Source organism: Amycolatopsis sp. NPDC049868, assembly GCF_044461365.1.
Taxonomy (GTDB): Bacteria; Actinomycetota; Actinomycetes; order Mycobacteriales; family Pseudonocardiaceae; genus Amycolatopsis.
On record NZ_JBITKV010000023.1, the window covers coordinates 1 to 109774 of the forward strand.

Below are 109774 nucleotides of genomic sequence, written 5' to 3' on the forward strand. Positions count from 1 at the left end.
CCGATTTCGGGCGTGGGGTTGTCCTGGTTCATCCGGTCGGTGAACAGCAGCCCGGGATCGGCGCAGGCGTGCGCGGCGTCGGCCGCGGCGATCAGGAGGTCCCGCTCGCGTCCGGCACCGTCGAGCGCGGCACGCATCTGCGCGTCGGTGATGTGCAGCGAGATGTTGAACTTCCAGGCTTCGCCGCGCGCGTCCGCACCGACCTTGCAACCGATGAACTCCTCAGCTGCCGGGTGGTCGAGGGAGAGGATGGCCATGTTCCCGACCGGCCGGTCCTCGTGCCCAGAGTTCGCGCCGGTCACGGCGATGTCGTTGAGGTAGCGCAGCACCCCGACGGGGTCGTCCAGTTCGTCGAGGGCGAACCCGGTGCCCATTCCGGCCCGGTGGTAGCCGTCCACAATGGTCTTGACGGTGGCGAGGTCGCCGCGCAAGTCCACCGGTGGCACCGCGCAGGCGGCCAGAGGCCGGTCGGCGAAGCGCCCGGCGTTGGTCATGATCGGGGTGGAGAACACGATCCGTTCGGTGTCGCACGCCCAGCCGAGCCGCTCGGCGAACGCGGCCGCCCCGTCGGGATCGAACCGGGCGTCGGCGTGCTCGAGCGCGGCGACGATGCGGGTGATCATGTCCTGTGCGGTCTCGTGGTCGGAGATGATCCGGCCGGACCGCAGATAGGCTTCCAGTTGCGGGCTGGTGGGGAACGTCGACTGATACATCGCGGAAAGCCCTCCTCGGATGCGGCTGCTCAGGCCTGTGCCACACAACCGCCACCGGTCACCGGCGGGCAGGGGACTGTGCGGCTCCCGCGCGTGGTGTGCATGTCCTGCACATCCGTTTGCCCCGGCGAAAAATCGGTTACGGTGAGACGGCTGAGGTGGACATTCCCGGGGAGGAGTCCGATGCCCTCGACCGCGCACCGCGGGGTCGTCGCGGCCCTGACACGCCAGCAGCACACGCCCGGCGAGATCGTGCCGCGGCTACAGGTCGCCCCTTCGAAGACCGACGAGGAACGACTTCTCCTCGTCAGCCCCGAGCTGGCCGACGTCTTGAGCACGATCATCACCCGCGTCCGCGACCCCCGGACAGGCGCTATCCCCATGCTGACCAGCTACGACGTCGCAGAGAAGGTCTGGAACCCGCCGATGCCCCTGCTGTTCCAGTGGACCTTCGGCGGGCAACGCACGACCGTGTCCCGGCCACTGATCCGCAAGGGCATCAACGAGGTCATGGAGCAGACAGGACTCACCAACGCCGCAGGGCAGCCCCTCGACTTCGAACCGCACGACTTCCGAAGGATCTTCATCACCGACGCGATCAGCAGCGGCCTGCCTCCGCACATCGCTCAGGTACTCGCCGGTCACGCCGACTTCAACACCACGATGGGCTACAACGCCATCTACCCAGCAGACGCCATCGAGGCGCACCGCGCATTCATCGCACGCCGACGATCACTCCGCCCCGGCGAGGAATACCGGACCCCGACCGACGACGAGTGGGACACTTTCCTCGCCCACTTCGAGAAGCGCAAGCTCTCCCTCGGAACCTGCGCTCGTGCGTTCGGAACATCGTGTATTCATGAGCACGCTTGCCTTCGATGCTCACTCCTTCGGCCCGATGCCTCCCAGCGAGACCGGCTGATCGAGATCCGCGACAACCTAATCGATCGGATTTCCGAAGCCGAGCGCGAAGGTTGGCTCGGTGAGGTCGAAGGCCTGGAGATCAGTCTCGCCGGTGCCGAGGACAAGCTCGTTCAACTCGATCAGGCCCTCAAACCCACCGTCACCGCCCTGGGCCTGCCGACCTTCAGCCAGATCGCCAGAAAATCAAACGCCCCTGATCAACGTAAGGATCGTTGCTGTGGCTGGGGCTGACTGCGATTCGCTGACCTCCGTTGAGCGTGCGTTGATCGAGCACGTCGAGCGGGGGAAGCTACTCGACTTCGCGTGTGAGCAACCTGTCGATGAGGGCGCCATGCGCGCTTGGGATGATTCTCGGACCGTCCGGGCGTGGGTGCTGCGCGACATCATGCGAGGTCGGTTGGCGCCCGACCCGGACCCACACGGACTGCGGTTACGCGGCGTCCGAATTGTCGGCCGCGTGGATCTGGAAAATATCACCAGCACGGTCTGGCTTGAACTCTACGACTGTCTGTTGGAGGACGGGCTCGTCGCCTGTGACGCGCGGGTCGCCGGTCTCGTCTTGTCGGGTTGCCGGCTCGAACACCCCACACGGCCGCCTCTAAACGCACACAACCTCGCAACCTCCCGGGTCGATGTCAGGCGTGCAGTAGTCACAGGGCACAGTGCCCGCGGCGTGGTCAACCTGGCCAACGCTCACATCGGCGGGCTGGACTGCACGGGAGCGACGCTGCGCAACGACTCCGGTCCCGCTCTCAACGGCGAGCACCTGCAGGTCGACCAGAGCGTTTTCCTCGATCGCGGATTTGAGGCGAGCGGAACCGGAAAACGCGGCACGGTCCGATTGTTCGGAGCCCATCTCGGCGGGCTGGACTGCACGGGAGCGACGCTGCACAACGACTCCGGTCCCGCCCTCCATGGCGAGCACCTGCAGGTCGACCAGAGCGTGTACCTGCGTGGCAAGTTCAAGGCAACCGGCGCCGGACAACACGGCGCAATCTGCCTGCTCGGAGCCCGGTTCGGCGGGCAATTATCCTGTTTCGGAGCGACGCTATACAACGACTCCGGTCCCGCCTTCCACGGCGAGCACCTGCAGGTCGATCGAGGCATGGTCTTGCGTGAAGGGTTCTACGCAACCGGCGCCGGAGAACTCGGAGCGGTCCGCCTGCTCAATGCCGTACTCGGCGGGCTGAACTGTGCGGGAGCGACGCTGCGCAATGACTCCGGTCCTGCCCTTCTCGCCACCCGTCTGCAGGTCAACGGCCCCATGTTTCTTGACGACGGGTTCGAGGCGACCGGCGCCGGTGTTGTCGCCGTCAGCCTTAACGAGGTTCGAGTTGATGGCAGGCTGGTGTTCGACCCGGCGTGGCTGGAGCATGTCACCAATCCCCGGATGCGGCTCAGCGTCGACAGGCTGGTCTACGTAGGGCTGCCGGAAGGCATTTCCACCGACTCGTGGCTGTGCCTGCTGCGCAAGGGCACCCCAAAATACGCGGCCCAGCCCTATCAGCAACTGGCCTCTGCCCACCGAGTGGCTGGACACGACAGCCAAGCACGTCGCATCCAAATTGAACAACGCCGCGCCCAGATCCACCGCCGCGCACTCACCGGCCGTGCGGAACGCACATGGGCCCGCGTCACAGGATTGACGCTCGGCTATGGCTACCAACCCTGGAGAGCCCTCGTCGGCCTCCTTGCCGTCATCACCGCCGCCGCCATCCTCACGGCCATCCTCGGTGCGCATGGTGGTCTCGCCCAAGTCCCAAGGTCACCCACCTTTGCCCCGATCGGCTGCACGCTGGTTGAGCGCATCGGCGTCGGACTCGATCTCGGCACCCCCTTGATCACCTCCGGCGCCCGCGCTCACTGCGACGCCACTGACACCGCCACCGGACAGATCCTCACCATCATCGGATGGACACTGCGATTGCTCGCCTGGGCCTTCGCAACGCTGTTCATAGCCGGCTTCACTGGCGCAGTCCGCAAATCCTGAACTCCCGAGCGTGCCAGCGCCAAACCAGGTCTCGCCTCAGCTTCGGCGACCGTGGGCTCTGCGCCTTGCCGGGATGGCTTTTTCCGCGACAGGTAGCGCTCGCCATCCCGGTGTAGATGACGCCATCCACAGGCAACGCCCAGTTCTGCGGGGACGCGCGCGAACCTCGGCGAGGTGGGAAGTCCCGGAGCGTGACCTGAGGAGCTCCGTGAGCGACGACAGTCCTGGCCGCCAACTCGTTCTCGCCCAACGAAGCAGCGCAACCGGTAGTTCAGAGAAGGCCTGCTCTGCTGGGGCTGCAACATGACCATCGACACCTGCCCGCACCTCGACGGCTGTCCCCACGCGGTCTACCTCAACAACCCGCCCGCCCTCGAACTTCGGCTACGCCACCCGGACGCGGCCAAGGACCGCGAGCACGACCACGCCCGCATCGAGTATCTCGGCATCTGCCCGATCGCTCCGGCACGGGCGCGGCGAAGGAAGATCTGAGTCGACAGCGCGATCTCGCCATTCAGAGGTCTAGTCGAGGATGCCCCGTCGTTCGATGGACCGGGCGTCGACCTCACCGCTGTAGCCGTTCTCGTAAACGGCCGTGACTTTCTCGTTGCCATACATGTCGATCCGAGCCGAGACCACTCGCCCCTTGGTGTCCTTGGGAACCTTTGTCAGGAGGCCCAGGTCGTTGCTGACGTCCCGTGTTACACGGACGGCCTCGCCGCCCTGGTACCTGCGTGAGTCTTCGCTCCATTGGAAGCCGGGCTTGCGGGACGGGGTCCGGGTGTCGCTGTTGTGTCGTGAGCGGGATGGAGGCGCGTAGTTCAGGGGCGAGGACGTGGGCTCGGTCTCGGCTGGCAGGTGGTGCAGACTTCGTCCGTCGCTGCGATCGATGGGTTCGTGAATGCGTGACGCGCTGGGCGCCTTGGTGGCGTAGCGCGTCGGCCTCGTTGCGGGGTCGCCGGGCTTCCACGGTGTGGTCTCGTTCCAGGAGCGCGTCGGCGGCCCGAACTCGTCCGGCATCTCGCGATGGAGCTTCGGGTACTCCACCTCGAAAGCGTGGGGCCGGAGGAAAGGCGGCGGCAGGGACTCGTCGCGTGGCCCGTCCGGGTCGGTGTCGAGCATCGGCAGTTCGCCCTCGGGCCTCGGGCGGTACAACGGGACGAACGTCCGCTCACTGCGGTTCTCGGCCCGGCTGGTGTAGAGCTTCAGGCCGATGTAGACCCCGGCGATCGGAGCGATCACCGCGAATGCCACCAGAAAAATCACGAGAAACGTGTCCAACGCGGCTCCCAATCTATGGATTCCGGTTTTCGGGCCAAGAGAAGCTACGAGATCGACGGTCCGGTTAAGGTATTCCCGTTTTCAACTTCCGCTGGGGGCGCAATGCGCGCGTGCCTGAGCCCCCTCTACTTCGGCTGGCGTCCCGACTGCCGGAAAAGAATAGTGCCTCGATCGGCACGCAGGGCAACAGCGACAAAGAATAGCTCTAGCGGGTGACAGAATATGGTCGGCGCCCCACGATCGGCCGTCTCCAGCGAGCCCGGTTCAACGACGTTCTTCCGTGACATCCCGTCGGCTGCACGGGAGTGCCCGCCCCTGAGCACAGGCCGTTCGCAGCCCGTCTCCAGCGATTCCTCGACGTCGCGGATGACCCTCGCCACATTCGTGGATCCCCTCGCGGTAGGTACCGCTGTGGGACTCGGCTAAGCCGAATGGGTGTGTATCGGGTTCAGGTGTTCCGGTCGGCTTCCTCCTCGGCCAGTGTCCTGATAATCACTGATCGTCATCAGGTGCGAGGGGAGAGACGGTTGTGGGAGATGACGAGCGGCTGAGGTTCGCCGACGGCGCGCCGCAGGTGCCGCAGACGGCTCTGGCGCAGGTGCTGTTCACACCAAACGGCCAGGGTGGCGGCCGGTGGGGGTGGACCCGGCAGCAGTCCACGATGGAGGACGAGGAATTCGGGCAGGTCGAGCCGGTCTGGTCCGAATCGAATGCCGCCCTCGAGCGGTACCGGCGGTGGCAGAGTGCCGTGTGGCGCGGTGGCGGGGCGCGGATCATCGGGGCCGGTCTCGCGCTGGTCGCCGGAGGATTGCTCGCCCCGGCGATCTACTCACCCGCCGGGCAGTGGACGCAACTGGCCGTGGTCGTGGGCGCCGTCGTGATCGTCGTTCCACTGCTCGTGCCGCCGCTGCTCATCTTGTCGGCGCATCGCCGCATCGGAGCGTCGCGGCGCCGGTTCGATCACGCGCACGCGGCGTGGACGACGGCGCGGTACAAGCACGAGGAGCACCAGCGGCGCCGCCAGGAGCAGGGCCACCGGTGGGAGCCGGTACGCCCGGATCCGGTGACCCGCCGGGTGGACGTGTGGGGCGGCACCGGCGATTCCTGGGCCAGCCTGGTGGCGACCCTGGGCGGGTCGCTGCTGGCGGAGGGCACCAGCGTGGCGGTGGTGGATTTCAGCGAGCAGCACGTCGGCGCGGGCCTGGCGCTGTTCGCCCGCCAGCGCGGCCTTCCCGTCGCCCAGATCTCCCTTCCGCAGCAGCTGAACCAGCTGGACCCGCTGGCGCGGCTGACCCCGGCCGCGGCCGCGACCCTGATTGCCGAAGCGGTCGACACGCTGCCCAGCACCGGCATCCGCAGCGACGACCGGACACTGCACAAGACGCTGATCCACGCCGTCACCGAGACGCTGGGCGGCGAGCTGACCTGGTCCCGGCTGGTGGCCGGTCTGCAGGTGCTGCGTCGGGCCCACGGCCTGGCCGGGGAACAGGTGCCGCTGAGCCCGCAGGAGATCCGGTCGATCACCGCGAAGATCGACCTCGTGCAGGCCGCCTCCGATCGGGTCGGCGAGCAGATCCAGCGGCTGGTCGCCGTGCTGTCCCCGCTGACAGCCGGCGAGATCCACCCCACGGCGAGGGCACAGCCGCCGGAGACTGGACCGGTGTCGCTGTGGCCGCCGTACGGGCTGAGCGTGGTGAGCACCGGCACCGACGACAACGCGGTCAAGGAATTGGTGGACGCGCTGCTGGTGCAGCGGCTGATCATCGACCTGGCCAGGGACAGGGACCGGCGTTCCCCGGCGGCGCTGGTGCTGGCCGGCGCGGATCACCTCGGCGTGCGCGCGCTGGAGATGCTGGGCCGCAGGGCCCGCGCCAGCGACGTGCAGTTCGTACTGCTGTTGTCCGACCTGCGCGAGGAACTGCGTCCGCTGCTGGGCGTGAACGAGGGAGCCACGATCCTGATGCGGCTGGGCAACCCCCAGCACGCGCTGACCGCGGCGGAATACATCGGCCGGGACCACAAATTCGTGCTGTCCCAGGTCACCCGCTCAGTGGGCGAGAACTTCTCCCGATCCCGCTCGGCCTCCACCGGGCACAGCGACTCGACCGGCCGCACTGACACCTCGGGCCGCGGGATGTCGCGGGAGCCCTACACTTCGCTGGCCAGCGGGCTGTCGAGCAACACCCAGGAGACGGTGACCCGCTCACGGGCGCAGACGTGGCAGGACACGGTATCCACCACCACCGGGGAATCCGAGGGCTCCAGCCGCAGCCGCTCCCGGGTGTATGAGTTCCAGGTGGAACCGGTCACCATCCAGTCCCTTCCGGCCACGGCGTTCATCCTCGTCGAGTACGGCCAGCAGGGACGCCGGGTGGTCGCGGGCGACTGCAACCCCGGGCTGGGCATGCTGGCCGAGGTCTGGTCACACCAGACTGGCAGGCAGGGGTAGAACACCGTGCTCACGGGATACACGGTGTGCCGGCTGCGGCAGGTTCCCCGCGCGGCCGAGGGCAGCGCGCCGGTCGACGATCCGGGCCAGGCACAGATATTCGCGGCGTTGAGCGCCGCGCACGCACAGCTGCGCGCGGAACCGGACGCCGAGCTGATGGTCGCCTGGCACCGGCCTCGCCACGGCGCCCCGTTGCGGATCCTGCTCGGCGGACGACCCTGGTGCCCGCCCGTCGGCCACGCGACCGGCGCCACGGGGGTGCCGGTCGCCTACCCACCCGGCGCGATCGGGGATCACCTCGCTGCCGACACGGTGCGGAAATCGTTCAACACCCTGGGCGCGTGGGTGCGGTGCACAGCCGCGATCGACCCGCTGTGGGCCGCCGATCCGCAGGAGGGCGCGGATCCGCCGCGGCGAGGGGGATTCGACGACTACATCGCGCATCTCCGCGCCCCCTTCGTGTGGCTGGTCCTGGCCCGCCCCCTGCAGACTGCCCAGGTTCAGCAGGAACTGGACGAGCTGGAAGCTGACATCCCCACGTTGCGGCTGCGGGACAACTCCGAGCAGAGCAGAGTGCAGCTGACCCGGGCCGAAGCGCGCTACCGGGAACTGACCCGCGCGATACCGACCGGGGTGTGGGAGACGTCCGTGCTGGTCGGCGCGGACACCACCGACGAGGCCCGGCGGGCGGCCGCGCTGCTGTGCGGCGCCTGCGACCTGGCAAACCTGCCCTACCTGCTCATCCCCGGCGACGACGTCACCGACCTGGCCACCGCCGCGAAGCCACCCGGCCCAGGACCCGACCGCCCCTCACCATCCTGGTCACGAGCCGGGACCGGTTCGGTGATCCGGGGCACCACCGAACTGCTCGCCGCGATCGCCCGGCCACCACGGCGGGAACTGCCCGGCATCCGGCTGGTCGAACGCGCCGACTTCGACCTCACCCCCGACCACGGACACGAACCCTGTGACGAGGCGCGGATCATGCTGGGGGACATCCTGGACGAGGCCGATCAGCCGGTCGGGGAGTTCACCGTCTCGACCGCCACGATCAACCGGCACGTTCTGACCACCGGCGCCACCGGGGCCGGGAAATCCCAGACGACCCGCCACCTGCTGGAGCAACTGCACCGCCACGACGTTCCGTGGCTGGTGATCGAACCAGCCAAGTCCGAATACGCCGGGATGGCCGGCCGGATCGGTGACGACCAGATCGTTGTCCTGCACCCCGGCGACCCGGACACGGTGCCCTACGGTCTCAACCCGCTGCAACCGGAACCCGGTTTCCCCCTGCAAACCCACATCGACCTCGTGCGAGCGCTGTTCCTGGCCGCGTTCGAACCGGCCGAACCGTTCCCGCAGGTCCTGAGCCAGGCACTGGATCGCTGCTACCGCGACCTCGGCTGGGATCCGGCCACCAGCGACTCCCGGCTCCCCGGCGTGACACCCCGCTACCCGCGGCTGGCCGATCTGCACCGCACCGCCCTGACTGTGGTTGAGGGCATCGGCTACGGCAAGGACATCAGCGACAACGTCCGCGGCTTCGTCGACGTCCGGCTCCGGTCACTACGGCTGGGGACGCCAGGACGGTTCCTCGACGGCCACTACCCGCTCAGTGTCGAAGACCTGCTGCGGCGCAACGTGGTCCTGGAGATCGAGGACATCGGCGAGGACACCGACAAGGCGTTCCTGATGGGAGCCCTGCTCATCCGGATCGTCGAGCACCTGCGGATCCGCCACACCCGCAACCCCCGGCCCGGGCTCCGGCACGTGACGGTGATCGAGGAGGCCCACCGGCTGCTGCGCCGTGCCCTCCCCGGTTCACCGACCGCGCACGCGGTGGAAACGTTCACCGCGCTGCTGGCCGAGATCCGTGCCTATGGCGAAGGAATCGTCGTGGCCGAGCAGATCCCGGACAAGATCGTCCCGGACGTCATCAAGAACACCGCGCTGAAAATCGTGCACCGGCTGCCCGGCGAGGACGACCGGGACGCGGTCGGCGCCACCATGAACCTCGACCCAGCGCAATCCCGGCACATCGTGTCGCTTCCCGCGGGCCGGGCAGCGGTGTTCGCCGACGGCATGGACCGGCCGATCCGCATCACCGTCCCCTACGGCGAACCCCGCGAGACACCACCCCGCACCGCCGGGCGGCTCACGCTCGACTGCGCCGACACCGGCCCGGTCCTGACCGCCCGGCAACTCGCCGAAACCGAACGGATCGCCGCGGACCCGGAACTGATCCTCTGGATCGAACTGCTCACCACCGCGCACCTGACCGGCCAGCCCTCACCATCCCCCCGGAAGGCCTGGTGCGCGCACCTGCTCGCCCGACCGCCCCACGACCTGATCGACCACGCGATCACCCACCGCGTCAACGCCGCCATCGACACCCGATACACCGGGCTCGCCGAATTCTTCCAACCCGAACACCTCGCCGCGCACCTGAAGGAGGCCGCGCTACACACGATTCATCACCAAGCACCGCCGTGCACCCAGGCCGAGGTCACCTGGCAAGCCGGCCCCTATCGCTGGATCGACGTCCACCGCGCCCTGAAAACCTTCGGCGGCGATGGCCAGCACCCCGACACCCCCGCATGGGCCGCCCGAGGACTGCACCTGCCCGCGACCACCCGCACCGAGCAACAAGCACAGCTACGCGCCCACCGCGCACGCCACCGCAGCCCCAGCACGACCATCACCGGCGAGGCACCCACCGCCTACCACCACGCACTCCACCAGCTCAGCGACGCACCGGAGCACCATCAACGACTACGTGACGCGGCCGCACACCTGCACCTGGAAACACTGTGGCCTGCAGAGGTCTTCCAAGCCGAGCAGCCGACACCACCTGAGGTCCCATGACGAACCCACGTTCCGGCTTCAGCTTCGACGCCCCGCACCCAGCGACCAGGCAAGCGGCGGACAACCCCGCGACCGACACTCCCTTCGACGCCACGTCCCCTCGTGACCAGGCCGACGACAACAGCACCACGGCCACGGGACCACTCGACAACGGCGAGCCCGTCGCCGAAGACCATGGTGGTGCTGACGATCCGGCCACCGCAAACCAGCAGGACCCGCTCGACACCGTCGACGCCGCACCACATCACACCGACACGGCGCCCACGGCACACCCCGGTCCGGTGAACGTGGATCTACTCGACACGATCGACGACGCGCCGCAAAACCTCGACCCGAGTTCCACCACCGATGGCGGCGCCGACCTCGAGACAAAGGTCGCCCCCGACCGCACCGGCACGCCCGCCACCAGCGAGACCGGACCCGCAGGCAGCCCGACGCAGGAGGAGAACATCTCGCCGCCCCACCAGGGGCCCGCGGACACCGACAACGACCCGCCCTCGCTCGACACCCTCGAAGCGGCCGAGGACAGCTCCGTCGACCTCGCCGCCCCAGCGGACCAGGACCATCACACCATCACCGCACCGCCCGCCACATCTCTCGACGCGATACCCGAACCAGCCACGGACCACACAGAATCCGTCACCCTCGAACACACGGCCAGCGCTATCCACGGCGACAACGCGCCAGGGGACAACAACGGCGAGAAGGCACCCACCCACGTCGACGCGGCGAACGATGCTCCGCCTGCTCCCGAAACCGCTACCACGGTGGGGGACAGTGACACCGCGCGCGACGAGGAACTCTTACCGCCCGAACAAGACACTGACGCCAGAACAGATTCTGTGCAGGACACTGCCGAGGAGCAGACACGAACCGCTGCAACGACAACGGAATCCTCGCACCAGGATCCGGAGACCATCACCGACTCCACGACGGCACCAGGGGCCACGGCTGCGGCTTCCAGCGAAGCCGTCACAGACGCAGCCACCGAACACCGCAGCGACGACCGGTCCGCGACGGCTGAGACCGACAGCGCAGGAACAGAATCCGTCCATGGCAGCGAACCCTATGGGAATGGTGCCGTACAAATACCCCCTGTCTTTGGCACGCTTGGCAACGGTGTTGAAGTAAAATACAAACCGTCGTTCAATGCGTACGCCCTTGCTCTTGGGAACGATCGACTCCTCGGGGTGGCACGCGATAGCCTCAAATATAATTACAAGCAATATAAGGACGAACAGGCCCTCGAAGGTGAGACTAAGTCATATTGGGAAAAGTCAAGGGGGCATCGGGTGGCGCGCGTCATCGGCCGCAATGTGGACAAGAACATGACCCCGCTATCCAATTATGCCTCCAGGGCTATGGAGGACGGGATAAATCACGCGCCTCATTCGGTTGTATCAATGGCGCAACCGGGCCAGTGGGGCTACGTATCAAACGCCTTGAAGCTAATCCCCGCCGACCAAATCTCACAAACTATAATGAGCTTGTCATTCTTGGCGGCAGTTGCTTATAAAAAATTCAAAGATGCAACTTTAAAACGAAAGGGCTGAGCAGAAGCTGCTCGGCGGCCCTCAAGAGACGCATCGCACCCGGACATGCTGGCAACCCATAGCGCTGGCCGCCTGGGGAACATGTCAGCGGTGTGGCGCGACAATCCGTGCACAGGTCAAGCGCAAGAAGGCCGAAGCGGACAAGAATGAGTTGACATGGTCGAGCTGCTAGCCGGCGGGCCAGGATATCCGGGGTCTGTCAAACGAACGGTGTAACTCAGGTTGAGGGAAATTACTTGCGTCCGGTGGCCAGGCGGCCGTCGAAGGCGATCTCGAAGGCGTTCAGCGCGGGTTTCCAGCGCATGGTCCAGCGTTTCCGACCGGCGCCGGTCGGGTCCAGACTCATGATCGCCATATAGACGCACTTGAGCGCGGCCTGTTCGTTGGGGAAGTGCCCGCGGGCCTTGACCGCGCGGCGGATGCGGGCGTTGACGCTCTCGATGGCGTTGGTGGAGCAGATCACCCGGCGGATCTCCGGATCGAATGCCAGGAACGGTACGAACTCGGCCCAGGCGTTGTCCCACAACCGCACGATGGCCGGGTAGCGGGCGGGCGCCCCAGGTCTCGGCGAACTCGGCGAACCGCTCGCGTGCGGCGGCCTCGGTCGGCGCGGTGTAGACCGGTTTGAGGGCTTTGGCGATCGGATCCCAGTGCTGGCGGCCCGCGTAGCGGAAACTGTTGCGCAGCAGGTGGACAACGCAGGTCTGAGTGATCGTCTGTGGCCAGACGGTGGTGATCGCGTCGGGCAGCCCGGTCAGTCCGTCGCAAACGACCATGAGCACGTCGGTCACTCCGCGGTTCTTCAGTTCGGTGAGCACGTGCAACCAGTACTTGGCACCCTCGCCACCGTCGCCGGCCCACAACCCGAGGATGTCGCGGCGGCCCTCGCAGGTCACCGCCAACGCGACGTAGATCGGCCGGTTCGCGACCTTGCCGTCCCGGATCTTCACGTGGATGGCGTCGATGAAGATCACCGGATAGACCGGGTCCAGCGGCCGGTTCTGCCACTCGACCATGCCCTCGATGACCTTGTCGGTGATGGTGGAGATGGTCTGCCGCGATACCTCGGCACCATAAACCTCGGCCAGGTGCGCGGAGATCTCACCGGTGGTCAATCCCCTGGCAGCCAACGAAATCACCATCTCGTCGACCCCGGTCAGGCGTTTCTGCCGCTTCGCGACGATCTTCGGATCAAAGCTGGCGTCCCGGTCACGGGGCACGTCGACCTGCACAGGCCCGACGTCGGTCAGGACAGTCTTGGAGCGGGTGCCGTTGCGTGAGTTGCCGGTCCCACGGCCGGCCGGGTCGTGCTTGTCATAGCCCAGGTGATCGGTGATCTCACCGTCCAGCGCGGACTCCAGCAACCGCTTGGTCAGCTGCTGCAACACCCCGCCCTCGCCGGTCAGCTTCAGCCCACCAGCCTTGGCCCGGCTCACCAACTGCTCGACGAGCTGGTCGTCCAGGCCATCCAAACCGGTCTTGGACTTCGAGTCCTCAGCGTTCTCCACGCCGGACATCATGTCGGTCATCAGATGCACTTCCATGATCAGGAGTTACACCGTTCGTTTTACAGTCCCGATATCCGCAGCCGAGACATCCCGGGGAGACGCCGGGGCAACAGGCTGAGCACGGGTGCGCCGCCGAGGTGCGGTGACGTGCTGAGCTCTCGTGCGGCAGTAGAGGAGAGGTGGCACAGCAATGGCAAAGTCCCCCGGGCTGGCGTCGGCAGTGGGGCGGGCGTGATGCCGCGGCGACGGGGTGATGCCGTGGCCGTCATACGGGAGACCAGCGTGAGGGTGCTGTGCTGTGTGATGGACGCGCTTGCCAGGATCGCCGGAGAATTGGGCGAGTCGCGTGATGAAACCGTGCGGCAGGTTCTCAGCGAGTACGTCGAGGCCGAGGAGGCGCGCGAGCCCGATGACCGGCTCACGCATATCGCTCCAGTCCTGCGCTACCCGCCAGTCACCCCGGCGAGGAACGCCACGACTGGATCAGCGGCTGCCGTTGCGCCTGCCCGACGGCCTAGCCGACCGGGCTCGCGCGGTGTCGATTGCTGGTCAGCTTGGAGAACACGTCCTTCCAGCACTCGTCCGGCATCTCGCGCGGGCGCTGTTTGGGCAGCTTCGGGTTGTAGCGCAGCTTTCCCTCAGCCCGGAACGGCTCCAGCGGGTTGTGATGCGCGTTCGGCCGGTTGCCCCCGCGGCCTCGATCCCGGGGAATCGGATTCACCAGCGGCCCTTCGTGGAGCTCCTCGATCCAGAACTCGTAGAACGCCCTGATCACCGAGTTGTTGTGCCGGATGGTCCGCTTCGCATACTGGTCGTCGAGATAGCGCTTGCGAGTGATCGGGTTGATCGCGCCCGCTGTGGCCACCGAACTGGTCCGCGGTGAGTTCCGCTGCTTCTGGACCAGTTGCATCCAGAGCGCCAGATCACGACCTTCAGCCGGAGTGGCCCGGTCCAAGGAACGTCAACAGCACGCAGCCACCGCCACCAGCGCAGCAGAACGTGCGCATAGCTGCGGACCGACCCGAGGCTGGTGTCCCTGGCGACGACATCGGTCAGATACCGGCGAACCGGTTCCACTGGCCGCCCAGCGTCATCAGCCACCAACCAGGGCACGACGCCCTCGTTCGCAACGACCCGCCCCCACCTCGGCAACCGGATCGAGAGGATGCCCCGATCGGCATCGACTAGCACCTTCTCGCCCACCTTCAACGATCTAGGTGGAGGAGGTCTATCGGCGTCCAGCCCAGCCGGCACGACACCAGCCCGGCGTGTCTCCGCTTAGTCCGGTCAACAGATCGGGTTCCGGCCCTAGTTTCCGGGTCGGCTGTGGGGGTCGGGTCTAGTCTGCGGGCCAGTGGCGGGCCTGGCGCGCGGCTTGGGAGAATGCCGCGGTGCAGAGCTTTGATCGTGCCCCTGGTGGCGCGGCTGTGTCGGGTGAGCGGTTCGAGGTCGTGTTCGCCGACGAGGTCCGCGGTGGGCAGCGGCTTCCGGGACAGAGGCGCCGATGATGAGGATGACCGCTGCGGAGGTCGGGTTCTTCGAGGACCACGAGGACGAGGAAGCCTTGGAGGTGGGAATCGCCGGGGTCGACGGCGCCGGTGTTCGGAGGTCGTTCTCGATCCAGCGGTCCACGTACGAGCCCGACGAGCAGGAAGTCCGGTCAGGGATGGACTCCTACAACGTCTCGACCGAACAAGGTCTCACGGTGTACGGCTGCCTGCGCATCGTGCGGCTCACCGGTACGATACTCACCCTCGAGTTCACCGCCGAGGACGCAGGGATCCTGGAGATCTCGACTCCCGTGGAGGTAGACCTGAGCGGCTTGGGGATCGATGACGCGGACCTGTCCGGGTGGCTCCGCAAGATCCTGGACTGGGGCGCTCGCGAGAAGCGACCGGAGTTGATCGGGCTGGACACTTCCGGCCCGTCCTCCGGTGAGTGACGTTCCCAGGCGTCCGAAGACGGGTGCCGCCGTCCGCAAAGCCCAGCCGTACCTCCGACCTACGGATGAACAACGCTCGACCACACGACCGCGCGTACCGCAAAACCGGGTGAGCTCGCTCGGCAACATGGACGAAACGAGGGACTCGTGACCTGGTGGGCAGCAGTGTGGGGCTTCGCCGGCGCTCCTGCTGGCAGTTGGGGTGGTCAACTCATCGCCTCTCGCCGCGAAGATCGCCGTTCGCAACGTGAGCAGGAACGGTCCGGCGCCGCTCGGTCGGATGCAGTCCTGGTGTGCCGGCTGACGCTGGAAGCGCTCGACTGTGCCGAAGAAGCGCGCTCACGGTCGTGCTCCATCGGTCAACGGCTTCGTCGAGGTGAAGAGCTCCAGCTCTCGCTGAAGTGCGTTTCGACCTTGGTGACCTTCATGAAGGCGCCGAGCGCGCCGAACGTGCATTGGCAATAAGTCATACTACCGGGCATCGTCTGGGCGAGGGTATAGGGCTCTGTGGTCTTTGGGCGATGCCCACGAATGCTTTGGTCGACACAACGCGGCCATGCAGTGCTGGCGCGCAGCAAGGACGCTGTTCACCGAGATCGGCGCAAACGAAGTTGCGGGGCGAATCTAAGAGCACGGGTGCCGTGCCGTTGCCTCCGGGGTAGGCCAGGTCCGCACCCCCCCCGTCGAAGCAGTATGGGTTGGTAGCAGTGGTGAATCAGACTCTAGGCCGCAGCGAGTGGCCTGCAAGCCCGCCGTAGTAACCATGTGTAGTCGGTATGGTACTTCCGAGTGAACCTAACTTGCGAAGAGCGACCTCTTCCCGGTTCGCACCTAACGTAGCTGTCGGGATACTCGCTGTGGCAGCGGTATGGGGGCCGCTGCTTTGAGGGTTGCGGGGAGGGAATGGCTGAGCAGGGCAGAGCTGGCTTTTCAGTGCCGCTGCGCGTGCGCGAGTTTCGCTCGCTTTGGATAGCCGAGCTAGTGTCGATCGTCGGCGACCAGGTTGCTCGCGTGGCGCTGTCTCTGATGGTGTTCGCCCAGACCTCTTCCGCGGTCTTGACCGCCTTGACGTACGGCCTGACCTTTGTACCTTCGGTCCTGGGCGGGTTTCTCCTCTCCGGTCTGGCAGACCGTTTTCCGCGTCGGACAGTGATCGTTATCGCGGATATCGTGCGAGCGGTTCTGGCTTCGCTGATGGCGATTCCTGCTATGTCGCTGCCTGCGTTGTGGGTATGCGTGGGTTTGCTGAGCGTCGTGGCGGGCCCTTTCAAAGCGGCTCACATGTCGCTGATCCCGCAGGTCCTCGAGCGCGATGACGAATATGCGGCGGGCGTGGCTCTTCGGCAATTCACTACCCAGGCTGCTCAGCTCGCTGGTTTCGCCGGCGGCGGGTTACTGCTAGTCGTCGTTGAACCCCACGTTGGCATGCTTGTGAACTCGGCGACGTTCCTGTGCGGCGCAGTCCTGGTCCTTGCTGGAGTTCGTGCGCGGCCAGCCGCTCGCGGCCAATCTTCGGCCGGTGAACATCGTGCGGGCGATGTTGGCCACCGTGGCAAACTTGCCGTCCTTTTCGGGCTGGCATGCCTCCTTGGCCTGTATATCGTGCCGGAGGGGCTCGCTGTGCCGTACGCCAGCGAGTTGGGCGTCGCCGCATGGGGTGTGGGTCTTCTCCTGGCAGCCGATCCTGCCGGAAGTGCGATCGGTGCTTGGCTCACGACTCGCATACGGATTCCGACATCACCGTTCGCCGCTATTGTGCTCGCGGCTGCGGCCGGACTCGTCCTCGTGGTCTGCGGACTCGGGCCTGGGCTTTCGATATCCGTAGCACTCTGGGCACTCTCGGGGGCGCTCTCCACTGCCTGCCTCATCCAGACGCAGACGATGGTCGTCGGCGTGGTTCCGGACCGGCACCTCGGTCGGGTGATGGGCCGGATGGCAACCTGTATGTACTGCTCGCAGGGTATCGCCGTGGTTCTCGGCGGGCTCGCTGCTGAGTCGATCGGCTCGTTCCGCGCAGTCGCGGGTGCCGGGCTGATCGCCGCTGTTCTGGCGTTGGCACTCCTCGGTATGTGGAACTGGACCGGCTCCCGGCGCAGTCGCGGGAACCGGTCCGAACGCGTTGCGGATTCACCTCACCATTCCTTTCCGGCCATGACGAGCACCTCCTCCCAGGAAACGGACTGCAGGGACGGATCGCCGACGGAGGCGGGAGCAACGCCAACCGTGGTTGGACCGTCCGGGGACGCAAGCGCAGCCAGTATGAAGGGTGAGGATCACAGGACGAGTGGTCGGATGCGCAACGTATTCAGATGCAACCGAAGAGCGACGAAGGGGGGCCTCATCGCCTTGCGGCCTCGCGTGGTCGCCTTCGTCGTTGGCGTTGTGACAGCTGCAGTCGTCACAACGGTCGTGGTGGCTGTGAACAGTGCGGTTACCTTGACAGGCTGGATCGAATTCGGAGTACTGCTCGGCGCAGGGTTGGCCGTCGCGGAAGCGACGCGGTACATCGAACGCATTCGCAGACAGCTGTCGGATACGCCGCATGTCAACATGAGTTCGGTTTCGATCCTGGCCGTGACGATGTTGGCCGGCCCGGCCCTCGGCGCGGCCACGGTCGTCCTCCTGTATCTGCACTTGTGGTGGAGAACGTGGCGCTGGACTTCCGGGGTCCCGATCTACCGGGCGGTGTTCAACGCCAGTGTGATGATCTTGTCGGTATATGCGGCGTGGATCGTCGTTCACGCGGTTCCGCATGGTCAGATCCTGGATATCGTCCGACCGCAGGACCTGATCGGGCCGGCGCTGGTCATCGCGACATTCTGGACGATGAACTCCGTGCTTGTCGGGGCGGTGATAGCGCTGGAGGACGGCGAACGGTCGTGTGCGCGTCTGCTGGGCAGTTGGAGCGACAACGCCTTGGAGATCGTTACGTTGTGCATCGGCGTCCTGACTGCCGCCTTGATGATATGGCGGCCGTGGCTGATCGCGTTCGTACTGCCCACCGTCTACGTGCTGCACCGCAGCGTCCTCGTCAAGCACCTCGAGCAAGCAGCGACCACGGACCGGAAGACTGGACTCCTCAACGCGACCAGTTGGCGAAGCCTCTCTGAACGTGCGTTCGGCAAGGCTCAGCGGTATCGAACATCGGTCGCGGTGCTGATGCTCGATCTCGACAGTTTCAAGCGCATCAACGACACTCAAGGCCACCTTGTCGGCGACCGGGTGCTTCAAGCTGTCGCTGACACCGTCCGGCGTCAGGTCCGCGCGTACGACCTGACCGGACGCTTCGGCGGCGAAGAGTTCGTCATTCTCCTACCGGACGCGGCGGTGGACGACGCCGTCAGCGTCGCCGAGCGGATCTGCGCGGCCGTTCGAGCGCTCCGCTTCGGCGAAGAAGGCGAGCAGCTAGCCGAACTTCGAGTCAGTGTGTCGATCGGCGTCGCACAGTATCCCGGCGTTGGACAGGACCTCGAAGAGTTGCTTCTCGCTGCGGACAACGCGATGTTCGCGGCCAAGCAGTCGGGGCGCGATCGCGTCTGTGTGGTTAAGGGTGCGTCGCCATCATCGCGGGTTCCACAAGCTGACCACCGCTGACGTCAGTCGACTCGGACGGCGTCGTGGTCGTCCTGATCCTCGTACTCCTGAGCCCACTCGACGAGCGGACGAACCGCCCGAAGGAGGGCTCGACCCTTAGGAGTCAGCTCGTAAACGGAGACACCAGAGCGCTGCGGATCCGAGAGTTTGTCGATCAAGCTGTGTCCTTGCGCTCGCTTCAAGGTGTCAGTGAAGACTCGATCTGACAGGGGGGCACGTCCGCTTCCCCCCGGACGATGCTCGGCCGTGTTGACCGCCGTCAGCAGTTCCTTGTACGGCATCTCTCCGAGCGCGAGCGCGGCGAGGACGGAGATCGTCCACTGCCCGCGCAGAATCGAGACGGCATCGTTCACTCTTTGCTGATACGAGATGTTTTCCCCACCCATACCGTCAGCTAACACGACTCGGCGGCTCCGCATGGGGGAAAGCTCGACTCGGTCGGCCACCTGCCCCAAACGGGTGAAAGGTGGCCTACTGAGCCAACACTCACCCGGGTACTTACCTTGCACTCAGTCGGCCCCGTGGGTGTACGTGTTGATCTCAGCCAGGAAATGGACTGCCTGGTGACGCAAGAGGAGCGCGGTCGGTCAACTGGGTATGGCAAGCCAGCGGGAGTAACGCATTTCGGGCTCGCTCATTCAGTTGGCCGCCGTTCAACAGTTTCGCCCCATAGGGCACGTCGCTCCGGTTTGACTCAGGCAGGTGCCGTGAACGTCGGCACAAGCGGCGAGAGGAGGCGAGAGCGATGGCGGCCGACAACACATGGGACGACACAGTGTTCGAGCGAAGTGATCACCGACTTTGCTTTCCTACCCGTTTGGGAGGACTCCGTGGTTTCGATCATGATGGTCGCGGCCGGTGTGGGAAGTTTCGTCGCGGGCCCCGCAATGCTCGCGGCCGCGAAGTGCACGACGGGCACCGCTCTGATGACCGGGCTCCGGACACAGGTCGCGGCCGCGGCCACGATGTCGGCCGCGACGGTGATGGCGAGCTGGATCGGCTGGCTTCGGCTGGGCGCGACGCCGAGCTGGCTGGTGTGGTGCTGGGCCTCCGCGCTGGGAGTTGGTCTCGCGTTCACGGATCTCCGGTGCCGACGGCTTCCGTTTCCGATGGTGGCGACACTGGCGGGCGGTTGCGCCGTTCTCTCCTTCGGCATCGCGGTCATGGATGGGGCCTGGTCGAGGTTCGGTTTCGCCTGCGCGGCTGCCGTGGTCGCGTACGGTCTCGCGTCTCTGGTTCAGCTCTGCGCGCCGGACCACACCGGAGGAGGCGATACGGCGCTATACGGCGCACTCGCGATGTTCCTCGGATGGTTCGGATGGGACTGCTTACTGCGAGGCCTGCTATTCGCCAGCGGACTTACCGCGGTTGCCGCCCTCGTGGTCGCGGTGTCGTCCAGGAGCGTGAATTCCACGTTCGCTGCCGGTCCGTCGCTGCTCGGCGGAGCATTGGTGAGCGTCGTCGTGGCATAGACAGATCGGTGACCGCGCCTGGACGGCGTGGTCACGCATGGGCAGTGTCCGCATTGGGGAGGAAATCGTGCACAAAGTCAGTTCTCGTAGGGCACTGTCGACTGTCCTGGCCGGAGCCATGGTGCTTCTGGTGGGCTGCGGCGGCGGCGCCGGCCAAGTTTCGCCGTCGGCATCGAACCTGTCTGCACCACCTCAGGCGGCGAGTTCTGCGGGCCAGGACGAACGGGCAGCAGTCGAGGCGGCATACTCCGCGTTCTGGTCTCGGACTCTCCAGACCGACGACGAGCCGGAGGACACTTGGCGGGCTGCGATGGCGGCAGTGGCGGTGGATCCCCAGCTCACCACGACGCTGAACGCGATGCGCGCTCAGAAGCAAGCTGGGATCGAGGTGTACGGCGACGTTACCGCGCGGATCCAGTCGGTTCAGATCGACGGCGCGTCCGCCATAGTGAGGGATTGCCAGGACGCGTCGCGCACCGGACAGGCGGATTCGACGACCGGCGATCCGAAAACTGTCGGGGTGCCGAGGAATCCGGTGAGCGCCGACTTGAAGCGGGATAGCTCGGACGGCCGGTGGCGAGTCGCCAAGGTCGCGTTTCCCGGCGGGACATGCTGATGATCCGGCCACGCTGTACGTGGGCGACTTCAATGGGACTCGCCTGCCTGATTGGAGGAACGGTTGTCCTCGTCACGCCCCAAGCGCACGCCGTGCCGCCGACCGCCGATGACGGTCAGGTCATCGTGGTGCCGGGCGACTCGTCGGGGCTGGTCGCTCCGCCGACGGTCGACATGGAGGCGCTGCGGCAGCGGGGGCAGGCTCCTGTCCGGTCAGGCGGGCCAGGGAGAAAACCACTAGGTCAGGACCGGCGGGCGGCATCTGGAAACGGTGCACCGGACCCGTCGGACGGGCTTCCTGCAGGTTGTTCGCTCGGTGGTTTCGGTGTTGGTGGCTCACCTGGTGTCGGTCGTGCAGGTGGCAGTGCGTTCGGGATCCGCTGTCTTCCTTCGCTGCCTGCGGACGAACTCGCTGCTGCAGGTGGACCGGTGGCTCCGCCTTTGCCGACGCCGGCGGAACTCGCTGCGCGCGCGTTCGAGCAGTTGCGGTTGCCGTTGCCGGTTCCTCGTCATTCGCCGGACGTTCGGCTGTCCGATGGTCGGGCCGCCACGATCGTTGGGGAGAACACCTGGATTTGGACTGATCGCAGTGTGTGGAAACCGGCGGTCGAGCGGGTACAGGTCGGCCCGGTGTGGGCCGAGGTGACCGCGACGCCGGTGGGAATGGCGTTCAACTCGGGGTCCGGAGGGTCGATGGCCTGTTCGGGACCAGGGACGCCGTATGACCGTTCGCGCGGGTTGCATGCGGCCAGTCCTGATTGCGGTTTCGTGTACACCCATAGTTCGGTCGGGCAGCCAAACGATCAGACCACTGCGGAGTGGGCGATCCAGTGGTCGGTGAGCTGGATCGGCTCGGACGGGACCGGCTCCGTCGGCGGCGACTTTCCAGTGATGCAGTCCCGGGCGAGAGCGACGTTCGCTGTCGCCGAGGTTCAGGCACTGCGCGGGAATTAGAACCGCATTCTGAGAAACCGTTTCCATGACGCTCTGAGCACGCCGAACACCATTCTTGGATTGTGAAGGAATACCGCTATGGGTACCGCTTTGTCTTTTTCGCGCCCACAGCAGGCGCACGGCAGTGACTCGGCGTTCGCCGAACAACCCGGAGATAGCGAGCCGCCGCGGGTGCCACGGCGACGGCGCTGGTGGCTGTTGGGGGTCGCGGTGGTGCTGGCCGCGGTCGTCGCGTTCGGCAACTACGCCCTGATCGCGGGGCAGGACGACCGGGTCGACGTCCTCGCGCTGACCCGCGAGGTGAGCTGGGGGCAGACGATCGGCGAGGGCGATCTCGGTGTGGTCAAGGCAGTGCCGGACCAGCCGCTGGCCTCCATCCCGGTCGGTGACAAAGCCAGGGTCGTGGGGCAGGTCGCGCGGTCGATCCTGCCCGCCGGGACGGTGCTGGCGCCCGGGCAGCTGTCCGGGCAACCGATCCCGGGGCCAGGCGAGCGGCTGGTGGGGCTTCCCATGCGGCCGGGCCATCTACCAGCCCGTGGTCTATCGGCTGGGGATCTGGTGCAGATCACTCCGATCGCGGCCAGCAACGGGCCGGACGTTGGGCAGTCCCCGGCGAACACGTCCGGTCCGTTTCGTGCACGGGTGCTCGGCGTCGGCCCGCCGGATTCCACCGGCGCGGTGACGGTCGATGTCGTCGTCGGCGCTGACGCCGCGCATGCCGCGACCAGCGCCTCCGCCGGGCAGGTCGTCCTGGTCCAGCTCGGACCGGGCGCGTGAACGAGACCGGCTGTCGAAGGGATTGGTGAGAAAAAGATGGCGATGATCGCGATCGTGTCGGGGAAGGGATCACCCGGCGGGACCACGTCGCTGGCCGCGTTGGCGGCGGCGTGGCCGGCGCCGGTGCTGCTGGCCGACTGCGACCCCGCTGGGGGCGACCTGGCGCTGGGCTGGCTGGGACATTGGGTGGTGAACGGGTTTCTCCGTACTGATGTCGGTGTGTTGTCGCATTTCATCGCGACCCGGCACGCGACGTCCGGGGACCCGGCGTCGCTGATCGAGCACGTTCAGGCGGTGCCTCCGGCGCGGCATGTCGGCCTGCTGGCCGGGCTGAGCACGCCGGGCCAGCACACCGCGGTCGGCACGGCCGGATGGACCCGCCTGACCGTGGCGTTGGCCGCGTTCAAGACCGTGGCCGGGCATCCGGCTGACGCGCTGGTCGACCTGGGCCGTTTCAGCTCGGCGACGCCGTGGCCGGTGCTGCTCGCGGCGGATCTCGTGCTGGTCGCGGTGCGGCCGACGCAGCGGCATGTGCTGGCCGCGCGTCCGGTCCTGGCCGAGCTCGCCGAGCGGATTCTGCCGCAACGGCTGGGGCTGGCCGTCTGCGCGACAACGCCCGCGGGCACCCGCGAAGTCCGGGTGGCGCTGGGACGGGAGGCCGCGGTGGAACTCCCGATGGCCGCGCGGACGGCGGCGGTGTTCTCCGACGGCATCGACGGAGGAACGCCTCCACACCGGTCGCCACTGCTGCGCACCGCGCGCCGCGTCGCGCGGCGCCTGCACGGCACCTACCACGCCTACACGCCGAGCGAACCCCGCATTCAGGCCACTGCCGCACCCTTCCGCCTAGTTTCCGGAGGCACACGATGACGTTGCCGCGCACCGGGTTCCGCCCTCCAGACGATCCGGCGACGCCGCCGTATCCCGTGACATTGCCGCCACCGCGCAGCGACTCGGCGGGATCCGCAACAGCGATACCACGGACACCACCGCAGGACAGTGTGCAGATCGGGCGGACCGACCCCGACGTGGTCCGGGAGATCCGGGAAGCGGTCGCTGCCCGGTTGGAACGCGTCGCGGCAGGCGAGTCCTATGTGGACACCCCTCTGACGGCCGAGGAGCAGCAGGCACGGATGCGTGCCTACGTGGCCGACGAGGTCGCCGGCTGGGTGCAACGCCGCGCGACCGCCGGACACGCGCCGCTGCCCGTTGCCGACGAACGCCGACTGACCCGGGCGGTCGTCGCGGCGCTGTCCGGGCTGGGTGCCTTGGAGGAGCTGTTGGAACGCGACGATGTCGAGAACATTCACGTGCACGGCTGTGACCGGATCCTGCTGGAGCTGGCGGACGGCACGGTCGAGCAGTGGCCGCACCCGGTGGCCGACACCGACGCCGATCTGGTGGAGATGTTGGCGGCGATGTTCGCCCGCCAGGGCCAGACTTCCCGGGAGTTCAACGCCGGGCGTCCGCTGGGGAACCTGCGGATCGGCGCGGGTGGCCCGTTGGGGGCTCGGGTGGCCGCGGTGATGGAGGTGTCCGACCGGCCGCGAGTGGCGATCCGCCGCCACCGCCTGGTCGACGTCGGCCTGAACGATCTCGTGGCCAACGGCACGCTCGATGCTCTACTCGGTGCTTTCCTGCGGTCGGCGGTGCGGGCGGGCTGCAACGTGATCGTGTCCGGTGGCCCGGCCGCGGGCAAGACGACGTTGCTGCGCGCGTTGTGCGCGGAGATCCCGGACTACGAGCACGTTGTCACGGTGGAGGAGGAGTACGAACTCGGGTTGCACCTCGGCGCCCGGCCCTTGGTCACACCGCTGGAGGCCCGCCCGGCGAACTCGGAGGGGATCGGGGAGATCTCCTTGGACGACCTGCTGAAGCAGACGCTGCGGCACTCGCCGAGCAGGGTGATCGTCGGCGAAGTCCGGGCGGGGGAAGTGACCGCGATGCTGCGCGCGCTCGGGAACGGCGCCACGGGCGGCATGTGCACGTTGCATGCCACGAGCGCTACGGCGGTGTTCGACCGGATCGGCGCGCTCGGGCAGCTCGCTCATCCGCCGCTGGCGATCGAGGCGGCTCACCAGTGGACTGCCTCGGCGATCGACCTCGTCGTGCACGTCGCCCGCGCCGACCACGCGATAGCTGGTGGGCGGCGCAGGCAGCGGTTCGTCACCGAGATCATCGAGGTCGGCCCGGTCGGGGATTCCGGCCGCCCGGACACCACCAGGATCTTCGCCCCACGTCCGGAAGACGGCCGCGCTGTCCCAGCCTACCCACCGAGCCGTGACCTGCTGGAGCGCTTGACGAGGCACGGGTTCGACCGCCACCTGTTCGACACCGCCGGTGCCGGCACCTGGCAGACCACCGAGCGGCCGGGCGGAGGAAGGCGATGACGGGCGTCTGGGCGGGCCTGCTCGGCGTCGCCGCGGCGGCGGCGATCGCCTGCGCTGTTGCGGCCTTCCGCCCACCCGCCGCGCGGTCGACGACACTGCGCACGGCGCGCAGCGCGGGCTGGAAGACGTTCGTGGCACGGGTACCGCGGCGGCGGGTCGTCGTCGCGGTACCCGCGGGCGGGATCGTGTGGTGGGGCACCGGCTGGCCGGTCGCCATCATCCTGACCGTCGCCGCGGCGATGACGGTGCCTGTCCTCGCCCGCGGACACGACGCCCGCCGCGTGATCGCGAGGTTGGACGCCCTCGCCAGCTGGGTCCGGCGTCTCGCCGATGTCCTGGCCTCCGGCGCCGGCGGACTGGAGCAAGCGATCGCCACCTCCGCCCGCACCGCCCCCGAAGCACTGAGCAGCGAGATCGAAACCCTGGCGGTTCGTTTGCGGACGCGTGGCCTGGAGGCCGCGCTCCGCGCCTTCGCCGAGGACGTGGGCGACGAAGCCGCCGACGAAGTCGTGCTCGCGCTGATCCTGCGCGCCCGCGCAGGCGGACGCGGACTGGTCGACATTCTCGACAGCAAGGCCACCGCCCTGGAACGCGAGGTCGTCGCCCGCCGCGACATCGAAGCCGACCGCGCGAAACCCCGCACCGATGTCCGCGCCATCCTCGGCATCACCGCGCTCCTGCTCACCGGCCTGGTGGTCTTCGCGCACGAGTTCCTTACCCCGTTCAACGACCTGCTTGGCCAGCTCGTGATGGCCGGGATCGGCGGTCTGCTGGGCGCTGCCGGGTGGTGGATGCACCTGCTGACCCGAACTCGCCGCCCCGCTCGCCTGCTCGGCGCCGCCTCGAGGATCCCGCCCGGGGCACCGAAACCGAAGCGCACCCCGATCGCTGCCGCCCATGTCGACGTGGAGGTGCCGCGATGAATCCCGGGATCACCGCTGCGCTGTTGGGCGCACTGGGCGGGTTGGCGCTGGTCTGCGTGCTCCTGGCGCTGCTGCGCCCGGCACCGGTCAACGTGGCCGCCGCGGTCGCCGAACTGGACGACCGTGCCGCCCGCCGTGCTGACGGAGCGCCGCCACGCAGCCGCTGGTCGACCCGGATCGAACGTTTGGCCGGAGTCTCCGGACGGTCGTCGAACCGCTGGTGGGGCATCCCTGCCACCGACCTCGACGTCCTCGATCAGACCGCCGACCGCTACCTTGCCCGCCGCCTGACCTGGGCTGCCGGCTCTGCCGGAACCGTGTTCGTGATGGCCGGGCTTAGCTGGTTCGGCGGCATCGACCTTTCCGCTCCGGTGGTGGTGCTGGCCGTGATCGCCGGCGCGGCGGCCGGATCGGCGGTGCCGGTCCTGGCCGTGCAGGAGGACGCCGCTCGGGCGCGGGAGGAGTTCCGTCGCGCCACCGCCGCCTATCTCGACCTCGTCGCGCAGGAACGCGCCACCGGCCGCGCCCCCAGCCAGGCGCTGGGGGAGGCCGCCGCTGTCGGAGACTCGTGGGTGTTCGCCCGGATCAGCCGCACCCTCGGCCGCGCGACCCAGGCCGGTCATGCCCCGTGGGAAGCCTTGTCTCGGCTGGGGAAACGTATGGGAGTCGTCGAACTCGGCGACCTGGCCGACATCCTCGCCACCGCGGCCGACGGCGCCGCCATCTACACCACCCTGATCGCCAAATCGAGCGCACTGCGCGCCGCCGCACTGGCCGCCGACAAAACCGACGCCAACGCCCGCTCCCAACGGCTCGCGCTCCCCGTCGCGCTGCTGCTGGTCGCGTTCCTCTTGCTGGTCATGTACCCCGCCATGATCAGGTTGGCCGTAGGAGGGGGCTAGCCAAAACGCGCGACGCTCCCGGTCGCTACCTCCGCTTTCCTTTCCAGAGACAGAAATCGGCCCCGGCTGAAGGAGAAGCAGTCTGATGCACAACCATCAATCGCCTGCAACGGTGCCGCCGGTACTCGACTGCATGCTCCCCGACGGCTACGCCACCGTGCTGCTCAATCCTGCGATGACCCCGCGGCAGTGGCGGCGCAGGCGAGCCCTCAGTTTCGTTCGCCCGACGACCATCCTCAAAGGACTTTTCGCCGCGGGGCTGGCCATTCAGGTGTCCTGCGGCGGTCACGGATTCGGCGAGAAGTTCGGCATCGGCTTGGTGACCTTGATCGTGGTGCTGGGTGTCTTTCGTCTCCTTTGCCGCCCACCCGGTGAGACCTCCTTCGAGTATGAAGGTGTACCGCGGCTTCGGCTTCGGTGGGGAGAGTTCTACCGGCGTCGCGATTTCGATGACCTGGGTGCAGATTCCCGCGAACTGGTCGCCGAGTTGCTGACGGGGGTGCAGACACTGCACCGGAGTCCGGCACTCGTCTGGCTCGATCCCGCACTGCCGCGTGAGATCCACACAGTGGTGTGGCGAACTTTGTGCTGCCTCGACCGCAGCCGCGAGGCCCGCGCTCTTGCCGATGAGGTCGCTGCCGAGCTCGACACGACCGATGACCTGGTCACCGCGACGCGGCGAGCGGTCGACGACGTCGATACGAGCCTGCGGAAGGTAGCGCAGCATGTGCGGGGGTGCGTCGTGCTCTGTCGTGCATGGGAACAGAAACTCCGGCGACACGATCTCGCTGCCCGCGTCAGTCACACCCTGGCCACCATCCCGGGGCAAGACCACCTCACCAGGTTGTCGCAGGACTCCGACGCGTTGCCGCGCAACGTGTTCGCTCACGTCACCGCGGCACGAGATATCACGCATTCCGGGCCACTCCCGTGGGAACAACCTCCGTCCGAGTGGCCCGGAGCAGGGCACCTCCCGGTCGGGCGAACCATCAACACGCCTAACCATGAAGAGGCAGCCGTGAACGCGAAGTCAACCGGCAAACCTTATAGGCCAACGACTTCCTCGTGAAAGGAGAACGAGACTCATGCTTAACCATCTCAAGCGCTGCGCGACCACAACCCGGCGACGCGGCGACCGGCTCGGACTGTTCCTCACCGCGTGGGTGCTCAGCTACGTCGTCACTGCAGAAGACCAGTGGACGCGGGCCCGTGCATCGGGAGACCGCGGATCAGAGTCCGTGGAAAAGGCGGTCCTCGTCGCTATCGGCCTCGCCGTGGCGATCGGGCTTGGCTTCGCCATCCGCGCCGCCGTCCAGACCTACCAAGGCCAGATCAAGTGAACCTGTACGTACCTGGAAGCCCTTAACCGCAAAGGAGACCACACGATGCTTACCGCTGAGGAGATCGAACGACGTGTCGAAGTAGCAGACACTGCCCGGAGCGAGAGGAGGTCCGCCGCGGCACGGCGCGTCGGTGACTTGGCCGACCGCCACGCCGAGCTGGCCGAGCAACTCGGCGGCATCGAACGCGAACTGGGTGATGTGCTGGCCGAATCCGGCGACTTGATCGAGATCGACGAGCTGGCCGCCTTCACCGACGTCCCCGCAACCGAGCTCGCCCGCTGGCTCAACAACGCCAAACCCGGACGCGCCAAGCGGAAGAAGCCCGCCGGAACGAATCCTGCGAAGACCACCCAGCCTCGGAAACCGGCCGCTTCACACCAGTCAGCGCACAACGTCGCCGCCGCGCAGGACAGGCCACCCGCACGCGGCGGCACCGTTCCTCTCCCGGCGGTAGCGTCGTGACAATATCAACTTTCTCGCTCCGCCAGGCCGACCGGCCACTATGGACACGGTGCCGAGTATTCGTCCGGGCGCGGCTTCACGACGACAGGGGAGCGGAGTCCGTAGGCTTGGCCGTGCTGTTTCCGTTGGTGTTGCTGCTGATTCTCGCTGTAGTGCAAGGCGGCCTGTGGTGGCACGCGCATTCCGTGGCCGCTCAGGCGGCACAGGCCGGTGTGGACGCCGGACGTCCTGTCGGCGCCACGCAACCCGTCGCGGCCGCCGCCGCACGGTCGTTCGCCGACCGCGCAGGCCGCGGTGTCCTGACCGCACCCGAGGTTCGTGCCACCATGACCGCTGACACTGTCCAGGTCGCGGTGTCCGGCACGACGGTCCAGCTGCTGCCGATCCCCGGGCTTGATATCGGGGTCGAAGTGACCGCGCGAGCGGTCAAGGAACGCTTCACCACGTCGTTGACCGGAGGCGGCTCGTGACTCGCCAAGCACGTGCGCTTCGTCTTGGTCGGTTGTGGACAGATACGGGTTCCGTCAGTGCCGAAGCCGCGGTGCTCGCGCCCGCCGTGATCGTCGTCGGGCTGCTGATCATCGCGGGTGCCCGTGTCAGCTCTGCGGAGCAAGCCGTCGACAACGCCGCCACCGCGGCTGCCCGCGCCGCGTCGATCGCCCGCAGCCCTCACTCGGCGCAGCAGGCCGGAGCGGCTGTGGCTCGTGATCGCCTCGGACGTGAGGGCATCACCTGCCAGGAGACCAGTGTGTCGGTCGACGCCAGCCAGATCGCCGTCGGTCGCGCCGGCTTGGTGAGGGCCAGCGTGACGTGCCGTGTCGCGCTCAGCGACCTCGCCCTCCCCGTCCCCGGCGGTACTCGCCTGATCACCAGTTCGTTCACCAGCCCCACCGATCCGTACCGGGGACGGCCATGATCACCGTGGCACGGCCACGGGATGCCGGGTCGCTCAGCGTGATGATCGCGGTCCTGGTGCCAGCGCTGCTGTTCGTGCTCGCCTTGGTCGTCGACGGCTCCGCCCGGCTGCGGACCATCGCCCGCGCCGACGCCCTGGCCGCCGAAGCCGCCCGCGCCGCCAACACCGCCGTGGACACCCGCAGCCTGCAGGTCGGCATCGACACCACCACAGCCGCCCGGACTGCGGGCGACTACCTCGCCCGTACCGGGCACCCCGGCCAGGTCAGCATTACCGGTACCCGCACGGTCCGGGTGGCGGTCACGGTCACCGAGCCCGCGCCCGTCGGACTGCTCGGCCGTGCCGTCCAGGCCACCGGTACCGCGGTGGCCGAACTCGGCGTCGGGACCCGCGACGGCGGACTCCCATGACGTCCCCGGCGGCACAGCGCGTCCGCGGCACGCTCGCCGCGCTGGCTCTGCTCGCGTTCGTCGCCGGCATCCCCAGCGGGCTCCTGGCCCTTGGCGCCGATCCCGCCCGCCTGATTCCCGAGCGCTGGCCAGACCCGGTACAGATCACCCAGTGGCCCGAGCAGATCTGGGCCACGCTGCGCTGGGCGTGGATCACCGGCGACCTGGTGATCTGGCTGATCGTCGCCGTGGCATGGACGGGCTGGCTGGCCCTCACCGTCTCCGTGATCGTCGAAGTGATCCGCCAGACCGGCCGAGCCGCCCGCGGCCCGCTCCGGCGAATCCCGACCGGCCGGTGGATCGCCGGGCTCGTCGCCGCCGTCCTGATCGCCACATCCACATCCACAGGCACCGCAGCAGCGTCCGGACTCCCCGCCACACCGACCGCGGCCACCGCGCCACCACGGCCTCATCCGAACCCGGCCAGCGCGCCCCGCGATTCCGCGGGCACGGCAACGACAACCACGCACGGCGCGATCCCGTACACGGTCGTGCACGGCGACACTTTGTGGGACCTCGCCGAACGCTATCTCGGCGACGGGAGGCGCTATCACGAGATCGTGCGGCTCAACCCCGGCCTGCTCGCCGGCAACCCGGACGACCTCGAACCCGCGCGGACTCTGCTGCTCCCGTTAGACGCCGTCGGTCTTCCCCCGCGTCAGGACACCACCGCGGAGACCGGTCGGACCGTCACCGTGCAGCCCGCGGACACCCTCACCGGCATCGCCGAGCGCCACCTCGGCGACCCGGACGCCTGGCGGGCGCTCTTCGACCTCAACGTCGGGCGGCCCCAGCCCGACGGCCGCGCCCTGCGCCACCCCGACCAGCTCCTACCCGGCTGGACGCTCGCCCTGCCCGCCACCGCGCCAACCGCACCACAGGCAGAGACCCAGGAGCCGCCGCCGAGCGTGTCTGCACCCGAACTCCCGGACGATCCACCCGCAGCCGGCCAAACACCCCCGCCCACACCCGGGGACGAACAGCAGAAGCCCGCGGCGTCCGGAGACGGCGGCGTGTCGCTGCCGGGCGGGGCGTTCGTCGGCCTCGGACTGGCCGCTCTGATCACCTTGGCGACGGTCACGGTCCGAATGCGACGTCGCCGCTGGTACCGGCCTGGTGTCCGAACCGACGACGATCCCACTGGAATGCCGGTCGTGCGCGCTCTGCGCATCGCTCACGACGTCGCCACGCAACCTCCGGCAGACCAGGAGACTCCGGCGACCGAACCGGCGAACTCCCGGCACACCCGGCAGGTCGAGCTGGACATCCGCGACCGAGCCAAGGCCGTCGTCCGCGCCGCACACCCGACGACACCCAGGACCGCGGTCGGCATCCGGAACGGACACACCATCGCGCTCGACCTCGCCCAGGCACAAGGCCTCGGGCTCGTCGGGCCCGGCGCCCGCTCCGCCGCGCGGGCCCTCATCGTCACCCTGCTCGCGCAAGCCGCCAGCGACGGCCTCGACGCCACGATCGTCATCCCGCACCCTGTCGCCCGCTCGTTGTTCGGTCACACCCTCCCAGATCGTGTACCGGAACGGCTGAGAATCGTCGACGCCCTACCCGCGGCTCTCGATGTGCTGGAAGCCGAACTGCTCGCCCGCACGCACGGCCAGAGCCTCCCCAGGAACGACCCGGATGCCCAGACACCTCGCCCGTCGAGCCGCCCCGGGCCCTTTCTCATCGTGGCCGTGCCCAGCCCGGACGCCGACCGGCGCATGTACACCATCCTCGAGACCGGAGCCCACCTCGGCCTCAACGGATTGCTCCTCGGCCCATGGCGTCCCGGCGGTACCGTGCGCGTGACCGGTGACGGCATCGTCGACACGGCTTCCCCAGCACTCACCGGCAACCTCGCCGGCGCGCGGCTCTTCACGCTCCCAGACGCCGACGCCCTCGACCTGCTCACTCTGCTCCACGACGCCGAGCCCGAACGCGCCGAACCGTCACAGCGTTCCACCTGCGTCGATAGCGTGGCCACGACCGTCTCTGACTACGAATTCAGTAAGGCCGGTCCCGAACAAGACCCTGAAGCGATTGCGGCAACTACGCCACGGGACATCGGGCCGGTAGAGACCCCCACCGCGGACCGATCCCCGGGTCAGTCGCTGCGGTTGCAGGTAGTCGGCCGTCTCCGCCTGACCCGCGCCGGCCCCGAACCGCACGACGTCATCGACGCGCTCGCGCCGCGACAACGCGAGATCCTCGTCTACCTGGCATTGCACCGCGAAGGGTGCCGCCGCGAAACCCTCAGCGCCGCGCTCTGGCCCGACGCACCGGCCGATCGCCCCTACAACACCTTCCACGCAACCCTGTCCCAGCTCCGCCGAAGCCTCCGCCGCGCCACCGAGAACGACGCCCTCGACATCATCACCACCCAGGACGGCCACTACGCCCTCAACGAACAACGCGTGACCGTCGACCTCTGGCAGCTGCACGACGCGCTCACCGCCAGCCGACCCAGCACACCGGCCGACGCCACCCAGGCGCTGAACACCGCCATCACGCTCTACCGCGGAGACCTCGCCGAAGGCATCACCGCAGACTGGATCGACGGACCCCGCGAAGCACTCCGCCGCGACGTCCTCGATGCGTTCAGCACCCTGATCCGCGCAACCCGCCGCGACGCGCCCGAACACTCACTCGCCCTGCTGGAACAAGCCCGACGGCTCGACCCCTACAACGAAGCGATCTACCGCGACCTCATGCGCACCCAAGCCCGCCTCGGCCAGTACGACAGCATCCCGCGCACGCTGCGGCTGCTCACCACGGTGCTGTCCGAACTCGGAGAACACCCTGCCCGCGACACCCTCACCCTCGCCGCCGCACTTCAGCAACCGAGGAACGGCATCCCGCACAGGCGAGCTAGCTGACACGATCGAGCGAACTGTTGCCGTCCCGCGCGCACCCAGCTTCACAACCTTGACAGCATCTGCTGATCCGAAGCACGGAACCCGGACGGGGGCCTGTGGAAGATGAACCGTGACCCGCCTAGCTCGTCAGCAGGTCGTGCCGATCACGGGCGGGCCCGGTTCGTGCGGGATCGCGTTCAGGCCGAAGGCGACTGCGCACTTGTAACTGGCCTCGTCGACGAACCGCCGCCCTGCGGCCCTTACCCAGACCACGTAGCAAGTTCCGCTCGTTAAGGACGGGCGGGTCCGACCGGCACGGCCAGGAGCAGAACTTGTTGGTGCAGGACAGTTGCACGCCGACCTCGGCGGACGTCGTCGCGTTGGACCGGTGCAGTGGCTGAGCGAACCGATGAGCAACCATGCCGCTGGAGCGGTCTGTGTCCGAAGCCGCCGACGGCGAAGACAACCCCAGGTGCGAGACTGTGCGTGGGTTACTCAGTCTGGGCTTTCGGCACAAGGCTCGGTCATCCTTTAGCCTGCTGGTGATTCAACGCGCTCTGTGCGATCGTTGTCTACATGGGCGCTAAGCGGTTAGCACTGGTGACTACCTGTGTAGTGGTTGCCGGATTGGGGCTGTGGTTCGCTATCGCCAACTGGGATCAGGCGAACCGGGTGGCGGCGATAACGTCGGCCTTGGGAGCGGTGGCTGCCGTAGGTGTTGCGGTGTGGGCTGCTCTGCAGCGTTCGACTGGGCGCGGGGCGGTAAACGTTTCTAAGTCGGGTCGCGTATCGGCGGGTTCTGGGGGCCGCGCGGTTAGTGGCGTCGTAGGCACCACCGGTGCCGCGGTGCCGATTCAGGTAAAGCAGACCGGCGACGCGCAGGTATCGGGGGGTGGAGATGCCGTGTCGGGTGTGATTCTGGACTGAGCCGGTGCACGCTTGAAGTGATTGAGATGATCTCTGCGACGGGTAAGTGATGGGGGATCGCGTTCAGCGGGTCGGTGTTTCGCGCAGCGGTGATGCAACCGCACCTGGTGGTGTAGCAATCACCGGCATAGTTCTCGGTGACGTGAACTTGGCAACAGGTGCGCCAGTTCGAACCCGGTATCGCGAACAGGTCCGGCGTATTGCGCCACCAGCGTTGGTTGGCCGTGACGCTGAGCTGGCGGAGCTGGAGCAGTTCTGTGTCTCGGCGTCCTCCGCCGGTCGCTATTCCAGGTGGCGTGCACCCGCATGGTCCGGCAAGACGGCGTTGATGTCCTGGTTCGTCTTGCACCCTCCCGAGCGAGTTCGGATTGTGTCGTTCTTTGTGACAGCGCGCTTAGCCAGCCAGAATGATCGCAGTGCGTTTATCGAAAACGTGCGAGGTCAACTGCTCGAAATCTTGGATCAGCCGCTGCCGTCGTGGCTAACCGATTCTACTCGCGAAGCGCATTTGCTCGGACTGCTTACCGACGCCGCCGAGAAGTGTCACGAACGAGGTGAACATTTCGTTCTGCTGATCGATGGGCTGGACGAGGACCGCAGCGTCGACAGCGGTCCCGATGCGCACAGCATCGCTGGGCTGCTTCCAGAGGAACTGCCTGCTGGCATGCGAGTTATCGTCTCTGGACGCCCGAACCCGGCGGTCCCTTCCGACGTCCGCCTGTCGCATCAACTGCATGATCCTGCGATCATCCGCCCTCTCGCCGCGTCGCCAAAGGCGCAAGCGATTCGCTCGGACATGGAACGCGAGCTCAACCATTTGGTGTTCGGAAGCCAAGCAGAACAGGACCTGCTCGGGCTAGTGGCCGCAGCTGGCGGTGGCCTTTCAACTGCGGACCTGGCGGAGTTGACAGGATCCTCGTCCTGGCAGGTCCAACATCTCTTGAACACAGTTGCCGGGCGCAGTTTCGCGAACCGAGCCAGCAATTTTGATCCCGCCGTCGGGCCAGACATTTACATCCTTGGTCACGAGGAACTCCAGACCACTGCCCTCCAGATGATCGGATCTGCACGTGCGGTGCAATACCGGCGACGGTTGCATGATTGGGCCGATGGGTACCGGGCCCAAGGGTGGCCCACGAGCACGCCAGAGTATCTAGTAAGCGGCTACTTCGCCATGCTCGCCGCCACTGGAGACGTCCCGAACATGGTCACTTACGCCACCGATCCGGCACGGCACAACCGCATGCTCGAATGGTCAGGCGGCGATTCAAGGGCACTCGTGGAGATTTTCAAGACGATAGACATCCTCGCAGCCGAGGACAACCCGGACTTGAATGCCATGATCCGGCTCGCCGTACACCGCGACCACCTCACCTATCGCGGCACCGACATAAGCGACACCTTACCTGCTCTGTGGGCACGGCTCGGCCGCACCACCCGCGCCGAAGCCCTTGCCAGCTCCATTGCCAACCCTGAGCAAAGATCGCGTGCGCTGAAGTACGTCGCTCAGGCTGTGGCGGATGGCGGGAATCTGAACCGCGCGATCGAGATCACCCAGTCGATCACCTTCCCTTCCTGGGAACAGTTGACAGCGTTGGCCTCAGTGGCACAGATCGCGGCGGAGGGCGGTGATGTCGACGGTGTTATCGCGATCGCTGCGGCTATGAGCGACGGTGGCTATCAGGCGCGCATGCTGAGGTCGGCGGCCGAGGCTGTGGCCACCACCGGGGACGTCGATCGCGCCCTCGCCATCGCCGACTCCATTGCTGGCACTTGCGATCAAACTCGGGCTTTAGTGGCGGTGGCCCGGGCGGCGGCCGCAGACGGGGACATCGCTGGCTTCCGCGACCTGATCACACGTGCTGAATCCGTCGCTTCTGCCATCACCATGCCCGGGCCACAGGGGTCGGCGTTGGCAGCGGTGGCAGAGGCTGTGGCTGCCGGCGGGGACGTCGATCGCGCGCTTGCGATCGCCAATTCCATCTACAGCTTCAGAGAGCGTGTGTTGGCTGCAGTGGCACAGGTTGTCGCGGCCGCTGGAGATATCGACCGTGCCGTCGAGATCGCAGAGCCCATTTGTCGTGTTGGCTTTGCGCACGGGACGGAACTGAGGATGGTGGCCAAAGCTGTCGCGGCTGCCGGGGCCGTCGACCGTGCCGTCGAGATCGCCGAAGCCGCGTCTCTCGGCTTCGGCGAACGGAACCAAGTACTTGAAGCGGTGGCCCAGGCAGCGGCGGATGTCGACGACATCGATGGTGCGATCGAGACTGTTGACCGCATCGAGAGCTACGCGCAGCCGCGCGCACTGCGATGTGTAGTCGAGGCCGCGGCCCGCGTCGGCGACCTCGGCCGGGCCCTCGAAGTTGCACGGTCCATTACCAACTACGAACGATCACCGGCGCTGGTAGCTGTTGCCAAGGCCACAGCGACGCGTGGGGACGTCGACCGCGCTGTCGAGATCGCTAGCTCTATCACGGTCCCAATTTGGCGCGCACGGGCCCTCGCCGCCGTAGCAGCAGCAGGGGCAGCCGCCGGGAACGTCGACCGTACCCTCGCGATCGCTGACGCCATCAGTGATCGTGGCCAGCAGGCGCGAGCGTTGGAATGGGTCGCTGGCGTCATAGCTGACGAGGGAGATGTCGACGGTGCCATTGAATTAGCCGTCCGTGCCGAAGCGGTTGCCCACTCCATAACGGACCTCGACCACCATGCGAGGTGCCTGGTGGCAGTGGCTCAGGCCTCGGCGTCCGCCGGGAACATCGATACGGTCGCCGAGCTGACTAACCGAGTTGAAGCCATTGCCGGGTCTCTCACTAGTATTGCCGGATCGACAGGGGCGCTGACGTCGGTAGCCAATGCGATGGCGGTCGCCGGGGACATCGTCCGTGCCCTCGCGATAGCCGAATCCCTTGCCAATCCTGACGACCAAGCGCGTGCATTGGCGTCGATAGCCGAGGCGTTAGCCGCCCGCGGCGACGTCGACCGCGCTGTTGCGGTTGCCGAATCCGTAACCGACCCGCGCAGCCGAGCGCGCGCATTGGCTTCAATAGTTCGGGCGGTAGCGACTCGTGGAGATATTGGCAGGGCCCTCACGATCACAGGCTCTATCACTGCCCCCTTCGAGCAAGTGGGTGCGCTGAGGGGCGTAGCTAACGCTGCAGCGGCAAGCGGGGATTTTGAGTGTGCCATCCGGGTCGCTGGCTCCATCACCAACCTGTCCGACCGGACGCGGGCTTTGATATCGGTAGCTTGCGCGGCGGCAGATGCCGGGAACCTCGAGGTCGCCGTCTTGCTGTCCGACCGCGTGCCCTACAACTACCCATATCAGGAAGTGCATACGCTGGCGGTAGTGGCAAAAGCCGCAGCCGTAGCCGGGGATGTCGACACAGCCGCCGACCTGACCGCCCGGGCCGAGGCTATCGCGCGGTCCATGACTGCTCCAGAGGTCCGGGCGTTGGTATTCGAGGCCGAGGGCGTCACTGGGAGAGCTGAAAGCTCCCTCACTAGAGAAGGGATTGAAGCAATCCTCAGGCGCGCCTCCGCTCGTGCTCAAACGGACCCTGCGGCCTTCGTGTTGATAGCGCGGGCCTCGGCTGCTGCCGGGGACATCGAAATGGCTGCTGACCTGATCGACCGGGCGGAAGCCATCGCACGCTCCGTCACCGACCCGGAGGAACAGGTGTCAGCGCTGCAATCCGTGGCCACCGAGTTGGCGGCTGGCGAGACCATCGACCGTGCTATCGCAATCGTCCGGTCCATCGCTGACCCCAAGAAACGAGGAGAGGCGCAGACGTCGGTCGTCAACGCGGTGGCCGACGCTGTGACATCAGGCGGGGATGTAGCGCGCGCGGAGGCCACGGCCCGCGCCCTCGCAAATACTGCGGATCAGTTGAAGATCTGGACGGCCATTGCAACCCGTTTCGATACTCCGCGACGCGAGTATGCAGTGGCACAAATCCTCAGGCTCATTTCCTGGCCGGCAATCATGGATGCCTCGATCCAGATGCCGACCGATTTTCTGACGCAGGTCGTCACGGAACTTGACTTAGTGTCCAAACTAGGTTTGAGCCTTGTAGCTAAAGCCGAATAACGCCCGACCGCAGGCGGTTCAGCGGCAGCTTGACGTCCACGACAAGTGGCCCGCTGCCGCTGAGCAGTAGAGCACTTGTACGGAGATCCAAGACGCGGCCCTCAGCAGGGTAGGTGGGCCACGATACGCGCACCTCGAGATCGAAGTCGGCGAATGGCGAGCGCTTCGAACTTCAACGCGGGACCGCCTCGCGCGCCATCGCGGATCCGCTCGACGCGACCGTCCAGCACCCTGGCCCGCCGCGATCGGCCATGACCCGCAGGATGCGATCGTGCGCTCGGGGGCCGCTGGCCGGAACTGTTACAACAGGCAGGAAACAAAGGTGTTCATCGCCCTGCTCCATCTAGCCCTGAACGTTCGTCACGGACTCGACACGACCAGCAGGGGCCGCCTTCTTGCTTCGCTCCGCGAAAGTGGCGTCATCGTCCCCACCGCGCTACGTTCGAGTTTCGCGGACGTAATGCGGCGCTACCAAGATGACGCGCTCACGTGGCTTCGCCTGGGGCCTGTGGCGATGCCGGACGACGCTCCGGGGGACCGGACCGCTGTCTCGCTGGGGAGTAGCGCTCCCTAGTGAGAAGTCGGCGCTTCATCGAGGCGGCAGGAGCTTGTCTGCCTACTTCTCCAGCTTCCTTTCCGCCTTCCTCTCCGGGGATCGGCTAGAACGGAAAGGGTAGGGAAAGTGCTTGTCGCAGCACAGGTGGGTCGGCACCCCTTCCTCTGTTTCCCCCAACTTCGGTGCCAGCAGGCATCTGAACAGTCTGTTGGGTGGGCGGTCGGCTTCCGTCTGTTTGGATTCGGTGGTCACCTTTGGGCGTGATGGTCGACTTCTCGTGGTCGAGACCTACGGCTGTCGACGGTCTTGCACGCAGCTCGCAACAAGACGCGGTGCTGACGGCCGTCACTCTCTTGCTATGAGCATCAGGATCCACTATGGACAGTGGCGGAGATGAATGTCCGTAGTGGATGGCGTGGGGTCACTAAGCGGTCTCCTTGTGTGGCCAGGACTGCCGGCGTCGACGCGAGCTTCGATCGACGATCTGCTTGCCAGCTGATGAAGTCGTCCATGCAGATGTAACAGGGAGATAACGAGCGGCCGCCAGTGCTTGAAAGTGTCTAGGAAAGGTGTCACCCTAGACATGTAACCAAGACGGCCCCCTAGGTTGAGCGGGAAGGCTGCGAGGTGCGGCATCTTGTGAGTGGCCTGCTTCGTTTCTCTTCTTGAAGGCTGGCGCCGCAAAGGGCTAGGCCCGTCTGGTAAATGAGCTGCGCGGACGACGCGCGGTCAAAGTGCGCTGAATGTGCAATAGCTGCGCTTGTGGCGCCGTCATGGCTGCTATTCGAAATGTTCGAGTGCTTCGATGTGGACTCCTGGAAGGAAAGTGTCATGTCGTACAAAGGTGAACACGTGTACTCGCCTGAGCAATACGCCAAAACAGTTGAACTTTGGCAAGAATTGTTGGAATGTCACCGGGTGAGCCTCTCCGAGGAGCGGACGGGATACGCCTACCCGGTCCAGGCGGGAGACCTGACTGCCGACGTGATCCACGCGTTGGTTTTATCGGACGGAGTCGAAACGGATGACGACTACGCAATCACGGTGACCCTGGTTGACTACTCGGACTATGGCGGTACCGAACGTGACGCGGCAAACGTCCGCTATCTGACGGACACCCCTGGTGTTCAGACGTCCACAAACGGCCGGCACGGCTACGGCTCCGCGTGGGTGCAACTCGGGGAGCTCCCCACGAACGGCGACGACATCGACACGGGTACCGAGTGGCTGGCCAGCCTGGTGCAAAGTGTCCAGTCGATCGACGCCGGTGAAGTCGACGAAAGCACGTTGGAAGAATATGAACGAGAGTTGCAAGAGGCGGCATGGGACGCGTGGCTTGAGTCGGATACCCGATCTGGGCTGGCCGACTGGTTCGGTTGCGATGATCTTGACGGCTTCGGCTACACGCATGACGAGATTCGAGACTTCTACTACTCGTTCGAGGGAAACGAATGGACGTGTGATTCGGCAACGTCCGCGACGAACCGTCAACACGAGAACGCCATAGAACACGTAGCCAAAACGATCCTGACCGCCTGGCGCAAGCCGTTCGTAGACCCGGCTCAAACCAAGCTTTCCATCATCGTCTGACGATCGTTCGGTCGAATCTCTCCCTTTCGTGGGATGCCAAGTAGCTACCTGATAGCTGCCGTGGCGAGCGGCAAATGGCCCTTGTGTCCTTTCGGTGCCGCGCGTGATGACGCGCGGTCGCCGTGACCGCACAACGGTCTCCCGTAACAACTCCGAGTACGAAGGCGGGTTCCGTCATGTCCAAAGAAACCAGCGAATGGCTCAACAGCAACGTGCTGATCGGCTTCACCAGCAAGCGCGGGCACGCCTGGCACTACCGGGCCTCGGCACAGGGACACGAGCCGAACCACTACTCCGACGCTGTCCCGGTAGCCGACGTTCAGCGCCGCCTTTTCCACTGGACCGCCGAGCCCGAACCCGTGCTCGTCGCCGGCAAGTTCGGCCTTCGTCGCGTGCCCAACAAGCAGGCCATTACCGCATCGGACACCGGCGACGTCCTCGGAATCTTCGCCGACGGCTACACGGTGCATCAGTACCAGGAATGGTTGTTGGACAAGGTCGGAACGCTCCTTGACGACGGTCTGTCGATCGGCTCTGCCGGCCTGCTGCGTGACCGTCGATAGGCCTGGGTGAGTGTGGAAGTCCCGGAGAACATCACCACCCCGGAGGGTGTGGAGTTCCGGCCGAACCTGGTCGCGTGTACGAGCCACGACGGCAGCCTGGCCACCACCTACAAGCGGACCGTGACGAACGTGGTGTGCGACAACACCATGGCGGCCGGTCTCCGCGAATACGGCCAGCAGTTCAAGGTCAAGCATTCCAAGAACGGCAAGTTCCGCATCGTGGAGGCCCGCGACGCGCTCGCGATGGTCCACACCGTGGCCGAGGAATTCGCCGCCGAGGTCAAAGCCTTGTGCGAAACGACTGTGACCGACCGGGCATGGCGCGCGTTCCTGGACGCACACACCCCGCTGCCCGAGGCCAAGGGCCGCGCCCGCACCACCGCGACAAACGAGCGGGCCGCTCTGAACCGCTTGTGGAACAGCGACAACCGGGTCAGCCCGTGGCGCGGTACCGCGTGGGGAGTGGTGCAGGCGATCAACACCTACACCCATCACGAAGCGATCGTGCGCAACGCTTCCCGCGCCGAACGGAACATGTCCCGCGCCGTGGACGGAAAAGCCGACGCACTCGACCAGGACACCGTCTCGACACTCGCCAAGGTGCTGGCCTCGGTCTGACGGACCGCCGCCGCTTCGGTGCCCGCGCGGCGGTTGTCGCGCGGGTGCCGTGGCCGCGGGACGGGCCTTGTTTCGCGCTTGAACCGACCACGGGCGCGACCAACCCGACGCAGGAAGAAAGAAGGACGGTTATGGACATGCAGGCATTCGCGGCAGAGATGGCGGACTCGCTCGACGGGCGGTGGACGGTCGAGTCGGGCTACCACGGTCAGCGAGACCGCTACCTCATCGGCCCAGACGGCGAACAGGTACATCTGTGCTACTCCGATTCAGAGAAGACGCCACGGATAAGACTGTCGGCCGATCTTCCGGCCGCCCTGGCCGCTGTTCGGCATCTGCATGGGAACCCGGTGCCATCACACGACATCACGGTCTCACCGACCAAGACACCGGAGACCGTCGCTGCGGAGGCCGCTCGGCGGCTGCTTCCCGCCTACCGGATCACGCTCGCGGAATCCCGCGAGCTGAAACAGCGGCTCGACGACCAAGCAGCCGCGCGGGACCGGCTCGCGCGCGCCATCGCCGACCCGCTCGGCGCGACCGTCCAGCATCCCCGGCCCGCCGCGACTGGCTGCGACCCACAGGACGCGATCGTGCGCTACGCGGGTCCGCTGGCCGGCACCGCGACGGTGCCGCGCCACGGCGGACGCGTCACTTTCGCCTTCTCCGTCACCCCGGACCGCGCTGCCCAAGTCGCCGCGTACCTGGCCGCCTTCCCGGAAGCGGACCGGCCGTAGCGCAAAGCCATAAGCAGAGGCACCGTCACTGAAGGAGGCAGTTCGCCATGTCCTTGGGAACCCTGACGATCCATCACGACTACGAGTCCGGCACCACCGTCGAGGGCACCACCCGAAACAGCCCCGCGCACCTGGCGCTCAAGGCCCACCCGTCGTGGACCTGGTCCCGCCACGCCACGGCCTGGCTCTTGCGGTCCTCCCGCCACCGCGCGCCCAAGCCGTACGCCCTCGACGAGATCACACGCGTTCTCACCGAATCGGGCTACACCGTCGAACGCGACATCGACGACACCATGCCCAGCGTCGAGCAGCAGGAAACGGACCGCGAGGACCGGATGAACGACCGCGCCCACCGACTCACAGAACGTGCCGGACGGCAAAAGGCCAAGGCCGACGCCACACGCGCCAAAGCCGACGCTGTGTTCGACAGCATCCCCATGGGCCAGCCCATGCTGGTCGACCACCACAGCTACAAGGCCGACCGCAACCGACGCGAACGGGCCTGGAACAACCTCGGCAAGTCCATCGAACAAGGCGCCCACGCGGACGAACTGGCGCGCCGAGCCGAGACCGCATCGCACCACATGGGCGCCCGGAACAACCCGGTCACCGTCGGGAACCGGATCGAGCAACTGGAGGCCGACCGTCGGCGGTGTCAACGCGAGGTCGACGGCGAGCCGGGATGGCTCATCGAGACCGACGAACACGGCCAGACGCGCCAGCGATGGGGCATCCGCCACCCCAGCGACGAGCGCGCGGACCACCTACAGCGCGAGATCGCCGCCCTCGCCGAGCAGATCGACTACTGGAAGAACGTCTACAACCAACTCCAGGCCGAAGGCAAAGCCCCCACGCTGGGCCCGGACACGGTAGTCAAAGGTGACTGGGTGCTCTGCAACGGCATGTGGATGCGGGTACGGCGTGTCAACAAGAAGTCGGTGACCGTGCCGAACCCTGTCTTCCCGCCGCCGCGGCCCGGAGAGAAGGAGAACACCTGGACCATCACCTGGCACAAGCTCCGCGGCCACCGCACCACCGAGCAGATGCCGCCGAAGTTCGTCGAAGCGTACGAGGCACCGGGTACCGACCGGATCAGCCGTCCTCCACGTGCCGATGACGTGCAGTGAAGGCCTACGGGTACAGACAGGCTCGTTCGGTTTGGAGCATCGTCAGCACGCGTGGACATGACGCGCCCGCGCCCCGGCGATGGGCTGTCTCGCTAAGGTGTCTAGGGCGACACGGTTGGATGCAGGAGTTCGACCGGCCTGGACCACGCGAGAGAGGGCGCAGATGGACCAAGAGGAGCACATCGCGCGACTGCGCGCCCGACGACACCGGGTGGAACTGATCGAGACTGCCTTAGAGAGCATTCGAGACGTCGAAAGTTCGCTGCAGGAGATGAAAGAGTTCCTGTCCAAGCAGCTGAAAGCCGAACGGTCTGAACGGCTCTCCGACATCCTGGAAGCGGACAAGGCCGGTGTGCCGAAGACCAGGATCTCCCGCGAGGTAGGCCTCAGCCGCGCGAACCTCTACAACCACCTCAAAGGTGCTCCATCTGACGGCTAAGCCACCAGCGCCCCGGCCGGAGACCGACGGTGTTCCGGTGACCTGGGCGCGGATCTCCGGCCCGCTGGTCAGCGAACTACAGCCGCATCCGCGACCCGTTCGGTTGCGGTTCGGGAGAACCGTTGCGGTCGGGGTGAACTTCTGCATTGAGATATACACCCGGGCTGGCTGAGCGCATTGGTTGGTTACTGGTGGACTGTAGATATTCGAACCGTCTGAATACCCCTTCAGCGAGCTGGGTGGGGTGTGAATGCCGTTGCCAGGACACGTCGCAATCCGTCGAAGGTGGCCAGGACTCGTTGTGCCTCCTCTTGCATTGACTGCATCGCAAGGTCGTCGTCGGCGTCGATGGTGAGGGCCTCTTGCCACAGCTCTTGTTCGGCCTGACGCTATGCCGGTCTGTCGGTGACCTCGACGTCCACGAATCCGGCGCGCGGCAGTTGCCTGAGCAGATCCAGTTGTCGCATTCGTGGTGACAGCCGCTCGTCGGTGGCGTCGAGGGCTTCCCAGCAGGTGATGACGATGCGTCCGCCGGGGAGGAGAACCCGACGGCACTCCCGCAGAGCGTCCAGCGTCGGCTCGGCGAATTGTATCGAGTCGACGATGAGCACCGCGTCGACCGACGCCGTGCTCAGTCCCGTGCCGGTCAGCTCACCCACCCGGAAATCGGCTCGATCGGCCGGTCCCAGTGCCTGTGCTCGATGCTGAGCGTGCTCGATCGCGACCGCGGAGAAGTCCAGCCCGACAACCCGGGAACCGGTGCGCCGCGCGATCTCCAGCCCATACCCTCCGCGGCCGCACGCCAGATCCAGCAAGACTTGCCCCTCACGCAGGTCAAGCGCCGTCACCACTTCATCGAGCCCGGCTCCGTTCAGCAGACTGGTGGATTGCAGGTCCGGCGGAAGACCAAGGATGCGCCGCACGAGCGCATCGGCAACCGGCGACTCGACCCGATCCGCATACCAGCGGTCGAACTCCGCAGCGCTTCTCGTTACCCTCCGACCATCTCACATCCCTCGACGCCCCGTGGGCGCCCGGAGTTTGCCCCGGCTACGGGGCGTTTGCTGGCGCAGTATAGATATTCGAACGGTACGGCCTGCGGTGAGCGAGGTCTAGTGTCGTCGTGGGAGCAAGGCTGCTAGTTACTCGACAATCCCTGGTGGAGCACCAGTATTTTGCGATTTCGCTGTTTCTGTTCACCCGTCTGTCGTTGCGTGACGATATTGTGATCACGTCGCTTGTAATGCTGGATAGGCGTCGAGCGACTGTCACGGGCATCGACTGCGTTCTCGTGATGGAGGCAGGATGAGCGAGAAGAACCGTCATGTCGTTCCCAACCCGAAGGGTGGTTGGGATGTGAAGAAACCGGGCTCGGATCGAGCGAGCGCACACCGCAACACTCAACGTGAGGCGACGGACCGAGCGCGAGCGATCACGAAAAATACTGGCGGGGAAACGGTCATTCACGGCAAGGACGGCCGTATCCGAGACAAGGACACCTCGCCGAGGGGTAACGACCCGATTCCTCCCAAAGACAAGCGGTAGCTGGTCAGGCAGAGGCAGTTCTATGTCAGAGAAGCCTGATCAGCCATGGCTGCCGGTGGTTACCGCCGCAGTCGTCGGTCCGCTGGCAGGGCTTGCCGACGCAACGGCCTCGCCCGCAGTCGTGGGCGCGGCCGCCTCGGCAGCCGTGGTTATCGATGCTGGGCTGCGGAAGCTGGGTGAGCTGCGTGTCAGGCGCGCGATCGACACATGCGAGGACGCGGCGTCGATTGTCGGCATCTCGGTCGAGGAAATGCTGACGGCGATTCTCTCGACCGAGCGGCTGCTTGACTTGTTCGGAGTGTGCGTTGAGGCATCAGCTCGGACGCCGCTGCTTGTCAAGCGCCGGATACTGGCCCGGCTGCTGGCTGAGGGATACGGTGAGCCGGACCAGGCGAAGCTGGAGAACAGGGTCTACATGGCCCGCATCCTCAACGACCTCGAACAGCCGCACTTCGTGGTCTTGAGGAAGTTGTCATCGGTCGAGACAGCGACCCTGATCGGCCTCGCCGCTCTGCTCGATCCGCCCCAGTTCGTGGACTCCACACTCAGTGTCCTGATTCGTAACGGACTGGTCCGCAGCGTGCACCAGCTCCTGTCACCGCAGTACCCGATGTCCTACTCGGACCTAAAAGACCACCCCGGTGCGCCGAAGGGCGGAAGCTTCGAGATCACGGTTCTGGGTCGGGACTTCTGTCAGTGGGCGGAGGATGCCACCGAACAACTGTGAGCGGGACCGGCGGGTTCTCACGACGGTTCGCTGGACGGCCGGTTGAGCTCCAGCAGCCTGGTCGGCGCGCAGTGTCGGCCGAATAGTCGTCGCACGCTGCGGCAGCGGTGCTCGTCCGTCCGGCGCTCTTCGGGGCATTCAAGGAGGCTGCTGTCATCTCAGGCGAGCTCGGTGAGTTACTCGTGTGGTCCTCCGGCTCGCGGCGGGGTGGTGGAGGTTCCTCCTTCGAACTCGTCTGTGACGCGCACCTTCATGGCGCGATGGCGGATTTCGACGACCTGGATGTCTGCTGCGAGCTCGACGGCGAAGGCGCCCACTGCAGAAGCTATGCGTGTCGCGTAGTTATTGGTGTGCAAGTAAGTCTTGCCGGACAAGGGTGTCTCATGACGTTCGGCGATAGTCACGTCAATCTCAACGCGGATTTGTCTTGCGCCGTTGGGTCGAGGATGAGACTTAGTACTCCAGGTTTGAATCTTCACTTTAATTAACCTCCAGTTCTATATACCCCATAGGGGTATTTCGTACTGCAGGCTACGTGCCACTGGGGTCCTCGTCAACGGGACGCGGCATAAGCCGCCCATCCGGCGGCTGCTGCTTGTGCCCAGCGTTCGGCGGTCACGAGGTGGAGACCGAGGAGGTCGGCGACCACGGGAACGGGGAGTTCGCCGGCGAGTTGTAGTAACGCGGTGTTGCGGTCGGCGCGCGGGTCGATGTCGAGACGGGTGAGTCGGCGGTTCAGGCTTGCCGGGTGGATCGGTCTGTCTGGTTGTCGTCCGGGAAAAAGCCATGGTGACGTTGTGGCGAGTGCTGCGGCGATTCCGGTTGGTGCCCGTTCGGGGAGTCGGCATATGAGGCTGGCGAGTGGTTCGGGCAGGGTGATTGTGCCTCGTCCTAGACGTAGCCGAGGTTGATCGTTTCGGTGGGTGATGTCGGTGACGGTTAGCCGGGCGATCCGGGCGGAGGTCTGTCCGTAGAGCAGTACGAGCAGGCCTGCGACGCGATCGGACGCGGTGATCGTCTCGTCTTGTAGCAGCAGGCGGGCCAGCGCCCAGCGGTCTTCGTTGTCGACGAAGACGCGGGGTTGGTGTGGTGGTGATTTCGGGAGCTGCAGTGTCGGCAGGAGCCGTTGCTTGATAGCCCAGCGTAAGAACGGCAGCAAGGCGTTCGCCGCAGCCGGGCTCGGGGTGGCCTGGTCGATGTCGGGCTGTTGACAGGTCGCGAGGTCCCGCCCACGATCGCGTAGCTTGGCGAGGAATCGTGCGGTAGCGGCGAGTTCGGTCCGGCATCGGTAGCAGGCATTCGCGGTGATCGGGCGGCGGGTCTCGTTGGCGCGCAGGTGGTAGAGCACGTGCCAGGTCGCGAAGGACCGCAACACGCGACCGTCGGCGGCCGCAGCCGATGCTTCGAGGGTTTCCGCGAAGCGCTCGAGCCGTGCGAGGTGTTCGTTGCGTTCGGGCAGGGCACCGGCGGCGACGAGCATCCGCCGCAGGTGCTCGATCGACATCCCGGGCTTCTCGGCGTCGAGGGTGTCGTGGCTGAGTTGTCGTTCACCACGTGCGATTTGGTCGAGTAGGTCGGCGCCGCGGCTGCGGGCCAGCCAGCCGAGCCCGGTGCGTGGGTTGTCCACCGCCAGTACGGCGTCCCGCACGGGCATCAGCAGGTCGGTGATCGCAGGATCCGGTCCAGCCAGGAGTTCATCGAGGCGCTCGCTGAGTTGGCAGCGGAAACAGATCGGCGCTCCGTCGTTGGTGGTGCGGCGGCACAGGTCTTCGGCGCCGCAGTGTCCGCATTGTTCGATGGGTGCTTGGTAGCATGTTGGGCAGAGATCCGGGTGCTCGCCGGTCGCCCGCAGCGCGACCCGGCGGACACGTCCGCATCCCCCGCACCGGCGGGCGGGTTGCTCGTAGCAACGTGCGCACAGGGTGCGGTCGGCTCCGCGTCGGCCGGTGCGGACGGCGACCCGGCCGAGCATCCCGCAGTCGTCGCATGTCGCTGTTGGCTGGGCTCGGTCGCGGTAACAGGTGCCGCATAACGCTTTCGCGTCGTCGGTGCGGGCGTTGATCGGGCGGTGGCGCCCGCATTCGGCGCACGGTTCCCAACGGGACTCGTCCTTGCGGTAGCAGGCGCGGCACTGCGGCCGCCCCATGCTGTCGCGGTACCGAAGGCTCTTGCCCATCCCGCAGGTCCCGCACGTCCTTTTCGCCGTGGTGGTCATGGTTTGTCGGGGACGATGCGTGCCCTCGTCGGCCGTAGCTCGGTCGGTGTCGACCCGGAGGGCTGGATCCCACCGGCGGTCTTACGTGCCTTGCCGCGGGCGGACTCGACATAGGGTTCGATGAGGTCGGCGGGTGTGCAGTCGAGGATGTCGCACAGGGCCGCCAGGATGCGCAGGTTGAGGCGTTCCGGAATCTGTGCGACCAGCCGGTAGACCTGGATCGCGGAGAGTTCGACGCCGCGCTCGGCGAGGTGCGGGTGCAGGTCGGTGGTGGCGAACATCCCGCGGGCGGCCATGAGCTCACGCAGCCGCCATCGATAGCCGACGGTCGTGCTCATCGACGGGTCTCCGTCCCAGCATCACCGAAGGCGCGGTCCAGCGCCTGGCGCAGCATCCGGTTCTTGAAGTCGCCCGACACACCGGTGTAGAGCGCCGTGGTGCTACCCCAAGCGTGGCCGACCTGGCGCTGCACGAAATACGGGTCGAACCCATCCTCGATCAGGTGCGTGACATAGGCGTGGCGCAGACAATGCGGATGCAGTTCCTGCGGTAGGCCGGAGGCGTCGCGGTACTCGCCGAACCGCTTGTTGATGGTGACTACCGAGATCCGTTTGCCCCGTTCGGTTGGCCACAGCGCGGACTGTTTGCCGGTGCCGTAGCGGGGACGGACATCCTCGACATACTCAGTTAGCGCCTCGACTGCCCACCGCATGACGGTAAGTACGCTGCGACGACGGGGCGGGCTCCCCTTGATCGCCTTGCCATAGCGGACATTACATACCCCGAACCGGCCGAACTCCGGCGCTGATGCGTTGCGGCTGAAGTCGGCCAGATCGAGCATGGCCACCTCACGGCGCCGTAGTCCCCAGGCATAGGTGACCTTGAACAGCGTGGCGTCACGAAACGCCGATACCCAGCCTTTGCGGCCGAGCTTGCGAGCGCGGGCAACCTGCTCGTCGGCGAAGTCGAGGAACCCCTGCAACTCGTCCCGGCTAAACGGCCGTACGTCCGGCCGCGACTCTGTCTCGCTGGTGTGGCGCGCGGTGTTCCACTCGTGAAACACCTGAACCGGGTGCGTACCAACAAGTTTCTCGCATTGGGACGCCCACCCGTAACGTTGATCGATGATATAGCTGAGAAATAGCGCGACCGTGTTGTGGTAGCCACGGATCGTGGAATGCGCCCGCGGTGTCGGCGCTGATCGCAGATCGGCGGTCCAGTCCTCCACGTCCGATGGCGACCACTGCCAAGGCCATAAACCGGTGAACGCGACGAACCTCTGGACCACGTCCGCTCGCTGCGACCTGGTACCGGACGCCAACAACCGGCTGGCCTGCTGGCGATCCCAGCCTTCCAACATTGCCGAGAACAATCCCTGCTCCGGGTCCAAATGCCTTACCCGGCTGTCGCCGAGCACGGTGTGTGCAGCCCCAGCGATGTCCACCTGTCGATCAACCATTGGTCACCTTATCCATGATCTTCATCCGATGACATAATCCTTCGTCCAATGAAGACACCAGCTGAAGTCACCTGATCAGGCACTATCCCGATCGAGCAGCGTCGCTAAGCGACGGCGCCGCGCGCTACGTCCCTATCGTCCCTGTTGCAACGGTTCTCACGGGTCGCCAAAGGTGCGAAAACATCATCAGATGAAACTCGCAACCTAACTAATACATCGAGACGTGAATATGGTCGTAGTGGCAGCCTGTGAGGTTGTTGGGATCGGGGCAGCCGTACGCGTTGGATCGGTAGGCGCTCCAAGCTGGGTTGTCCGCTGACCAGTACTTGCCCTGCCAGATGAGGTAGTGGATGCCCAGGTCCGCCTGGTGGGCGATGAGCCAGTTCGCGATTTGCGATCCTTCGGCTACTGATGGCTGGCTCCGGGGGTTGAACATGATGTCGCAAGCGCGGCCTTGTGGATGGTCGGAGTTCGGGTTGGCTGGTCGGTGTGCGAAGCAGCCGAGCCCGTTTCCGGTCATTCCGTTGGTGCGCAGTGTTTGCACGAGTTGCAGGGTGCGTGGAGTGATGCGTCCGCCGCTGGTGGGATCGGGCATGGTGGCTTGCTCGGGCGGCCACTCGGTGTGTAGCCGGCCCGGCGTGCCGGTTGTGCATGTGGCGCCGTGAACGGCGGCTACGATCTGCCGGGCTGTCTCTTCGAAGTGGGCGTACCGGTCCGGGAATCCTGAGCGTTGTACAAACTGGGCGGCTTCGGCGACAGGAATGCTTTGCCAGTACGGTATTGCCAGGAGATGGCGGTAGAACTGTTCACTGCTGTAGCTGGGGTCCATGATCTGATCCGGGGTACCCCAGCCCATGGACGGGCGTTGTTGGAACAGGCCGAGACTGTCGCGGTCGCCGTAGTCGAGGTTCCTCAGCCGTGACTCGGTGAGCGCGGTGGTGATGGCGACGACCCAGCCGTGTTCGGGGACATGCAAACGGCCCCCGACGGCGACGATCGTTGCTGCATGGGTCATTTCCTGAGGTCCGTATCCCGCCGCCGCGAGAGTGGTGCCTGTCGGAGCGCAGTTCAGGCCACTGCCTGTGGAGCCGAACACGGTCTGCACGACGGCGATCGCGCCGCCGCCGATGAGGAGAATGAACACCAGGACCAATGTCACGCTCGTGCCGACGATCTTGCCCATGCCCGCTCACCTTCGCCGACCTCTGCTGTCGGGTGGCGGTATGGGGGACGGGGGCGCGAGTTCCGGCCGCGGGATCGCGGACGTTTGGCTCGCCTGGTGCGGCGCCGTCGGCGCCGATGCGCAGAGACTGGGCCAGAGCGTTGGCAGGTCGGCAAGGGCTACCCGGCTGGTGGTGCCGAGCTCGTCGACACGTCGCCAGCGGGGCGCGGCCATGTCGAGTGGATCGGCGCTGGCTTCGCCGTTTGTCGTCGCCACCGGCACACGCGCGGCCTGGTGAAGCCCTCTGAGCGCCTCGGCCAGAGCCTTGCGTGCATTGGACTCACGCGCGGCACTGGGCATCCACACCAGCACCGGAGTGGTGATCCCCGTGGTGTCGGCCAGGCGTTCATAGCGAGCCAGCTTGGCCGCCAGTCGGGAGAGTTGCTCGGTGCCGAAGTCGAACTCGACGAACCATTCGACCTCGCGGTTGCCCTCGCGCCAGCGGCCGTAGCCGTCCGGAGTGATGATGTCGCCCCAGTGCCGGCCGCAGCGGGCAGCGGACCACCACGTGGTGAGCATGCCGGTGGCCCCAGGCTCACGTCCTCGGCGGATCAGGGTGGTGAAAAGGCCATTGCAGCCCACTGTGTGAGCCAACTGCAAGGAGAAGGCGCGCCCGATCTCGCGCTCACGGCTGTAGCCCAGTGCCTTGGGCTCGACGCCGGCTTCGCGGGCGAGGGCGACAGCCCCGGCAGTGTCGAGGACGTAGTACATCGGGTGCGAGCCGCGGTCGCGGTGCGGCTGGAACCGGTGCACCACGCCCCATCGGTAGAGGTTGCGCAGACGCAGGTTCGCGGCACGCCTGCCGGTGAAGGCGATGTCGATGATCTGAGTGCTGGTGAGAACGTGGTGTTCGAACAGCATCCGACACAGCCACCGATCGCGGTCGGTGAGATGCCGGGCCAGCCAGGCGTGGTGCTCGACGGAGTTGAGCACGCGCGCCACGGGACGTTCTGGCCGGTGCGAGCGCAGCTGTCGCTGAGAAGTGGGATTGCTGACCATCGTGACGGGCACCTCCAAACACGCAGTGCGCCGGAAACGCCCTGCGGTAAACGGAAAAGCGAGCGGAGTGTCAGGCCGCGCGTCGGGGATCGAGCGCCGCGGGACGGACGATTTCGACAGGTGACGGCATACTCCGGGGCTCGGTATTCACCCGTGCGAGCCTGCGGATCTCCTTGGAACGCCCCGGAATCGCGGGTGGGAGCTTCTCGGTGACCGCGGTGAACGGGGGTACTTCCTCGCTGTCGAGCACCAGCCGTGCGGCGATGTGGAATCGGCCGAGGTTGGTGAGGTCGTGTTCGGAGAGCCGGGGAGCGGTGTGCCGGGCCAGGTGGCGCGCGTCTTCGGGTGACGCCGAGAAAATGATCTTCGACCGGGCGTTGGTGCTGATTCCTTCTTCCAGCTCGGGTGGGAGCTGGCGCAGATATTGGTGCGCGAGCGTCATCGACATCCGATAGCCGCGTGCCTCGGCGAGCATGTCCTCCATCGGATAGGCCAAATTCAAGAAGTTGTGGCATTCGTCGATGTAGAGCGAGGCATCGCGGCGGTCGCGTTGCGGAATCCGGGCACGCCGGGTCGCGGCCTGCCACGTCCGGGCCACGATGATCGACCCGATCAGCCGTGCGGAGTCCATCCCGAGCGCGTCCTTGCTCAGGCGTACCAGGCAGATGCTGCCGTCGAGCACTTCGTCCATATCCACGGTGGACCCGCCGCCGGCGAGAGAAGCGCGTACGAACGGGCGCAGCAACAGGCCGCGGAGCTTGTTCATCAAGGGCGCGACGACTTGTGCGCGGCTGGCGTCGGAGAGGTCGTCGTACCAGGTCCAGAACCCGGTCAGGACGTCGTCGGAGATCTGTTCGAGCGCGCGATGCCGGAAGGCGGGCACGGTGAGCAGCTTCGGCAGGTCGGTCAGGGTGGGCGTGCCTGGCAGTTCGCGGAGGGTGAGCAGGCCCGAACGAAGGATGTCCTCGGTGCGTGGACCCCAACTGGAGGCGTACACGCGGGAGAAGATCGAGACTAGGTTGTCCACGGTGCGAGCGGTATCGTCCCCCTCGAGAGGGTTGAGCACCGGTGGGCGGGAGCGGCTGTCGGCGTCGAAGAGCACGACCTTCGTCCCAAGCCGGGAGGGCAACCTCATCAGCGTGTCGGCTACCAGGTCGCCCTTGGGGTCGATGACGACCAGTCCTCGGCCGGCGTCGGCGTCGTCGAGGATCATCCGCGCCATCAGCTCACTTTTGCCCGAACCGGTGGCGCCCAGGATGTGTACATGGTGGCGGGCGTCGGCAACGCGCAGGCCCACCGGTCGGGAGTGGCCGGAGTCGGTAATCCCGATCGACTTGACCCCGGGGCCTTCGGTGGCGATCCCTGGTGGTGGCGGGACCGCTTTCGCTCCGGCGCGCTGCAGACCGGGCACGGCTTCGTCCGTGGGGACGTGTGCCAGCGCGGCCAGCTCAGCGATCGAGAGTAGGTCGCCTGACGTCAAACGCCGTTCGGCCAGCGCCTGGATCGGGTGCGGGAGCCGGACCCGACGGTAATAGTTGTGCTCGCTGTAGGCCGCGAACGCCGAGGCGATCGCATGTCCGCGCCCGCGTAAGTGTTCCCGCACCGGAGCCCGCTCCGGACGGGTCGTGTGCTCGTCGACCAAGGTGGCCACGGCGTACCGGACCCGGGTTTCATACTGCGAACCGCGCTGCTTGGCCACGATGACACGGTCTTGTGCGGAGTTCTCCAGGACTGTCTGGCGATCGGTTACCGGCTTCGTCGCGCTAGTGCGGGGTTTGCTTCCCCCTGCATGCGGGGTGATCAGGTCCAGAAGACGCCCGGCCAGCTTCGTGGAGCTTCCGGTGCGGACGTGGCGGGCGGCTCGGCGGGCCTTACGGAAACGGGAGCCGGTGACCGGGCGTGCGAGGATCTGCACGACGGCACGTTCATGGGCAGCCAGCCCTACCGGCGCGCCGAGCAGTGCACGGACGGGGTCGGCGGGGAAGTCGCAGCGGATCGGCAGCGCTTCGCTGCGAGCGAGGCGCATTTCCCCGCCGACGGCCTCGACGGCTTTTCCCGCGGGCGCGGATTCCGGGATCGGTGGTTTGGCCGGGGTGGTGCGGGTGTGGGCGCCGGGCCAGGCCGCTTCGATCGCGCGTTCGGCCATGCCGGGCGGCACGATCCCGGGCAGCCATACTCGGACGGCGACTCCAGCTTGGGAGAACACGTATTCCCATACGATGTGCGGCTGGCCGTGGATCCGGCGTTTCCAGCCGGGACGCAAGAGTCCGACCAGGTTGGAGAAGAGCGCCTCGGCGCCGCCCGGGTCCACGGTGGGCGGGGCGAGCACCGTGACCAGCCGGGCCCCGGCTGCCATCCGGTCATGGCGCCGTCGCATCCACCATCGGCGCCCGAGGATGGCGCCGGTCCAGGCCAGCGCGAGCGAGGGACCGGCTACCGGCCCCCACGACACGGCGACGACTCGCACCGTGGTGAGCAGGGCGTGCATCGCGCCTCCGGGATCGCGGAGGTAGTCCTGCAACGGAGAGGTAAACACCTCCGTGTAAGCAGCCACGGATTGAGCAGAAGACATCAGAACTCCGTTCTGCACTGGGGAAATCAGGCGTTCAGGCTGCGTGGCGATCTGCGTCCGCCGGGCGCGGAAGGTTCTGCGGCGACGGCACCGCCGGGCTCGTGCCGGGTACGAGCCGGAGGTGTCGGCGTCGTTTGCGGGCACGGTCGGCGTCGATTTCGGCCTGCCATGTCGACAGTCGCCGCCCGTCCATCCGTTTGAGGAAGTGCGGGATGTTGTTCGCGGGTACCCCGACGAGCCGCGGGCCGAGTACGGCCAGCAGGTCGGATGCTTCCTGCGAGGACCATCCGGCCACGGTGATGGCGTCGGTGTCGGGGAAGACGTCGGCGACCCGATCGCGGCTGTGGTCGATGTGGGCGTCTTCCTTGCCGCCGTAGCTGTAGACCCACAGGAAATTGCTGGGCGGATCCGGCTCGATCAAGCGCTTGAACCGCAGAACTTCCTTGGTGTAGGCGTAGAACGTGACTTCTGGGCAGGCGCGCATGACGCGGCACCATGCGAGGGTGTAGGGGTCGTCGAAGAAGTCTCCGGCGTCGTGGACGCGGATGAATTTCCCGGTGAACCGTGGCGCTGAAAGTTCGCGGATCATGGCCGTTTCCCAGCCGGGCAGGTCGTCGAGGACGAAGGCGAGATTGGCTTGGTGGCGGGCTTTCACGGCAGGGAAGCGGTAGGTTCCGTTGCGGGCGTAGCAGATCTGCGCGCATGCCGAGGCGGCGGGACAGGTCACCTGTGTTCGTCCGTCGGGCAGCCGGGCCGCGAGCGCGGGCAGCGTCCAGTTCCAGACGCCGATGGCGCGCATCGCCCGGTTCTGCGTCAGCAGCCGCGCGGGCCGGCTGGAGCTAGCGGGCTTCGTGGTGGGTAAAGACATACGGCACCTCACACAAGGCAGGCAGAGCAAGAAAGAGAGCGGCTAAGGGCGGGCTTTAGCGTCAGGCGGCGGGGCCGAGGTCGATGTGACGGTCGGTGTCGTCGTCGAACGCTGACTCGGTATCGATGCCGTCAAGGTCGACGAACGCGCTGTCGTCGGCCTCGACGCCGGATTCGGCATACGCTGCGAGCTCAGCCGGGTCGGTGGTGATGAGCGCGTTCTCCTGGGGCGAGGCCAGGGCTTGGAACGCGACTCGCTGTGTCCCGGTGCTGAGCAGGCCTTGTCCTTTGTCCGCGGAGACGAGGAACTGTTTCTCCCCGTCGGACAGGTTGAACGTCGCCACGATCTCGTCGATCGCTTGTGTCGCTTGGCGGAGCAGAATCTGTGTGGCGGCGTTGGCGATGATCGCCTTGCCCAGCTCGGTGCCGAGGACGTCGCCGACATCCTGTGTCGCGATGGTCAGGCCTGCCCAGTGTTTCCGGGCGGCTTTGGCCATGCGGTGCAGGAACCGCGCCCCGGCGGGGTCTTGCATGAGCAGCCACGCTTCCTCGACGGTGATCAGCCGCGGCCGCCGGTTGGCGGGGTTGGAGACCCGCCGCCAGATCGTGTCCAAGGTGAGCAGGGTCCCGATCGCGCGCAGCTCGTCTGGCAGGTCGCGGAGGCTGAACACGGTCAGGTGGCCCTCGGGCCTGGTGGTGGTGGGCCCGGCGAACATCGCCGCGGACGCGCCGTCGACGAACGGATGCAGCCGGGACGCGAGGTCGGCCGCGACCGGATCACCGGTGCCGGTCAGGGTCGCGGACAGGTCGGCCAGCAGCGGCGCCTGACGGCCCCAGGTCCGGGGATCGCTGGTGATCCCGGCATTCTTGTAGGTGGCGAGGAACGCGCGGTCGAGCACGGCCCGCTGGTGCGCGGACAGTTCCATGCCGAGCAGGACGCCGATCACGGTGTGCAGGAACAGAACACGTCGTGTCAGCGCGTCCTTCGGCGCGGTGCGGCGCCCGTCCGGGCGCGTCGCGATCGGCAGGTCGAAGGGATTGATACGGACCGCGGGATCGCCGAGGCGGATGTAGGTGCCGCCGATCGCCTCGCACAGCCGGCGGTACTCGTCTTCCGGGTCGATGATCGCGACTTCGACACCCCGGTAGAGCGATCGGAGCGCTTCGAGTTTGACCAGGTAGCTTTTCCCGGCGCCGGACCGGCCGAGGACGACGCTGTTGTAGTTGTCCGCGGCGAACCTGTTCCAGTGCACCAGGCCCTGGCTGCCGATGTTGAACCCGTACAGCACCCCATCCGGCGCGGCGACGCTGGTCGGATCGGCGGGCGGAAGATCGGGTGAGGTGAACGGGAACGCGGCGGCCAGCGCGCTGGTGTCGAAGGTGCGGCGCATGCCGATGAGGTCCAGCGCGAGCGGCAGAGTCGATACCCAGCCTTGCATCGACCGGTAGGTGGTGGGCTGAGCGTTCATCAGCAGCGACGCCGCGAGGGACCGGACCGCGGCGACGTGCTCGGCGAGATCGGGTTCGCTGGTGGCGTGCACGGTCAGATACAGGCCGAACCGGTAGAGCTTTCCCTCGCCGCGGGCAACGCGTGCGGACAGGTCGTAGGCGTCCTCAGTGGCGGCCTCGACCATCGGGTCCAGCAGCCGCCCCTTCACGTTGCTGTGCCGTCGCCCGGATTCCAGTTTGGACAGCTGGCGCTTGAGCCGGTTGGCGGCGGTGACAGGGTCGATCGGCTCGACGTGCAGCGAGACATCGACCCGGCCAGGATAGGACAGCAGCGGCTGAAGCCATCCCGCGTGCACTTCGCGCGGGTAGCCGGTGATCGCGAACGATGCGACCCATTCGCCGCCGATCTCCAGATGGCGCGGTGAGACCGAGAGCGAGTCCGGAGTGAACGCGCTCGCCCCGCCCGCCGGTGTTGCCGCGGTTCGCCGGGCGCGTCCTCGAGTGTGGCTGGTTTTCCTGCTCATAGGTCGTCGCCCTCCCAGTCGTCGAGTGCTGTTGCCTCCGGTGCCGCGCGGCGCGCGGGCTCCCCGCGTGCGCTCCTAGGCTTGAGGGGTGGTTCGTCGTCGGGATCGGCGGCGGTGGTGATCACCTCGTCCGCGCCGGCGAGCCCGGCCGACGGCGGGATTAGGGTGTCCGGATTGCAGGCGGTGGCGAGGACGGCGGTGGCCTGCCCGGCGTCCAGCGGGGTGATCGTGATCCCGGCGGGGGAGAGCAGTTCGATGGCTTCGCCCAGGCGGCGCACGAGCCGGGTTTCCGCGGACCGCAGCGCGCTCTCGGTGACCGTGTCGCTCCGGTTGGCGTGGCGGCGTGCGCGCAGGACAGCCAGCGGTGACGCGCCGCCGAGCCCGTCGGTCGGACCGGCCGCGCGCACCGGTTCGCGCAGGACGATCAGCACCTGGCGGCGCAGCAGATCGGTCGAGCGGCGCAGCTGGTCGAGGTAGGTCGCGTGCTCGCGCGCGGCCGTTTCGAGCATCGGATGCGGCAGGCCGGGAGCGGCCTCGCGCAAGTCGTTGATCTGGTGGCTCAGGTCGAGCCGCTCGGCGCGGACGAGGATCTGCACGGGCGCGGAGATCGAGTGCAGGTACCGGCCGAACGATGCGACCAGCGCTTCCTGTTCGCCGGGGGTGCGGAGCGCGAAGTTCACGGTGCTGGCGACCGCGACCATGGCCACGCCGTCGGACCCGAGGTCGATGACACCGGCTTCGGTGACCCCTTCCGCGGGCAGTCGCAGTGCGGCCGGTGACACCTGCGAACCGTCCGCCGCGCCAGTGCCGTCGCTTGCCGCGACCTGACTGGTCAGCCAGTCGGGCGCGGGACGGACACCTTCTGGCGCGGCTACCCGATGCCGTGGCTGCATGCGCTGCCGGATGGCCGCGAGCACGAGCCGGTCGAGGCTCATACCGTCGCGCTGCCCCAGGGCCAGCACCGCGGCCACGACCCCGATCGGGACGGCGATGATCAGGTACACCAGCAGCGGCAACGCGCCGCGCGCAAGCGTCCACCCGCCGTACAGGACGATCCCGGTCACCGCGAGGATCGCCAGCTGCCGTGCGGTGAGATTGACGAGGACACGGTCCTCCCGATCCACATCGGACGGTATGCGCACGGGCTGGGTCATGGCTTCTTACCTCCACGGGACGAGGGCTTCGGCGCGGGTGCTCGGGGCGCCGGTGGCGGAGTCGGCGCACGGAACGCGACCGGGGGAGCAGCGGCAGTGCGCGGTCTGGCGTCCGCGGGACGGGGCTCGGGATGCGGGGTCCGGAACACCGGTGCCGACGGCGTCGCGGTCGCGGGCGTGACCGGCCGGGACACATGGCCCGGTTCCGGCGCAGCGGGTTGGAACCGCAAGTGCGGCGGGACCGCCGCGACACCGACAGGCCACGCGGGCGCCTGCCCGTTCCCCTGGCGGTGTGACGGATTCGCCGTCTGGAATCGCGGGTTCGTCACGCGCCGCCGACCACCTCCAGACGAGGGGAGCGGAACGGCGGGCCGGGGCGCCGAACTGAACTCCGGCTCGGGCGGCGGTCCCGATGGAGCGGGGCTGACGGCGGGGTCGTGCGTCGTGGTTTGCGGACCAGGTTGCAGGAACTTCGGTTCTTGCGAAGGGACGCGGGGGTGCTGGGCGGCGCGCAGCTGCTCGGCGTCGTACTGCTGTCGCATGCGCTTGTTCACCGCTTCCGGAGTCGGGGCCAGCCGCGGTTGCGGCGGCCAGGGCGGGTCGGCGACACGGACACGCCCATCCCCGCCGCGGCCGCGGGGTGTCGTGGCGATGCCGGCTGCGCGGGACGCGCCGAACCCGCCGGAGCGACCGGCGATGGCGCCGAAGGTTTTCGCGGCGATCACGGCTTTGACCAAGCCGCCGAGAAACGAGCGGCCGCCCCCGCCGAGCTTTGTGGCGGAGAGAAACCAGGACGGGATCTTGATCAGGATGTAGAGCAGTCCGAGGACGGCGAAGAGCATCATCAGACCGCCGCCGACGGAGCTGAACAGCTTCGTGCTGCCGTTGAGGAAGGTGTTGACCGCGACGATCAGCGTGAGCGATTGGACGACCTGGATACCGAGGGTTGCGGCGAGTGCCCGCCAGCCCCAGCGGGCGATGCCGTCGGTATGGGGAAGGGCGTGGCAGGCGACCCACAGCGGGGCGGACACGGTCAGGAGCAGCGTGATGATCACCCGCACCACGTAGACCAGCAGCAGCGCGATGACCGCGATGACCAGGACGACGTTCAGCAGGATGATGAACAGCCCGCCGGAGGCCATCGCGGAGTAGGTGCCGTTGATCGACTGGGTGAGGTTGTCGCCGAGCTTGGGCGGATCCGCCCCGCCGGACAACACCGCGGTCGACAATGCGTTCGCGAGCCGGATCGCCTTGTCGATGACGAACAGCGACAGCATCGAGGCGATGAAGGAGATGACGAGACGGGGCGCGATCTCCTTGATCGAATAGCGGCTCTGGACCGACTCGTGCGACATCACGATGATCCCGCCGATCATGATCAGCCCGCTGTAGCAGGCCACCACGATCAGCCAGGAGTTGTTCCACAGGTTCGTCACTCCGGGCAGCGAATCCAGCGTCGGCGTGCTGAACGCGGTGTCGCCCAGCAGTTTCAGCAGAGGGTCGAGCGCGGACTTGACCAGCTCGCGGAACACCGCGTTGATGGCCTTGTTGATGCAGCCTTCGATGTTGGTGATCCCGCAGCCCGGGTCGTCACCGCCGACACCTGGCTCGGCCGGCCCCGGATGCGTGGAAGGCGGAGGGGAGCTGGGTTGAGGGATGCACCCTTCACCGACGCAGGGACTGGTGGCCGGAGCCGTGTTTGGTTCGCCGGGTACGCAGCCGATCTGGCCGGGGAAACAGCTCTCCGGCGCCGGCAGCTCGGTGATCGGCGGCAGTGGAGTCGCAGGAACCGACGGCCGTGGCGATCCGGTCGGGAAATGACATGTCGGGTCCGGCGAACCCGGCGCACACGTCTCACCCGGTGCAACGGTCGGGAGAGGCAGGGGAAGCTCGGGTTGCCGCTGTGCCACCGCGGCCTGCGACACGGCGGAGTGCGGCGAAGACTCCGGCGATGCCCACGCGCCGACCGCCAGAAGACAGCCGAGCACCACGACCAGGCCGACCGGAAGCAACCGCAGCAGACGACGCAGTGGACGACCGGTCCCGCCCGAGCCGGACGGGCTGAGCAAGATTCGCCCGCGGACCGTCACGCGCATGTCGGCTTCGCTGCGGCCGGGTGCGAGTGCGGTGGCGCGACGGGACTTTGCCATGACCTCAGGCCCCGACAATCCCGCGCAGGATCTCCACGGCGAGCGGCGCCAGCGCCGCCAACCCGTAACCCCACGCAGCGTTCCGGAAAGCCGACTTCGCCTTCTCCGTTTCACCCGGGTCGCCACCGGCCAGCAGGTACCGAACACCGCCGACGGTCAGGAACACCGTCGCCAGACCCGCCAAGATCCCGACCAGCCAGTTGCGGATGTTGGTGAAGACCTGATCGACGGTGGTCGCGAGCGCGACAACGTGTGTGGCCGCCTGCGCTGGATCCACGGTTGCGCCACACAGCAGGACCGCGCTCACTGTCACGAGCGCGCCACGGATCATCGGCCGCGCCACCGGGCGCGGGCGCGTACTCGGACGTGGTGTGTGGTTAAAGGGTGGCGGGGGTGTCATGCGCATCGGCGCACCTCCGAAGTCGGCTCGTGTTCGGCGGTACGCGGAGAGCCGGGTGTGATCTCCCCGCGCCCCAAGAGGCCGGATTTCGGGTCGTTTTTCGACACCGAGCGTGAAGGTTTCTTCCGGGACGGCTGCCTGCCGTTGCGCAGACGTCCGCTCACAGCGCGTGATGCCTGTGCTAGGGCCTCGACCGGAACACCGCCGACGTCGGAGGCCAATGCGGTCAGCGCCGCGTCCGCGACCGGGTCCTCGGAGTCATGGGTCGTCACCTGATCGCGCAGCCACGCGACGAGTCGGTCCTCGGCCCGGTCGCGGGCCTTGAACGCGGTCTTGAGCGCTGTCCCGCGGCGCTGTGCCCACTCGGTCATCGAGTCTTCGCCGAGCCGCGTCGCCGAGATCAACTCCGCTTCGGCGGGGGTGAGAATCCGTTCACCGACTGCCTGGGCGAGCACCAAGTCCGGGTGCCCGTAGGGCGGCCGCGGCGCGGTGGAGCGATAGCCCGAGCCTGCGGGCAGCGGAGCGTCGAGAGACTCTTCCAGTGCCGCCTGCCCGGCGCGGCGGGCCGCGAAATGCAGCCGGACCGCGATGCCCGGATCGGTCAGGTCCACCGTCGTAAGCGCCTGGATGAACCCGGCGAGAACCGCCGCGTGCACATCCGCGCGATCACCGCGATACCGTGCCGCCAGCCAACGTGCGCTCGAGGCCAGCGACGGCAAGGCCATCCCCACGCACGCCACCGTCCACGCGCCACCTTGGGCTCGCGACTGCAGCACCAGATGCGCCCAGACGTCGTCGCGGGTGCGGGGCGGGCACTGCTTGCTCATCACCCGGTCCCGCAACTCGTCCAACGGCACCGGCCGCCGCGGCAACCCGGCGAACTTCGCGCCGTGCAACGCCATCGGTTCCGGCCCGGTCACCAGCCAACCGAAGGCATCGCGTGCCGTGTCCAAGGGCAACCACTCTCTTGTCATCGCCTGCTCCTGTCCGGGTAGGGGAATTGCCCCGTCAGGAAGCCGGAGTGGAGACAAGAAAAGAACAAGAAAAGCTACTAAAGGAACGCTGCTGAAATGATTCAGTGCGGCGAGTTTGCGTGCTGGCGGAGCACTGCCTTCATGGTGTCTACAAGGCCATCTGCCTGGAGTTTTAAGTCAATCTTAGTTCGACCTTAGTCGCACTTCTGGTCGGATAAGAAAAAACTTCTAGCCCGGCAGATCTGAGAAATCTGGAGCTGGATTGGTCGATCGGTCCAGCTGATTGTTGTCGACAGGTTTTTGAAGAAGTGTCGATTTCGGTGTCGAAAAACGGGCTTGAAACCCGCCTCTTGGAGTGACCTGGCAGACCACGCCGCGAGGAAGGGCAACCCATGACATCGACACCCCACGATGAGCCGAGGCGAGGTCGGCACCGACCGCCCCAACGGCGAACGCCGACGCCGGTGCACGGCAGAAATCACCGGCGCAGGGTTCGCCTCTGTCCGCCCGCTGTCGGCCGCGGTCGCGCGACGCGTCTGACCACTCTCTGGCCCTTCGCCGGCGCCGAGCAGTTGCCCGGAACCGCGCTGCTCGACGGCTGGCTCGGACGCACCATCCTCACCCTCGTCAGGACCTACACCCGCCCTGGCAACCGCGTGCTCCTTCTGACTCCGCCGGCGGCGACGCGCGCACCGCAGTCCGTCTCCGACCGAACCCGCGGCACCACCGTCTACGCCGGACTCGACGAAGCGGTCTGGACCGTCGCCCGACTCGGTCGCGGCGTCGACACCGCGACCGCCGCGCCGGAACCGGGTCACGTCTGCGACGACACCGACCTTGCCCCGCCCGACCGGACGGAGTCCGAGTCGCGACCCCGACTCAGTCGGCCCGACCTCGGCCAGGTCACTGAAACGGACACCGACTCACCGCGCAGACGCCGCCGGACCGTGCACCGACCCTGGGGCCGGTTCGACCTCATCATCACCGCCGTCGATCCGCTCTCCACCGGCTGGCTCGGTCACACCGATTTGGGCGTGCTCCTCGCTCCGCGAGGACTGGCAGCCGTCATCACACACAGTGAAACTCGAGGCGGGCGCCTGCTCGATCCTCAGCCGCAAATCGTGGACACGCTGGGTAAGCGCGGGTTGCGTTGTCTCGACGCCATCGCCGTGCTCACCGCACCGGTCACCCCGGAAGCCGCAACCGTCGCCAAGCCGGTCCGCGGTGTGCTGCCGTCGCACAGAGCCCACCACGACCTCGTGCTGTTTGGACGACTCGCGGACGCTGCCGACCGGACGGAGGTCCCGAATGCGTGAACAGCCAGGCAGCCCGGTTCTGACTTCGGTCTGGCCGACCGGGACGGCCAGTGTGGCGGCCCAGTTGAGCGAGGGCGGCTACCACGACGCCACCGGCACCGATACCGCGTTGTTGGCCCCGGCCATCGCGCGGCACGCCATCGAAGTTTTCACCCCGCCCGGCGGGGTGGTGCTCGATCCGGACTGCGGGACCGGAACGACCATCGTCGAAGCACTGCGCTGCGGGCGGCACGCGATCGGGCTCACCGGACAACGCCGATGGTGGCGTTTGGCCCGCGCGAACGTGACCGCCACGAAGGCTCGTGGCGTGTTCGTCGACGGGATGGTTCTTGTTCTCGACAGACGTCCCGGCACGGCTGTCGCCGCGGCAACGGCAGGGCTTATCGGTCGCATCGACCTCCTGCTGACCACCCTGCGCCGTGGCCCGGCCGGCGATCTCACGGCGGCACTCGAGCGGCTGAACACACTGCTGACGCAGTACCGGCACCTGGTGCGCCCAGGCGGGTATGTCGTCGTCACCTGTGCACCCGAGCGGCATCCGGCGGGGCACGAACTGCTCGACGTTCCCGGCAAGATCACGGCCATCGGTGCCGCCGTCGGGCTCGCGCCGGTGGCGCGCAGTGTCGCGCTGACCGCTGACGTTCGCCAGCATCGAATCCGCACACACGCCACGGCTGCCGAACGCCGCGCCGTGGCTCACGCGGAACGCGCTCTCGGCCACCCCATCGCACTGCCCACGCACCACACCGCACTCGTGTTTCGCGCAGATCCTGAAGCCGGGAGCCGCGCGACTGCGCTTCCAGTTCCGCCACTGCCCGCTCGCCGTGTGCTGCCGCGGCTGGGTGATCCGGCCCGTGTTCTGTCGAACGCGGCGTAGGGGTGCTCATGATGCTCGGTGACTTTTCTGAGTGTCGGAGCGAGAGACCGTCCACTGGGGACACCGGCGACATATCCAGCCGCGGTGAGGCCGGACTCGGACCCGGCCGAGACGGTGCCCGCTCCTACCACCGTGAACCGCCGAGTTCTCTCGGCCGCGGCCGACCGGAGGTGCCCCAATGGGTTTGAGTATCGTCCCGGTCACCTTCCGCCAGGCGTGCGATTTCATCGCTGCGCATCACCGGCATCATCGGCCGCCGCGTGGGATGAAGTTCGCGGTGGGCGTCGCTCACGAGACCGAGCTCGTCGGCGTGGCGATCGTCGGGCGCCCGGTTGCCCGTCACCTCGACGACGGGGTGAGTGTCGAGGTGACTCGCACCTGCACGACCGGGGCCCGGAACGCCAACTCCAAGCTCTATGGAGTCTCGTGGCGCGTCGCTCGGACACTCGGGTTCCGGCGACTGATCACCTACACACAGGACGGCGAGAGCGGCGCGAGTCTGCGCGCGGCCGGTTTCCGTCCGGTCGCCGACCTTCGGCCGCGGCCGGGTTGGTCCACTGTGTCGCGACCGCGCGAGTCGCGCGGTGTGGACGGGATCCGGCGAACGCGGTGGGAGATCCGAGCGGACCGGTAGTTCACGCGATCGGGTAGGTCGTCCGATTCGCTCAGGATTGCCTTGTGCGCCAGCTGTTTCAGCTGGTACAGCTGGCGACCGGCCGACGCTAACGCGTCTCATCAACTGACCCGTTGCACGAGCCCTTCGCGTCCGCGGCCGCCGGACCCATCCGGCGCCGAGGGCAGGTAGGGCTGTGCCGTGCTGTCCGCATCACTGGAGGAGGTGAATTGTTGTGACGGACGACAGTCCGTGTGTGAGCACTTCCGCATTGGATTCCGACGGTGGCGGTGCGGCGTTGGCGGCTTCGATCCGGGAGCTCGCCAGTGCGGTCCGCGCGTTGGCGGCGCACGCGCCTCGCGATCCCGACGCGCTGTTGACAGCGGAGGATGTCGGTGGGTTGCTCGGTTTGTCGCCGAGGACGTTGAAGGACCGGGCCGCGGCCGGAGTGTTCCCGCACCGTCGGTTCGGCAAGCACTACCGGTTCAGCCGGGAGGACGTCGCGGAGATCGTGCAGTTGACGAAGAGCGAGGTGCGTCCGTACCGCGGTGGCATGCGTGCGGCGTGAGCGTCGGCCGTTCTGTTCAGTCCCGGCTGATCCGGGAGTCACCCTAGGAAGAGAGTGTGTTCGACATGGCCTATGCGCAACCAACTGGCGGTAGTACGCCAGGGTGGCGTGCTCGGTTCAAACGTCCTGATGGGACATGGGGGAGCAGAGCCGGGTTCAACTCAGAGAAGGCCGCTGAGGCGTGGGGTGTGGAGCAGGAAGCGTTGATTAGGCGCAACCTGTGGCTGGACCCGCGGGAGGCGGAGATGTTGTTCGGCGTGTTCGCCGAGGAGTTCATGGACGCGGTCGGTCCGCGGCTGGAGCCGACGACATCGGCCAAGTACCGGTCCTTTCTGGACAACCATCTACTCCCGCAGTGGTCGTCATGGCCGCTGGCCGGGATCTTCAACAGCTACGTCGAGATCGAGAAGTGGCTCTCGGAACTGCACGAGGACTACGCCGACTCGTCGGTGGCGTCGATCTTCTCGCTGTTCTCCACGATCCTCGGTGCCGCGGTCAAGGCGAGGAAGATTCCCGCGAACCCGTGTGCCGGGATCCGGGTCACTTCGGGCGAGTTCGAGATCGAGAACCTCGTCGCAACTCCGGTGCAAGCACTGAGGGCGTCGATGCGCCTCTACGAGAGCGGACTCGGACTCGCCGGATTCGTGCTCGGTCTGCTCGACTTCTACACCGGTTCCCGGTGGGGCGAGTTGGTCGGTCAGCAGCGGCACGAGTACGACAGCGAAGCACGGGCGATCCAGATCCGCGAGCCGCTAAAGGAGATCGGCGGACGCCTCTTCAAGGGTGGTCGCCGGGTCGACACCTCGCGGCTGGCTGATCTCGGTCCGCGGCCGACTCGCCCGGTGACACCGCGGCGGCAGGGTGGCCGCGCGAAGAAGGGCCGGACGAAGACCCCGGCCGGTACGCGGAGCGTGGAATTGCCACCGAGTATCGCGGTCTTCTACGAGGAGCTGATCGACAGCCACAGCTTCCCGTTCGTGCTGTGCAGCGCTGAGGGCGCGCCGTTGCGGCGGTCGAACTTCCGCAACCGCTACTGGCGCCCGGTCTGGGATGGCAGTGACGCTGAACACAGGCGGTCTGCGGAAGTGGTGCAGCCGATCCTGCCGACCTTCACCTTCCACGAAGGGCGGCACAGCCACAGCACCTGGCTGGCCGAGGACGGCATCCCCGAGGTCGCCCGTCGAGCGCGGCTGGGGCAGAAGATGAAAGGCATCGCGAGGGTCTACGACCACGTGACTCCGCTGATGCGCCGTCAGATTCTGCAGGCGCTCGAGACCCGCTGGATCGGGTCTCTGGTCGCGCTCACGCCGAGTGAGCGGACGAAGCTGGGGGAGTGGTTCCCGCATCTGCATGCCACGTTCGGTGACATGCGGCTTGAGACGGCTCCGAAGGCCATCGCCTTTTCATCGCCTTTTTACGACTGAAGCCCCGCCCCTCCGAGGAGGAGCAGGGCTTCTGACCTGCGAAAACAGATGGTGCGCGATACTGGGATTGAACCAGTGACCTCTTCCGTGTCAGGGAAGCGCTCTCCCGCTGAGCTAATCGCGCGAGGTGGAGACGGGATTCGAACCCGTGTACACGGCTTTGCAGGCCGTTGCCTCGCCTCTCGGCCACTCCACCGTGTCAGGCCCGAGAGGGCCTTCCGAGCGGATGACGGGATTCGAACCCGCGACCCTCACCTTGGCAAGGTGATGCGCTACCAGCTGCGCTACATCCGCACATCCTCGGTCTGGATGGGAGTTCAGGACCTCGCGGTTCTGTCTCTCACCCCGTCGCCGTGGTGTGTGTGAACACTATCCGATCCCGAAAACGGCTCTGCAACCGGGGTGCCACTTGCTGTTCGCAAGGCCGTCATCAGGCCAGATCGTTGGGGATCAGGTGAGTCAGGGCGTCGTCGACGTCGACCCACAGGTGCTCGTTGCCCGGGAGCACGACGTCGTAGGTCCGGTCGAGGAAGTCGGCCAGCTCCTGAGCGGACGCCTCGAACATGGCGTGCCCGGACGGCGAGTTCAGTTCGATGAGGACGGACTCGGGGTCTTCGACGGAGGGGCGGATGCGTACGTCGCCGTCGCCCGCGTCGGCCAGGAGGCCGTCCGCGAGGAGATCGCGCGCGTAGACCCACTCGACCCAGCCGGCGCGGCCGGTGCGGAAGGCGGCCACGACCGCGTACGGGTCGCGTGTGTCGTATCGCAGTTCCACCTTGACCGGAACCGCGGGGGTCCGCGGCGCCAGGAGGTCGAACACCGCCGTCGAGCGGAGCGTCACGTGATCGTTGCGCATCGTCCTACCCTTCGTCTCCTTCCCGGCCCGGTCGAACCGAGTGGCGATGATGTGACGTATCGGCCGGCCGATCGGAACGCGGTTTTGCCGCAGATCACCCGGTCGGGGTCATCGGACCCCGGATCCATACTCCGTCACCCCATCATCACCCGCGCGACGCGCAGCCCTACATGCGCCCTGCAGGCAGTCCACACGTACATACTGCGCGGTTTAGTCGTCACGCGATAGCACCGTCGCACGAATGTCGAAACGCGTCGCGGGCGGCCCCCGGTCATGACAACCCCGACTAGCTCGCGGTTGTTCGCTCCGTATCCGCTGGTGAGCGGAGTGTGGTCGGAGGGAACCACCCGTTTGCAGGCCCCCTAAAGTCGTGGGGTAGAGTCTGCCGGACACCGCGAGCGGGCGATTAGCTCAGCGGGAGAGCGCTTCGTTCACACCGAAGAGGTCACTGGTTCGATCCCAGTATCGCCCACCGGATGAAGGCCCTGGACCATCGGTCCGGGGCCTTGATTCATTCTTGGCCCCTATTGCCGGTGAGCCGTCCGGCGGCATTCGATCCCCAGGTCGGACGCGGGTTGTGTGGGGGCGGTACTTCTGCCGTCGCGGGCGGCCCGGCCGGTGCGGGCGAATCCGTGCCGGGTGATCGGGGCCGCCGGTTCGAAGATCCCCGAAGTCCACCCTGTCGGCCGGTGTGGACATTCGCCGGAGATCTTGTGTTGCGCCACAAAAATGTCACATGATCCGACCATTGAGACTTCTTTGTGATCCTGGGCACGAAACGTCCGGCCAAAGGTCCAGACCACGAGAAAAGTGACGTGGGGCATGGTCGAGCGGCTCACTCGTCCGGCTCCGCCGACGGGGTCGCCGTGACGTTGACGTGATGTGACGAAACGCCACGCCGGTGACCGATTGACAAGGTAGGTCGGCGCGCGGTGTGCGCACCCGGCGGGCCGTGGTCCTCCCGGGGCGTGAAATCCACAGTGGACCGACCCGAGATCGACTTCCCCGCATCGTCCAATGTGGAGCTTTTCGGACTGTTCCGCCGATCGGGGAAGTGGTGCTCCAAGTGGCCGGGGGTCATGGGAAATCGTGACTACTTTGGGTAGTTGTTTGGGGGATACGGTCTATTACGCATCGTCATCATCTTGTTATCAACACGGCATTCATTTGCCGGATGCCCGCCCAGGGTGTGGCTGGAAATCCTTGTAACGATGGCCGGAGAGTGGCCGATACCTTGGCGTGTGTCGCCCCATCGGCCGCTGAGAGACCTTGAGAATCGATCACTCTTCGAGATCACTCTCATTTACTCAGCGTGTTGATCCGGCGTTCGGGAATCCCCACTCCGGGAGGTCTGATGGAAGAGTCGGTGCGGCCGTCGTCCACCGTCAACGGGACGCCGCAGCACATCGACCTTCAGTCGATTCCGCTTCCCCCGCAAAGGGGCGCGGGCGATACCGCCGCGGTCGACACCACGTCGGCCCGGCCCCCCTACGCGGCTTGGGAATCGCGCTACCGCGCCTGGGTCATCGGTAGTGACGTTTTCACCGCGTTCGTGCTCATCGTGATGAGCGCCTTCTTGATCGATCGATCCGACCCGCACGACATGCACGCGCTCGGTACCGCCGCGGCCTTCCTGTTCGGTTTGTCGGCCTGCCGTGCCTGGAGTCCGCGTGTGCTGGGCGAAGGCGCGGAGGAGTACCGGACGCTGGGGCGTGGCCTGGTGACCACCGCCGTCCTCGTCGCGTTGGGCGGCCTGCTCTTCGGTGCGCTCGCCGTGCAACCGTGGGTCTTCATCGTCGTCCCGATGATCTCGGTCTTCATGTTCCTGCAGCGGTACGCGCTGAGACAGGTGCTGCACCGGCGCAGGCGGCTCGGTGAATGCCTGCTGCCGGTGCTCGCGGCCGGAAGTCCCGACACGGTGGCCGACCTGATCGCCCGCACCAAGGCCGATCCCCATGTCGGCTGGCGGGTGGAAGCCGTCTGCACGTATTCCGGAGCCGGCGCCGAGCGGGGGAGCGGCGAGGTGGAAGGGGTTCCGATCGTCGGGAAGCTCGACGACCTCGCCGGCCACGTTCGCCGCGGCGGTTATCGGGTCGTCGCCGTGACTGCCGATCAGCACTGGAACCCGAAACGCCTCCAGCGGCTCGCCTGGGACCTTGAGGGAACCTCGGCCGAGATGGTGGTCGCGCCGATGTTGATGGAGGTCGCCGGACCCCGGCTGAACGTCTCCGGTGTGCTCGGCATGCCGCTGCTGCGGGTGACCGCGCCGATGTTCACCGGGGGCCGCCGTCTGGTCAAGGAGGCACTCGACCGGTTCGGCTCCGCCCTGCTCCTGACCCTGGTTTCCCCGCTGCTGCTGGCGATCGCGGTCGCGATCAAATTCGACGACCGTGGCCCGGTGATCTACCGGCAGCGTCGCGTCGGCCGCGACGGGCACACCTTCACGATGCTGAAGTTCCGCACGATGGTCACCAACGCCGACAAGCTCAAGCAGGATCTCCAGGCGGACAACGAAGGCGCGGGCCCGCTGTTCAAGATGCGCAAGGATCCGCGGGTGACCCGGGTCGGCGGTCTTCTCCGCCGGTACTCCCTCGACGAGCTGCCACAGTTGCTCAACGTCGTGAGCGGGCGGATGTCGCTCGTCGGCCCTCGGCCGCCGCTGCCCGAGGAGACCGCGAAGTACGCGCCCGACGCGCGCCGCCGTCTCCTGGTCAAGCCGGGGCTGACCGGGCTCTGGCAGGTCAGCGGCCGCAGTGACCTCAGCTGGGCCGAGAGCATCCGCCTCGACCTGCGCTACGTCGAGGACTGGTCGCTCGCCCTCGATCTGGTGATCCTCTGGAAGACCTTCCGCGCCGTGGTGCAGGGACGAGGTGCCTACTGACGCGTTCCTGTGACCGGACCCACACGCAGAGATAGTTGAGCGGGAAATAGTTAAGCGCTCAACTAGGTTGGGACGGGTACAGGACGCGTACGGAAGGAAGATCCACCCATGACCACCAGCGTTGAGCCGACCGAAGCCTTGAACCTCCCGCAGGACGTTCAGGACCTGTTGTTCCGCGAGGCCCGCACCGCGAACAACTTCAGCGACGAGCCGGTGACCGACGAGCAGATCCGCGCGATCTACGAGCTGGTCAAATGGGCCCCGACGTCGATGAACAACCAGCCGCTGCGCGCGCTGGTGATCCGCACCGAAGAGGGCAAGAAGCGGCTGTCCCCGCTGATGTCCGAGGGCAACCGCGCCAAGACCGAAGCCGCCCCGGTGACCGTCGTGCTGGCCGCCGACACCGAGTTCCACGAGAACCTGCCGCGTACCTTCCCGCACTTCCCGGGTGCCAAGGACCTGTTCGCCGACGAGGCGGGCCGCGTCGAGACCGCCAAGCTCAACGCGCTGCTGCAGGTCGGTTACTTCATCATCGGCGTCCGCGCCGCCGGACTGGCCGCCGGCCCGATGACCGGCTTCGACGCCGACGGCATCGACAAGGAGTTCTTCGCGGACAAGCCGTGGAAGTCCCTCGTCGTGATCAACGTCGGCAAGCCGGGCGAGAACCCCTGGTTCGACCGCCTGCCGCGGCTGGACTTCGACGAGGTCGTCGAGACCGTCTGACCTCGTTCCTCGACATGCGAAGGCCTTCTTCCGATGGGAAGGAGGCCTTCGTGGTGTTAGGGGTAATGCGCGTGAGCCGCGCCGCACCTGACGACTAACATCACGGGAACCATCCGTATTAACCGCGAGGAGTCCATCGTGTCCCAGCCGTCGTCAGTAGCAGCCGCAACCGCCCCGCGCGTGGTGGTACCGGCGGGCACTACGGCGGGCACCGCGGTCCGCGAAGCCGGGCTGCCGACCAAGGGGCCGGACACGATCGTCGTCGTGCGCGACGCCGAGGGGAACCTCCGCGACCTCTCCTGGGCCCCGGAGGCCGAGGCCGAGGTCGAAGCCGTCGCGGCGAACACCGAGGACGGCCGCAGCGTCATCCGCCACTCGGCCGCCCACGTGCTCGCCCAGGCGGTGCAGCAGCAGTTCCCGCAGGCCAAGCTGGGCATCGGCCCGCCGGTCAAGGACGGCTTCTACTACGACTTCGCCGTCGACACCCCGTTCACCCCGGAAGACCTGCAGGCGCTCGAGAAGCGCATGAAGCAGATCGTGAAGGGCGCGCAGCAGTTCTCCCGCCGCGTCTTCGACTCGGTCGACGAGGCGAAGAAGGAACTCGCCGACGAGCCGTTCAAGCTCGAACTCGTGGACATCAAGTCCGATGTGGACACCAGCGAGGTGATGGAGGTCGGCGGCGGCGAGCTGACCATCTACGACAACCTCGACCCGCGCACCAAGGAGCGCGTGTGGAGCGACCTCTGCCGCGGCCCGCACGTGCCGACCACCAAGTTCATCCCGGCGTTCAAGCTCACCCGGGTCGCCGCCGCGTACTGGCGCGGTGACGACAAGAACCCGCAGCTGCAGCGGATCTACGGCACCGCGTGGGAGTCGGCCGAGGCGCAGGACGTCTACCTGGAGCGCCTGGCCGAGGCCGAGCGGCGCGACCACCGCAAGCTCGGTGTCGAGCTGGACCTGTTCTCCTTCCCCGACGAGATCGGTTCGGGGCTGCCGGTGTTCCACCCCAAGGGCGGGATCATCCGGCAGGAGATGGAGAACTACTCGCGCCAGCGGCACGTCGAAGCCGGGTACGACTTCGTCTATTCGCCGCACATCACCAAGGGCGCGCTGTTCGAGACCTCCGGTCACCTCGACTGGTACCGCGACGGCATGTACCCGGCGATGCACCTCGACGCCGAGCACAACGAGGACGGTTCGGTCCGCAAACCCGGCCAGGACTACTACCTCAAGCCGATGAACTGCCCGTTCCACGACCTGATCTTCCGTTCGCGCGGGCGTTCCTACCGGGAACTGCCGCTGCGGATGTTCGAGTTCGGTTCCGTGTACCGCTACGAGAAGTCCGGCGTGGTCCACGGCCTGACCCGCGTCCGCGGCATGACGCAGGACGACGCGCACATCTTCTGCACCCTGGAGCAGGTCCCCGGTGAGCTGAAGTCCCTTTTGGACTTCGTGCTGAACCTGTTGCGCGACTACGGTCTCGACGACTTCTACCTCGAACTGTCCACTCGGAACGAGGAGAAGTACATCGGTTCCGAAGAGGTCTGGGCCGAGGCGACCGAGGTGCTCCGCACCGCCGCCGTGGACTCCGGGCTGGAACTGGTGCCGGATCCGGGTGGCGCCGCGTTCTACGGGCCCAAGATCTCCGTGCAGGCGAAGGACGCGCTGGGCCGCACCTGGCAGATGTCGACCATCCAGCTGGACTTCATGCTGCCCGAGAAGTTCGAACTGGAGTACACCGCGGGCGACGGCAGCCGTCAGCGCCCGGTGATGATCCACCGCGCGCTGTTCGGCTCGATCGAGCGGTTCTTCGGCGTGCTGACCGAGCACTACGCGGGCGCGTTCCCGGCGTGGCTGTCGCCGGTCCAGGTGGTCGGCATCCCGATCACCGAGGACCAGGTCGAGCACCTGCGCGGGGTCGAGAAGGCGCTGCGGGCCAAGGGGATCCGGGTCGAGGTCGACGCGAGCGGCGACCGGATGCAGAAGAAGATCCGCACCCACACCACGCAGAAGGTGCCCTTCATGCTCCTGGCGGGCGCGAAGGACGTCGAGGCGGGCGCGGTGTCGTTCCGGTTCCGCGACGGCGGTCAGATCAACGGCGTCTCGGTGGACGACGCGGTCGAAGCGATCGCCGGCTGGGTCCAGCGCCGTGAGAACGCTTCGCCGACCGTGGCGGGCTTGGAGGCGGTACTCCGGTGACGGGCCTCGATGGCCCTGAAGCCGTCGGACAGGACGGTGTGGGGATCCCGGACGCGTTGCAGCGTCTGTGGACCCCGCATCGGCTCGCCTACGTGCAGGGGTCGAAAAGGCCCGACGAGGGTTGCCCGTTCTGCCATCTCCCCGAGAAGAGTGACGAGGACGCGCTGATCCTCGCGCGGGGGAAGACGGTGTACGCGGTGCTGAACCTGTACCCGTACAACCCCGGTCACCTGATGGCCGTGCCGTACCGCCATGTCGCGGACTACACGGACCTGACGCCGGAGGAGACCGTCGAGGTGGCGGAGTTCACCCAGCACGCGATGCGGGTGATCCGGGAGGTTTCGTCGGCGCACGGGTTCAACATCGGGATGAACCAGGGCGTGATCGCCGGCGCGGGGATCGCCGCGCATCTGCATCAGCACGTGGTGCCGAGGTGGGGCGGCGACGCGAACTTCATGCCCGTGATCGGGCACACGAAGGTGCTGCCGCAGTTGCTGGGGGAGACGCGGCAGTTGCTGGCGGACGCCTGGTAGGTCGGGCCCGCGCGCCTCGGTTCCGCCCCGGGATGCAATGAACGGTCCTTTCCTTGCGAATTTCGCAAGGAAAGGACCGTTCCTAGCGTGTGCCGGTGGGGCCTGGGCGTCGGTAGCGCGATGTCATGAAAGGGTCGTTCAGGACGGAAAACGTCCTGAACGACCCTTTCATGACATCTGGGGGAGCGAGCCTCAGGCGTTGAGCGCGGCCTGCAGCTCGATGTCGATCTTGACCTTCTCGGACAGGAAGGCGTTGCCCTCCGGGCCGATGCCGAAGTCGCGGCGGTTCACGGTGGCGCTGGCCGAGACGCCGAGGGTGGTGGCGTTGTCGTTGGCCGGGTTGGTGCCGATGCCGTTGAACTCCGCCTCGAGCGAGACCGGGACGGTCTTGCCGCGCCAGGTGAGCTCGCCGTCGATGACGTAGTCGCCACCGTCCTCGCGGATACCGGTCGAGCGGAAGGTGATGACCGGGTGCTCGTCGACGTGGAAGAAGTCCTCGGACTTGAGGTGCGTGTCACGCCCGTCGACGCCGCTGGCGACCGACGAGGCGTCGATCTCGACGGTGACCGACGAGTCGAGGATGTTGTCGGCCGTGACGACCTCACCGGTGAAGGCGGTGAAGTTGCCGCGGGACTTCGCCAGGCCGAGGTGCTTCACGGTGTAGGCGATGTCGGAGTGGGCGGTGTCGATCGTCCACTTGCCTGCGACGTAGCCCGGGATCTCGGTGGTGGTCATGAAAGTCGATCTCCAAAAGTCTGTGTGCGTTCGTGGTGAACCCTCGTCTGGTTGAGCGCTCAATCATGACTGTAGCGCAGTTTGGTTGAGCGTTCAACCAGGGGTATTATGGGTGTCATGTCCGAACCCCGATGGCTCTCCGGCGAGGAGCAAAGAATCTGGCGCGACTTCTCCGCGGCCACACAGATGCTGCAAGCGCACCTGGAGGGCCAGCTTCAGCACGAGGCGGGCATGCCCCACACCTACTACGAAGTGCTCGTAGCCCTTTCCGAGGCGCCGGGGCGGCGGCTGCGGATGAGCGAGCTCGCCGACGCGCGCAAGGCGTCGCGCAGCAGGCTCTCGCACGCGGTCGCGCGCCTCGAGGCGAACGGCTGGGTGCGCCGTGAGTCCTGCCCCACCGACAAACGCGGCTCCTGGGCGGTGCTCACCGCCGAAGGTTTCGCCGCGCTGGAGGAGGCCGCGCCCGGGCACGTCGAGGCGGTCCGCGAGAGCCTCTTCGATCCGCTGACCCCCGAACAGGTGAAGGCGCTCGGCGAGATCAGCGCCGCCGTACTGGGGCGGCTGTCGCCCAAATGCGCGGCCGCCGAGGCGGAATTGGCGCTGCGGGAAGAGAGTCTCGCGGACCTCGCCGACTCGGCCGGACTGGCCAAAGCGGACTGACCTGGAGCCGGTCCAGGGGCGGGCGCGACGACGGGTGTCGGTGCGGGTGGATAGGCTTCGGGCGGCCACCCGACCCTGCTGCTTTAGGTGCACCTGAAGAACCGATGCTCAACATTTTCGCGCGCGCCTCCGTTTCCCGCGTCACCGACCCGATGGGGAAGGTGCTCGTGCGCGCCGGTCTGACCCCCAACGCGATGACCGTCATCGGCACGGCCGGGGCGGTGCTGTGCGCGCTCTGGTTCTTTCCCAACGACATGCTGCTGTGGGGCACCTTCACCGTCTGGGGCTTCGCGATGCTGGACCTGCTCGACGGCGCGATGGCCCGCGCCCGCGGGTACGGCACGGCCTTCGGGGCCGTCCTCGACGCGACCTGCGACAGGCTGGTCGACGGCGCGTTGTTCGCCGCGATCGCCTGGTGGTGCTTCGTCCACGACGACAACCGCCCGGCGGCGGCCGCCGCGCTGATCTGCCTGGTGCTCGCGCAGGTCATCTCGTACGTCAAGGCCCGCGCCGAGGCATCCGGGCTGGAGGCGGACGGCGGCCTCGTCGAACGCGCGGAACGCCTGATCATCGCCCTCGTGGGAACCGGACTGCACGGTCTGGGCGTTCCGTACACCGTGGACATCACGCTCTGGCTCCTCGCGGTGCTTTCGGTGATCACCCTGCTGCAGCGGACGGCCGCGGTGGCCAAGGCGGCGAGGGCGGCCAAGGCGGCGGGGCCACCCGCCGCGGAGGGCGGGGCATGAGCGGGTTCTCCCAGCGGCTCAGCGACTTCGGCTACGCGGCGGGCTGGCGGCTCGCGCGCTGGCTGCCCGAGTCGATGGGCTCGGTGACCTTCGGGCTCGGCGCCGACCTGGCCGTCCGGCGGGACGGCGGCGGCGTGCGCCAGCTCCGGCGCAATCTCGCCAGGGTCGTGCCGCAGGCCGACGGCGTCGAACTCGACGAACTGACCCGCCGCGCGATGCGGTCCTACGCCCGCTACTGGCACGAGATGTTCCGGCTGCCCTCGATGGACCACAAGGAGGTCAGCCGCAAGGTCGCCCAGTCGATCACCGGGGTGGAGAACCTCGACGCCGCCCTCGCCGAGGGCAACGGCGCGGTGATGGCACTGCCGCACAGCGGGAACTGGGACGCCGCCGGCGTCTGGCTCGCGGACTATCTCGGCGGTTTCACCACGGTCGCGGAGCGGCTGAAACCCGAATCGCTGTACCAGCGCTTCGTGTCCTACCGGGAATCGCTCGGTTTCGAGATCGTCCCGCTGACCGGCGACAGCTCCGCGATGCGCGTGCTGCTCAAGCGGCTGCGGGAGAACAAGGCGATCTGCCTGGTGGGGGACAGGGATCTGACGAACTCCGGCGTACCGGTCAAGTTCTTCGGCGAGCAGACCCGGATGCCGGGCGGGCCCGCCCGGCTGGCCGCCACCACCGGCGCCGCGCTGATCCCGGCCGGATGCTGGTTCACCGAGGACGGCTGGCAGATCCGGCTGCACCCGCGGATCCGGGTCACGAACCGGTCCGAGGTCCCGGCGGCCACCCAGGCGCTGGCGGACATCTTCGCCGGGGACATCGCCGCGCATCCGGCCGACTGGCACATGATGCAGAAGTTCTGGCTCTCCGATTTCGAAGCCGGGGAACAGGCCGAACTCGGCGAAGCGAGCTGAGGCGATGGCTCAGTCGCGGGTCATGAAGATCGGGATCGTCTGCCCGTACTCGTTCGACGTACCGGGCGGCGTGCAGGGACACGTCATCGATCTCGCGAAGGCACTGCTGGCGCGCGGGCATCAGGTCTCGGTGCTCGCGCCGGCGGACGAGGACTCCGACGTCCCGGAGTTCGTGGTCCCCGCCGGGAAGGCGCTCGGTATCCCGTACAACGGCTCGGTCGCGCGACTGCAGTTCGGCCCGGTGTCCTACGCCCGGGTGCGGCGGTGGATCCGCGACGGCGACTTCGACGTCCTGCACCTGCACGAGCCCGCCGCGCCGAGCCTTTCCTTGCTGGCGTTGAAGGTCGCGGACGGCCCGATCGTGGCGACCTTCCACACCGCGACGACGCGTTCGCGCACACTGGCGGCGTTCCAGCCGGTGCTGCGGCCGCTGCTGGAGAAGATCACCGCGCGGATCGCGGTTTCGGCACTGGCCCGCCGGGTCCAGGTCGAGCACGCCGGGGGTGACGCGGTCGAGGTGCCCAACGGCGTCGACGTCGACTTCTTCTCCCGCGCGCTCCCGCTGGACGGCTACCCGCGAGCGGGCGGCACTGTCGGGTTCGTCGGGCGGTACACCGAGCCCCGCAAGGGGATGGGGGTGCTGCTGGAGGCGTTGCGGATACTGCTGCCGGAGTTCGAGGAGCTGCGGCTCCTGGTCGTCGGCCGCGGCGACGCCGATCAGCTCCGGCGCGAGGCCGGACCGGAGCTGGCGCCGCATATCGATCTGCTCGGCCAGGTCGACGACGAGACGAAGGCGCGGGCGCTGCGCAGCGTCGACGTCTATTGCGCGCCGAACACGGGTGGCGAGAGTTTCGGGATGATCCTCACCGAGGCGATGGCGGCGGGCACGCCGGTACTGGCGAGCGGCCTGGACTCGTTCCGCCGCGTCCTCGACGACGGCAAGGCCGGGATGCTGACCGTGACCGGCGACGCGGCGGCGCTGGCCGAAGGGTTGCGCGAGCTGCTCGGAGACCCGGCCCGCCGCGCGTCGCTGGCGGCGGCCGCGGGGGAGCGGGTCGCGATGTTCGACTGGTCCGTGGTCACCACGCAGATCCTGCGGGTGTACGAGACGGCGATCGCCGCCGACCCCCGGCGGGTCGGCGCGGGTGACCGCGAGTTCAGCCGGTGACGACCTGGGTGTGGATCGGCGGTCTGCTGGCCGCGATCGTGGTACTGGGCGGATTGTTCCTGCTCGCGACGGCGAACCGGCTGGACCGGCTGCACGTCCGCACGGACGCGGGCTGGGCCGCGCTCGACGCGGCCCTCGCGCGGCGCGCCGTCGTCGCCAGGGCGGCCGCCGCGATCCTGGGTGACGAGGAGCTGCGCACGCTGGGCGAACGGGCCGAGCGGGCGCCGAGGCCGGATCGCGAAGCCGAGGAAAGCGAACTGACGCTGCGGCTGGCGCGTGTCGATCGCGCGGCATTGCCGCCTTCGCTGGCCGAAGAGCTGACCGACGCCGAGCACCGCGTCGTCATCGCGCGGCGCGTGCACAACGACGCCGTCCGGGACACCCTGCACCTCAGGCGGCGCAGGAAGGTCCGGTACTTCGGCCTCGCCGGGACCGCCCGGCTTCCGGAATACTTCGAGATCGCCGAGCCAGAACTTTAGGAGGACGGACCCATGAGCGATCGGCTGTTGGTGGCGGTGTTCGCGACGCCGGTCGCGTCGTTCCTCCTGCGCTATGGCAAGGACCTCGGCTACAAGGCCGTGTTGTTCGAGCCGGACGGCGCACGCGCGACGGACGTCGAGACCGGCCTGGAGGCCGTCACGACGGTGCCGGAGCTCGGCGCGGACGCCGACGTCGTCGTCACCGATCACGACCGGCCCGAACTCGGCGACGTGCTCAAGGCCGTGCTGGACCGCCCGGCGCGGTGGGTCGGGGTGCTCGGCAACCCGCGCCACGCCGGCCCGCACGTCGCCGCGCTCAAGGCACTGGACGTCCCGGACCACGAGATCGCGCGCGTCCACCGCCCGGTCGGGCTGAACATCGGCTCACGCACGCCGCCCGAGATCGCCGTCGCCACCCTGGCCGGTCTGCTGGCCGACCGGAACGGACGGCCGGGCGGCTTCGATTTTCAGTAGGCCACCGCTCCTTCCGGCATCGGCTCGAACCGGGCATGCCGGCGGGTGAACGTCGCCGTGCCCGACGTCAGGGAACGCAGGTCGATCGCGTAGCGCAGCAGCTCCACCGCGGGCACCTCGGCGCGGATGACCGTGCGGCCGCCTTCACCCGATTCGGTACCGAGTACGCGGCCGCGCCGGGACGAGAGATCACCCAGCACGGTGCCAAGGTGCTCGTCCGGAAGCCGCACAGCCACCTCTTCGAGCGGTTCGAGCAGCGCGATCTTGCCCGCCGCGGCGGCCTCCTTCAGCGCCAGCGCGCCCGCCGTCTGGAACGCGGCGTCCGACGAGTCGACGCTGTGCGCCTTGCCGTCGACGAGGGTCACCCGGATGTCGATCAGCGGATGGCCGTCGACGATCCCTCGCTGGGCTTGGGCCCGGACTCCCTTTTCGACGCTCGGGATGAACTGGTGGGGCACCGATCCGCCGACGACCTTGTCCACGAACTCGAAGCCCGACCCCCTCGGCAGGGGCTGGACCTCGATGTCGCAGACGGCGAACTGGCCGTGCCCACCGGATTGCTTGACGTGCCGTCCGTGCCCGCGAGCCGATCCGGCGAAGGTCGAACGCAGGCTGATGCGGACGGGCTCGGTGTCCACGTCGGCGCCTCCCGCGCGCAGTCGCGACAGCACGACGTCGGCGTGGGCCTCGCCCATGCACCAGAGCACGAGCTGGTTGGTCTCGGCGTTGCGGTCCAGCCGGAGCGTGGGGTCGCCCGCGACGAGCCTGGAGAGGTTGCGCGCCAGCGTGTCCTCGTCGCTGCGCGTCTTCGCGATGACGGCGACCGGCAGCAGCGGCTCCGGCATCGCCCACGGTTTCATGATCAGCGGGTCTTCCGGCGAGGAAACGGTGTCGCCGGTTTCCGCCGAGCCGACCTTGGTGAGCGCGCAGAGGTCGCCCGCGACGCAGTACGGGACCTCGCGCAGGTTCGCCCCGAGCGGGGAGTAGAGATGCGCGACCCGCTCATCGGCGTCGTGATCCTCGTGGCCGCGTTCGGCGAGGCCGTGTCCCGAGACGTGCACCGGCCGTTCGGGGCGAAGCGTCCCGGAGAACACCCGCACCAGTGACACCCTGCCGACGTAGGAGTCGACGGCGGTCCGGACCACCTCGGCCGCCAGCGGGCCGTCGGGGTCGGCGCGGAGCCCGGCGTGCGGCTCGCCGGTGGGCGAGGTGACGTCCGGCGGGACGTGTTCCAGCGGTGACGGGAAGGCGCGCACGATCCCGTCGAGGACTTCGGCCAGCCCGACCCCGGTCGTCGCGCACACCGGGATCACCGGATGGAAGGAACCGCGGGCCACGGCGGTCTCGAGGTCGGCGATCAGCGTGTCCTCGGCGATCTCCTCACCGGAGAGGTACCGGTCCATCAGGGACTCGTCCTCGCTCTCGGCGATGACCCCTTCGATCAGCTCGTTGCGGGCCTCGGTCATCCGGGTGAGCTCTGCCTCGTCCGGCTCGCCGATTTCGGGCGGGAAGCCTTTCGAATAGTCGAAATATCGGCGCGTGATAAGCCCGACGAGCCCGTCGCGCGCGGGCAGGTACAGCGGGAGGACGCCGGCGCCGAAGGCCTCCTGACAGGCGGCGATCTCGCCTGCGGGGTCGGCGCGGTGATGGTCCAGCCGGGAGACGACCACCGCCCTCGGCATCCCGACGGCGGCGCACTCCTCCCAGACCGCGATCGTGGCCGCGTCGACGCCTTCCGCCGCGCAGACCACGAACAACGCCGCGTCGGCGGCGCGGAGCCCGGCCCGCAGCTCACCGACGAAATCCGCGTACCCGGGGGTGTCGATGAGGTTGATCTTGTGGCCTTGATGCAGCACCGGGGCGACCGAGAGGCCGACCGACCGTTGCTGCCGGACCGCGGCGGGATCGTGGTCGCACACCGTGGTCCCTTCCACCACCGAGCCTGCCCGCGTCACCGTGCCGGACGCGGCGAGCAGTGCTTCGGCGAGTGTCGTCTTGCCTGACCCCGAAGGGCCGACCAGGACGACGTTGCGGACCTTCGCCGGGTCGTCCACAGCGACGGCGGCCCCGGAGTCTCCGTTCTTGCTCTGTTTGTCGGCCATGCCGATCTCCTCACCACACGATGCCGCGTACAGGTGTGTCCTCGATCACACACCCGCGACGGGCGTCGCGGCAAGGCGACCGGCGAGGGAACCCCCGAATGTCGACGCGCCGTTATGCTCGATGGCGGACACCCGGAGGCGGATCCGACGGTGGGGGATGAGCGATGGAGCTCGACAGACGCACGGTGTTACGGCTGGCGGGGGCGGTCCCGATGATGGCTGCGGCGCCCGCCGCGATTCCCGAAGGGGGCGACCCGTGGGAACGGCTGCGTGCCCGGTTGGCGGGTGAGCTGTTCCGGCCCGGCGACCCCGGCTACGACGAAAAGCGGCTCGGGTTCTTCAGCCTCTACGACCATCGGCTGCCGGCCGGTGTCGCGGTCTGCGCGAACGAGGACGACGTCCGGCGTTGTGTCGATTTCGCGGCCAGGCAGCGGATTCCGGTCGCGGCCCGGTCGGGCGGGCACAGCTACGCCGGTTATTCCATAGTGGACAAAGGGCTCGTCGTCGACCTGTCCCGGCTGAACACGGTCCGGATCCTGCCCGGTGGCCGGGCGGAGATCGGTGCGGGCGCGCAGCTCGGCCGGGTGTACGAGGCCCTGGCGGCGGCGGGCCGCGCGCTGCCGGCCGGCAGTTGCCCTCAGGTCGGCATCGCCGGGCTGACCCTCGGCGGCGGGATCGGCGTCCTGGCCAGGAAGTACGGTCTGACCTGCGACAACGTCGAGTCCGTTCGCTTCGTCGGCGCGGATGGGAAGGCTTGCCTGGTGTCGGAGGAGACGGCGCCGGACCTGCTGTGGGCGTTGCGTGGCGGTGGTGGTGGCAACTTCGGCATCGTCACGTCGTTCACCTTCCGCACGGCGGCGGCCAGGACGTTGACGAACTTCAACCTGGTCTTCCCGCCCGCCGCGCTGGCGGCCTTGGTCGCGGCCTGGCAGGAGTGGCAGCCCGCGATGCCGGACGAACTGTGGTCGGGGATGGGCCTCGGCGCCACGGCCGCGAACTGCGGTGGGTGTTTCGTGGGCTCCGCCGCGCAGGTGAACCCGTTGCTGGACGATCTGGTCCGCCGCGTCGGCGTCCAGCCGCTCGAACGCGAAGTGACCGAACAAGGCCACTTGGCCACGATGCGGACCTTCGCCCAGGAGTCCGCTTTCCCCGCCGCGGTCGCGCAGCGCGGGGAGTATGTGGCCACTTCGCGGATGTTGACCCATCCGGTGCCCGACCCCGACGCGCTGGCGGCTTTGCTGGCGAGCGATCCGCATCTGTACTCGATCGTGGACGCGTACGGCGGCGCGATCGCGCGGGTGCCGTCGAGCGAGTCGTGCTTCCCGCACCGGTCCGCGCTGGGCAGTATCCAGGTCACGCGCGGCCTGGACGGTGGCGAGGCGCACGCGCGCCAGGTGATCGGCGGGGTCCGGGACGAACTCGGCCGCGAGTACGGGCAGGCCGGGTACATCAACTACATCGACCCGGAGATGCCGGAGTGGGCGACGGCGTACTACGGGGAAAGCCTGCCCCGGCTGCGCCGAGTCGCGCGGAAGTACGACCCGGACGGCCTGTTCGCCTTCGAACAGGGCCTGGCCCCCTGACGCGTTTCGGGGGAGGGGTGCGGGCCAGATCACCCAGTGGACTGCTGAAATCGCCGCGAACTGGCCTGCTTCAGAGGTCCAAAAGCGGCTTACCCTCGGAGGCGTCACCCTCACTCGTGCGCTTTCCGAAAGGTCCAGCAGTGTCTGACGACTCCACGAACACGGCCACCACCTCGCTCACCGGCACCGCCCGGGTCAAGCGCGGGATGGCGGAGATGCTCAAGGGCGGTGTGATCATGGACGTGGTCACCGCCGAGCAGGCGAAGATCGCCGAGGACGCCGGCGCCGTCGCGGTGATGGCGCTCGAGCGGGTCCCCGCGGACATCCGCGCACAGGGCGGCGTCGCCCGGATGAGCGACCCGGACCTGATCGACGGCATCATCGAGACCGTCTCGATCCCGGTCATGGCGAAGGCCCGCATCGGCCACTTCGTCGAGGCTCAGCTGCTCCAGTCGCTCGGCGTCGACTACATCGACGAGTCCGAGGTGCTGACCCCTGCCGACTACGAGAACCACATCGACAAGTGGGCCTTCACCGTGCCCTTCGTCTGTGGTGCGACCAACCTCGGCGAGGCGCTGCGCCGTATCAACGAGGGCGCGGCGATGATCCGGTCCAAGGGCGAGGCCGGCACCGGTGACGTCTCGAACGCGACCACGCACATGCGCAAGATCCGCGCGGAGCTGCGCCGCCTCTCCTCGCTGCCCGAGGACGAGCTTTACGTTGCGGCGAAAGAACTCCAGGCCCCGTACGAGCTCGTCAAGGAGGTCGCGGCGAAAGGCAAGCTCCCCGTCGTGCTGTTCACCGCGGGCGGTATCGCGACCCCGGCCGACGCCGCGATGATGATGCAGCTCGGTGCCGAAGGCGTGTTCGTCGGCTCCGGCATCTTCAAATCCGGCAACCCGGCCCAGCGTGCCGAGGCGATCGTCAAGGCCACCACCTTCTACGACGACCCGGACGTCATCGCGAAGGTCTCGCGTGGCCTCGGTGAGGCGATGGTCGGGATCAACGTCGACGACGTGCCCGAGCCGCACCGCCTTTCCGAGCGCGGCTGGTAAGCCGGACGAATTCCGGGACGGCCCGGTGCTCTTCGACGAGCACCGGGCCGTCCCTGTCAGCGGGTGGGGCCGTTTCTGGTCAGCACGCTTCCCTGCGCCGCGGCGCTGAGCGTCGTGGTCCCGTCCTGGCCGATCACGTGAAGATCGCAGCGGCAAGTCGCCTGGCGCCGGCCGCTGTGCAGGACCCGAGCCTCCGCCACGAGCCGGATCCCCTGTGCCGGGCGCAGGTAGTTGATGCTGAAGCCGCCGGTGAGAACATCCGGCCCCAGTGTGGTCCCGGCCGCGAAGGTGATCGCGTTGTCCGCGGCGTAGGCGAGTACGCCGCCGTGGAGATATCCGTTCTGTTGCAACAGGTCTTCACGGATGTCGAGTTCCAGGGTCGCGGCACCGTTTCCGAACGAGGTCACCCTGGCCCCGAGCAGAACGCTGAACGGTTGTGAGGCTAGGCCCTTTTGGGCGTCCTCGAGGGTCAGTGTGATCATCAGAGCCACGCTTTCAGATCGGCCGAATCCACCATGGGCATCGGCGGTGCACAACGCGACTGTCGCGTCGGTGCGCCCAGGCCGCGGCGAGCAGACGTGGCCGGACGCGGGGGACAAGGATTCCACCCCTCCTCGGTGGAACCGGCCGACTATCCGGCGACCACCGTCGAATCGCACCGCAAGTCGATCATAATCACATCGAGGATCGCCCTGATCGCCGTCGGCGGGCCGGGTTTGACGCGCGGGAGACGTGTCCCTAATCTGGCGTAACCATAAGGGTGGTTACGCTGACCAGAGCGTACCCGTGGACAAAAAGGCAGGAATTCGGATGAGTACCCCAGGTCAGCCGTACAAGGTGGCGATCGTTGTCGACGAGGGCTTGCCTTCGGGCTTGGCCGCGAACACCGCGGCCGTGCTGGCCCTGAGTATCGGCAGGCAGGTCGAGACGATCATCGGACCCGCGGTCAAGGACGGTGACGGAAGCGCGCACGCCGGTATCACCACGATCCCCATTCCCATCCTCACCGCGTCCGCGGACAAGGTGCGGGAGATCAGGACCGCCGCCCAGGCGACGGATGTCGAACTGCTCGTCGTGGACTTCACCGACTGCGCGCAGAAAACCCGCAACTACGACGACTACAGCAGCCTCCTCGAAGCGGCGACGGACAGCGAGATCAACTATCTCGGCGTGGCGTTGCACGGGCCGAAGAAGGCAGTGCAGCGGCTCACCGGGAGCCTGCCGCTGCTGCGCTGAAGCGGCCGCCGTTGACAGTCCACTGCGGCAACCTTAGCCTGAGGGCGTAACCACTAGGGTAGTCACTATCAATCGACGCGGGGGGCCGGGTTGACCAGGATCAAGCAGGCGCGCGAATTCCAGAGCCTCGCCTCCGGTGGCCCCGCCGCGGAGCCGGCTCCGTACGGTCCGGTGGTCTGCGTGGTCGTCGCGGCCGCGGTGCTGAGCAGTTCCTACACGCTGACCAAGGTCGCGTTGCGCGACGTGCCCCCGCTGACCATCGGGCTGATCCGGTTCGCGCTCGCCGCGTTGGTGCTGGCGGTGTGGGTCCACGTCGTGCGGCGGTATCCTCGGCCGTCCGGCGCGGACCTGCGAAGGCTCTCGCTCGGCGGGCTGCTCGGCATCACGTGCTACTTCGCCATCGAGAACATCGGTGTGCAACTGGCGACCGCCGCCGACGCGGCCTTGCTGGTCGCCGCCTATCCGGCGATCACCGCTTTCCTGGAATTGGTGATCTACCGCCAGCGGACCCGGGTGAGCGGTCTCGTCGGTATCGCGTTGGCCATCGTCGGGGTCTGCTTCGTGGTCGGTTACGCGCCTTCCGCCGGGGGGACCCGGTTGATCGGCGACATCCTGCTCGTGGTGAGCGGAGTCGTCTGGGCGCTGTACAACTTCGCCACCCGGACCGTCGCGAATCGGTATCCCACCCCGGTGGTGCTCTACTACCAGTCGGTCGCCGGTGCGATCGCGTTCGTGCCGCTGGCCCTGATCGAGGCGGGCCAGTGGCGGGCGCCGGAACATCCGGCGGCCACGATCGGCGCGCTCGCCGCGCTGACCGTCCTGTGTTCGATCGCCGGCCTCGGCCTGTACGCCAAGGCGCTGCAACGGTTGCGCCCCAGCACCGCGGTGAACCTGCTCAACCTGGTCCCGGTCTTCGGGCTGGTCATCGCGGTCGCCACGCTCGGAGAATCGGTGACCCCGCTGCAACTGGCAGGCGGAGTCGTCGTGGTCATCGGCGTCACCATCACCACCCGCTACGAGCACCGGAAGGTAGGCGGCGGAGGTCGTTCGTGACCCAGGAGCCTTGGGCCGCAAGGGAAGTCAGCCGCTTCGCACCTTCAGCGACCTGAGCTTCCGACGTGGTGAGGGACAGCCTGAGATAGCCTTTCCCGGCCGGTCCGAAGGCGGAGCCCGGCGCGACCGCCACCCCGTGCCGATCGAGCAAGCGCAACGCGAATTCACGGTCGTCCACGCCGGTGGCGGTGATGTCGGCCCAGACGTAGAAGGCTCCTGCGGGCACGCTCGTCCGGAAGCCGGCGTGCCCGAACACGGCGAGCAGCGCGTCCCTGCGGCTCCGATAGGCCTCGCGCATCTCGGCGACCTGGTCCTGCGGCCCGGTCAAGGCGCTGAGCGCCGCCCACTGCGCAGGTTCGCTCACGCAGGCGAGCAAAGACTCCTGGCACTTCGAGACGACTTCGGCGATGTCGGACGGAACCGCGAGATACCCGACGCGCCAGCCGGGCATCGCGTAGGTCTTGGAAAAGCTGTAGGCCGAAATGACCCGGTCCTGTGCCACCGCGGCGGCACTGGTGAAGGTGTCGTCGAAGATCATTTCGTCATAGCACTCGTCGGAGACGACCCAGAGGCCGTGGTCGCGGGCGAAGTCCAGCAACTCGCGCATCCTCGTCCGGTCCACCACCGCCCCGGTGGGGTTCGACGGGGAGTTCAGCAGCAGCACTTTGGTTTCCGGCGTGACGAGCTGTCCCAATCGCCGCGCGGAAGGGACGAATCCCGCGTCGGCGTCCAGCGGGTAGGGCTCGGGACGGAGCCGGAGCAGCCGGGCCATCGTCAGGTAGTTGGGCCAAGCCGGATCGGGCAGCAGCACCCCGTCGCCTGGCCGGGTCACCGCGAGCAGAGCCGCGAAGATTCCCTGACTCGCGCCCTGGGTCACCACGACCTGGTCCGCATCGACTCGGTATCCGTTGCGTGCCACTATCTTCTCGGCGAGAGCCGCGCGGAGGTCCGGGAGTCCGGCGCTGGGCAGGTAATGGGTGCGGCCCGACCGCGCCGCGGCGTGGGCGGCGTCGACCACATGGGCCGGGGTGGGAAAGTCGGGATCGCCGATGTCCAGGCGGATGACGTGCTCACGTTGGCCCGCCAGCGCCGCGATTTCCCGGATACCGGAATGCGGTAACGCGCGGGCGGCCTCATTCAACTCGGCCATCATGATTCCCCTCGGTTAGTCGGGTCGGGCCCGGCGACCGCTCACGAAAAGGGGCGATGCGCGGCTGAGGACAATTTCGGTAACCTGATCGATACGCCCCGGAGCGGGCGGCAATGCCACGCTGATTCGAAGTTGTAGCCCATTTTCGACGCTGGGTCAAAGGCGTTGACTTCCGGATCATCACTGCTAGCATCGGTCGCAGTAACCATGAGGGTGGTTACTGATCTTGGTCCGGGCGAGCCGGGCCGTTTGGGGGTGTTTGGCATGGGGAGCCGGCATGAGCGTGTCCAGGATCGGCCCGGGCCTGGGGCAGCCGGGAAGTCCGTTCGGGAACTGGTCGTCCGTTCCTCGGAAGTACGACTCGGTGACGTGATCGCGACGCTGGGCCCGGCGGGGACCAGTAGCGAGGCCGCGGGCTGGCATTTGGCAGGCCGTCTCGGCATCGCCCAAGACGGGGGAGCTGTCGAACTCTTCCCCTCCTACGAAGAAGCCTGTGCCGCGGTGAAGGACGGGCGGGCGAGCAGGCTGCTCGTCGCCAACGCGTACCAGGGCATCAGCGAGTTCTACATGGATCGGGTGCTGGGTCTCGAGCGGGCGTTCGTCTTCGACACGCCGTTGTACGGACTGGCTTCGCGGCAGGATCGCCCATTGCCCTTGACCTGCGATATCAGTACCCATCCAGCGCCACTCGCGCTGATCGGGCAGTTGCTCCCGCCCGGCTACGGGGTAGCCGAAGTGGACTACGCGTTGTCGACCAGCGCGGCCGCCGAACGCGCCGCGAACGGTGAAGTGGACCTCGCCCTGACCACGAGGCCTGCCGCGCAGCGGCACGGACTCCGGTTCATCTCGCCGACCCGGCCCATTCGAATGCTGTGGTCGGTCTTCGCCAGGCTGCCTCTCGGTGATCGGGTTTCGCCGAACTAGGCAGAACAAACACACAATAGGCATACTTGAGCACATCTCTCGCCGTTTGAATTGGCGACTTGTGCTCGTATGCCCATTTTGACGATTCCTTCGTCCAAGGAGATTACTTGTGGGCAATTTGATGCTGGAATCCGTTCAGCTCATTCACGGTGGGCGGTTCAGACGAGGGTCTTCGCTCTCGCCTGACGAGCAGCCGGTCACCGAGATCGAACTTGGCCCGTTCTACCTCGACACTTATCCGGTGGTTAACCGACAATTCGCCGAATTCATCGAGGACGACGGGTACCGGCGGGCACAGCTGTGGACGCCCGCGGGGTGGTCGTGGCTGGAGTCGACCGGGGTGACCCGGCCGAACTACTGGGACGATCCGCTCTGGTCGGCACCCGAGGTACCGGTCACCGGGGTGAGCTGGTGGGAGGCACTGGCGTACGCCCGCTGGTCGGGCAAGACACTGCCCACCGAAGCCCAGTGGGAGTACGCCTGCAAGGGCACGTCGGGCAACACCTTCCCGTGGGGTGAGGACGAACCGGACCTGACGCTGGCGAACTTCGCGCCCGAGTGCGACCCGGTGGAACGCCGGCCGACACGTCCCGACCACTTTCCGCGTAACGTCTCCGAGTTCGGTTGCCACGACATGGCGGGAAACTTCGCCGAATGGTGCCTGGACAACTACGCGGTGGAGTACCGCACCTCAGGGAAGGATCCGTTGTACCGCACAGCGGAGGAGGATGACCACGTGGCACGGGGCGGTTGCGGGCTCCACGACGCCGACTACCTCCGCGGTTCGGCGCGCGACCACTACCACCCGGGGCTCCGGGACAACCTGATCGGCTTCCGTTGTGCCCGCCCCGCGGACGGAGCGGACTCGTGAACGCGCCCGCCCCCGCCAAGCGCGGGCGTAAGCCCAACTCGCTCCGCTACTACCAGGACGGCCCACCGGAGCGGGTCGACCTGGACGTCTGGCGACTGGAGATCGCCGATCCCGGCGGAGTGCTGGGGCTGCTCACCCACGGCGATCTCCAGACGGTGGCGCGAGTGGAGGAATCCCGCCGATACGTCTGTGTGTGCAACTGGAGCGTGCGTGAGGATTGGGGTGGCGTCCTGCTCGAAGACGTGCTGCGGCTGGTGGGCTGGCAAGGCACAGGCGAGGGCCTCTACCTCAGGCAGCGGAGCATCGGCACGCCGGAGAAGGGCGTGTACGAATCGACCATCCCGCTCGGTGACGCGATCGCCAGGCGCGCGCTGCTGATCGACCGCGTCAATGGAGGAGAGCTGCCCCTCGAACGCGGCTACCCGTTACGGCTCATCGATTTCGGCCTCTACGGGTACAAGAGCGTCAAGGGACTGAGCAGGCTCGAGATCACCACCGCGTTCGAGTTCGGCGAATGGGAACGGAAAGCGGGCTACGAGCTGGACGGGCAGATCCGGCCCAAGCGGTACCGCTTCTGCGATCTCGGCAAGCATCACTTCATCGACCGGCCCGGCGAAGTGACCGAGCTGTGAGCAGGACACCGGTTACCGGAGTCGCGAACGGAGAGACCATGGCCGAAGGCGCGGGTGTCGTGCTCGCCGAGCGTGACGGGGAATACCCGTGGACCGACTGGACCGCCACAGCCTGGTTCGAGGCCGATGGCGCGGCCGCCCCGTCGCCCGCCGGGCCGCGCGCCCGGCTGGAGGAGGCGTGTTCGCGGCCGGCAGCGCAGCAGCCGAGCTGGGCGGACGAACCGGCGCGGCGCCAAGTGTGCGGGGTGCTGGAGAGCGTGCCGCCCATCGTGGTCCGGCCGGAGGTCGACCGGCTCCGGAGCAGGCTGTCCGAGGTCGCGCGCGGCCGGGCGTTCCTGTTGCAGGGCGGTGACTGCGCGGAGACCTTCGCCACCAACACCGAGTCCCATATCCGGGCCAACATGCGGCTCCTGCTGCAGATGGCGGTGGTGCTCACCCACGGCGCGAGCGTGCCAGTGGTGAAGGTCGGCCGCATGGCCGGGCAGTACGGCAAACCGCGCTCGAAGGACACCGACGGGCAGGGCCTGCCGGTGTACCGCGGTGACATCGTGAACTCCGCGGTCGCCTCGGCGTCGCTGCGGGTGGCCGATCCCCGGCGGATGCTAGGGGCTTACGCGAACTCGGTGACCACGATGAACCTGGTGCGCGGGCTCGCCGGTGGCGGGCTCGCCGACCTGCACGGGGTGCACCGCTGGACGATGAACTTCGTGCGCGGATCGGCGGCGGGTGAGCGATTCGAAGCGCTGGCCGCCGAGATCCAGCGCAGCCTGCTGTTCATGGATTCCTGCGGCGTGACAGCCACCGCGTTGAACACCACGGAGATCTTCGCCAGCCACGAGGCGCTGGTGCTGGACTACGAGCGATCACTGGTCCGGTGGGAGCCGGGCGAGGGTCCGGCCCCGCGGCTGTACGACTTGTCCGGGCACTTCCTGTGGATCGGCGAACGCACCCGGCAGCTGGACGGTGCTCATCTCGCGTTCGCGGAACTGCTCGCGAATCCGGTCGGGGTGAAGCTCGGTCCGGAGGCCACGGCGCGGCAAGCCGTCGAGTACGCCCGCCGGCTGGATCCGCACCGCGAGCCCGGCAAGCTCACCTTCATCACCCGGATGGGCAACGACCGGGTGCGGACCGTGTTGCCCGCGATCGTCGAGGCGGTCACGGCCGCAGGGCACGAGGTGATCTGGCAATGCGACCCCATGCACGGCAACACGCACGAAGCGAGCACCGGGTACAAGACCCGGCACTTCGACCGCATCGTGGACGAGGTCCAGGGCTTCTTCGAGGTGCACGGGAAACTCGGCACCCACCCCGGCGGTGTTCACCTCGAACTGACAGGGGAGGACGTGACCGAATGCGTCGGCGGTGCGCAGAACATCTCCGACGCGGACCTGCCGACACGGTACGAGACCGCCTGCGACCCGCGGCTGAACACCGAGCAGTCGCTGGAGCTGGCCTTCCTGATCGCCGAGATGCTTCGCGGATGAACGCTATTCGCCGGGATCCTCGGGGCGTTGTTCACCCGCACCGAACTTCTCCCGGAGCACGCTCAGCCCCGGGCCGTAAGCGGCCTCCAGCACGTCGCCGTGCGACGAGAGCACTTCCAGCTTGTAGAGGTCGTGGCGGACCAGTTCGGTGACCGGGACCACCAGGCCCGGGTGGGTGGTCCAGGCCGCCCGGCTGAGCCCGGCACCGGACACGTTGCCCGCGATGACCTCCCGGTTGTCGATGCTGAGCACCAGCCAGCGTCCGCCGAGGCCCTTGGTGACCTCGTCGGTGAGAGGGTGGGGATAGACCCTGGCGAAGGGGTATTCGGGGTCACCGTAGGCGACCGCGGTGACCTCCACGCCGCGGCCGACCGCGGCCTTGAGGTCCCGCCGCAGCTCCCCGGCGTCCGTGGCCCAGATCTCCAGCAGGATCTGGTGCGCCGCGCCCTGGATGAGCTGGCGGGCGCGGGCGATGATCTCCTCGCGTCCCTGGATGTCCCAGATCACCGCGTTGGTGTCCTGCTGCTCGGCGTAGTCGGTCATCGCGGCCTCGGCGAGGTCGAGGCCGGCCAGCATCTCCTCGCGCGCCCGGGCGACAAGTTCCTTCGGTGGTACCGGGCCGTACTGCCTGGGCTCGCCATGAGTGACGTGCACAGCGCCCTTGTGCTCCAGTGAGTCGAGCACTTCGTACACCTTCGCTCGTGGCACCCCCGACCGCTTTGCGACGCCGTAGCCGGACGAAGGTGACTCCTCCAGCAAGGCGAGATAGGCGCGGGACTCCCACTCGGTCAGGCCGAGCACTTTCATCTGCGCCGCGGTCGGGATCATGTTCTTCTTCACGGGGAGCAGAATTGCGCCGGTTGGGTGACCCTGTCAATTCGGTGGCCCGCTGGGCTCCGGCAGCCCGGTCGCACGCTCGCCACACCCGCCGGCGCGGGCGACCGGTTGGTCGCCGACCTCTGTTCGCCGGGCGCCCGCGGGGCATGCCCGAGCTCCACCGCCCTTCCGGGCGCGGCGGATGACCTGCGGCTCCAAGCGGATCGGCCGTGGTCCCTTTCGGACTGCTCAGGCGCCGGGCGGCCGAGCACTGGACCTTGATTCCGGCGTGCGAAGGGCACGCCGGAATCAAGGAAGACAAATGCGCACTCTTCGGCCGCCCTGAAGCCGGCCGGGGTCGACGCGGCGAAGCTCGCTCTCGGATGGTTCAGGAATGTGCTGATCAGGACCTGGACCAGCGCCCGGTCGGCAGCGCGGGAACGCGGTGCCCCCGGTGACCGGTCATCTCCTCGTTCGAGAACAGCGCGTTGAGCACCGCCTCCTCGGTCGCCTGCACGACGGCCTCGAAGAAGGGATCGAGCCTGCCCCACGGGATGAACCGCAGGCTTTCGTACTCGGCCTCCTCCGTCCGCGGGAACCGGCTGGTGAGCGCCCCCGGATTCGCCGTGCTGAACGCCAGGAAGAGATCGCCGGAGAAATGTGAACCCGCGGTGCCGGTGCGGGCGAGGCCGAGCGGGACACGGCGGGCGAGCGATGTGCACTGGCCGGGCAGCAGGGGAGCGTCGGTGCCGACGATCACGATCACCGAGCCGGCACCGGACGGCGCCGCCCAGGCCTCCTCCATCGGGTTGTCCGCGCTCAGTTCGAGTCCGACCGGAGAGCCCGCGACGGTGAGTTCGCGACGTGAGCCGAAGTTGGCCTGTACCAACGCTCCCACGGTGTACTCGTCGTCCCCATAGGACACGACACGGGAGGCCGTGCCGGTGCCGCCCTTGAAGCCGTAACAGGTCATCCCGGTGCCGCCGCCGACGGAGCCTTCGCTGACCGGGCCCGTCCGCGCGGCATCGATCGCGGCGACGGCGTGTCCACTGTGGATGGTCGGTGCGGTGCTGTCGTTCAGGTAGCCGTCCCAGGTCTCGGCGACCACCGGCAACAGCCATTCCGCGGCCACGTCGGGCCGCTCGCGCACGACCCAGTCGATCGTGCCGCGGTGGCACGCGCCGACGGCGTGCGTGGAGGTGATCAGCACCGGCAGGGTCAGCGAACCGGTCTCGGCCAGCCAGGCGGTGCCGGTCATCTCGCCGTTGCCGTTGAGGGCGTACGTCCCGGCCGCGCACGGCACGGCGAAGTCCTCGCGTCCGCGAGGCAGGACGGCGGTGACGCCGGTGCGCACCGACTCGCCCTCGACGAGGGTCGTGAAACCGATCTCGACGCCGGGGACGTCGGTGAGCGCGTTGTGCTCGCCGGTCCGGCCGGGCAGCGGGACACCCAGGTCGCGGGCGCGGGTCATGGACGGTCCTCCAAGGGGTTCGAGGTGGCAGTGCGGGCGTAGGAGAGCAACATCGCTTCGGCGGTCGCGGTCTCCAGCGTCGGCACGGCCTGGGTGAGGTGCAGCCCGTAGCCGTCTTCCAGTGCGACGAGGTTCCGCGCGATCGACACGGCGTCGGCGGTCAGGGTGAACTCGCCGGTGGCCGCCCCCGCCTCGAGGATTCCGGTGTAGATCCGGACCTGCTGCTCGTAGAGTGTGATGTGCCGGGCGGCGTACACGGGATCACGGCGGGCGATCGTGCCGAGTTCGTAGAGCAGCACGCAGAGTTCGTCGCCGGAGCCGGTCGGCAGGCCGCTGCGGATCATCGCCCGCAGCCGGTCGGACGGCTTCGTCGTCGCGCTCGCGGCCTGCTCTCTCGCCGAGCAGAATCGCGCCACCGCCTCGCGCTGCACCTCCTGGAGCAGCTCGGCGAGGGTGGGGAAGTAGTACAGGACCGAACCCGGCGACAGGCCCGCGCCCTCGGCGACGTCCCTCAGCCGCAGGTTCAGCACGCCGCGGTCGAGGACGGCCTGTCTGGCCACCTCGATCAGTTCGGCCCGTCGCTCCGGTGCCTTGCTCGGTCTCGCCACGCCCTCATTCTTCGAATCTTGTTCGAAAAACGCAAGAGCTGGGCGCGACCAGCTCTTGACGTCACACCGTGGAGGGCCTTTGATGCGTGCTCAACAGTTATTCGAAGGAGATTCAAGGAACTCACCTTGTAGGAGGTCGGCCGTGTCCACTCCCGCCCTGCGCCGCGGTCTGCGCACCCTTGGCACGCTGCTCATCACGCTCTCCGCGATCAGTCCCGCCTCGTCGGTCTTCATCATCGCGCCGGGGGTGATCTCCGGCGCCGGGACGGGCGCCTTCTACAGCTTCGTGGCCGCCGCGGTCGTCGGTGTGTTCATGGCCTTCGTCTACGCCGAACTCGCTTCGGCCTTCCCGCTGGCGGGTGGCGAGTACGCGATCGTCACCCGCACGCTCGGTCGCTTGCCCGGCTTCGCGGTACTCGGCCTCATGATCATCACGCAGGTGCTCATCGTCGCGGTGATCGCACTCGGCGTCGGCACCTACCTCGGAGTGCTCCTGCCCGGCGTGCCCGGTTCGGTGATCGCCGCCGTGACCTGCGCGGTCGCGGCCGTCGTCGGGGTGTTCGACATCAAGCTCAACGCCTTGGTCACCGGGATCTTCCTGGCGATCGAGATCCTCGCGCTGATCGTGGTCAGCGCGCTCGGGCTGCTGAACCCGGCGCGGTCGTTCACCGAGCTGCTGGCTCATCCGGTCGCCTCGGACGGCGGGCCGGCCACGGTCGGCGCCATCGCGATCGCCACGTCGGTCGCGATCTTCGCCTACAACGGCTACGGCTCGGCGGTGTACTTCGGCGAAGAGACGCAGGACGCTTCCCGCGGCATCGCCCGCGCCATCCTGATGGCCCTCGGCATCACGGTGCTCGCCGAGCTGATCCCGGTGACCGCGGTCCTGCTCGGCGCGCCCGACCTGAACGCGTTGTTCGCCTCGGAGAACATGCTGTCCTACTTCATCGGCTCGCGCGGCGGCGGCACCCTCGACACCGTGATCGGGCTGGCGGTCGCGCTCGCGATCATCAACGCCGTGCTGGCGATCGTGCTGATCAGCTCTCGGATGCTGTTCAGCAGCGGCCGCGACCGCGCCTGGCCGTCGCCGGTCAACCGGGCGCTCGCCGCGGTGCACCCGAAGTTCGGGACGCCGTGGGTCGCCACCGTCGGCACCGGCCTGGTGGCCGCGCTGCTCTGCTTCGTCGACCCGAAACTGCTGCTGGTGGTGACGAGCACGTCGATCGTGGCGGTCTACGCGGCGCTCTGCGTCGGGGCGATCGTCGGAAGGCGCACCGGCGCCACCGCGCACGCGAAGTACCGGATGCCGTGGTTCCCGGTCGCGCCGGTGCTGGCGCTGGGCGTCCTGGTGTTCGTGGTCTACCAGAACGTGCTCGACCCGGCGGTGGGACGGCCGAGCCTGATCGTCACCGCCTGCGTCGCCCTGCTGTCGATCGCGTACTACGTCCTGGTGCTGCGGCGGAAGGGTGGCTGGAAGCTCGCCGACGTCACCGACGAGAAGGCGGAGGAACCGGCCTGATCAGGTGTACTCGGCGATCTCCACGCCGTAGGTGCCCGGTTCGAGCGCCTCGAAGATGTGCGGCACGTCGCCGGGGTAGCAGATGTAGTCGCCGGGCAGCAGTTCGACCGGCTCGTCCAGCGGCCCGACCTTGGCACGGCCCGCGCTGAGGACGATGTGCTCCACGATGCCGCTCATATGCGGATCCGAAAGCCGCGGTTTCCCGGGTTCGGCGCGAATCAGGTACACGTCGCGCCGGGCGCCGGGAGGGCAGGAACTGAGCAGCGTGCAGGCGTAGTCGGCGTGTTCGGCGAACACCGTCGGGCCGCTGCCCGAGCGGATGACCTGCACGCGGGGGCGTTCCGGCTCGACCACTCGCGAGAACGGGACGTCGAGCGCGACGCACAACGCCCAGATCGTCTCGACGCTCGGATTCCCGGTCCCGGACTCCAGCTGCGAGAGCGTGGATTTCGCGATGCCCGCGCGTTTGGCGACTTCGGTGAGCGACAGCCCGGTGCGGGCGCGTTCCCGGCGCAGGGACATGGCGATGACGTCCAGTGGGGCACCGTCGGACGCGGTCGGGGACATGCGTTCGCTCCATCGGTCGTTGCGTTCGCCTTGACGAACACGGCTGCGTTCGTTCATTGTATGACGCTATGCGTTCGATATGGCGAACAACCACTCGTGTCCTGGGGCGCGATCTTCTCCGTGACATCGGGCTGGTCTGCCTCGCCGACACCATTGTCGGCATCTCCTACGGCGCCATCGCGGTGGGCTCCGGCTTCCCGATCTGGGCGCCGATGCTCCTTTCCGTGCTGGTCTTCGCCGGTGCCTCACAGTTCATGTTCGTCGGCATCATCGCCGCGGGCGGCAGTCCGGTCGCGGCCGTCGCGGCGGGTCTGCTGGCCAACGCGCGGCACCTGCCCTTCGGCTTCGCGATCGGCGACGTCCTCGGGAAGCGGTGGTCGTCGAGGGTGGTCGGCAGCCATCTGATGATCGACGAATCGGTCGCGTTCGCGCTGGCCCAGCGCGACGAGCACCGGCGCAAGGCGGCGTACTGGGTGTGCGGGATCGGGCTGTTCGTCTGCTGGAACATCGGCGTCCTCGCCGGGGCCTACGCCGGGACGGCGATCAGCGACACCGACGCGTTCGGGCTCGACGCGGCGTTCCCGGCGGTCCTGCTCGCGCTGGTTCTGCCGTCGCTGCGTGACCGCGCCGCCCGGCTGCCGGTGCTCGTCGGCGTGGCCGTCGCGCTGGCCACGACGCCGTTCCTGCCCGCCGGGCTGCCGGTGCTGCTCGCGCTGGTCGGCGTGCTGGCCGGGGTGGCGGCCAAGGAACCCGCCGAACGCGAACCCGAGGGAGTGCACTGATGGATCCGCTGGAACTGATCATCGCCGGCGGTGTGCTCGCCGCCGGGACCTTCGCCTTCCGGTTCGCCGGACCGGTGCTGAAGGCGCGGTTCACCGTTTCGCCCAAGGCCGAGAAACTGATGGCGCGCTCGGCCGTCGTCCTGCTGGCCGCCCTGGTGGCGGTCGCCGCGCTCACCGAGGGGCACGAGTTCGCCGGCTACGCCCGGCCCGCCGGAGTGCTGGTCGGCGGCGTGCTCGCCTGGCGCAAGGCGCCGTTCGCGCTGGTCGTCGTCGCGGCCGCCGCGACCGCCGCCCTGCTGCGGCTGGCCGGGGTCCCCTGACCTGGCCCTTCCCCGAGGCGCCTAAGCTAAGGGGAAGTCTTTCGGGAGGTCGGGTGGCGATCGCGACGGGGGCACGGCCGGTGGTCGGCGTGCTCGCACTGCAGGGCGACGTGCGGGAGCACGCCGCGATGGTGGAACGCGCCGGCGCGCGTGCGCTGCCGGTCCGCCGCGCGAGCGAACTGTCCGAAGTGGACGGTCTGGTGCTGCCGGGCGGCGAGTCGACCACCATGTCGAGGCTGCTGGAGACCTTCGAACTGCTGGAACCCCTGCGCGAGCGCATCGCGGACGGGATGCCCGCGTTCGGCTCCTGCGCCGGGATGATCCTGCTCGCTCGCCAGGCCCTCGACGGACGGCCTGACCAGCGGCAGCTCGGCGGGCTCGACGTCGTCGTCCGGCGCAACGCGTTCGGACGGCAGGTGGACTCCTTCGAAGCCGACCTCGACTTCACCGGCATCGAAGGCGGCCCGGTGCACGCGGTGTTCATCCGCGCCCCGTGGGTCGAAAAGGCGGGCGACGGGGTCGAGGTACTCGCCAGTGTCCCCGAAATGCCGGGCTCCGAGGACGCGGCCGCTAGGATCGTCGCGGTCCGGCAGGGGGCGGTACTCGCCACGTCGTTCCACCCCGAACTCACCGGGGACGAACGCGTGCACAGGCTGTTCGTCGACCTCGTGCGGCAGGCTTAAGCAAAACCGACACTGTGCTCAGCGGCGGGCACAGGAGTAGATGGAGGAGAGATGAGCGGCCACTCCAAGTGGGCCACCACGAAGCACAAGAAGGCCAACCTGGACGCGAAGCGCGGCAAGCTCTTCGCCCGGTTGATCAAGAACATCGAGGTGGCGGCCCGGACCGGCGGTGGCGACCCGGACGGCAACCCGACGCTCTACGACGCCATCCAGAAGGCCAAGAAGAACTCGGTCCCGCAGGACAACATCGAGCGCGCCCGCAAACGCGGCGCCGGTGAAGAGGCCGGTGGCGCCGACTGGCAGACCATCACCTACGAAGGCTACGGCCCGAACGGTGTGGCCGTGCTGATCGAATGCCTCACCGACAACAAGAACCGCGCCGCCATGGAGGTGCGGACCGCGCTCACGCGGAACAACGGCTCGCTCGCCGACCCGGGCTCGGTCGCCTACATGTTCAACCGCAAGGGCGTCGTGATCATGCCCAAGGGTGACGCCGGCGAGGACGACGTCCTCATGGCCGTACTCGACGCGGGCGCCGAAGAGGTCAACGACCTCGACGAGAACTTCGAGATCGTCTCCGAGGCCACCGACCTCGTCCCGGTCCGGAAAGCCTTGCAGGAAGCCGGTTTCGAGTACGAGTCCGCGGATCTCACGTTCCTGCCGTCGGTCAGCGTCCCGCTGGACGTCGAAGGCGCGAAGAAGGTCTTCAAGCTCATCGACGCGCTCGAGGATTGCGACGACGTACAGAACGTTTACGCGAACTTCGATGTGTCCGACGAGGTCATGGCCGAGGTCGGCTGATCGATTTTCCCGCCATGCCGCGGAAAATCGGTCCCGGGACTAGGTGCGGGCGCTCGCGTGGGGCACAATGTCGCGCGTGACGACCTCCGAAGCCGATGCCCTCACCGCCGAAGAAACCGAACTCATCCAGTGGATCGAGGCGCAGGCCAAGGCGAGAGGGAACGCGGTCATCGCGGTCGAAGGCGACGAGGAGGAAGCGGCTTTCTGCTTCACCGCCTGCGCCTGGGCGTTGCACAACGTCGCGGAAGCGGTCGTGATCGGACTGCCCGAGCACATGGGGCCGGTCCTTCTCGACGCCTACGTCGACCGGGCGGCCGCCGGCGAGATCTTCGAGGTCGGCAAGCGCTACGACGATTTCTTCGAGGGCGCGCCGGTGGTCTTCGAACGGGTCGCGAAGGGGCACTATCCCGAATACTTCGGGAGCGCGTTCCTGATCTACCCGGACGGGGACTTCCCGGCGCTGCAGTTGATCGTCGCCACGCCGGACGGGCACTTCCCGTGGCATCCGGACGCGCCCGAGGGCTTCGCGCGGTACCAACCGGTGCTGACCGAATCCGGTGACCCGGAGAGCTGGACACCGGGCGTCGACGGCCCCTGAGCCGCAACTGAGCGTGCTAGGAACGGTCCTTTCCTTGCAAATTTTGCAAGGAAAGGACCGTTCCTAGCGTTCGGGGGGCACCTCACGCCAGCCAGGGAGCCAGGTCCTCCGCCGCGTCCGGCCACTCGGCGGCCAGAGCCGCCGCCGACCGGAACTCCACGCTGTCGTCCGTATAAGGCGGCACGACCACGGTCCCGGCCAGGCTCCACTCACCGGTACTCACCGATGCCTGCCAGACCCCGGCCGGCACCACCACCTGCGGACGCTGACCGGCCGCGACGTCCGGCCCGAGCACCGGCCGCGAAATACGCCCGTCGGGGAACAGCAGCAGCATCCGCACCGGCGCGCCGGCATGGTGGGCGTAGATCTCCAGCCGGTCCAGCCGGTGCGGTGCCGAGGTTTCCGGCGGCACGAGCAGGTAGTAGATCGCGGACGCGGTTTCGTCGCGCCAGCTCTGCGCCCAGCGGCCACCCTCCACGGGCAACGGCTGAAGACCCAGATGGGCGGTGAAGTCGTCGGGACTCGGCATGTCCTCATCTTGCCCGGAGCCTGCTCCGGGTAGCCTCGGATCTCGAACTGATGTTCGCCGGAGCGGAGGAAAACGCGTGCGGGTACTCGGGGTCGACCCCGGTCTGACCAGGTGCGGGCTGGGAGTGGTCGACGGCGGCACGGGCCGCACCGTCCGCCCGGTGGCCGTCGACGTCGTGCGGACCCCGGCGGACGCCGATCTCGCCGTGCGGCTGCTGGGGATCTCCGACGCGGTCGAGCGATGGATGGATCGCTACAAACCCGAAGCCGTCGCCGTCGAACGGGTCTTCGCGCAGCACAACGTGCGCACCGCGATGGGCACCGCGCAGGCGGGCGGCGTCGTCGCGCTCGCCGCGGCCCGGCGGGGGCTGCCGGTCGTGTTCCACACCCCGAGTGAGGTCAAGGCCGCCGTCACGGGTTCCGGCCGCGCGGACAAGGCGCAGGTCACCGGTATGGTCATGCGGCTGCTCGGCCTCGAGGTCAAACCGCATCCGGCGGACGCCGCGGACGCGCTCGCGCTCGCCATCTGCCACCTGTGGCGCGAACCGATGCGGGTCCGGCTCGCCGAAGCCGAAGCCAGAGCGGCCGAGATCGCCAAGAACCACAAGGCCAGGCTCGCCGCCGCGGCCAGGCAAGCCAAAACGCAAGGAGCGGCTCGATGATCTCCTCGGTACGCGGTGAAATCCTCTCCATCGGTCTCGACCACGTGGTGATCGAGGTCGGGGGAGTGGGCTTCGCCGTGCAGGCCACCCCCGCCACCCTCGCGACGCTTCGCCGCGGCGAGCAGGCGATGCTGCACACCGCGCTCGTGGTCCGCGAGGATTCCTTGACGCTGTTCGGTTTCGCCGACGCGGATGCCCGCGAACTGTTCGGCCTGCTGCAGACGGTCTCCGGGATCGGGCCGCGGCTCGCGCTGGCGACCCTGGCCGTCCTCGATCCCGACAAGCTGCGGTCCGCGCTGGTCGAAGGCAACATCACCGTGCTCACCCAGGTACCCGGCATCGGCCGCAAGGGCGCCGAGCGGCTCACCCTCGAACTGCGCGACAAGGTCACCGCGCTCGCGGGCCCGACCGACGGTTCCCCGGCGGTCGTCGCGCCCGGCGCGCTGCGAGGCGAGGTCGTCGAGGCGCTCGCGGGCCTCGGCTTCCCGGCCAAGCAGGCCGAACAGGCCGTCGACAAGGTGCTCGGCGAGGGCGAGGGCCACACGACGTCCTCCGTGCTGCGCGCCGCGTTGGCCACCCTCGGGCGTAAGCGGTAACCGGCCACATGGACTATGAGGCCGTGACGGATTTCGAGACGGACGAGACGCTCTCGGCGTTGCCGCAGACCGGCGAACGCGAGGTCGAGACCACGCTGCGCCCGCGCAAACTCGACGAGTTCGTCGGTCAGCCACGGGTGCGCGAACAGCTCGAACTCGTACTGGAAAGCGCGCGGCGCCGGGGTGTCCCGCCGGATCACGTCCTGCTCTCCGGCCCGCCGGGACTGGGCAAGACGAGTATGGCGATGATCGTCGCCGCCGAACTCAACGCCGCCATCCGGATCACTTCCGGGCCGGCGCTGGAGCGCGCGGGCGACCTGGCCGCGATGCTGTCCAACCTGGCGCCCGGCGACGTCCTGTTCATCGACGAGATCCACCGCATCGCCCGCCCCGCCGAAGAGATGCTGTACCTCGCGATGGAGGATTTCCGCGTCGACGTCGTCGTCGGCAAGGGCCCCGGTGCCACCAGCATCCCGCTGGAGATCGCGCCGTTCACGCTGGTCGGGGCCACGACGCGGTCCGGTTCGCTGACCGGTCCGCTGCGCGATCGGTTCGGTTTCACCGGTCAGATGGAGTTCTACAGCGACGCCGAACTCGAACTCGTCGCCCGCCGCGCCGCCACGATCCTCGACATCGACATCGACCGGGACGGCTGTGCGGAGATCGCCCGCCGGTCACGGGGCACACCTCGGATCGCGAACCGGCTCCTGCGCCGCGTGCGCGACTACGCCGAGGTCCGGGCGGACGGCAAGGTCACGCGCAAGATCGCCCGTGCCGCGTTGGAGGTCTACGACGTCGACGAACTCGGCCTCGACCGGCTCGACCGCGCGGTGCTGACCGCGCTGGTGCGTTCCTTCGGCGGCGGCCCGGTCGGCGTGTCGACACTGGCCGTCGCGGTGGGGGAAGAACCGACCACCGTCGAAGAGGTGTGTGAGCCTTACCTTGTCCGCGCCGGTATGCTCGCCCGCACTCCTCGCGGCCGGGTCGCCACAGCGGCCGCGTGGGAACACCTCGGCCTGCCGGCCCCGGCCGGTGCCACGCGCGGCGATCAGGGCGGCCCGAACCTGTTCGACCAGGACTGACTGGACCGTTCACGCGGTTCGAGGCCCGTGGTGACGATGGGTGGTGGTGGAGTTTCCGCTGGCACCTGGCACACTCGGGGAGAGCACACCCCGCCAAACCGGACAAAACAGCGCACCGCGCGGCGTCCGCTCGAAATGGAGAATCATGAACCAGTTATTGCTGCCGCTGCTCCTGATGCTCGTTGTGGCGATTCCGCTCGTCATGGGCACCCGTAAGCAGAAGAAGGCGGCGGCGGCGCAGCAGGAGCTGCTCTCGAGCCTGGCTCCCGGTGACCGGGTGATGACCACCTCCGGTCTCTACGCGACTGTCGCCGACGCCTCCGCCGACACCACGATCGACCTCGAGATCGCTGAGGGCGTCGTGACCACCTGGCTGCGCCAGGCCGTCCGCGAGAAGGTCGAGCCGGTCGTCGAGACCGACGAAGACGCCACCGACGCCACCGACACCGACGAGGTCGTCGAGGCGCCGGTCGTCGAGTCGAAGGACGACGAGCGCGTCGAGGAGAAGTCGGGCGCGCAGATCGCTCCTCCGCTGGAGCACGGCAAGAAGTAGCGGTTGTAAGGCCATCCCCGACACCAGACTTTCGTAGGTGCGGGGCCAACGCCGGGCTCACGCAGCACCGAGTAGTGTCTCGGTGCTGCGTGCGTGTCCGTCGTCATAGTCGTGCGTGTTCGCGGTACCACCGGACTCCCGTCCGGTGAGTGAACAGCCAAGTCCATTGGGGAAAAAACCCAGTCCGTCCGAGGAGACCGAAGCACAGTGGCCGCACCGGCCGGGCATCTCCGCCCGGGACGCTATCTCGCCTTCTTCGCCCTGATCGTGGTGGCGCTGTACGCCCTGGTGTTCTTCACCGGTAGCGGCAAGCCGACGCCGAAGCTCGGCATCGATCTGCAAGGCGGCACGAGGGTCACCCTGTCCGCCCGAAACCCCGACGGCGGCGACCCTCCGCGAGAGTCCCTCGAACAGGCCCGCTCGATCATCGAGCGCCGGGTCAACGGTATCGGCGTCAGCGGCACCGAGGTCGTCCTCGACGGCAGCAACGTCGTCATCACCGTCCCCGGTGAGCAGGGCGACCAGGCCAAGACCCTGGGCAAGACCGCGAAGCTGGGCTTCCGGAAGGTCGTGACGTCGCAGCCGGTGACCCCGGTCCAGCAGCCGTCGGCCCCGCCCGCTTCCGGCACGCCGTCGTCGGCGCCGCCGTCCTCGCCGGGCGTGAGCGCCCCGCCGAGCAGCCCGGCCAACGGCGGTGGCGCCGCCGGCGCGCCGCAGCAGCAGCCCGGTGCGGACACCGACGAGCAGACCAAGAAGGAGATCGAGGAGGCCCGGAACCTCCGGCAGAACCCCGATCTGCTTTCGACGGACCAGGCGAAGCAGGCCGCGGCAGCCGAAAAGGCCTTCGCCGCCCTCAACTGCGACCCCAAGGTGTCGGACCCGCTGGTCGGCAACGACCTCACCGACAAGCCGCTGGTCGCCTGTGGTGACAAGAACACCGCGAAGTACCTGCTGGAGCCGGAATTCCTCCCCGGAACCGAGATCTCCGACGCTTCCTCGGGCTACGACACCCAGAACTCCCAGTGGGTCGTCAACCTGAACTTCAAGGGTGAGGGGTCCCGGATCTGGGGCGACTTCACCTCGAAGAACGTCCAGAAGCAGGCGGCGTTCGTCCTCGACACGCAGGTCGTCTCCGCGCCGACCATCCAGTCCGCGATCCTGGGCGGCCAGACCCAGATCACCGGCCGGTTCAGCCAGACCGAGGCCAAGGACCTGGCGGACGTGCTGAAGTACGGCTCGCTGCCGCTGTCGTTCGAGTCCTCGGACGCGACGACGGTGTCCGCGACGCTGGGTCTCGCGTCGCTGCAGGCAGGCTTGATCGCCGGTGGTCTCGGCCTCCTGATCGTGTTCATCTACTGCTTGTTCTATTACCGCTTGCTGGGTGTGCTGACGATCCTGTCGCTCGCCTTGTCGTTCTCGCTGGTCTACGCGGTGCTGGTGCTGCTGGGGCGGTGGATCGGGTACACCCTCGACCTCGCCGGCGTGGCGGGCCTGATCATCGCGATCGGTATCACCGCCGACTCGTTCGTCATCTACTTCGAACGGTTGAAGGACGAGATCCGGGAAGGCAGGACGTTCCGTTCCGCGGTGCCGCGAGGCTGGTCTCGTGCCCAGCGCACGATCCTGGCGTCGGACGCGGTCAGCTTCCTGGCCGCGGCGATCCTCTACTGGCTGGCGGTCGGTGAGGTCAAGGGCTTCGCGTTCACGCTCGGCATGTCGACGGTCCTCGACCTCGTCGTGGTCTACCTCGTGACCCACCCGTTGGTCGCGATGGTGTCGCGGTCGAAGTCGAAGTTCCTGTCCAACCCCAAGAATCTCGGCCTCGGCGCCGTGCAGCAGGTGGGCTCGGAGCGCAAGGCGGCCCGTCCGGCCGCCGGCCGCCCGAACGTCAAGGAGGCGTGACCGTGGTCGACGACAACACCACCACCGCGGGCAAGCGCGACAGCATCTTCCGCCGCCTCTACGTGGGCACGGGCGCGTTCGACGTGGTCGGCAAGCGCAAGCGCTGGTACCTCTTCTTCGGCGCGCTGGTGCTGGTCTGCATCGCGTCGATGGGGATCAAGGGCTTCAACTTCGGTATCGACTTCGAAGGCGGCACCCAGATCCAGCTGCCCGCGAACGGCAAGAACGGGCAGATCAGCGAGCAGCAGGCCAAGGACGTCTTCGCCGAGGCGCTCGGCCGTCCGGCCGACGAGGCCCAGAAGGTCGGCAGCGGCGCTTCGTCGACCATCCAGCTCCGTTCGGACACCCTGGACGCCGCCGAGGTCTCCAAGATCAAGGAAGCGCTGTTCCGCGACCTCGGCCCGATCGGGAGCAGCGGCCAGCCGAGTGTCCAGGCCATCAGTGACAGCGCGGTCAGCGCGTCCTGGGGCGGGGAGATCTCGCGGCAGGCGTTGATCGCGCTCGGGGTCTTCCTCCTGGCGGTCACGCTGTTCCTGGCGTTGTACTTCGACACCAGGATGGCCGCCGCGGCGCTGATCTCGCTCCTGCACGACATCGTGGTGACGGCGGGTGTGTACTCGCTGATCGGCTTCGAGGTCACGCCGGCGACGGTGATCGGTCTGCTGACAATCCTCGGGTTCTCGCTGTACGACACGGTGGTGGTGTTCGACAAGGTCCGCGAGAACACGCGTGGCCTGCTCGGGCTCACCCGCCGCACCTTCGGCGAGGCGGCCAACCTGGCGCTGAACCAGACGCTGATGCGGTCGTTCAACACGGCGCTGATCGCGATGCTGCCGATTCTCGGTCTGCTCGTGGTCGGGTACGTCCTGCTCGGCTCCGGCACGCTGCAGGACCTCGCGCTGGTGCAGCTCACCGGCACCTTGGTCGGTGTGCTGTCCTCGGTCGCGCTGGCCACCCCGCTGCTGGTGGATCTGAAGATGCGCGATCCGAAGTTCCGCCAGCAGGCCGACCGGGTGGCCGCGCGGCGCGCGAACCAGGCCCGCAAGGCCGCCGAGCGCGACGACGACTTCGACCCGAACGACGAGGACGCACTGGCCGCCGAGCTCCGCAAGGAGAAGGCGTACGCCGCGGCGGCGAGCGTGCCCGCGCGGAACCAGAAGGCCCACAAGGGCCGTCCGTCGGGCAAGCGCAAGAGGTAATCCCGGCCGTCAAACGCTAGGAAAGGTCCTTTCATTGCAAATTTCGCAATGAAAGGACCTTTCCTAGCGTTCGGGGGACCGGAAGCACGACTGGAGAGCAGGAAGTACATGGAGCTGGACAAGGCACTCGACCTCATCGCCGACGTACCGGACTTCCCGGAACCCGGCGTGCTGTTCCGGGACCTGAGTCCGCTGTTCGCCGACGCGGCGGGCTTCAAGGCCGTCACCGACGCGCTGGCCGCCACCGTCGACCCCGAGGTCGATCTGCTGGCCGGCGTGGAGGCGCGCGGGTTCCTGCTGGCCGCCGCCGTCGGTTACGCCCGTGGCCTCGGTGTCGCGTTGATCCGCAAGCCGGGCAAGCTGCCCCGCGTCGCGGGCAGGGTCGGGTACACGCTGGAATACGGCACCGCGACCGTCGAATTGCCCGAAGGTGTCGTCGAGCCCGGCCAGCGTGTCGCGATCCTCGACGACGTGCTCGCCACCGGTGGCACGGTCGCGGCCACCTGCAAACTGCTGGAAGACGCGAAGGCGCAGGTCACCGGGGTTTCGGTGGTCATGGAACTCGGCGCGCTCGGCGGTCGTTCCGTGCTTGAGGGGCGGCGTGTGGAGGCTCTCCGGGTGTGTTGACCGGGCGTACCAAGTGAGCCGCAAGGGGGAGCGGTTACCCTTGATGTCCGAAGGCCGCACGAAGCGCAGGAGGTGCGGGTGAGCCAAGAGCTCGATGCCGCGGTGTCCTCGAAGGACGGCACCGAGCAGAACGGTGCGGCGCGACAGGGGGCGGCGCCGACACCGTCCGCGACGCGCCGCGTGCGCGCCCGCCTCGCCCGCCGGATCACCGCGCAGCGCGCCGCGCCGGTCAAGCAGGTTCTCGAGCCGCTCGCTGTCATCCACCGCGAGCTGCATCCCAACGCGGACCTCGCGCAGCTCCAGCGCGCGTACGACGTCGCCGAGGAGCTGCACCGCGAACAGCGTCGCAAGTCCGGCGACCCGTACATCACGCATCCGCTCGCCGTCGCGACGATCCTCGCCGAACTCGGCATGGACACCACGACGCTGGTCGCGGCGCTGCTGCACGACACCGTCGAGGACACCGGCTACTCGCTGGAGAGCTTGAAGGCCGACTTCGGTGAGAAGGTCGGCGAGCTCGTCGACGGCGTCACCAAACTGGACAAGGTCAAACTCGGCACGGCCGCCGAGGCCGAGACCATCCGCAAGATGGTCATCGCGATGGCGCGCGACCCGCGCGTGCTGGTCATCAAGCTGGCCGACCGGCTGCACAACATGCGCACGATGCGCTTCCTGCCGCCGGAGAAGCAGGCCCGCAAGGCGCGCGAGACCCTGGAGGTCCTCGCCCCGCTGGCGCACCGGCTCGGCATGGCGACGGTCAAATGGGAGCTGGAGGACCTGGCGTTCGCCATCCTGCAGCCGAAGAAGTACGACGAGATCGTCCGCCTGGTCGCCGATCGCGCGCCTTCGCGCGACACGTACCTGCGGTCGGTGATCACGGATCTGACCAGTCACCTCGATGGCTCACGGATCACCGCCAAGGTCGAGGGCAGACCTAAGCACTACTACTCGATCCACCAGAAGATGATCGTCCGGGGCCGCGACCTCGACGACATCCACGACCTGGTGGGCGTGCGGATCCTGGTCGAGGACGTCCGCGACTGCTACGCCGCGATGGGTGTCGTCCACGCGCTGTGGCAGCCGGTCCCAGGCCGGTTCAAGGACTACATCGCGCAGCCTCGCTTCGGTGTGTACCAGTCGTTGCACACCACGGTGATCGGGCCGGACGGCAAACCGCTCGAGGTCCAGATCCGTACCTACGAGATGCACCGCACCGCCGAATACGGCATCGCCGCGCATTGGCGGTACAAGGAGACCAAGGGCACCCACAACGGGAACGCCATGGACGTCGACGAGATGGCGTGGATGCGCCAGCTCCTCGACTGGCAGCGGGAAGCGGCGGACCCGGGCGACTTCCTGGAGTCGCTGCGCTACGAGCTCGCCTCACGCGAGATCTTCGTGTTCACGCCCAAGGGCGACGTGATCACGCTGCCGGTCGATTCGACGCCGGTCGACTTCGCCTACGCCGTGCACACCGAGGTCGGCCACCGGTGCATCGGCGCCCGCGTCAACGGCAGGCTCGTCGCGCTCGAGCGCAAGCTGGAAAACGGCGAGGTCATCGAGATCTTCACCTCGAAGGCCGAGACGGCGGGGCCGAGCCGCGACTGGCTGCAGTTCGCCGGTTCGCCCAAGGCGCGCGCGAAGATCCGGCAGTGGTTCGCCAAGGAACGCCGTGACGAGGCGATCGAGGGCGGCAAGGAGGCCATTACCAAAGAGGTCCGCAAGGTCGGCCTCCCGATCCAGCGGCTGGTCTCCGCCGAGTCGATGGGCGCGGTCGCCACCGAGCTGCGGCACCCGGACATCAGCTCGCTGTACGCGGCCGTCGGCGAGGGGCACACCAGCGCGAAGCACGTCGTGCAGCGGTTGGTCGCGCTCATCGGCGGAGTCGACGAGGCGGAGGAGGAGCTCGCCGAGCGCGCGACGCCGTCCACCGTCACCCGCCGCCGCGGCTCGAACGACGTCGGCGTCGTGGTGAAGGGCGCCAGCGACATCTGGGCCAAGCTCGCCCGCTGCTGCACGCCGGTGCCGGGCGACGAGATCCTCGGTTTCGTCACGCGTGGCGGTGGCGTCAGCGTGCACCGGACCGACTGCACCAACGCCGACGATCTGCGGGCCCAGCCCGAGAGGCTGGTCGAGGTCGAATGGGCGCCGTCGGCGTCTTCGGTGTTCCTCGTCGCGATCCAGGTCGAGGCGCTGGACCGGCATCGTCTGCTCTCCGACGTCACCAAGGTGCTCGCGGACGAGAAGGTCAACATCCTGTCCGCGTCGGTGACGACGTCGCGCGACCGGGTCGCGGTCAGCCGGTTCTCCTTCGAGATGGGCGACCCGAAGCACCTCGGGCACGTGCTGAAGGTGGTCCGGGGTGTCGAGGGCGTTTACGACGTGTATCGGGTCACTTCGGCTTCGTAACCTCTGGTGGGTCCCGGATAAGGTCCGAGGATGACTGACGGGTTCGAATTCACTCGCGACGGCGAGGTCGCACGGCTGACGTTCACCAGGCCGGAGAAGATGAACGCGATCACCTACGGGATGTGGTCGGCGATTCCGGACGTGGTGGCGCGGGTGGAGGCGGACCCGGCGATCAAGGTCCTCGTGCTGACCGGCGCGGGCGCGCATTTCTCGGCGGGTGCGGATATCAGCGAGTTCCGGGACCTGCGGTCCACCGCCGACGCGGCCGAGACCTACGACAAGGCCGTCGACGGTGCCGTGGCGGCGCTGACGGCGTCGCGGAAGCCGACGGTCGCGATGATCCAGGGGAATTGCATCGGCGGCGGATGCCAGATCTCGGTCGCGTGCGACTTCCGCTTCGCGGCGGAGGGCTCGCGCTTCGGTATCACGCCGGCGAAGCTCGGGATCGTCTACCACTTCGACTCGACGCGGCAGCTCGTCTCACTGGTCGGCGCCGCGAACGCGAAGTACTTCCTGCTCTCGGGTGAGCTCGTCGACGCGCGGCGGGCACGGGAGATCGGGCTGCTCAACGACGTCTTCCCGGCCGACGAGCTGGAGGCCTCGACGGCGAAGTTCGTCGAGACGCTGGCTTCGCGTTCGCAGGCCTCGGTACGCGGGATGAACCGGATCATCGAAAAGATCGTGGCGGGACAACAGGAATCCGACGCCGAAGTGGACGAGATCCGGCTCGGTGCCCTGCACGGTGAGGACTATGCCGAAGGGGTGGCGGCGTTCTTGGCGCGGCGGCCGCCGAAGTTCACTTATCGCTGAGGTTCGCGCTTCGGCGGGCAGGGTGCTGTTCCATAAAGGACGCCTAGATGGGCAAATTGCCTGATTAATGCCTACTTGATCGGTTTGCTCAGTACATGAAGGCCCCCTTCCTCTTGGGTTCTAGTGGTGGTTGCAACACCTGAGTTGTTCAGGGGTTGTGTTGTTCGAAATCCGCAAGGATCGGTCGCCTCAGGGGCCGAGGAAGCT

98 protein-coding genes, 4 tRNA genes and 2 pseudogenes are annotated in these 109774 nt (G+C 67.5%); 72 read left to right on the forward strand and 32 right to left on the reverse strand.

What is annotated here, in order from left to right; genetic code table 11:
* A pseudogene (locus ACIBTM_RS44915) lies at positions 1-713 on the reverse strand (hypothetical protein); the annotation flags it as partial.
* A gap of 183 nt (positions 714-896) precedes the next feature.
* On the opposite strand from ACIBTM_RS44915, the gene ACIBTM_RS44920 reads away from it, so the two are divergent.
* The 3 genes from ACIBTM_RS44920 (at position 897) to ACIBTM_RS44930 (ending at position 4119) form a co-directional block, all read left to right on the forward strand.
* Positions 897-1868: a tyrosine-type recombinase/integrase gene (locus ACIBTM_RS44920; RefSeq protein WP_395883229.1), complete on the forward strand. Its 972-nt coding sequence runs from the start codon at positions 897-899 to the stop codon at positions 1866-1868.
* On the forward strand, positions 1855-3627 hold the full coding sequence (locus ACIBTM_RS44925; RefSeq protein ID WP_395883230.1) for a hypothetical protein: 1773 nt from the start codon (positions 1855-1857) through the stop codon (positions 3625-3627). The genes ACIBTM_RS44920 and ACIBTM_RS44925 overlap by 14 nt, the downstream gene beginning before the upstream one ends.
* A 303-nt stretch (positions 3628-3930) precedes the next feature.
* Positions 3931-4119 carry a hypothetical protein gene (locus ACIBTM_RS44930; protein WP_395883231.1) on the forward strand — a complete coding sequence of 63 codons (189 nt, stop codon included), beginning with the start codon at positions 3931-3933 and terminating at the stop codon, positions 4117-4119.
* Positions 4120-4149: 30 nt separating this feature from the next.
* Here ACIBTM_RS44930 and ACIBTM_RS44935 read toward each other — a convergent pair whose 3' ends face one another.
* Entirely contained in the window at positions 4150-4908 is a 759-nt protein-coding gene (locus tag ACIBTM_RS44935; RefSeq protein WP_395883232.1) for a hypothetical protein, read from the reverse strand.
* Between the two features lie 529 nt (positions 4909-5437).
* On the opposite strand from ACIBTM_RS44935, the gene ACIBTM_RS44940 reads away from it, so the two are divergent.
* From ACIBTM_RS44940 to ACIBTM_RS44950, 3 genes are read left to right on the forward strand one after another with little or no spacing between them, the layout of a single operon-like run.
* The gene (locus ACIBTM_RS44940) at positions 5438-7357 is read left to right on the forward strand and encodes a hypothetical protein (RefSeq protein ID WP_395883233.1); all 1920 of its coding nucleotides are present in this window, start codon (positions 5438-5440) and stop codon (positions 7355-7357) included.
* Between the two features lie 6 nt (positions 7358-7363).
* Positions 7364-10222 (forward strand): ATP-binding protein, encoded by a 2859-nt coding sequence (locus tag ACIBTM_RS44945; protein ID WP_395883234.1) that lies wholly within the window; start codon positions 7364-7366, stop codon positions 10220-10222.
* Positions 10219-11775: a hypothetical protein gene (locus tag ACIBTM_RS44950; RefSeq protein WP_395883235.1), complete on the forward strand. Its 1557-nt coding sequence runs from the start codon at positions 10219-10221 to the stop codon at positions 11773-11775. The genes ACIBTM_RS44945 and ACIBTM_RS44950 overlap by 4 nt, the downstream gene beginning before the upstream one ends.
* 232 nt (positions 11776-12007) lie before the next feature.
* On the opposite strand, the pseudogene ACIBTM_RS44955 reads toward ACIBTM_RS44950, so the two are convergent.
* Positions 12008-13319: pseudogene (locus tag ACIBTM_RS44955) on the reverse strand (IS256 family transposase).
* 478 nt (positions 13320-13797) lie between these two features.
* Positions 13798-14193, reverse strand: coding sequence for a hypothetical protein (locus ACIBTM_RS44960; protein ID WP_395883236.1), 396 nt, complete (start codon positions 14191-14193; stop codon positions 13798-13800).
* Between the two features lie 603 nt (positions 14194-14796).
* On the opposite strand from ACIBTM_RS44960, the gene ACIBTM_RS44965 reads away from it, so the two are divergent.
* From ACIBTM_RS44965 to ACIBTM_RS44975, 3 genes are all read left to right on the forward strand, one after another.
* Positions 14797-15225, forward strand: coding sequence for an Imm10 family immunity protein (locus ACIBTM_RS44965; protein WP_395883237.1), 429 nt, complete (start codon positions 14797-14799; stop codon positions 15223-15225).
* A gap of 147 nt (positions 15226-15372) precedes the next feature.
* Positions 15373-15690 (forward strand): hypothetical protein, encoded by a 318-nt coding sequence (locus ACIBTM_RS44970; RefSeq protein ID WP_395883238.1) that lies wholly within the window; start codon positions 15373-15375, stop codon positions 15688-15690.
* 438 nt (positions 15691-16128) lie between these two features.
* Positions 16129-18819, forward strand: coding sequence for an MFS transporter (locus ACIBTM_RS44975; protein WP_395883239.1), 2691 nt, complete (start codon positions 16129-16131; stop codon positions 18817-18819).
* Positions 18820-18821: 2 nt separating this feature from the next.
* Here the strand turns inward: ACIBTM_RS44975 and ACIBTM_RS44980 are convergent, their stop codons facing one another.
* Positions 18822-19172 carry a winged helix-turn-helix transcriptional regulator gene (locus tag ACIBTM_RS44980; protein WP_395883240.1) on the reverse strand — a complete coding sequence of 117 codons (351 nt, stop codon included), beginning with the start codon at positions 19170-19172 and terminating at the stop codon, positions 18822-18824.
* A gap of 477 nt (positions 19173-19649) precedes the next feature.
* Between ACIBTM_RS44980 and ACIBTM_RS44985 the strand changes: the two genes are divergently transcribed.
* The 22 genes from ACIBTM_RS44985 (at position 19650) to ACIBTM_RS45090 (ending at position 43521) form a co-directional block, all read left to right on the forward strand.
* Positions 19650-20291: a methyltransferase gene (locus tag ACIBTM_RS44985; protein ID WP_395883241.1), complete on the forward strand. Its 642-nt coding sequence runs from the start codon at positions 19650-19652 to the stop codon at positions 20289-20291.
* A 118-nt stretch (positions 20292-20409) separates the two neighbouring features.
* Entirely contained in the window at positions 20410-20907 is a 498-nt protein-coding gene (locus ACIBTM_RS44990; RefSeq protein ID WP_395883242.1) for a hypothetical protein, read from the forward strand.
* Between the two features lie 428 nt (positions 20908-21335).
* A complete protein-coding gene (locus tag ACIBTM_RS44995) occupies positions 21336-21860 on the forward strand; it encodes a hypothetical protein (RefSeq protein ID WP_395883243.1) in 525 nt (174 codons plus the stop codon).
* Between the two features lie 78 nt (positions 21861-21938).
* Positions 21939-22637 carry an SAF domain-containing protein gene (locus ACIBTM_RS45000; protein ID WP_395883244.1) on the forward strand — a complete coding sequence of 233 codons (699 nt, stop codon included), beginning with the start codon at positions 21939-21941 and terminating at the stop codon, positions 22635-22637.
* Positions 22638-22673: 36 nt separating this feature from the next.
* A complete protein-coding gene (locus ACIBTM_RS45005) occupies positions 22674-23507 on the forward strand; it encodes a hypothetical protein (RefSeq protein ID WP_395883245.1) in 834 nt (277 codons plus the stop codon).
* Positions 23504-25027, forward strand: coding sequence for a CpaF family protein (locus ACIBTM_RS45010; RefSeq protein WP_395883246.1), 1524 nt, complete (start codon positions 23504-23506; stop codon positions 25025-25027). Before ACIBTM_RS45005 ends, ACIBTM_RS45010 begins: the two co-directional genes overlap by 4 nt.
* Positions 25024-25950, forward strand: coding sequence for a type II secretion system F family protein (locus ACIBTM_RS45015; protein WP_395883247.1), 927 nt, complete (start codon positions 25024-25026; stop codon positions 25948-25950). Before ACIBTM_RS45010 ends, ACIBTM_RS45015 begins: the two co-directional genes overlap by 4 nt.
* Positions 25947-26852, forward strand: a complete 906-nt coding sequence (locus ACIBTM_RS45020) for a pilus assembly protein TadB (protein ID WP_395883248.1) — start codon at positions 25947-25949, stop codon at positions 26850-26852. Before ACIBTM_RS45015 ends, ACIBTM_RS45020 begins: the two co-directional genes overlap by 4 nt.
* A gap of 85 nt (positions 26853-26937) precedes the next feature.
* Positions 26938-27921 (forward strand): hypothetical protein, encoded by a 984-nt coding sequence (locus ACIBTM_RS45025; protein WP_395883249.1) that lies wholly within the window; start codon positions 26938-26940, stop codon positions 27919-27921.
* Positions 27922-27937: 16 nt separating this feature from the next.
* Positions 27938-28192 carry a hypothetical protein gene (locus tag ACIBTM_RS45030; RefSeq protein WP_395883250.1) on the forward strand — a complete coding sequence of 85 codons (255 nt, stop codon included), beginning with the start codon at positions 27938-27940 and terminating at the stop codon, positions 28190-28192.
* A gap of 138 nt (positions 28193-28330) precedes the next feature.
* Complete coding sequence (locus tag ACIBTM_RS45035; protein ID WP_395883251.1) at positions 28331-28657, forward strand: hypothetical protein; 327 nt, start codon at positions 28331-28333, stop codon at positions 28655-28657.
* A gap of 107 nt (positions 28658-28764) precedes the next feature.
* A complete protein-coding gene (locus tag ACIBTM_RS45040; RefSeq protein ID WP_395883252.1) occupies positions 28765-29127 on the forward strand; it encodes a TadE/TadG family type IV pilus assembly protein in 363 nt (120 codons plus the stop codon).
* Positions 29128-29159: 32 nt separating this feature from the next.
* Positions 29160-29573: a TadE/TadG family type IV pilus assembly protein gene (locus tag ACIBTM_RS45045; RefSeq protein ID WP_395883253.1), complete on the forward strand. Its 414-nt coding sequence runs from the start codon at positions 29160-29162 to the stop codon at positions 29571-29573.
* Positions 29570-29983, forward strand: a complete 414-nt coding sequence (locus tag ACIBTM_RS45050) for a hypothetical protein (RefSeq protein ID WP_395883254.1) — start codon at positions 29570-29572, stop codon at positions 29981-29983. Before ACIBTM_RS45045 ends, ACIBTM_RS45050 begins: the two co-directional genes overlap by 4 nt.
* Positions 29980-32895, forward strand: a complete 2916-nt coding sequence (locus tag ACIBTM_RS45055) for a BTAD domain-containing putative transcriptional regulator (protein ID WP_395883255.1) — start codon at positions 29980-29982, stop codon at positions 32893-32895. The genes ACIBTM_RS45050 and ACIBTM_RS45055 overlap by 4 nt, the downstream gene beginning before the upstream one ends.
* A 1234-nt stretch (positions 32896-34129) precedes the next feature.
* Entirely contained in the window at positions 34130-37891 is a 3762-nt protein-coding gene (locus ACIBTM_RS45060; protein ID WP_395883256.1) for a tetratricopeptide repeat protein, read from the forward strand.
* 1387 nt (positions 37892-39278) lie between these two features.
* The gene (locus tag ACIBTM_RS45065) at positions 39279-40037 is read left to right on the forward strand and encodes a hypothetical protein (protein WP_395883257.1); all 759 of its coding nucleotides are present in this window, start codon (positions 39279-39281) and stop codon (positions 40035-40037) included.
* A gap of 176 nt (positions 40038-40213) precedes the next feature.
* The gene (locus ACIBTM_RS45070; protein WP_395883258.1) at positions 40214-40600 is read left to right on the forward strand and encodes a hypothetical protein; all 387 of its coding nucleotides are present in this window, start codon (positions 40214-40216) and stop codon (positions 40598-40600) included.
* A gap of 6 nt (positions 40601-40606) precedes the next feature.
* Positions 40607-41218 (forward strand): DUF932 domain-containing protein, encoded by a 612-nt coding sequence (locus ACIBTM_RS45075; protein WP_395883259.1) that lies wholly within the window; start codon positions 40607-40609, stop codon positions 41216-41218.
* 137 nt (positions 41219-41355) lie between these two features.
* Positions 41356-41955, forward strand: coding sequence for a hypothetical protein (locus ACIBTM_RS45080; RefSeq protein ID WP_395883260.1), 600 nt, complete (start codon positions 41356-41358; stop codon positions 41953-41955).
* 47 nt (positions 41956-42002) lie between these two features.
* Positions 42003-43082, forward strand: a complete 1080-nt coding sequence (locus ACIBTM_RS45085) for a DUF3560 domain-containing protein (protein WP_395883261.1) — start codon at positions 42003-42005, stop codon at positions 43080-43082.
* Between the two features lie 163 nt (positions 43083-43245).
* Positions 43246-43521 (forward strand): hypothetical protein, encoded by a 276-nt coding sequence (locus tag ACIBTM_RS45090; protein WP_395883262.1) that lies wholly within the window; start codon positions 43246-43248, stop codon positions 43519-43521.
* 389 nt (positions 43522-43910) lie between these two features.
* Here ACIBTM_RS45090 and ACIBTM_RS45095 read toward each other — a convergent pair whose 3' ends face one another.
* Complete coding sequence (locus tag ACIBTM_RS45095) at positions 43911-44369, reverse strand: class I SAM-dependent methyltransferase (RefSeq protein WP_395883263.1); 459 nt, start codon at positions 44367-44369, stop codon at positions 43911-43913.
* A gap of 457 nt (positions 44370-44826) precedes the next feature.
* Between ACIBTM_RS45095 and ACIBTM_RS45100 the strand changes: the two genes are divergently transcribed.
* A complete protein-coding gene (locus ACIBTM_RS45100) occupies positions 44827-45066 on the forward strand; it encodes a DUF2188 domain-containing protein (RefSeq protein WP_395883264.1) in 240 nt (79 codons plus the stop codon).
* A gap of 22 nt (positions 45067-45088) precedes the next feature.
* Complete coding sequence (locus tag ACIBTM_RS45105; RefSeq protein ID WP_395883265.1) at positions 45089-45793, forward strand: hypothetical protein; 705 nt, start codon at positions 45089-45091, stop codon at positions 45791-45793.
* 176 nt (positions 45794-45969) lie between these two features.
* On the opposite strand, the gene ACIBTM_RS45110 is transcribed toward ACIBTM_RS45105, so the two are convergent.
* From ACIBTM_RS45110 to ACIBTM_RS45170, 13 genes are all read right to left on the reverse strand, one after another.
* A complete protein-coding gene (locus ACIBTM_RS45110) occupies positions 45970-46272 on the reverse strand; it encodes a hypothetical protein (RefSeq protein ID WP_395883266.1) in 303 nt (100 codons plus the stop codon).
* A gap of 74 nt (positions 46273-46346) precedes the next feature.
* Positions 46347-47969, reverse strand: a complete 1623-nt coding sequence (locus ACIBTM_RS45115) for a hypothetical protein (RefSeq protein ID WP_395883267.1) — start codon at positions 47967-47969, stop codon at positions 46347-46349.
* 35 nt (positions 47970-48004) lie between these two features.
* Positions 48005-48346 carry a helix-turn-helix domain-containing protein gene (locus ACIBTM_RS45120; protein WP_395883268.1) on the reverse strand — a complete coding sequence of 114 codons (342 nt, stop codon included), beginning with the start codon at positions 48344-48346 and terminating at the stop codon, positions 48005-48007.
* Complete coding sequence (locus ACIBTM_RS45125; RefSeq protein WP_395883269.1) at positions 48343-49467, reverse strand: tyrosine-type recombinase/integrase; 1125 nt, start codon at positions 49465-49467, stop codon at positions 48343-48345. Before ACIBTM_RS45125 ends, ACIBTM_RS45120 begins: the two co-directional genes overlap by 4 nt.
* 208 nt (positions 49468-49675) lie before the next feature.
* On the reverse strand, positions 49676-50650 hold the full coding sequence (locus ACIBTM_RS45130; protein WP_395883270.1) for a hypothetical protein: 975 nt from the start codon (positions 50648-50650) through the stop codon (positions 49676-49678).
* Between the two features lie 6 nt (positions 50651-50656).
* A complete protein-coding gene (locus ACIBTM_RS45135; RefSeq protein WP_395883271.1) occupies positions 50657-51688 on the reverse strand; it encodes a replication-relaxation family protein in 1032 nt (343 codons plus the stop codon).
* Positions 51689-51758: 70 nt separating this feature from the next.
* Positions 51759-54260: a type IV secretory system conjugative DNA transfer family protein gene (locus ACIBTM_RS45140; protein WP_395883272.1), complete on the reverse strand. Its 2502-nt coding sequence runs from the start codon at positions 54258-54260 to the stop codon at positions 51759-51761.
* Between the two features lie 34 nt (positions 54261-54294).
* Positions 54295-55128 carry a hypothetical protein gene (locus tag ACIBTM_RS45145; RefSeq protein ID WP_395883273.1) on the reverse strand — a complete coding sequence of 278 codons (834 nt, stop codon included), beginning with the start codon at positions 55126-55128 and terminating at the stop codon, positions 54295-54297.
* Positions 55129-55189: 61 nt separating this feature from the next.
* The gene (locus ACIBTM_RS45150; protein ID WP_395883274.1) at positions 55190-57100 is read right to left on the reverse strand and encodes a VirB4 family type IV secretion system protein; all 1911 of its coding nucleotides are present in this window, start codon (positions 57098-57100) and stop codon (positions 55190-55192) included.
* Entirely contained in the window at positions 57097-58254 is a 1158-nt protein-coding gene (locus tag ACIBTM_RS45155) for a PrgI family protein (protein ID WP_395883275.1), read from the reverse strand. Before ACIBTM_RS45155 ends, ACIBTM_RS45150 begins: the two co-directional genes overlap by 4 nt.
* The gene (locus ACIBTM_RS45160; protein WP_395883276.1) at positions 58251-60404 is read right to left on the reverse strand and encodes a hypothetical protein; all 2154 of its coding nucleotides are present in this window, start codon (positions 60402-60404) and stop codon (positions 58251-58253) included. The genes ACIBTM_RS45155 and ACIBTM_RS45160 overlap by 4 nt, the downstream gene beginning before the upstream one ends.
* Before the next feature lie 4 nt (positions 60405-60408).
* On the reverse strand, positions 60409-60681 hold the full coding sequence (locus ACIBTM_RS45165; RefSeq protein WP_395883277.1) for a pilin: 273 nt from the start codon (positions 60679-60681) through the stop codon (positions 60409-60411).
* 119 nt (positions 60682-60800) lie between these two features.
* Positions 60801-61778, reverse strand: coding sequence for a hypothetical protein (locus tag ACIBTM_RS45170; protein ID WP_395883278.1), 978 nt, complete (start codon positions 61776-61778; stop codon positions 60801-60803).
* 572 nt (positions 61779-62350) lie between these two features.
* Between ACIBTM_RS45170 and ACIBTM_RS45175 the strand changes: the two genes are divergently transcribed.
* The 5 genes from ACIBTM_RS45175 to ACIBTM_RS45195 all read left to right on the forward strand — a co-directional run bounded on the left by ACIBTM_RS45175 (position 62351) and on the right by ACIBTM_RS45195 (position 66576).
* Positions 62351-63094 carry a hypothetical protein gene (locus ACIBTM_RS45175; protein WP_395883279.1) on the forward strand — a complete coding sequence of 248 codons (744 nt, stop codon included), beginning with the start codon at positions 62351-62353 and terminating at the stop codon, positions 63092-63094.
* Positions 63087-63971, forward strand: a complete 885-nt coding sequence (locus ACIBTM_RS45180; RefSeq protein WP_395883280.1) for a DNA methyltransferase — start codon at positions 63087-63089, stop codon at positions 63969-63971. Before ACIBTM_RS45175 ends, ACIBTM_RS45180 begins: the two co-directional genes overlap by 8 nt.
* 178 nt (positions 63972-64149) lie before the next feature.
* Entirely contained in the window at positions 64150-64605 is a 456-nt protein-coding gene (locus tag ACIBTM_RS45185) for an XF1762 family protein (protein WP_037307073.1), read from the forward strand.
* A gap of 235 nt (positions 64606-64840) precedes the next feature.
* Complete coding sequence (locus ACIBTM_RS45190) at positions 64841-65152, forward strand: helix-turn-helix domain-containing protein (RefSeq protein WP_395883281.1); 312 nt, start codon at positions 64841-64843, stop codon at positions 65150-65152.
* A 188-nt stretch (positions 65153-65340) separates the two neighbouring features.
* Complete coding sequence (locus ACIBTM_RS45195) at positions 65341-66576, forward strand: tyrosine-type recombinase/integrase (protein ID WP_395883282.1); 1236 nt, start codon at positions 65341-65343, stop codon at positions 66574-66576.
* 49 nt (positions 66577-66625) lie between these two features.
* On the opposite strand, the gene ACIBTM_RS45200 is transcribed toward ACIBTM_RS45195, so the two are convergent.
* The 4 genes from ACIBTM_RS45200 to ACIBTM_RS45215 form a co-directional block, all read right to left on the reverse strand.
* Positions 66626-66700 (reverse strand) — tRNA-Val (locus tag ACIBTM_RS45200).
* 1 nt (position 66701) lies between these two features.
* Positions 66702-66772 (reverse strand) — tRNA-Cys (locus tag ACIBTM_RS45205).
* 25 nt (positions 66773-66797) lie between these two features.
* Positions 66798-66870 (reverse strand) — tRNA-Gly (locus ACIBTM_RS45210).
* Between the two features lie 136 nt (positions 66871-67006).
* The gene (locus ACIBTM_RS45215; RefSeq protein WP_005159130.1) at positions 67007-67432 is read right to left on the reverse strand and encodes an SsgA family sporulation/cell division regulator; all 426 of its coding nucleotides are present in this window, start codon (positions 67430-67432) and stop codon (positions 67007-67009) included.
* Between the two features lie 400 nt (positions 67433-67832).
* On the opposite strand from ACIBTM_RS45215, the gene ACIBTM_RS45220 reads away from it, so the two are divergent.
* The 5 genes from ACIBTM_RS45220 (at position 67833) to ACIBTM_RS45240 (ending at position 73768) form a co-directional block, all read left to right on the forward strand.
* Positions 67833-67904, forward strand: a tRNA-Val gene (locus ACIBTM_RS45220).
* An 882-nt stretch (positions 67905-68786) separates the two neighbouring features.
* Entirely contained in the window at positions 68787-70313 is a 1527-nt protein-coding gene (locus tag ACIBTM_RS45225) for a sugar transferase (RefSeq protein WP_395883283.1), read from the forward strand.
* 108 nt (positions 70314-70421) lie between these two features.
* The gene (locus ACIBTM_RS45230) at positions 70422-71036 is read left to right on the forward strand and encodes a malonic semialdehyde reductase (protein ID WP_395883284.1); all 615 of its coding nucleotides are present in this window, start codon (positions 70422-70424) and stop codon (positions 71034-71036) included.
* A gap of 138 nt (positions 71037-71174) precedes the next feature.
* Positions 71175-73235, forward strand: a complete 2061-nt coding sequence (gene thrS, locus ACIBTM_RS45235) for a threonine--tRNA ligase (RefSeq protein ID WP_395883285.1) — start codon at positions 71175-71177, stop codon at positions 73233-73235.
* Positions 73232-73768, forward strand: coding sequence for an HIT family protein (locus ACIBTM_RS45240; RefSeq protein WP_395883286.1), 537 nt, complete (start codon positions 73232-73234; stop codon positions 73766-73768). Before thrS ends, ACIBTM_RS45240 begins: the two co-directional genes overlap by 4 nt.
* Before the next feature lie 192 nt (positions 73769-73960).
* Here the strand turns inward: ACIBTM_RS45240 and ACIBTM_RS45245 are convergent, their stop codons facing one another.
* Positions 73961-74503 (reverse strand): YceI family protein, encoded by a 543-nt coding sequence (locus tag ACIBTM_RS45245; protein WP_038512463.1) that lies wholly within the window; start codon positions 74501-74503, stop codon positions 73961-73963.
* 117 nt (positions 74504-74620) lie between these two features.
* Here ACIBTM_RS45245 and ACIBTM_RS45250 point away from each other — a divergent pair, with 117 nt between their 5' ends.
* The 6 genes from ACIBTM_RS45250 (at position 74621) to ACIBTM_RS45275 (ending at position 78944) form a co-directional block, all read left to right on the forward strand.
* Positions 74621-75163 carry a MarR family winged helix-turn-helix transcriptional regulator gene (locus tag ACIBTM_RS45250; RefSeq protein ID WP_395883287.1) on the forward strand — a complete coding sequence of 181 codons (543 nt, stop codon included), beginning with the start codon at positions 74621-74623 and terminating at the stop codon, positions 75161-75163.
* Between the two features lie 104 nt (positions 75164-75267).
* Positions 75268-75909 carry a phosphatidylinositol phosphate synthase gene (pgsA, locus tag ACIBTM_RS45255; protein ID WP_395883288.1) on the forward strand — a complete coding sequence of 214 codons (642 nt, stop codon included), beginning with the start codon at positions 75268-75270 and terminating at the stop codon, positions 75907-75909.
* Positions 75906-76823 (forward strand): phosphatidylinositol mannoside acyltransferase, encoded by a 918-nt coding sequence (locus tag ACIBTM_RS45260; protein ID WP_240601123.1) that lies wholly within the window; start codon positions 75906-75908, stop codon positions 76821-76823. Before pgsA ends, ACIBTM_RS45260 begins: the two co-directional genes overlap by 4 nt.
* A gap of 22 nt (positions 76824-76845) precedes the next feature.
* The gene (locus ACIBTM_RS45265) at positions 76846-77991 is read left to right on the forward strand and encodes a glycosyltransferase family 4 protein (protein ID WP_395883313.1); all 1146 of its coding nucleotides are present in this window, start codon (positions 76846-76848) and stop codon (positions 77989-77991) included.
* The gene (locus ACIBTM_RS45270) at positions 77988-78470 is read left to right on the forward strand and encodes an NUDIX hydrolase (protein ID WP_395883289.1); all 483 of its coding nucleotides are present in this window, start codon (positions 77988-77990) and stop codon (positions 78468-78470) included. The genes ACIBTM_RS45265 and ACIBTM_RS45270 overlap by 4 nt, the downstream gene beginning before the upstream one ends.
* A gap of 12 nt (positions 78471-78482) precedes the next feature.
* Complete coding sequence (locus tag ACIBTM_RS45275) at positions 78483-78944, forward strand: XdhC family protein (protein ID WP_395883290.1); 462 nt, start codon at positions 78483-78485, stop codon at positions 78942-78944.
* On the opposite strand, the gene ACIBTM_RS45280 is transcribed toward ACIBTM_RS45275, so the two are convergent.
* Positions 78938-81046 carry an elongation factor G-like protein EF-G2 gene (locus tag ACIBTM_RS45280; protein ID WP_395883291.1) on the reverse strand — a complete coding sequence of 703 codons (2109 nt, stop codon included), beginning with the start codon at positions 81044-81046 and terminating at the stop codon, positions 78938-78940. The two genes, ACIBTM_RS45275 and ACIBTM_RS45280, sit on opposite strands and share 7 nt — an antisense overlap.
* A gap of 164 nt (positions 81047-81210) precedes the next feature.
* Here ACIBTM_RS45280 and ACIBTM_RS45285 point away from each other — a divergent pair, with 164 nt between their 5' ends.
* Both ACIBTM_RS45285 and pdxS read left to right on the forward strand, forming a co-directional pair.
* Positions 81211-82629 (forward strand): FAD-binding oxidoreductase, encoded by a 1419-nt coding sequence (locus tag ACIBTM_RS45285; protein ID WP_395883292.1) that lies wholly within the window; start codon positions 81211-81213, stop codon positions 82627-82629.
* 140 nt (positions 82630-82769) lie between these two features.
* Complete coding sequence (pdxS, locus tag ACIBTM_RS45290; protein ID WP_395883293.1) at positions 82770-83684, forward strand: pyridoxal 5'-phosphate synthase lyase subunit PdxS; 915 nt, start codon at positions 82770-82772, stop codon at positions 83682-83684.
* A gap of 56 nt (positions 83685-83740) precedes the next feature.
* Here pdxS and ACIBTM_RS45295 read toward each other — a convergent pair whose 3' ends face one another.
* Positions 83741-84166 (reverse strand): PaaI family thioesterase, encoded by a 426-nt coding sequence (locus ACIBTM_RS45295; RefSeq protein ID WP_395883294.1) that lies wholly within the window; start codon positions 84164-84166, stop codon positions 83741-83743.
* A 328-nt stretch (positions 84167-84494) separates the two neighbouring features.
* Between ACIBTM_RS45295 and ACIBTM_RS45300 the strand changes: the two genes are divergently transcribed.
* Both ACIBTM_RS45300 and ACIBTM_RS45305 read left to right on the forward strand, forming a co-directional pair.
* A complete protein-coding gene (locus tag ACIBTM_RS45300) occupies positions 84495-84920 on the forward strand; it encodes a DUF2000 domain-containing protein (protein ID WP_395883295.1) in 426 nt (141 codons plus the stop codon).
* A gap of 90 nt (positions 84921-85010) precedes the next feature.
* The gene (locus ACIBTM_RS45305; RefSeq protein WP_395883296.1) at positions 85011-85973 is read left to right on the forward strand and encodes a DMT family transporter; all 963 of its coding nucleotides are present in this window, start codon (positions 85011-85013) and stop codon (positions 85971-85973) included.
* Here the strand turns inward: ACIBTM_RS45305 and ACIBTM_RS45310 are convergent.
* A complete protein-coding gene (locus ACIBTM_RS45310; protein ID WP_395883297.1) occupies positions 85924-87123 on the reverse strand; it encodes a pyridoxal phosphate-dependent aminotransferase in 1200 nt (399 codons plus the stop codon). The two genes, ACIBTM_RS45305 and ACIBTM_RS45310, sit on opposite strands and share 50 nt — an antisense overlap.
* A gap of 369 nt (positions 87124-87492) precedes the next feature.
* On the opposite strand from ACIBTM_RS45310, the gene ACIBTM_RS45315 reads away from it, so the two are divergent.
* From ACIBTM_RS45315 to ACIBTM_RS45330, 4 genes are all read left to right on the forward strand, one after another.
* Entirely contained in the window at positions 87493-88047 is a 555-nt protein-coding gene (locus ACIBTM_RS45315; protein WP_395883298.1) for a hypothetical protein, read from the forward strand.
* A 121-nt stretch (positions 88048-88168) separates the two neighbouring features.
* Positions 88169-88918: a formylglycine-generating enzyme family protein gene (locus ACIBTM_RS45320; protein ID WP_395883314.1), complete on the forward strand. Its 750-nt coding sequence runs from the start codon at positions 88169-88171 to the stop codon at positions 88916-88918.
* The gene (locus tag ACIBTM_RS45325; RefSeq protein ID WP_395883299.1) at positions 88915-89550 is read left to right on the forward strand and encodes a molybdopterin-dependent oxidoreductase; all 636 of its coding nucleotides are present in this window, start codon (positions 88915-88917) and stop codon (positions 89548-89550) included. Before ACIBTM_RS45320 ends, ACIBTM_RS45325 begins: the two co-directional genes overlap by 4 nt.
* A 38-nt stretch (positions 89551-89588) precedes the next feature.
* On the forward strand, positions 89589-91034 hold the full coding sequence (locus ACIBTM_RS45330) for a class II 3-deoxy-7-phosphoheptulonate synthase (protein ID WP_395883300.1): 1446 nt from the start codon (positions 89589-89591) through the stop codon (positions 91032-91034).
* A gap of 3 nt (positions 91035-91037) precedes the next feature.
* On the opposite strand, the gene ACIBTM_RS45335 is transcribed toward ACIBTM_RS45330, so the two are convergent.
* The 3 genes from ACIBTM_RS45335 to ACIBTM_RS45345 form a co-directional block, all read right to left on the reverse strand.
* Positions 91038-91874, reverse strand: coding sequence for a TrmB family transcriptional regulator (locus ACIBTM_RS45335; RefSeq protein ID WP_395883301.1), 837 nt, complete (start codon positions 91872-91874; stop codon positions 91038-91040).
* Between the two features lie 379 nt (positions 91875-92253).
* The gene (locus ACIBTM_RS45340) at positions 92254-93321 is read right to left on the reverse strand and encodes a P1 family peptidase (RefSeq protein WP_395883302.1); all 1068 of its coding nucleotides are present in this window, start codon (positions 93319-93321) and stop codon (positions 92254-92256) included.
* Entirely contained in the window at positions 93318-93929 is a 612-nt protein-coding gene (locus ACIBTM_RS45345; RefSeq protein WP_395883303.1) for a TetR/AcrR family transcriptional regulator, read from the reverse strand. The genes ACIBTM_RS45340 and ACIBTM_RS45345 overlap by 4 nt, the downstream gene beginning before the upstream one ends.
* 142 nt (positions 93930-94071) lie before the next feature.
* On the opposite strand from ACIBTM_RS45345, the gene ACIBTM_RS45350 reads away from it, so the two are divergent.
* Complete coding sequence (locus tag ACIBTM_RS45350) at positions 94072-95448, forward strand: APC family permease (protein ID WP_395883304.1); 1377 nt, start codon at positions 94072-94074, stop codon at positions 95446-95448.
* Here ACIBTM_RS45350 and ACIBTM_RS45355 read toward each other — a convergent pair whose 3' ends face one another.
* Entirely contained in the window at positions 95449-96015 is a 567-nt protein-coding gene (locus ACIBTM_RS45355) for a helix-turn-helix domain-containing protein (protein ID WP_034308044.1), read from the reverse strand.
* 68 nt (positions 96016-96083) lie between these two features.
* On the opposite strand from ACIBTM_RS45355, the gene ACIBTM_RS45360 reads away from it, so the two are divergent.
* From ACIBTM_RS45360 to ACIBTM_RS45380, 5 genes are all read left to right on the forward strand, one after another.
* Complete coding sequence (locus ACIBTM_RS45360) at positions 96084-96797, forward strand: AzlC family ABC transporter permease (protein WP_395883305.1); 714 nt, start codon at positions 96084-96086, stop codon at positions 96795-96797.
* On the forward strand, positions 96797-97117 hold the full coding sequence (locus tag ACIBTM_RS45365) for an AzlD domain-containing protein (RefSeq protein WP_007034928.1): 321 nt from the start codon (positions 96797-96799) through the stop codon (positions 97115-97117). Before ACIBTM_RS45360 ends, ACIBTM_RS45365 begins: the two co-directional genes overlap by 1 nt.
* 53 nt (positions 97118-97170) lie before the next feature.
* Positions 97171-97800, forward strand: a complete 630-nt coding sequence (gene pdxT / locus ACIBTM_RS45370) for a pyridoxal 5'-phosphate synthase glutaminase subunit PdxT (protein ID WP_038512501.1) — start codon at positions 97171-97173, stop codon at positions 97798-97800.
* A 51-nt stretch (positions 97801-97851) separates the two neighbouring features.
* Positions 97852-98601 (forward strand): YebC/PmpR family DNA-binding transcriptional regulator, encoded by a 750-nt coding sequence (locus ACIBTM_RS45375; RefSeq protein WP_016334762.1) that lies wholly within the window; start codon positions 97852-97854, stop codon positions 98599-98601.
* A 67-nt stretch (positions 98602-98668) separates the two neighbouring features.
* A complete protein-coding gene (locus tag ACIBTM_RS45380) occupies positions 98669-99199 on the forward strand; it encodes a DUF4262 domain-containing protein (protein WP_378369108.1) in 531 nt (176 codons plus the stop codon).
* An 82-nt stretch (positions 99200-99281) separates the two neighbouring features.
* Here ACIBTM_RS45380 and ACIBTM_RS45385 read toward each other — a convergent pair whose 3' ends face one another.
* The gene (locus tag ACIBTM_RS45385; RefSeq protein WP_395883306.1) at positions 99282-99728 is read right to left on the reverse strand and encodes a cupin domain-containing protein; all 447 of its coding nucleotides are present in this window, start codon (positions 99726-99728) and stop codon (positions 99282-99284) included.
* 76 nt (positions 99729-99804) lie between these two features.
* Between ACIBTM_RS45385 and ruvC the strand changes: the two genes are divergently transcribed.
* The 9 genes from ruvC (at position 99805) to ACIBTM_RS45430 (ending at position 109567) form a co-directional block, all read left to right on the forward strand.
* Entirely contained in the window at positions 99805-100389 is a 585-nt protein-coding gene (gene ruvC / locus ACIBTM_RS45390) for a crossover junction endodeoxyribonuclease RuvC (protein ID WP_395883307.1), read from the forward strand.
* Entirely contained in the window at positions 100386-100985 is a 600-nt protein-coding gene (ruvA, locus tag ACIBTM_RS45395; RefSeq protein ID WP_378369106.1) for a Holliday junction branch migration protein RuvA, read from the forward strand. Before ruvC ends, ruvA begins: the two co-directional genes overlap by 4 nt.
* Positions 100986-100993: 8 nt before the next feature.
* Positions 100994-102067, forward strand: coding sequence for a Holliday junction branch migration DNA helicase RuvB (ruvB, locus tag ACIBTM_RS45400; RefSeq protein ID WP_395883308.1), 1074 nt, complete (start codon positions 100994-100996; stop codon positions 102065-102067).
* A 145-nt stretch (positions 102068-102212) separates the two neighbouring features.
* The gene (gene yajC, locus ACIBTM_RS45405; protein ID WP_395883309.1) at positions 102213-102620 is read left to right on the forward strand and encodes a preprotein translocase subunit YajC; all 408 of its coding nucleotides are present in this window, start codon (positions 102213-102215) and stop codon (positions 102618-102620) included.
* A 207-nt stretch (positions 102621-102827) separates the two neighbouring features.
* A complete protein-coding gene (gene secD, locus ACIBTM_RS45410; protein ID WP_395883310.1) occupies positions 102828-104522 on the forward strand; it encodes a protein translocase subunit SecD in 1695 nt (564 codons plus the stop codon).
* Complete coding sequence (secF, locus tag ACIBTM_RS45415) at positions 104519-105721, forward strand: protein translocase subunit SecF (protein ID WP_395883311.1); 1203 nt, start codon at positions 104519-104521, stop codon at positions 105719-105721. The genes secD and secF overlap by 4 nt, the downstream gene beginning before the upstream one ends.
* Positions 105722-105829: 108 nt before the next feature.
* Positions 105830-106348: an adenine phosphoribosyltransferase gene (locus ACIBTM_RS45420; RefSeq protein WP_395883312.1), complete on the forward strand. Its 519-nt coding sequence runs from the start codon at positions 105830-105832 to the stop codon at positions 106346-106348.
* Positions 106349-106426: 78 nt separating this feature from the next.
* Positions 106427-108757, forward strand: coding sequence for a bifunctional (p)ppGpp synthetase/guanosine-3',5'-bis(diphosphate) 3'-pyrophosphohydrolase (locus ACIBTM_RS45425; RefSeq protein WP_016334752.1), 2331 nt, complete (start codon positions 106427-106429; stop codon positions 108755-108757).
* Positions 108758-108787: 30 nt separating this feature from the next.
* Entirely contained in the window at positions 108788-109567 is a 780-nt protein-coding gene (locus ACIBTM_RS45430) for an enoyl-CoA hydratase/isomerase family protein (RefSeq protein ID WP_037338920.1), read from the forward strand.
* Positions 109568-109774: the final 207 nt, after the last annotated feature.

What these genes read in the sequence shown, in the direction of transcription:
- ACIBTM_RS45135 (WP_395883271.1), bottom strand. Translation starts at nt 51,688, where the DNA reads ATGGTCAGCAATCCCACTTCTCAGCGACAGCTGCGCTCGCACCGGCCA.
- ACIBTM_RS45265 (WP_395883313.1), top strand. Translation starts at nt 76,846, where the DNA reads ATGAAGATCGGGATCGTCTGCCCGTACTCGTTCGACGTACCGGGCGGC.
- ruvB (WP_395883308.1), top strand. Translation starts at nt 100,994, where the DNA reads ATGGACTATGAGGCCGTGACGGATTTCGAGACGGACGAGACGCTCTCG.
- ACIBTM_RS45170 (WP_395883278.1), bottom strand. Translation starts at nt 61,778, where the DNA reads ATGACAAGAGAGTGGTTGCCCTTGGACACGGCACGCGATGCCTTCGGT.
- pgsA (WP_395883288.1), top strand. Translation starts at nt 75,268, where the DNA reads ATGCTCAACATTTTCGCGCGCGCCTCCGTTTCCCGCGTCACCGACCCG.
- ACIBTM_RS44960 (WP_395883236.1), bottom strand. Translation starts at nt 14,193, where the DNA reads ATGCAACTGGTCCAGAAGCAGCGGAACTCACCGCGGACCAGTTCGGTG.
- ACIBTM_RS45295 (WP_395883294.1), bottom strand. Translation starts at nt 84,166, where the DNA reads ATGATCACACTGACCCTCGAGGACGCCCAAAAGGGCCTAGCCTCACAA.
- ACIBTM_RS45230 (WP_395883284.1), top strand. Translation starts at nt 70,422, where the DNA reads ATGACCACCAGCGTTGAGCCGACCGAAGCCTTGAACCTCCCGCAGGAC.
- ACIBTM_RS45025 (WP_395883249.1), top strand. Translation starts at nt 26,938, where the DNA reads ATGCACAACCATCAATCGCCTGCAACGGTGCCGCCGGTACTCGACTGC.
- ACIBTM_RS45320 (WP_395883314.1), top strand. Translation starts at nt 88,169, where the DNA reads ATGCTGGAATCCGTTCAGCTCATTCACGGTGGGCGGTTCAGACGAGGG.
- ACIBTM_RS45105 (WP_395883265.1), top strand. Translation starts at nt 45,089, where the DNA reads ATGTCAGAGAAGCCTGATCAGCCATGGCTGCCGGTGGTTACCGCCGCA.
- ACIBTM_RS45275 (WP_395883290.1), top strand. Translation starts at nt 78,483, where the DNA reads ATGAGCGATCGGCTGTTGGTGGCGGTGTTCGCGACGCCGGTCGCGTCG.
- ACIBTM_RS45250 (WP_395883287.1), top strand. Translation starts at nt 74,621, where the DNA reads ATGTCCGAACCCCGATGGCTCTCCGGCGAGGAGCAAAGAATCTGGCGC.
- ACIBTM_RS45365 (WP_007034928.1), top strand. Translation starts at nt 96,797, where the DNA reads ATGGATCCGCTGGAACTGATCATCGCCGGCGGTGTGCTCGCCGCCGGG.
- ACIBTM_RS45420 (WP_395883312.1), top strand. Translation starts at nt 105,830, where the DNA reads ATGGAGCTGGACAAGGCACTCGACCTCATCGCCGACGTACCGGACTTC.
- ACIBTM_RS45085 (WP_395883261.1), top strand. Translation starts at nt 42,003, where the DNA reads ATGTCCTTGGGAACCCTGACGATCCATCACGACTACGAGTCCGGCACC.
- ACIBTM_RS45015 (WP_395883247.1), top strand. Translation starts at nt 25,024, where the DNA reads ATGACGGGCGTCTGGGCGGGCCTGCTCGGCGTCGCCGCGGCGGCGGCG.
- ACIBTM_RS45070 (WP_395883258.1), top strand. Translation starts at nt 40,214, where the DNA reads ATGTCCAAAGAAACCAGCGAATGGCTCAACAGCAACGTGCTGATCGGC.
- ACIBTM_RS45340 (WP_395883302.1), bottom strand. Translation starts at nt 93,321, where the DNA reads ATGACCCGCGCCCGCGACCTGGGTGTCCCGCTGCCCGGCCGGACCGGC.
- ACIBTM_RS45180 (WP_395883280.1), top strand. Translation starts at nt 63,087, where the DNA reads ATGCGTGAACAGCCAGGCAGCCCGGTTCTGACTTCGGTCTGGCCGACC.
- ACIBTM_RS45065 (WP_395883257.1), top strand. Translation starts at nt 39,279, where the DNA reads ATGTCGTACAAAGGTGAACACGTGTACTCGCCTGAGCAATACGCCAAA.
- ACIBTM_RS45145 (WP_395883273.1), bottom strand. Translation starts at nt 55,128, where the DNA reads ATGTCTTTACCCACCACGAAGCCCGCTAGCTCCAGCCGGCCCGCGCGG.
- ACIBTM_RS45330 (WP_395883300.1), top strand. Translation starts at nt 89,589, where the DNA reads ATGGCCGAAGGCGCGGGTGTCGTGCTCGCCGAGCGTGACGGGGAATAC.
- ACIBTM_RS45225 (WP_395883283.1), top strand. Translation starts at nt 68,787, where the DNA reads ATGGAAGAGTCGGTGCGGCCGTCGTCCACCGTCAACGGGACGCCGCAG.
- ACIBTM_RS45245 (WP_038512463.1), bottom strand. Translation starts at nt 74,503, where the DNA reads ATGACCACCACCGAGATCCCGGGCTACGTCGCAGGCAAGTGGACGATC.
- ACIBTM_RS44920 (WP_395883229.1), top strand. Translation starts at nt 897, where the DNA reads ATGCCCTCGACCGCGCACCGCGGGGTCGTCGCGGCCCTGACACGCCAG.
- ACIBTM_RS45020 (WP_395883248.1), top strand. Translation starts at nt 25,947, where the DNA reads ATGAATCCCGGGATCACCGCTGCGCTGTTGGGCGCACTGGGCGGGTTG.
- ACIBTM_RS45100 (WP_395883264.1), top strand. Translation starts at nt 44,827, where the DNA reads ATGAGCGAGAAGAACCGTCATGTCGTTCCCAACCCGAAGGGTGGTTGG.
- ACIBTM_RS45380 (WP_378369108.1), top strand. Translation starts at nt 98,669, where the DNA reads ATGTCGCGCGTGACGACCTCCGAAGCCGATGCCCTCACCGCCGAAGAA.
- ACIBTM_RS45090 (WP_395883262.1), top strand. Translation starts at nt 43,246, where the DNA reads ATGGACCAAGAGGAGCACATCGCGCGACTGCGCGCCCGACGACACCGG.
- ACIBTM_RS45160 (WP_395883276.1), bottom strand. Translation starts at nt 60,404, where the DNA reads ATGGCAAAGTCCCGTCGCGCCACCGCACTCGCACCCGGCCGCAGCGAA.
- ACIBTM_RS45300 (WP_395883295.1), top strand. Translation starts at nt 84,495, where the DNA reads ATGAGTACCCCAGGTCAGCCGTACAAGGTGGCGATCGTTGTCGACGAG.
- ACIBTM_RS45120 (WP_395883268.1), bottom strand. Translation starts at nt 48,346, where the DNA reads ATGAGCACGACCGTCGGCTATCGATGGCGGCTGCGTGAGCTCATGGCC.
- ACIBTM_RS45375 (WP_016334762.1), top strand. Translation starts at nt 97,852, where the DNA reads ATGAGCGGCCACTCCAAGTGGGCCACCACGAAGCACAAGAAGGCCAAC.
- ACIBTM_RS45280 (WP_395883291.1), bottom strand. Translation starts at nt 81,046, where the DNA reads ATGGCCGACAAACAGAGCAAGAACGGAGACTCCGGGGCCGCCGTCGCT.
- ACIBTM_RS45360 (WP_395883305.1), top strand. Translation starts at nt 96,084, where the DNA reads ATGCGTTCGATATGGCGAACAACCACTCGTGTCCTGGGGCGCGATCTT.
- ACIBTM_RS45000 (WP_395883244.1), top strand. Translation starts at nt 21,939, where the DNA reads ATGGGTACCGCTTTGTCTTTTTCGCGCCCACAGCAGGCGCACGGCAGT.
- ACIBTM_RS45260 (WP_240601123.1), top strand. Translation starts at nt 75,906, where the DNA reads ATGAGCGGGTTCTCCCAGCGGCTCAGCGACTTCGGCTACGCGGCGGGC.
- ACIBTM_RS44975 (WP_395883239.1), top strand. Translation starts at nt 16,129, where the DNA reads ATGGCTGAGCAGGGCAGAGCTGGCTTTTCAGTGCCGCTGCGCGTGCGC.
- ACIBTM_RS45060 (WP_395883256.1), top strand. Translation starts at nt 34,130, where the DNA reads ATGTCCTGGTTCGTCTTGCACCCTCCCGAGCGAGTTCGGATTGTGTCG.
- ACIBTM_RS45050 (WP_395883254.1), top strand. Translation starts at nt 29,570, where the DNA reads ATGATCACCGTGGCACGGCCACGGGATGCCGGGTCGCTCAGCGTGATG.
- ACIBTM_RS45155 (WP_395883275.1), bottom strand. Translation starts at nt 58,254, where the DNA reads ATGACCCAGCCCGTGCGCATACCGTCCGATGTGGATCGGGAGGACCGT.
- ACIBTM_RS45150 (WP_395883274.1), bottom strand. Translation starts at nt 57,100, where the DNA reads ATGAGCAGGAAAACCAGCCACACTCGAGGACGCGCCCGGCGAACCGCG.
- ACIBTM_RS44930 (WP_395883231.1), top strand. Translation starts at nt 3,931, where the DNA reads ATGACCATCGACACCTGCCCGCACCTCGACGGCTGTCCCCACGCGGTC.
- ACIBTM_RS45310 (WP_395883297.1), bottom strand. Translation starts at nt 87,123, where the DNA reads ATGGCCGAGTTGAATGAGGCCGCCCGCGCGTTACCGCATTCCGGTATC.
- ACIBTM_RS45005 (WP_395883245.1), top strand. Translation starts at nt 22,674, where the DNA reads ATGGCGATGATCGCGATCGTGTCGGGGAAGGGATCACCCGGCGGGACC.
- ACIBTM_RS45010 (WP_395883246.1), top strand. Translation starts at nt 23,504, where the DNA reads ATGACGTTGCCGCGCACCGGGTTCCGCCCTCCAGACGATCCGGCGACG.
- ACIBTM_RS45115 (WP_395883267.1), bottom strand. Translation starts at nt 47,969, where the DNA reads ATGGGCAAGAGCCTTCGGTACCGCGACAGCATGGGGCGGCCGCAGTGC.
- ACIBTM_RS45055 (WP_395883255.1), top strand. Translation starts at nt 29,980, where the DNA reads ATGACGTCCCCGGCGGCACAGCGCGTCCGCGGCACGCTCGCCGCGCTG.
- ACIBTM_RS45130 (WP_395883270.1), bottom strand. Translation starts at nt 50,650, where the DNA reads ATGGGCAAGATCGTCGGCACGAGCGTGACATTGGTCCTGGTGTTCATT.
- ACIBTM_RS45355 (WP_034308044.1), bottom strand. Translation starts at nt 96,015, where the DNA reads ATGTCCCCGACCGCGTCCGACGGTGCCCCACTGGACGTCATCGCCATG.
- ACIBTM_RS44950 (WP_395883235.1), top strand. Translation starts at nt 10,219, where the DNA reads ATGACGAACCCACGTTCCGGCTTCAGCTTCGACGCCCCGCACCCAGCG.
- ACIBTM_RS45080 (WP_395883260.1), top strand. Translation starts at nt 41,356, where the DNA reads ATGCAGGCATTCGCGGCAGAGATGGCGGACTCGCTCGACGGGCGGTGG.
- ACIBTM_RS45285 (WP_395883292.1), top strand. Translation starts at nt 81,211, where the DNA reads ATGGAGCTCGACAGACGCACGGTGTTACGGCTGGCGGGGGCGGTCCCG.
- ACIBTM_RS44990 (WP_395883242.1), top strand. Translation starts at nt 20,410, where the DNA reads ATGGTGCTTCTGGTGGGCTGCGGCGGCGGCGCCGGCCAAGTTTCGCCG.
- ACIBTM_RS45385 (WP_395883306.1), bottom strand. Translation starts at nt 99,728, where the DNA reads ATGCCGAGTCCCGACGACTTCACCGCCCATCTGGGTCTTCAGCCGTTG.
- ACIBTM_RS45430 (WP_037338920.1), top strand. Translation starts at nt 108,788, where the DNA reads ATGACTGACGGGTTCGAATTCACTCGCGACGGCGAGGTCGCACGGCTG.
- yajC (WP_395883309.1), top strand. Translation starts at nt 102,213, where the DNA reads ATGAACCAGTTATTGCTGCCGCTGCTCCTGATGCTCGTTGTGGCGATT.
- ACIBTM_RS45215 (WP_005159130.1), bottom strand. Translation starts at nt 67,432, where the DNA reads ATGCGCAACGATCACGTGACGCTCCGCTCGACGGCGGTGTTCGACCTC.
- ACIBTM_RS45030 (WP_395883250.1), top strand. Translation starts at nt 27,938, where the DNA reads ATGCTTAACCATCTCAAGCGCTGCGCGACCACAACCCGGCGACGCGGC.
- ACIBTM_RS45125 (WP_395883269.1), bottom strand. Translation starts at nt 49,467, where the DNA reads ATGGTTGATCGACAGGTGGACATCGCTGGGGCTGCACACACCGTGCTC.
- ruvA (WP_378369106.1), top strand. Translation starts at nt 100,386, where the DNA reads ATGATCTCCTCGGTACGCGGTGAAATCCTCTCCATCGGTCTCGACCAC.
- ACIBTM_RS45185 (WP_037307073.1), top strand. Translation starts at nt 64,150, where the DNA reads ATGGGTTTGAGTATCGTCCCGGTCACCTTCCGCCAGGCGTGCGATTTC.
- ACIBTM_RS45140 (WP_395883272.1), bottom strand. Translation starts at nt 54,260, where the DNA reads ATGTCTTCTGCTCAATCCGTGGCTGCTTACACGGAGGTGTTTACCTCT.
- ACIBTM_RS44965 (WP_395883237.1), top strand. Translation starts at nt 14,797, where the DNA reads ATGACCGCTGCGGAGGTCGGGTTCTTCGAGGACCACGAGGACGAGGAA.